The following is a 113,523-nucleotide window of genomic DNA, read 5'->3' on the forward strand; positions in this document are numbered from 1 at the left end:
CCGGCGTGCCCGTCGCGACGACGGCCTCGACCAGATCGCGCTGGATGCCGGGGAGTTCGAGCGTCTCGACGTCGTTCCCCTCGCCGACCGTGCCGCGCCCGAACAGCCCGGCCCGATCGCCCACGACGATGATCGCGACGTCGGCGGCCTCGGCGTCGGCGACCGCTGCTGCGATGCCGCTGCGGTTCGCGCTCTCGACATCGCCGCCGACGGCGTGCGTGATCACAGCATCCGCGAACTCCTCGCGCAGCGCGTCGAGCACGGTCGGCAGCGCGATCCCCGCCGGCACATCGGGGTGATGCGCGAGCACGTGGTTGACGAACGAATAGCAGCCCATCAGGGCCTCCGCGCTGTCGGCATTGGGGCCGATCACCGCGATCCGGCGCCGCGCACCGGCGTCGAGAGGAAGCACGCCGTCGTTGCTGAGCAGCACGACCGACTCCTCGGCCAGACGCCGGGCCAGCTCTCGGTGCGCGGGGGAGTCCAGATCGACGGATGCCGGTGGCATGGAGAAGTCCGCATCCAGCAGCCCCAGCTCCTCCTTCTGCGCGAGCACGCGGGCCACCGCCTGGTCGAGCACGGCCTCCGGCAGCCGCCCGTCGCGCACCTGGTCGGCAAGGGTCGTGTACGCGTCGGGCGACGGGAGCTCGACGTCGATCCCCGCGGTGATCGCGAGGCGCGCAGCATCCGCCGAATCCGCTGCGACCCGGTGCATGCTCCGCAGGAAGTCGACCGCGAAGTAGTCCGAGACCACCACCCCGTCGAAGCCCCAGCGGTCCCGCAGCACACCCGTGAGGTAACGGGGATCCGCCGCGACCGGCACGCCGTCGATGTCGGTGTACGAGTTCATCACGCTGCGCGCTCCGCCCTCGCGGAGGGCCATCTCGAACGGCGGCAGCAGCACGTCCTCGATCTCGCGCTGCCCGGCGTGCACGGGCGCATGGTTGCGTCCGGCGCGCGAGGCCGAATACCCGACGAAGTGCTTGAGCGTGGCGTGCACCCCCGCGGACTGGACGCCCCGCACATACGCGCTGCCGATGGTGCCGACGACCAGCGGATCCTCGGCGATGCACTCGTCGACCCGTCCCCACCGCGGGTCGCGGATCACGTCGAGCACCGGCGCCAGGCCCTGGTGGATGCCGAGCGCGCGCATCGAGTCCCCGATCGCCGCGCCGACCTCTTCCACGAGCTCCGGATCGAAGGATGCTCCCCAGGCCAGCGGCGTCGGGAAGGTCGCCGCCTTCCACGCCGCGAGTCCGGTCAGGCACTCCTCGTGCACGATCGCGGGGATGCCGAGTCGGGTTTCCCGCTGCAGGCGCGCCTGCTCCGTCCAGAGCCACTGCGCCCGCTCGACCGGGTCGACCGGCCGCGTGCCGTAGACGCGGGTGAGGTGCCCGATGCCGTGGGTGCTCGCCTCCTCGTACCGGGTCGAGCTCTTCTTCTCGCCGGCGAGCGGGGCGACCACCTCATCGCCCTGGTCGACCCAGAATCCGACGAGCTGCGCCTGCTTCTCCTCGAGCGTCATCTGCTCGAGGAGCGCCTCCACGCGGGGCGAGAGGGCGGGGAGGGTGGTCTGCGGGAGCACGTCGTTCGCTTTCATGGGGTTCTGCACTTCTGTCGTCCGTGCCGTCGTCGGGTGCACCGCGGTCATCCCTTGACCGCCCCGGTGAGTCCGCCGACGATGCGCCGCTCGAACAAGCTGAAGAAGATCAGCGCGGGGATCATCGACAGTGACGTGAATGCCAGCACCTTGGCCGTGTCGACCGAGTACTGCGACGCGAACGACTGCACCCCGAGCGGCAAGGTGAACGCAGCGGCGTCGTTGAGGATGAACAGCGGGAGAAGGTAGCCGTTCCAGCTGCCGATGAACGCGAGGATGCCGGTCGTGATCACCCCGGGGAGTGAGAGCGGCAGCACCATCCGCCAGAAGAAGCCGAGGCGGCTGCATCCGTCGATGAAGGCGGCCTCCTGGATCTCGTCCGGGATGGCCCGCAGGAACGGCACCAGGATGATGATCGTCGTCGGCAGCGCGAAGGCGATCTGCGGCAGGATGACCCCGCCGAGCGAGTTCATCAGCCCGAGATTGCGCACCACGATGTACAGCGGCGTGATCGCCACCGTCAGCGGGAACATCAGCCCCGCCGCGAAGAAGGCGTAGAGGACACCGCGACCGGCGAACCGGTAGCGGGCGAGCACGTACGCCGCCATCAGACCGAGTGCCACGACGCCCAGAGTGGTGGCGAGCGCCACGATGAGCGAGTTGAGCACCTGCCGCCAGAAGATGCCACCGGTGAGCACGTCGAGGTAGTTCGACAGGATCCACGGCTGCGGCAGCCCGGACGGGTCGGTGGTGATCTGCGCGTTCGTGCGGAATCCGCCGATGATGATGTACAGGATCGGCGCGAGCATCAGGCCGACGGCGATCAGCGCGACGAAGTACACCGCGGGGTTCGCCCAGGGCAGCCGGGGCTTCGCCTTCCGGCTGCGTCCGGTCCGCGGGGTGACGAGTGCGGCGGTGGCGGTCATCGCTTGCCCTTCTTGCTTCCGGCGCCGGTGAGGGCGCCGTCGGTGTCGCGTTTCAGCACGGCCCGCTGGTAGATCAGCGCGACGACGAGCGAGATCAGGAACAGGACCACGGCGACCGCGTTCCCGTACCCGAAGTTCCCGGCGTTGCGCCCCTCGGACACCATGTAGGTGGCCATCGTCGAGGTGCCGGCGGTGGAGGCGATGTACTGCCCCCAGATGATGTAGACGAGGTCGAACAGCTGCAGCGAGCCGATGATCGACAGGAACGCCCAGATGCGCAGCGTCGGAGCCAGCAGCGGCAGGGTGATCTGCCACTGGATCTGCCAGTACGACGCGCCGTCGATCGCCGCAGCCTCGTGCAGCTCCTCGGGAATGCCCTGGAGGCCGGCGAGGAAGAGGATGACGGCGAAGCCGACGTACTTCCAGGTGATGATCGCCATCAGCGTCCAGATCGCGATACCCGGGTCGGACAGCCAGTCGTTCGCCAGCCACCCGAGGCCCATGTTCGTCAGCAGCGCGTTGAGGGCGCCGCTCGTCTGGAGCATCAGGCTCCAGCCGGTCCCGACGACGACCTCCGAGATCACGTACGGGACGAAGATCAGCACGCGGATCAGCGACTGCCCCCGCATCCGCCTGTTCAGGAGCAGAGCGAGGAGGATCGCGACCGGGCCCTGCAGCACGAGCGACATCACCAGGATGACGCCGTTGTGCTGGAGCGCGTCGTGGAACAGCGGGTCCTGCAGGATCGTGAGGTAGTTCTTCAGACCCACGAAGTCGGTGGGCGGACCGTACCCCTGCCAGCTGAAGAAGCCGTAGAACGCGGCCATCAGCACGGGGAAGATCACGAAGGCGAGGAAGACGAGAAGGGCGGGCCCGGCCAGAAGGATCACTTCCAGCCGGGCGAGCGCCTTACGCCTTCGCTGCAGCATCCTTGACAGCCTGGACGATGTCGTCCGGCGTCCCCTGGCCTGCCAGCATGGTGACCACGGCCACGTTCAGCGCGTTGCCGACGTTCTGGCCGTAGACCGTGTCGAGCCACTGCGACGCATACGGAGCAGCGTTGTATGCCTCGAGGATGGTCTGCAGGTACGGCTCGGTGACGGCCTCCTGGGCGACGGTGTTGACCGGCGGGGCGTTGAAGGCCTTGTAGTACGCCGTCTGCACTTCGCTGGTGCCGAGGTAGTTCAGGAAGTCGACGCACGCGTCGGGAGCATCGACCGAGCACGAGTAGCCGTCGACGCCGCCCATCATCGAGCCGGGCTCGCCTTCGCCGCCCTCGACCTCGGGGAACGGGAACCAGGAGAGGTCGGCCAGCGGCTTCTGGTCGGGTGTCAGGGATCCGATCACGCCGGGGTTCCAGGCGCCCATGAGCTCCATGCCCGCCTGGTGGTTGGCGATGAGGCCGGCCGAGCTGGCGGCACCCTGCTGGGCGGTCGTGGTCAGGAAGCCGCTGTTGAAGGGCTCGGTGTCCGCGAAGTCCTGCAGGTCCTCACCCGCGCGGATCCAGCACTCGTCGTCGAAGTTCATCTCGTCGGCGGCCTGGGCCAGCGTGTCGGAGCTGCACTCGCGGAGCGCGAACCAGTAGTACCAGTGCGCTGCCGGCCAGGCGTCCTTCGCGCCGAGGGCGACGGGGTCGATGCCGGCGGCCTTGAGAGCCTCCGTCGCGGTCTCGAGCTCGTCGATCGTGGTCGGGTTCTCGGTGATGCCCGCCTCGTCGAACAGGTCCTGGCTGTAGAAGAGTCCGCCGGGGAGCACGGCGACCGGCATCGCGTAGATCTTGTCGTCGAGGCTGTTGGCCGAGTACGCGGCATCCGGGATCTCTTCGGATGCGGGGCCCGTGATGGCGTCGGTGAGGTCCTTGAGCTGGCCGGCCTTCACCATCGCCGCCATCTTGCCGCCGCCGCGCTGCAGGAAGATGTCGGGTGCGTCGCCGGAGTTCAGTGCGGTCTGCAGCTTGCCGTCGAGGTCCTCATTCTGGATCGACTGGATCTCGATGGTGACGCCGGGGTTCGCCTTCTCGAAGTCGGCGACCGTCGCCTCCCAGAATTCGACGCCGGGCCCGGTGGTCGAGTTGTGCCAGAGCGACATGCTCGCGCCGTCACCGCCGGAGCCATCGCCGGTGTCGCCCGCTGTACAGCCCGAGAGTGCGAGTGCTCCGACGGCGAGTACCGCCGCGGAGACGAGGGGGAGCCTTCTGCTGATCATGTGATTGTTCTCCTCATCGAGTTGCGCCGCGCGTCTCTGCGGGGCGCCCGCGGCAGCTCGGGTGAGACCGCGGTGGGATGAGTCTTCTGTCCGGATGATGCATCGTCAAACGTTTTCGAAAACAGTTTCCATCCGACGGTTCCGCGGTCTACGCTGACCTGACATGAGCGGGAGAACGACGATCCACGACGTCGCGAAAGCGGCAGGGGTGTCGGTGTCGACCGTCTCGAAGGCCGTGAACGGCCGGTACGGGATCGCGGATGCCACGGTGCAGCGCGTCCTCGACTCGGTGCGCGAGCTGGGCTACGAGTCGAGCCTCGTCGCCAGCAGCATGCGGGCGCGGCGGACCGGAGTCATCGGCGTGCTGCTGGCGGGCTTCGAGCCGTTCAGCGCCGAGATCCTCAAGGGCGTCGGAACCGCGGTGAACGACTCGGCCTTCGACCTGCTCGCGTACAGCGGCTCGCGTCACGGCGCGGGTGCGGGCGACGGATGGGAGCGTCGTTCGCTGAGCCGGCTCTCCGGCACGCTCATCGACGCGGCGATCATGGTCACGCCGACCGTCGTGGGCGCCGCCACCGAGATCCCGGTGGTCGCGATCGACCCGCACACCGGGCGGGCCGACCTGCCGACGGTCGAATCCGACAGCTTCGGCGGGGCGCTCGCCGCCACGAGACACCTGATCGAGCTCGGCCACCGCCGGATCGGCTTCCTCGCGGGACGCCCCGACCTTCGCTCGGCCGGGCTGCGCGATGCCGGCTACCGGCGGGCGCTGTCGGATGCCGGCATCCCCGTGGATCCCGCCCTGATCGGGGTCGGACGCTACGAGCTCGAGACGACGCGGGATTCCGCCCGCCTGATGCTGGCAGCACCCACCCGCCCCACCGCTGTGTTCGCCGCCAACGACCTCTCCGCGATCGCCGTGATCGAGGTCGCGCAGGAGATGGGGCTGCGGGTACCGCAGGACCTCTCGGTCATCGGCTTCGACGATGTGCCAGAGGCGTCACGGCGCATGCTGCCCCTGACCACCATCCAGCAGCCGATGCGTCGACTCGGTGCGGTGGCGGCCGACATGGTGTTCGCCCTGCTGGAGGGCAAGGAACTCGACGAGATGCACGTGACGCTGCCGACGCGGCTGGTGGTCAGGGCGACGACGGCGCCGCCCGCCGGGTGAGCGTGCGGACGTGCTCCCACGCCGGCTCGGCCAGCGCCGCCGACAGGCGCGCGAACTCGTCGAAGCTGCGCCGGCCGGGCCAGTCGGCGGGCAGCATCGACGGCGGCAGGCCGGGGTCGGTGTAGGGCAGCACCCGCCAGCGGTCGATGAGCTGCACGCGGGCCGCGAACGGCTCGGCGGGCAGCGTGGTCAGAGACTCCTGGAACGCGAGGTGCTCGGCGCGCAGCGCCGCGAGGTCCCACCATTGCGCGGCGGCCTCGACCAGCGAGTCCGGCGGCACCGGCGCCGACGCCTGGAACAGCGTGACCCACGCCCGAGCGTCGAGGTCGTCGACGATCTCGAGCACCTCGTCCTGCAGATGCCCGGGGCAGATCCAGAGCGCGGGGGAGACCGTGCCCGCACCGATCCACAGCAGGCGCCGACGCAGCTGGTGACGGACGCTCCGTGCGCTCTCCGGGATCGAGAACGACACGAGGCACCAGGTGTCGGCATCCGTCATCTCGCGCATCTCGAAGATGCGCCGGTCGCCGCGTTCCAGCATCCCGATCGCCGCCGGGTTGAGGCGATAGCCGATCGCCTCCGTCCGCTCGGCGAGCAGGAGACCTTTCTGCTTCAATCGGGCGATGCCGGTGCGCGCCTGCGCGGTCGGGATGCTGAGATCGCCGGCCAGCGCGACGAGATCGGCCGCCGAGATCCAGCCGCCGAGGGGCCGCAGGTAGACCCCGATCAGCGTGCGTAGCAGCGAGGCAGTGCTCCCGGGGCGGGCGTCGATGTCGTCGAGCACCGCGACACGGTGCCCGTCGGGCTCGGCGGCTCGCTCAGCGGCTCGCTCAGTCGCCATCGGACTCCAGCGCATCGCGTACGGCCAGGATGCCCATGACCGTCTCGACGTGCGAGGTGCTCAGCGGCGACAACCCGAGCCGGATGCCGTCGGGGAAGCGGAAGTCAGGGATGATCCCGTCGGCCCAGAGGCGCCGGGTGACGTCGCGGAACTCCGGGTGGCCGATGGTCACGTGACCGCCGCGCAGCTCGGGGTCGCGCGGGCTGAGCAGCCGCACGCCGAGCGGCGCGAGCACCTCGTCGTACGCCTGCACGGCCAGCTCGGTCAGCGAGGTCGACTTCGCGCGGACCGCAGCGATGGAGGACTCTTCGATCAGATCGAGCATCCCCTGCATCGCGAGCATCGACGTCACCGGCGGGGTGCCGCTGAGCAGCTGCCGGATGTCACCGGCCGGCGCGTATTCCGGACCCATCGCGAAGATGTCGGCGGCGCTCCACCAGCCCTGGATCGGCTGACGCAGCACGCCCTGGAGTCCGTGACGCAGGTACGCGAAGGCAGGCGATCCCGGCCCCCCGTTGAGGTACTTGTAGGTGCAGCCGACCGCGAGGTCGACGCCCCACGCGTCGAGCTGCATCGGCACGACACCCGCGGAGTGGCAGAGGTCCCACATCATCAGCGCGCCCGTGTCGTGCACGGCCGCCGTGATCCCCGCCATGTCGGCGAGCGCCCCGGAGCGGTAGTCGACGTGGCTCAGCGAGACCAGCGCCGTGCGTTCGGACACGACGGCCTCGACGTCGGAGACGGTCACCCCGCGCACGGGGTCGGGTTCGAGCCAGCGCAGCGTCATGCCGGTCTCCGCCGCGACGCCCTCAGCGAGGAAGCGGTCGGTCGGGAAGTTGCCCGCCTCCATCACGAGCTCGGTGCGTCCGGCGGCGGCGGCGCCGAGGGCCGCACGCAGGAGCTTGTAGATGAGCACGCTGGTCGAATCGGCGACGACGGTCTGGCCGGCCGCGGCCCCCAGCGCGACGCGCGCGATGCGGTCGCCGAGTTCCATAGGCAACGCCATCCATTGCTCGTCCCAGGAGCGGATGAGCCGCGTGCCCCAGTCCTCGCGTACGAAGGCGGCGAGCTTCTCGGGGATGCCGCGCAGCGGGCGGCCGAGGGAGTTGCCGTCGAGGTACGCGGTCACGCCGGGCGCTTCGAGGAAGGCGTCGAGGTGGGTGCCGAGCGGGTCGGCGGCGTCGAGGGCGCGGGCCGTGTCGAGCAGGCGGATGGCGGAGAGGCGGGTGTCGGTCATGTCACACCTTCAGGTCGGCGGGGGTGAGCCGGCGGGCGCGGAGCGGATCCGCGGCATCGCCGGGCAGGAGGAAGAAGGCGGATGCCGCATCGCGCGGGTCCGCGGGGGCGAGAGCTCGCAGCAGGTCGACGCCGTCGACGCCGGCCGCGCGGAGGGCGGCGATCTCCTGCGGGTTCAGGCCGACCGGTGTCGGGCCGTTGCCCATGTCGGTGCCGTAGCGCACGGTGCCGCCCGCGGCATGGAAGCGGCGGACGTTGTCGAGGGCGATGTGCAGGTCGGCGCCGCCATGGATGGCGAGAGTGGAGATCCAGGAGACGGATGCCGCCTGCGCGGCGATCTCGTCGTCGGTGAGTCGTTCGGTGAAGGGGGCGTGGGCGAGCTGAGCCGCACCGAGGTGGGCCGCGCGCTGCGCCTCACCTCGGCCTTCCGCGTGCGCGACGACGGGCAGACCGTGATCGGCGGCGAGCCCGACGATGGTGCGGAAGAGGCCGTCGTCGAACACCGGCCCGGCATGGCTGTTGCTGGCGACCTTGATGCGAGACGCGCCCGCTGCGGCCATCTCGGCGACGGCGGCCGTGGCCTCGCGGGCGTCCGCGATCTCGCGGAACGAGCCGGCGGGCGCCCAGTCGCGGTCGGACGGGTAGCCGCCCGGCGGGGTCAGGAAGGCCCCGGCGAACTCGATGGCGACCGGGGGCGTGCGCAATTCAGCAAGAACTTCGGCGGGCTGACCGATGCCCGGTGCTGAGGGGCGTTCCGGCGACGAACGGACTGAATTGTGAACGGCCAGCCGGGCGATCACCTCGGGATCCGCGCCGAGGTCGACCGCGCGGCCGAGCACGGACCCCGCGAGCAGGGTGTGGTCGACGAGCTGCAGGTGCACGTGGTGGTCGGTGAAACCGCCGATCACCCGCCCGGAGAGGCGCGGCAGGTTCGCAGGCGCAGCCGCTTCGCGCAGCACGACCCGTCCGGCGTCGTCGACCTCGACGACGCCGTCCCGCCATCCGTCGCCGTCGAAGAAGGTCGCGGCGTACATCAGCCGCCGATCTCGGTGCGCACCGCGTACAGCTCGGGGAAGAACGTGAGATCGAGCGCGCGCTGCAGGAAGCCGACGCCGCTGGAGCCGCCGGTGCCGACCTTCATGCCGATCGTGCGGGCGACGGTCTTGAGGTGCCGGAAGCGCCAGAACTGGAAGTTGTCCTCCAGGTCGACGAGGTCTTCACAAGCTTCGTAGAGGTCCCAGTTCTCCTGGTGGTTCTGGTAGATCTCGCGGATGGCGGGCACGAGCTCCGGCGTCTCGCGGTACGGCTCCCGCACGTCGCGGTCGAGGATCGAGGCGGGCACGGGCAGTCCACGGCGCGAGGCGTAGCGGAGGAACTCGTCGTAGAGCGTCGGCTTCTCCCACTCGGCCGTGAGCAGCGCGAGGTTCGCGGGGTGGTCGCGGAAGACCTGCAGCATCTTCTCGTTCTTGTTGCCGAGCGCGAACTCGACCGCGCGGTACTGCACCGACTGGAAGCCGGACGAGTTGCCGAGTGAGCCGCGGAACTGCGCGTACTCGGTCGGAGTGAGCGTCGCGAGAATGCCCCACTGCTGCGTCATCACGTCCTGGATCTTCTTGACCCGGGCGACCCGCTTCAGCGCTTCGCGCAGGTCGTCGCTCGCGAGCAGCTCCCGCGCAGACGAGAGCTCGTGCAGCAGCTGCTTCAGCCAGAGCTCGGTCGTCTGGTGCTGGATGATGAACAGCATCTCGTCGTGGTGCTCGGGCACGCTGACCGGATGCTGCGCCGTGAGCAGCTGGTCGAGCGCGAGGTACGACCCGTAGGTCATCTTCCCGGAGAGGTCGGTGACGATGCCGGACTCCAGCGCGCGTTCGTTCTCAGTGCTCATGAGATAAACATATCAGGAACGTGGCGGGCGTCACAGTAGTGAAATATGGCGACCCTTCCTCGACGACGCGGCGCCCGGTGGATACCGTCGGCGTATGGGCGACAGCATCGAGGCGCAGACGTTCACGCGCCAGGACCGTACGCAGTTCCGCGCCAAGACCGAGCGGTGCCTCGATGCCCTGGCATCCATGCTGGCCGACGGGCGATTCTCCGCCGTCGACGCCCCTGACTCGCAGCTCGGCCTGGAGATCGAGTTGAATCTGGTCGACGAGCAGGGCGCTCCGGCCCGCGGGAATGAGGCGGTGCTCGACGCGATCGCCTCTCCGGCCTTTCAGACGGAGCTCGCGCGCTTCAACGTCGAGATCAACGTGGCACCGAGGCCGATCGGAGGCGGGCACCTTCGACAGCTGGAGGACGTCTTGCGTGGCTCGCTCGAGGTCGCCGACCGTCGGGCGCGGTCGGCCGACAGCGGCCTGGCCATGATCGGGATGCTCCCGACGCTCGACGAGACGCACTTCACCGAGCGCTGGTTCTCGGCCGATCCTCGGTATAGCCTGCTGGGCCAGCAGATCCTGTCGGCGCGGGGCGAGGACATCGAGCTGCAGCTGGACGGCGTCGCACTGACCGATGACCGGCCCGCCGAGCAGCTCGCGATGGTCTGCGACACCATCCTGCCCGAGGCCGCCTGCACCTCCGTGCAGCTGCACCTGCAGGTCGCGCCCGAGTCGTTCGCGGCGTATTGGAATGCGGCGCAGGCAATTGCCGGCGTGCAGGTGGCGCTGGCGGCGAACTCCCCGTTCTTCGCCGGCAAGGCGCTGTGGCACGAGACGCGCATCCCGATGTTCGAGCAGGCCACCGACACCCGTCCGCAGGAGCTGAAGAATCAGGGCGTGCGACCCCGCGTCTGGTTCGGTGAGCGCTGGGTGACGTCGATCTTCGACCTGTTCGAAGAGAACTCGCGATACTTCCCTGCGCTGCTGCCCGTGTGCTCGGACGAGGATCCGTTCGAAGTGTTGGACGACGGGCGCCCGCCGGAACTCGCCGAGCTGCGCATGCACAACGGCACCGTCTACCGCTGGAACCGTCCGATCTACGATGCCGGCGACGGGACCGCGCACCTGCGCCTCGAGAACCGGGTGCTGCCGGCGGGACCGAGCGTCGTCGACGTGGTGGCGGATGCCGCGTTCTACTACGGTCTCGTGCGCAGTCTCGCCGAAGCCGACCGGCCGATCTGGACTCAGATGACCTTCGATGCGGCGGCCGAGAATCTGCAGGCCGCCGCGCGGAACGGCATCGACGCGCGGCTGTACTGGCCGGAGGTCGGCTCGATCAGCCCGAGGGAGCTCGTGCTGCGACGGCTGCTTCCTGCGGCGGCCGAGGGGTTGGATGCCTACGGCGTCGACCCCGAGGTCCGCGACCGGTATCTCGGCATCATCGAGCAGCGGTGCCTCACCGGGCGCAACGGCGCGGTCTGGCAGCGGGAGAACGTGGCCGCCCGTGAGCGCTCCGGTGCTTCACGGACCGAAGCACTGCACGGCATGCTCGCGGACTACCTCGAGCGGATGCAGGCCGGCGAGCCCGTCCACACCTGGACGCACTGACTTCGACCGCCCCGGAGCTGTAGAGCGCGCGCGTGCGCGGCGGGGTGCTCCTCCGACCGAGCGTCACAGCCGGGAGAGGTCGCGCTGGTGCTTTCGCACGTAGGACCGCTCGCGGCGTGATCGGCTGAGCTCGACGACCGAGCTGACGGTGGCTCCGATCAACGCATGCACTGCGACCCCGAGAGCGAACATGATCCCTACAGCGATGGCGATGATCGCGGGCAGGAGTGGCCCGACGAAGAAGACGAAGAAGAATGCGCCGTTGTCCACGGGGCGAGCGTAGTCGCGCCGCCCGAAAACCCGCCTAGAGCCTCGGCGTCCGCGGCGGCGGCGTGCGCCGCGTATCCGGTGCGCCGATCGCCTCGAACGCCGCCGCGAGCTGCAGCAGCCTCGTGTCGTCGTAGGCGCGTCCGGCGAAGGTCAGGCCGATCGGCATCCCGATGTCGCGCATCAGGCCCATCGGAACCGTGACGGTCGGGATGCCGAGGTGCCGCACGACCAGGTTGCCGTTGGCGATCCAGGTGCCGTTGCGCCAACCGAGGTCGGCGGATGCCGCGTTCACGTCCATGTCCGCCGGTCCCACGTCGGCGACCGCGGGGAACACGACGGCATCGAGGCCGAGCACGTCCATCCACACTTCGAGGTCGCGGCGACGGGTCTCCTCGAGGCCGCGCAGGCCGCTTTCGAGCTCCGGCATGTCCGCGATCTCGACGTCGGGGTGCGCGGCGACCCACGACGGGTAGTCGGCGATGTCGTCGTCGAAGCCCGTGTACCGGTCGGGGAGTGCGCCCTCGGGATGCGGGAAGATCGAGGCTCCGTCGACGTCGGCGAGCGTCGAGAGCGCCGGGTCTCCGTTCGCCTGCAGGAAGTCCTCCCAGCTCCACGCCGACAGGTCGACGATCTCGCGGCGCAGGTACTCGGGCGACACCAGCCCGCGCGTGGCGATGGTCGGGGCCCCAGTCCGATCGCCCTCGTAGTTCGACACGACGGGGAAGTCGACCTCGACGACGGTCGCCCCGGCGCTTTCGAGGTCTCGCCGTGCCGCCTCCCACTGCGCGATCACCGACTCCCGCGTCTCGATGCGCTGCCCGGTCGGGCCGCCGATTCCGGGGTCGTCGGCGGTGCCGGCATCCGGATCGGCGTTGATGTACATGCGCGGGATGCCGATGCGGATGCCGTCGAGCGAGGCATCGTGGGCCAGCGCGGGGTACGACGGCGGCCGGACCTCCGAGGCTGTCGGCAGCGGAACCCACGGCTGGGCGCGCCAGAAGTCGCCGCGGGTCTCGGCGTCGTCGGCGACGATCACGTCGAGCACCTCGAGCAGGTCGGCCATGGTGCGGGTGTGCGGCACGACGACGTCCATCGTCGGGACCAGTGGCCAGTTGCCGCGAGTGGAGATCACGCCGCGCGAGGGCGTGTAGGCGCAGAGCGCGTTGTTGGTCGCGGGGCCGCGGCCGCTCGACCAGGTCTCCTCGCCGAGCCCGAAGGCGGCGAAGCTCGCGGCGGTCGCGGTGCCCGATCCGTTCGACGAACCCGAGGCGAAGGGGGCCGCGAGGAAGTCGGCGTTGTACGGGCTCTCGGCGCGGCCGTAGACGCCGCGCTGCATGCCGCCGTTCGCCATCGGCGGCATGTTCGTGAGCCCGAGGCAGATCGCGCCTGCGGCGCGCAGGCGCTCGATGGTGAACGCGTCCCGCTGGGCGACGAGTTCCGCGAAGGCGGGGCTGCCGGATGCCGCGGTGAGCCCCTCGACGAGATAGCTGTCCTTCGCCGTGTAGGGGATGCCGTCCAGCGGGCCGCGCGTCTCGCCGCGAGCCCGGCGGGCGTCGGATGCTGCCGCCTCGTCGCGCGCACCCGGATTGCGGACGACCACCGCGTTGAGCGCCGTCGCGGTGTCGGGGCCGTCGTACGCGGCGATGCGGGCGAGGTAGGCGTCGACGAGTTCGACGGACGTGGTCTCGCCGGTCTCGAGCGCGCGTCGCAGATCGGCGATCGTGGCTTCGACGACGTCGATCATGACCGCGCACCTCCGAGCGAGGGCTGCTGCTGCGTGATGCAGTGGATGCCGCCGCCGCGGTCGAACAGCGGCCGGGCGTCGACCGTCACGACTCGGCGACCCGGATACGCGTCGGCGAGGATCTCCCGTGCCGCAGCATCCGCCTTCTCGTCGCCGAACCCGCATGCCACGACTCCGCCGTTCGTGACGAGGTGATTGACGTAGCTCCAGTCCACGAAGCCCTCGTCGTCGCGGAGGGTCGATGGGGCGGGCAGCCCGATGACCTCGAAGCGGCGGCCGGCGGCATCCGTCTGCTGCTCCAGGTAGGCACGCAGCTCGCGCGTGACGGCGTGATCGGGGTGATCGGGATCCTGCTGATCGTGCAGCAGGAGGCGACCGGGCGAGACGAGCGTCGCGACGATGTCGACGTGGCCGTTCGTGCCGAAGTCGTCGTAGTCGCGGGTGAGTCCGCGGGGGAGCCAGACGGCTTTGGTCGCTCCGATCGTGCGGAGCATCTCGGCCTCGACGCGCGCCTTGTCGGCGAACGGATTGCGCCGCGGGTCGAGCTGCACGGTGTCGGTGAGCAGCACGGTGCCCTCGCCGTCGACGTGGATGCCGCCGCCCTCGTTGACGAGCACCGAGCTGACGAGCTCAGCCCCGACCGCGCCGGCGACGATGCGGGCGTGCTGCGCGGCCTTCGCCCATTCGGCCCAGTCGGGCGCACCCCAGCCGTTGAAGATCCAGTCGACGGCGCCGAGCACATCGGGGCGCTCGTCGTCGACCACGAACGTGGGGCCGGAGTCGCGCATCCAGAACTCGTCCACCGGCGCTTCGATGATGTCGATGCCGCCCGCGAGCATGCGTCGGGCGCGGTCGAGCTCGGTCGGGTCGACGAGGATCGAGACGGGCTCGAACTCGGCGACGGCGTTCGCGACGGCCGACCAGGTGGCGTAGCCCTCTTCGCGTTCGGTCGCGGTCTCGCCAAGCGTCTGCCCCTCGGCGGGGAAGGCCATCCAGGTGCGGTCGTGGGGTGCGGTCTCGGCGGGCATGCGCCAGCTCATGGTGATCTCCTCGCTGGTGATCGCGTCCGGCAGCATCCGTGCTGTTGAACACGTGATCAACGGGTGCTACGGTAACCCTCGATGAACACCACGTCAAGAGCACCCGCCTCGCGGCGGATGCCACCGGAGGAGCGCGAACGCTCGATCGTCGAGGGCGCCGTCGAGCTGGCGCTCGCGAACGGGATCGACGCGCTCACCGTGCGCGCGATCGCCGCGCACGTCGGGGTGACTCCTGCCCTCGTCGCCCACTACCGGCCCGTCATGGATTCGCTCGTCGCCGAGGTCTTCGGTGCGATCGTCGCCGCGGAGCGGAACGAGGTACTCGACGACTTCTCGCCCGCGGGTGGACTGCGCGCGAGCCTGCAGCGCCTGGTCGAGAGCTTGCTCGACGGATCCCGCGACGACGTCGCCCTCATCTGGGTGCAGGCCTGGTCGCTCGGCGTGCGCAACGCCCTGCTGGGGGAGCGCGTCCGCGCCGAGATGGACCTGTGGCAGAGCCGCCTCGAAGAAGTCATCGCGGGTGCGGCATCCGAAGATCCCGACGATTCCGCCGATCCGGCGTTCGCCGCCTGGATGCTGCTCGCCATGGTCGACGGCATGAGCGCGCACTCCCTCGTGAAGTGGGCGCCGCACGACCGCGCCGACCTCGCGCGCCGCACGGTCTCCGCCGTGATCGACCGCCCCTCTTCCACCCCGATCAGTGAGGAACGCCCATGAGCGCTGACCGCATGCACGCCGCGTCGCCCGAGTCGACCGCGATCGTCGATGCCGTGCTCGACTACTCCCGGCGGCGGATGCTGGCCACGGATGTGCCGCTCGACAAGCCGCAGACCGAGGCGGAGCTCAACCGGCTCATCGGGGCCACCATCACGGACGCCGGACTCGGAGCGAACCGCGCGCTGAGCCTGTTCGAGCACGTTCTCGCGCCGGCGTGCCTGACCACGAGTCATCCGCTCTACCTGTCCTTCATCCCCACCGCGCCGACCATGGCGGCGATCGCGTTCGACCTGGTCGTCTCGGCATCCGGTCTCTACGGCGGCAGCTGGCTCGAGGGGGCGGGTGCGGTGCACGCCGAGAACGAGGTGCTGTCGTTCCTCGCGGCCGAGTTCGGGCTGCCGGACACCGCCGGTGGCGTCTTCGTGCAGGGCGGCACGATCGGCAATCTCTCGGCGCTCGTCGCGGCGCGCGAAGCGGCGAAGGCCCGACTGATCGCTGCCGGGAAGGACCTCCCGACGCGCTGGAAGATCGTCTGCAGCGTCGAGGCGCACTCCTCGAACAAGTCCGCCGCGCGGGTGATGGATGCCGATGTGCTCCTCGTGCCCGCCGGCGATGACGGCGTGCTGCGGGCGGATGCCGTGCGCGAGGCACTCGCCGCGCACGGCGACGAGATCTGCGCGGTCGTGGCGACCGGCGGCTCGACCAACTTCGGCATCGTCGACGACATCGCCGGCATCGCGGCGCTCAAGGACGAGTTCGACTTCTGGCTGCACATCGACGGCGCCTACGGACTCACGGCGATGCTCGCGCCCGAGGCCCGGCCGATCTTCGCGGGCGTCGAGCGCGCCGACTCGGTGATCGTCGACCCGCACAAGTGGCTGTTCGCGCCGTTCGACTGCTGCGCCCTGATCTACCGCGACCCTGACAACGGTCGCAGAGCCCACACGCAGCATGCGGAGTACCTCGACATCCTCACCGACGTCGACGAGTTCAGCCCGTCGGACTACTCGATCCAGCTCACCCGGCGCCCGCGCGGCCTGCCGATGTGGTTCTCGCTCGCGACCTACGGTGTGACCGCGTACCGGGATGCCGTCAGCAGCACGCTCGCGCTGACGCAGCGCATCGCCGCGGAGATCTCGCGGCGGCCGGAGCTGCGGCTGGTGCGCGACCCGCAGCTGTCGGTCGTGGTGTTCGAGCGCGAGGGTTGGGAGCGGGCGGACTACGACCGCTGGTCGGCGGCGCTCCTCGACACGCAGCGGGCCTTCGTGGTGCCGAGCTCGCACGCCGGGCGGCCGAACACGCGCTTCGCGATCCTCAACCCGCTCACGACCTTCGACGACCTCGTCGGCATCCTCGACACGATGAAGTAGATCGGACTCGAGCGGATGCGTCAGCGCGTCGTGTGGGTGTTCAGGAAGTCGATCGTCTTCTGGAGCGCGGTCCGCGCGTCGGGCAGGTCGAGGTGGAACTGATACTCGTGCGGCAGCGCGGGCTCGTGCGGGGCGGGCCAGAACTGGGTCGTCACGTCGACGCCGAGCTCCTCCAGGCGCTGCGCCATCGGGACGGACTGCAGCCAGGTGAGGCCGTCGCCGTTCCCGCCGGAGATGTACGTCGTGGGGAAGTCCTTCGTCACCCAGTCGACCGTCGACATGGTGGCGCCGGTGGAGTCCTCGGCCCAGGTCTTCGTGCCCGAGTACGCCCACATCGCCGACTTGAAGCCCCAGCCGGCGAGACCGTCGAGCTGCGCGAGCGCTCCGAGGTCGTACACACCGCAGTTCAACACCGTGGCGGCGAGCTGGTCGGCAGTCAGCGAGGGTTCGATGCCCATGATCTCGGCGTAGTCCGAGCTGGTGACGAGCGCGGCCATCTGGCTGGCGAGCTGGGCGCCGGCAGAGTCTCCGGCGAGCACGATCTGCGTAGCGTCCACGCCGAGCTCGTCGGCGTGCGCGACGATGTAGGCGAGCGCGTCGTTGAGCTGGTGCACGGCGAGCGGGTAGACGCCCTCCGGCCCGATCGTGTAGTTCACGGCGATGGTGGTGTACCCCTCGGCGGCGAGGATGCGCATGTACGGGTCGACGTTCTCCTTCGCCCCCGAGATCCAGGCGCCGCCGTGGATCCAGACGACCGTGGGCAGGGGGCCGGAGGCGGATGCCGGACGGAAGACGTCCATCGTCGTGTCGGCGCCGTCGTCGCCGTACGCGACGTCGAGCGTCTCGGTGAGCTTGGTGTCTGGGACGTGCTTGTCCATCTCGGCCGCTGTCTCGTCGCCGCCCTTCGTGAACACCGCGCGGATGATCATCGCCGAGGGCCACGGGGTGAGCGATCCGATGACCGCCACGACCGCAGCGACCCCGACCACGATGCCGAGCGTCACCTTCGTGCGATGCCACCGCCTGCGGACCCTCTTCGGACGGACGCTGGTCGGGCGTTCGGACTCTTCGGCGTGCGCGCTCATGGGTGTGAGACCCCTCTCCGCGCCTCAGTGTGCCAGTATTCCGGTGCGCGGCGCACGCGCCACGGGCGGCCCGATGACGTCCGACCGATCGCGGAGTTCATGACGGATCGCGGAGCCGACCGCGGAAACGCATCCGCGAAACGTCGTCGAGTCCGTGAGTCGTCGTCGCTCCGACGTCAGGCGGTGAGTCAGGCCGTGAGCCCGGCGATGAGGCGCCGCAGTCCGTAGTCGAAGGCGCGGTCGACGTCGCCGCCGAGCCGGAAGGCGCCGGAGAGCTCCATCTGCAGGAAACCCGTCGCCCAGGCGGTGAAAAGTCGGGCCGCGTCGAGGGCGTCGTCGTCGCCGACCAGCGCGGCGGAGGCATGGATGACCGGAGCGGCCGAGCGCTGCAGGGCGGCGTGCGGAGCCGCGGCGCTGAACATGAGCCGGAAGGCCTCGGGCTGCTGCTGGGCGAACGACCGGTAGGCGCCCGCGATGTCGGTGAGGTCGGCATCCGCAGCGCCGAGGCGGGCGGTGAGCTCGTCGATGATCGACTCGGCGATGGCGGAGAGGAGGGCGTCGCGATCGCGCACGCGCTTGTAGAGCGAGGGGGCCCGCACCCCGACACGGGTGGCGACGGCCTGCATCGTGACGCTCGCCGGCCCCGTCGCGTCGAGGATCTCCCGGCCCGCGGCGATGATCTGCTCGAGCGAGGTCCGATCGGGTGTCGGCATGACTTCTCCTTGATAGCTATTGACATTAGCCATGATAGCTACGTATCGTAGCCACCGCAACCATCCTCGAAGGGATCCACCCATGAAGCTCGCACCGCACCTGCACCGGCTCGGCAATGACATCGTCGCGTCGTACCTCATCGACCTGCCGGAGGGGATCACGCTGATCGACGCGGGGCTCCCCGGGCACTGGAACGACCTGCAGCGCGAACTCGCCGAGATCGGGCGGCCGCTGTCCGACATCCGTGGGTTGGTGCTCACGCACGGAGACGGAGATCACATCGGGTTCGCCGAGCGCCTGCACCGGGAGGCCGGAGTGCCAGTCTTCATCCACGCCGCCGATGCCCACCGCGTGCGTACGGGGGAGAAGCCGAAGACCGCGATGGGGCCCGCGCGACTCGGACCGATGCTCGGATTCTTCGCCTACGGCATCCGCAAGAACGCCCTGCGCACGCGGCACGTGAGCGAGGTCGTCGAGGTCGCCGACGGAGACGTGCTCGATCTGCCGGGGGCGCCGGTGATCGTCGGGATGCCCGGCCACTCGCCGGGCAGCATCGCGGTGCACGTGCCCGCCGCCGACGCGGTCTTCGTCGGCGACGCCCTCACCACCCGCCACGTGCTCACCGGCCGGAAGGGCGCTCAACCCGCGCCTTTCACGGACGAGCCCGCGACCGCACGGGACTCACTCGACCGCCTGGCCGGCCTGTCGGCATCCTGGGTGCTGCCCGGGCATGGAGCCCCCTGGCACGGGACGCCCGCGGACATCGCCGCGGAGGTACGGGCAGCGGCCTGAGGTCGTCCCCGGTCGCACCCCGGGGGCCGACACGCCAGATGTCGGACGGATGCAGGGGATCGGTCCGACATCTGGCGTGTCGGCCCCCAGTTTGGGTGCGGGGACGGGGACGGGCGCGGTGCGGGCCTCAGCGCCCGGCAAGTACGGAGGCCGTGTCGCTGACCGTGATCTGCGGCGGATACAGCCCCATCACCTGGAGCGCCGCCGCCTGGTTCTCGGCGCTCGACCCTGCACAGGCGTCGGCGGCGACCGTGACGAACGCCCCGGCATCCGCTGCGGCCAGGGCCGTCGAGATCACGCAGCAATCCGTCGACACCCCGGCCAGCACGACGTGCGCGCCCCGACCGAGGAGCGCCTCGAGCTCCGGACCCCACTTGCCAAACGTCGGCAGATCGAGGGTCGGATGCGGCGACAGCCCCACCGCGTCCGGCACGAGGTCGAACAGCGGATCCGTCGGCGGCTGATCGGCGAACGGCCACGCGGCGAAGTAGGCACCCCATGAAGTGGAGCGGTCGGCCGTCGGCATCCATCGCGTCACGATGACGCGCTCGCCGAACGCCGCGGCCAGCGAGCGGATGCGCGGCATCGCCTCGGCGAAGAACGGCGAGCCCCAGGCCGAATCGGGCGAGGCGAAGATCGCCTGCGGATCGATCACGACCAGCCAGGGCTGGTTCTCCGCATACGACTCCTGGGTCGCTGAGCTTGTCGAAGGGCCGCTCACGCCATCTCCTGCCGCCGGATCTTCCCCGCCCGCGCGAAGTACGTCACGACGAACGACAGCACCAGCGCGAAGAACACTCCGAGGTTCGCATAGGCGAAGGGGCCGTCGGCCCCGCCGACCAGGAACAGCAGGTATCCCTGCCAGTTGTTCCACGGCGCAGCATCCGCGAATCCGTTGAGCACGAGTCCCCAGCCGATCACGCTGGTCACGATCATCGTGCCGATCGAGATCCAGTCCCAGGCGCCGTAGCGTCCGCGGCTGTCGAACAGGGCTTCGTCGTCGTAGTCCTTCTTCCGGCGCAGGATGTCGGCGATCAGGATGCCGGCCCACGAGGCGAGCGGCACGCCGAGCGTGATCAGGAAGCTCTGGAACGGCCCCAGGAAGTCGGTCGCGAAGAACACCACGTAGATGGTGCCGATCGTGAGGATCACGCCGTCGATCGCGGCGGCCGACGGCCGGGGGATGCGGATGCCGAGGCTGAGCAGCGTCAGTCCGGAGGAGTAGATGCCGAGCACGGCGCCCGACACGAGCGCCAGGACCGCCGTGAGCAGGAACGGCACGAGCACCCAGGGCGGGAGCAGCGTCGCGAGGGCGCCGACCGGGTCGGCCTGCACGGCGGCGAAGAGTTCGTCGTTCGACCCCGCGAGCAGCAGTCCGAACACCACGAGGATGATCGGTGCCACCGACCCGCCGATCGTGTTCCAGCCGACGATCGCCCCATCGGATGCCGTGCGCTTCTGGTACCGCGACCAGTCCGCCGCGATGTTGATCCAGCCGAGGCCGAAGCCGGTCATCACCATGACGAGCGCGCCGATCACCTGGCCGATGCCGCCGTCCGGGCGGGCCATCACGGCGGCGAGGTCGATGCTCGGCGCCGCGAGGATGATGTACAGCACGGTGACGATCCCGGTGACCCAGGTCAGCACCGACTGCAGCTTCATGATCGTGTGATACCCGAGCACGGATGCCACCACGATGAGAGCCGCGACGATCACGGTCGCGATGATCTTCAGCGCGATGCTGTCGCCGTCGCCGCCGAGCTGCGTGATCACGGTGGCCGTGGCGAGCACGGCGATGATCGCGAGGAACGTCTCCCAGCCGATCGAGGTCAGCCACGAGACGATGCCGGGCACCTTCTGGCCCTGCACGCCGAAGGCGGCGCGGGAGAGCACCATGGTCGGGGCTGAGCCCCGCTTGCCGGCGATCGCGATCAGCCCGCACAGCAGGAACGACACCGTGATGCCGATGATCGACACCACTGTCGCCTGCCAGAACGAGATGCCGAAGCCCAGCACGAACGATCCGTACGACATGCCGAACACCGACACGTTCGCCGCGAACCAGGGCCAGAACAGGTCACGCGGCTTCGCGGTCCGCTCGGATTCCGGGATGATCTCGATGCCCGCGCGCTCGATGAGAGCCGGCTTGATGTCCGTCATGAGCATCATCTTGGCACTGCGCGAGTGCCGTCGGGGTCAGGCGGTGAAGAACGACTCCGCGGTGCGGGAGAGGTCGTGCAGGTCGGAGACGCCGGCGAGCTCGCGGGCCGAGTGCATCGAGAGGATCGGGATGCCGATGTCGACGGTGCGGATGCCGAGCCGGGTGGCCGTGATCGGGCCGATCGTCGACCCGCACGGCACCGAGTTGTTCGACACGAACTCCTGCGTCGTCACGCCCACGCGCTCGCACCAGGTGCGCCAGGAGGCCGTGCCCACGGCATCCGTCGCGTAGCGCTGGTTCGCGTTGATCTTGAGGATCGGACCGGACCCGAGGACGGGCTGCACGACCGGGTCGTGCTTGGCGACGTAGTTCGGGTGCACGGAGTGACCGACGTCGCTGGACAGGCACCACGACGACGCGAAGGCCCGACGACGCTCGGACGAGTCGGCGCCGAGGCCCGCGTACAGGCGCTCGAGCACGTCCTCCAGGAACGGGCCGGCCGCGCCGGAGCGGGACGCCGAGCCGAGCTCCTCGTGATCGAACGCGGCGAGCACGGCGATCGGCGCCGCGGCCCTGGTCCCTGAGCCGGCCCCGGCCCCTGAGCCTGTCGAAGGGTCGGCGATCTCGAGGAGCGCGACCAGCCCGGCGTGCACCGAGGCGAGGTCGTCGAGGCGGCCGGAGGCGAAGAACGCGTCGTCCTTACCGAACACGGCTCCTCGGGCGGAGTCGGCCATGACGACGTCGTAGCCGCGGATCTCGGATGCCGTGATGCCCGCGGAGTCGGCGAGCTCGGCCAGCACGTCCGCCTGCGTCGGGTCGCCGAGTCCCCACACCGGCTGCGTCTCGACCTGCTTGTCGAGCGCGATGCCGTTGGTGTTGACGTTGCGGTCGAGGTGGATCGCGAGCTGCGGCAGGCGCAGCAGAGGTCCGGTGGCGGCGAGGACGACGCGCCCGTCGGCCAGGGCGAGGCGCCCGGCGAGGCGCAGCTCCCGGTCGAGCCATGAGTTCAGCAGAGGACCGCCGTAGACCTCGACGGCGGCCTGCAGCCAGCCGCGGGTCCCCGTCGTGGGCTGGGGCTTGAGCTTGAAGCCGGGCGAGTCGGTGTGCGCGCCGAAGATGTGCGCGGGGGTGGTGGGGGCAGCATCCGACGGCACCACCCAGGCGATCACGGAACCGTCGCGGACGGTGACGAACCGACCGCCGACCTGCGCGGGCCAGGCCGCTTCTTCCTCGAGCCTCGTGAACCCGGCCGCCTCGAGCCGCCGGGCCACCTCGGCCGCCGCGTGATAGCTCGACGGCGAGGCCGCGACGAAGTCGGCGAGGTCGTCGGCGTGGGCGAGGGCGTCGGGGGTGACGGGCATGGAGGAGCCTTCCTTGTGGGGTCCTTCGATCGTAATCGGCTCCGCGTCGAGTGCCTGCGGCCGGGCTCGCACACGCGCGCGCTGTCCCGCCGCCAACTAAAAGGATGCTTCCCGGACCGAGTCCCGTTAGGGTTCGCCTCAGGCCCCCTTTCTGCGCGCATTGTGCTATTCGGCCTCGCGAAAGGTGATGTGATGGTGATGTCGTTCTCCCCGAAGAGGCGCATCGGCAGGCTCGTGGCAGGGGCGGTCAGCGTCCTGATGGTCGCGGCCGGGCTGACCATGGTGACCGAGACGACCCGTCCGCTGACGGCTGCCGCCGCGCAGAGTCCGACGGTCTGCCGCGGATCGGTCGCGCTGACGAACGGCGGCTTCGAGTCCCCGACGATCCCGAGCAACGCCTTCCGGCTGCTCTCCGAGAACTCAGTGCCCGGCTGGTTCACCAACGACAGCAGGGGCGAGATCGAGTTCTGGGGCACGGGCTTCAACGGTGTCCCCGCCGCGGAAGGCCGTCAGTTCGCAGAGCTGAACGCGAACACCCCCAGCCTGCTCTACCACGACGTCGATACCGTTCCCGGCGAGACGTTCGCCTGGTCGCTGGACCACCGCGGCAGGGGAGGTGTCGACACCATGCGCGTGGTGATCGGCGCGCCGGGGGGCACGCTGACGCAGAGCGGCCCGAACATCTCCGACGGGACCACCGCCTGGGGGCGGCACACCGGCCGGTACACGATCCCGGCCGGGCAGACCGTCACACGGTTCGGCTTCGAAGCGGTCAGCTCCGCCGGCGGGGATCCCGCGCGCGGCAACCTCCTCGACAACATCTCCTTCGGCACCGGCCCGTGTCTGATCACGACCAAGTCGGTCACGAACCTCAGCCGCGGCGGCGCGGGCGCCGAGGTCGGCGACGTGCTGCGATACAGCGTGTCCACCCGCAACGACGGCGGCAACTCGGCTCCGCAGTCCGTGTCGACCGACGTGCTCGGGCCCGGGCTCGACATCGTGCCCGGGTCGCTCCGCATCATCGCAGGCCCCGGGATCGGCGCACTGACCAATGCCCTGGGTGACGACCGGGGAGAGTACGTCGCCGGGTCGCGTTCCGTCCGGGTGCGGCTCGGCGACAACGCGACGACGACCACAGGCGGCACGATCGCAGTCGGCGCCAGCACCACGTACACGTTCGATGCCACCGTGAGCACCGTCGCCGCCGCCGGGACGATCCGCAACGAGGCGACCGTCATCTTCTTCGACGACCTCGCCGGCCGGAACCAGACCTCGACGAGCCAGGAGACGACGACCTCGGTCGCCGCCGCCAGCGACCTCGCGATCACCAAGTCCCTCGACACCCCGGTTCCGGTCGCTGGACGCCCGGCGACCTTCACGATCGGCGTGACCAACCGCGGTCCGCAGACCGCCACCGGCGTGACCGTGACGGATGCCGTGCCCGCCGGTTTCGGCGCGCTCCCGGTGACCCCCACCAGCGGCTCCTGCACAGTCGGTGCGGAGATCAGCTGTTCGCTGCCCGACCTCCCGGTGGGGGCCAGCGCCTCGATCACCGTGACCGGCACCGTCTCGACGTCGCGCGACCCGGGCGGAGCCCTCACGAACGTCGCCTCGGTCTCGGGTTCGCGCACCGACCCCGACCCGTCGAACAACACCGCGATCGCGTCGGGGACCGTCGCGGCGGTGGCAGACGTCTCGGTGACCAAGAGCTTCTCACCGGCCGTCCCGGTCGCGGGGCAGGACGTCACGTACACGCTCACGACGCGCAACGACGGGCCCTCGGTCGCGCGCGATGTGACGCTCCTCGACCCGCTCGACCCGCGCACGCCTGTCGTCAGCGTCTCCCCGTCGCAGGGGTCCTGCGCGGTGGCGGGCGGGCGTCTGGACTGCACCTTCGGCTCGCTCGCGCCCGGTGCGTCCGCGGTGACGACGCTGGTCGTGCGCATCCCGCCGGGCGCAGCCGCGCGGCTGCAGAACACCGTCAGCATCGCCAGCAGCACCAACGACCCGAACCCGGGCAACGACGTCGCCGTCACGAGCTTCCAGCCCGACATCGTCTCGGACCTCACGATCGCGAAGACGGCATCCGATTCCGATCTCGTCGCCGGGGAGACCGTGGACTTCACACTCTCGGCGCGCAACCTCGGGCCGGCGAACGCCACGAACGTGTCTCTCGACGACACCCTCCCGGACGGCTTCACGGTGACCGGCGTCACAAGCCCGCCGGGCGCCACGTGCGTGTTCACCGGGCCCGAGGTGCGCTGCACCTGGGCGTCGCTCGCCGTCGGCGGTCCCGCGAACGTGGTGGTGCGGGCGGTCGTGAGCGAGGATGCTCCGGACGGAACCGTGACCAACACCGCTTCGATCGCGGCTCCCGTGCTCGACCCGAATCCGCAGAACAACTCCGCCTCCGTCAACGTCGATGTCGCGCACAGCGCCGACGTGAGTGTGCAGAAGAGCGCACCGGCCTCGGCGGTCCCCGGACTCCCGTACGTCTACACGATCGACATCGCGAACGCGGGGCCGTCGACGGCCCGCGGCGTACACCTGACCGATGTGCTGCCGGACGGCTTCGCGTTCGAGTCGGCCGACGGCGACTGCGCGCTCGAAGGCTCGACGCTCACCTGCGAGGTCGGCGACCTGGCCGACGGCGGCACGGCCCGCATCCTGGTGTCGGGCACGTGGGCGACGGCGCTGAGCGGACTGGTCGCGAACACCGCGTCGGTCGACTCGCCGACACCCGATCCCGACGGCACGAACAACACCTCGACGGTCTCGCGGACGTTCAGCCCGCGGGCGGACGTCTCGGTGGTCAAGATCTCGTCCACACCGAGCGTCGCCCTCGGAGCGGATGCCCAGTTCCTGGTGGCCGTGCGCAACGACGGCCCGTCCGCCGCGGTCGGCGTCGCGGTCGACGACGCGGTTCCGACCGGCCTGCTCATCACGGCGGCCACCCCCTCGGTCGGCGCCTGGGCCGAGGGCGACGAGCACTGGAGCGTCGGCACGCTGCAGCCCGGCGAATCCGCCACCCTCGCGCTGACCGCACGGGTCGCCGCGGAGGGTGCGCTGACGAACACCGTGACCGCCACCTCGCAGACGCCGGATCCCGATCCGAGCGACAACACCGGCTCGGTGACGATCACCGCGACGCCCTCCGCCGATCTCCGGGTCATCAAGACCGCCTCGGCGAGTCCGGCGCCGGTGAACGGTCCGCTGACCTACACGATCGTGGTCACGAACGACGGGCCGAGCCCGGCGCAGGCGGTCCAGATCGCGGACAGCCTGCCGGCGGCGCTCCTCGATCCGACGACGCCGACCGCGGGCTGCGCGGTCGTTGACGGCGTGCTCGACTGCGCCGTCCCGTCGCTCGCTGTCGGAGCGTCCTTCACGGCACGGGTGAGCGGCACGGTCGATCCCGCCTCTGCTCTGACCGAGTTGTCGAACACGGCGGTCGTCTCGTCGTCGACGGCCGATCCCGATCCCGCGGACAACTCATCCGTCGTGACCGTCCCGCTCTCGGGTGCCCCGCGCGTGGAGCTCGTGAAGACGGCGGCCTCGCCGGTCGACCGCGCCGGCGACGGTCGGATCGACGCGGGCGACACCGTCTCCTATGCGTTCGCGATCCGCAACATCGGCGACGTCGCGCTCACCGACGCGACGATCACGGACCCGATGCTGGGCGGCGAGGTCGCCTGTACTGCGTTCACCCCGCCGCTCCGGCCAGGGGTCCAGGCCAATTGCGCTCCCGTCGAGTACGCGCTGACCCAGGCCGACCTCGACCGGGGTGCCGTCGTCAACACGGCATCCGTCGTCGCGCAGTCCGCGCGCGGCGAGGTCGCCGACGACGCTGAGGCCAACGAGACCGTGCCGGCCTCCAACGGCATCGCCCTCGCCAAGGCGCCGAGCGCCATCATCGACGTGAACGGCGACGGCAAGGCCGACGCCGGGGACTCGATCATGTACACGTTCACCGTGACGAACACCGGGACGACCACGCTCCGCGACGCCCGGGTCACCGACGCGATGCTCGGAGGCGCTGTCGCGTGCGCCGCGCTCGAGGATGTCACCCTCGCCCCGGGCGCCGTGGTCGCCTGCGACCCCGTGCCCTACACCTTCGTGCAGGAGGATATCGACGACGGCGTCGTCCGCAACACGGCCACGGCGACGGCCAGCGCGCCCACCGGCTCGGTGTCGGACTCGGCGGTGGCGACGGCGGCCGTCGGTCGCACCGAGAGCATCGACCTGACCAAGACGGTCCGCACCGCGCAGGACGCCGACGGCACGATCGGGGCCGTGCAGGACGTCGACGCCGACGGCTCGGTCGGGGCCGGGGACACCGTCGACTACACCTTCTCGGTCGAGAACACCGGGACGACGACGCTCTCCGGGGTCGTGATCTCGGATCCTCTGCTCGGACCCGGCGTCCGCTGCACCCTCGGCGTCCTGGCCCCGGGTGAGACGGACGCCTGTGGTCCGTTCCCGTACGTGCTCACCCAGGCCGACATCGAGGCGGAGGTCGTGCGCAACACGGCCACGGCCGACGCGACCGGTCCTCTCGGATCGGTGTCCGACGACGCGACGGCCGACATCGTCATCGAGGGGACGAGCGCGATCGCGCTCACCAAGACACCGGGCGAACCCGTCGACGCGAACGACGACGGCCGCATCGGCGCGGGCGATACGGTCGCATTCGCGTTCGGCGTGCGCAACACCGGCACGACCGTGCTGCGCGACCTTGCGATCGATGATCCGCTGCTTGGGGGTGCCCTCGATTGTCCGGCGCTCGATGGCCGGGAGCTCCTGACGGATGCCGAGGCGGACTGCGGTCCGGTCGAGTACACGCTGACCCAAGCCGACATCGACGCGGGGATCGTGCGCAACACGGCGACCGCAGTGGCCGAGAGCGTCCTCGGCGGCGTGGAGGATGCGGCCTCGGCCGAGGTCGACATCGTCGGAGCGAGCGGGATCGCCCTGACGAAGACCGCGGGAGCGATCGCCGACACCGCGGCTGACGGGCGCGTGGGAGCGGGGGACACGGTTCCCTATTCGTTCACGGTCCGCAACACGGGGACGACGGTGCTGCGCGACATCGCGCTCGACGACCCGATGCTGGGCGGACCCATCGACTGCGCTGCCCTCGACGGTGCGGTGCTGTTGCCGTCGGCTGAGGTCGAGTGCGGCCCGACGATCCACACCCTGACGCAGACGGACGCCGAGCGCGGCAGCATCCGCAACACCGCGACGGTGACCGGCGACAGCGCGCTCGGTGCGGTCGATGACACGGCGGTCGACGAGATCGACGTCGTCGGCACGCCTGCCATCACGCTGGAGAAGTCTGTGGGCGTCGTGATCGACACGGTCGCCGATGGCCGCACGGGCGCCGGGGACACGGTCGACTACCGCCTCACGGTCCGCAACGCCGGGTCGCTGATCCTGACCGACGCCGTCCTCGCCGACCCGCTGCTCGGCGGCACCATCGATTGCCCTGCGCTGTCCGATGTGCCGCTCGCGCCGGGTGCGGTCGTGGAGTGCGGCCCGATCACCTACACGTTCTCGCAGGCGGATGCGGATGCGGGAACCGTGCGCAACGAGGCATCGATCACCGCGGATTCGGTCCGCGGCGCGGTGACCGACGAGGCCGAGACCGATGTCGCCCTGCCGGGGACTAACGGCATCACGCTCGACAAGGCCGCGGGGTCCGTGGTCGACGTCGACGGTGACGGCGCGATCGGCGAGGGCGACACGATCGCCTACACGTTCTCGGTGCGGAACATCGGGACGACCACGCTGCAGGATGCGCGGATCACCGACCCGATGCTGGGTGGGACCGTCGACTGCACCGCTCTCGACGGGGTCGAGCTGGCCCCCGGAGACACCGTCACGTGCGCTCCCGTCGCGCACACCCTCGCCCAGGACGACGTCGACGCCGGGCAGGTGCGCAACGAGGCCACTGTGCAGGCGACGGCGCCCCGCGGGGAGACCGTCGACGACGCGGCCGCGATCGATGTGTCGATAGGCGGAACGGCGGGCATCGAAGTGCAGAAGTCGGCGGGCTCCGTGACCGATGTCGACGGCGACGGTGCCATCGGAGAGGGGGATGCCGTGGCCTACGACTTCGTAGTGCGCAACGCCGGGACGACGACCCTGCAGGACATCACGATCGACGACGAGATGCTCGGCGGTGCCCTCGACTGCCCGGCGCTCGACGATCTCGCACTCGCGCCGGGTGAGGACACCACGTGCGGGCCGGTGCCGTACACCCTCACCCAGGACGACGTCGACGAGGGAATCGTGCGGAACACCGCGTCGGTTGCGGCCACCGGACCCCTCGGTCCGGTCCGTGACGATGCGGGCGTCGATGTGGCGGTGGTCGGCACGAGCGGAGTGGAGCTGACGAAGACTCCGGATGCCGTCACCGACGTGAACGACGACGGCATGATCGGCGCGGGAGACACGGTCGGCTACTCGTTCGGCATCCGCAACACGGGCACCACGGTGCTGCGCGACATCGTGGTCGACGACCCGCTGCTCGGCGGTGCTGTCGACTGCCCGTCGCTGGACGGCCTTTCGCTGAACCCGCAGGCCGAGACGAGCTGCGGCCCGGCGATCTACACGCTGGAGCAGGCGGACATCGACGCAGGGACGGTGCACAACGAGGCGTCGGTCGTGGCGCGGTCGCCGGCAGGGGAGGCGGAGGACGCCGATGAGGCGGACGTCGCGATCTCCGGCACCGACCGCGTCGGCATCCTGAAGTCGGCAGCGGCCGTCGTCGACGCCAATGGGACCGGACGGACGGATGCCGGCGACACGATCGCCTACACCTTCACCGTGCAGAACCCTGGCACGACGACCCTGACCGGGATCGTCGTCGCGGACCCGCGCCTGAGCGGCGCGATCGTCTGCGAGGCCACGACGCTGGCGCCGAGCGCGGCGACGCTGTGCACCGGCGAACCGGCCGTGCTCACCCAGGACGAGGTCGACGCCGGCGAGATCGTCAACACGGCGACGGTCACCGCGACCGGTCGAGGAGAAGATCCTCAGAGCGCGCAGTCGACGGTCCGCACACCGATCGAGAATCAGCCGTCGATCGGTCTGGTCAAGATCGGCGGCGACTATGTCGACGAGAACGGGGACGACAGGATCGGCGCGGGCGACAGCGTCGCCTTCCGGTTCGTCGTGACCAACACTGGCGTTCGAACGCTGACCGAGGTCGCGATCGACGATCCGGAGCTCGGCGGCCCTGTCGCCTGCGAGATCCCCGATCTCGCGCCGGAGGAGACGGCCGAATGCGGGCCGGTGCGGTACGCCCTCACCGCGGCGGACGTGGCCTCGGGCGAGGTCGTGAACGTCGCCTCGGTGACCGGCGCTGCAGAGGGCGTGGTCGTGAGTGCGGCGGCATCCGTGGCAGTCGACGTGAGGGCGCTCGCGGCGACCGGAGGCGTGATGGCGGGGATCGGAGTCGCGGTCGTGCTGCTCGGGCTCGGCGGGTTCGCCCTCTGGTTCTCTCGCCGTGCACCTCGACCCACTATGGTGTACCGCGATAGCGCCTAGGGTTCCGGGGTTCGCACCCGTCTGGTCCGAGCGGCGCCACGGCTCCTCTCCGCAGGGGAGCCGTCATCTGAAAGGACAAAAGCCTGGAGGACCCTGTTCGTCGCGCCCGCGCCGGACGGAGAGGGTCTCGTCGTGTCCGCACTCGCATTCGTCCTCGTCTTCGGCGCAGCGATCGCCCATGCCGCGTGGAACATCGTCGCCCACGGCGTCAGCCGTGCGGGCTCTCCGTTCCTGTGGTGGGGTGCTGTCGCCAGCACGGTCGTCTGGATCGGGGTGGTGCCGTTCACCGGCGGCCTCGGGACGGACGACCTCGGGTCGTTCGCGCTCGGTGTCGGCTTCTCCGGTGTGCTGCACGTCGGGTACATGGCGGTGCTGCAGCGGGGATACCAGGCAGGGAATCTCTCGACGGTCTATGCCACGGCGCGAGGCACCGGGCCGTTCCTCTCGGTGATCGTGGCCGTGCTGCTCCTCGGGGAGCGACCGTCGATCGTCGCGATGTTCGGTGTCGTGGCGGTCATCGTCGGCGTCGTCGCGATCGGTCTCATCGATCGCGGACGGGGAGCGAGGTCACGACGCCTCGATCCCGGCCTCGTTTTCGGCGTGCTCACGGGCGTCGCCATCGCCGTCTACACGATCTGGGACGCCCACGCCGTGCGCGCCTGGAGCCTCTCTCCCGTCGCCTTCATGGTGGGCACCACGCTGCTGCAGGTGCCGTTCTACACCTTCGCGGTGCGTCGGAGATGGGCTGCGGTGCGGGCTCTCGGCCGCACGCAGTGGCGGCGCATCCTCGTGTTCGGCGTCTTGTCGCCGTTGTCGTACATCCTGGTGCTGAACGCGATCCAGATCGCGCCGGTCGCACTGGTGGCTCCGCTGCGCGAGGTGAGCGTCGTGCTGGTGAGCCTCTTCGGCGTCTTCGTGTTGCGGGAGTCGCGGCCCGGGTGGCGGATCGCCGCTTCGCTGGTGGTCGTCGTCGGGATCATCCTGCTCGCCGTGTGACGGGGTCTCACTCTTTTGGTTGTTAACTCCTCTCGGTTGTTGAGCGAGCGAAGCGAGACGAAACACGTTGCCTGCCCTCGGGATGCTCGAGCGTATGCCGGCATATCGGAAATCCGGCTTTGATCTGGATCTTTTTGCCCCTGCAATGTCGGTGGCCCTCGGTTGACTAGGGGGATGAACAGCACCACGGAGCTCCTGGATCGGGTCGTCGTCGACCTCGATTCGGTGCTGTCCGGTGACGTGCTGGCGGGGTTGGCGGATGCGGACCGCATGGATGTGCTCCGGGTTGCGGGGGAGGCGTTCCGTCGCATCGAGGCGGTGGTGGTGGAGTCGGTCGCGTCGGCGGATGTGGACTTCGCGCACTCGTTCGGGTGCCGCGGGCAGAACGAACTCCTGCAGCGGGTGCTGCGCACGGATGTCGCGGGCGCGACCCGGGTGGGGAAGGCCGCGGATGCGGTGCGCCGACAGATCAGCCCGTCGTCGGGGGAGCGGTTGGAGGCCCGGTACCCGTCGCTGCGGGAGGCACTGCTCGACGGGGTGATCGGGGTTGCGGGGTTGTTGGCGGCGATCGGTCCGATCGACAAGGCCGCGCACAAGGTCGGGCGGTCGGCAATGCTCGCAGCGGACGCCCTGTTGGCGGACCATGCGCGCGGGTACCGGACGGATGCCGACGACGAGGGTGTCGACCCGGACGCGGAAGCGGATACCGGCGAGGGCATCGACGACGACGGGAACCCAGAGGGTGTGCCGGGGCCGCCGGTGACGCCGGAGGATTTGCGGCAGTTCGCGCAGTCGGTGGCGATGTCGTTGGATCCTGATGGTCCGGAGCCGTCGGATCGGGGTGCGCAGAATCATCGGTTCTTGACCATCGGTCGCCTTCGTGACGGGTTGCATTCGATCCGGGGGAATGTGCTTCCGGATGTTGCGGCGCAGTTTCAGTCCGTGATCGATGCGCAGAACAACCCGAAGACGGACGGACCTCCTCGCCCGGGCGTGCGCTTCGAAGACTCCGAAGGTCACGGCTCCGCCGACTCAGAGCACCCCGGTCACGACGATGGTTTCGAGGATGAGCCGATCGACCGGCGCACCGCCGGCCAGAAGCGCCATGATGCGTTCGCCGCGGCGTTGGGAATCGCGGCCCGGCACGCGGACATGCCTTCACTCGGTGGGGCAGCCCCGACCCTGGTCGTTCATGTGGACGCCAAAGACCTCGCCGCAGGGCGCGGGTGGGCGACGATGGCCGGGTCGCAAGCCCCCGTCCCGCTGCATGTCGCCGCGCACACCGCGTGCAACGGGGCGATTCAACGGGTGCTGTTCGACGAGGGCAGGATCGTGGGTATCACTGTCACCGATCGGGTGTTCACGGTGCATCAACGGCGGGCGATCATCGCCCGCGACCGGGAATGTCTCGTCCCTGGCTGTCATGTTCCGGCATCCTGGTGTGAGATCCACCACGTGACCGAACATGCCCGCGGCGGTCCGACGCATACCGACAACGGGGTCCCGTTGTGCTGGTGGCATCACCGGTCGTTGGATTGGTCGGGGTGGGAGATCCGTATGAACGACGGCGTCCCCGAGATCCGGGGACCGGAGTGGTGGGACCCTCACGGGACTTGGCGCACTTCACGACCACGGGTTCCCGACCTCGCCAGAGCGTGATCGGTCGCGCCGGACGTCCTCAGCGGAAGTTGACGAGGCCCGCGTGCGCGGCTGCGACCAGGATCTGCACACGATCGCGCAGATGCCACTTCGACATCATGCGTCCGAGGTGGGCCTTCACGGTGCCTTCTGACACGATGAGGGTGCGCGCGATCTCCGCGTTCGACATCCCCTTCGCCAAACACTGGAGGACTTCTGCCTCCCGGTCGGTCAGCGGTTCGAGAGCGGTCAGGTCTGCTGCGGCCGGCTCGGAGTCGCGCACGTGCCTGATGAGCATCGACGCGATCCGCGGCGAGAGCGAGCTGGCACCGCTGTGCACCTCGCGCACCCCGGTGACGATCTCTTCCGCACTGGAATCCTTCAGCAGATAGCCCGACGCGCCGGCGCTCAGCATCGGCAGCACCGTCTCACGACCGTCGAGCGTCGTCACCGCGAGCACGCGCACCTCCGGCCAGCGCTCCACGATCACGGCAGTGGCCTCGATCCCGTTCATCTGCGGCATCTGCACGTCCATCATCACGATGTCCGGCATCTCGCGTTCCACGGTGGCGATCGCCTCGATGCCGTCCTCCGCCTGCGCGATGACCGTGATGTCGGGGTCGCGCGACACGAAATGCGAGAGCGCCGAGCGGACCAGGGGATCGTCATCGACGATCAGGACACGGATTGCAGGCATGAACGAAGCCTAACGGCGTCGATCCTCCGCCACCCAGCACTAGACCTTTGTCTAAAAAGGTCTGGCTACGAGTCAGATGTGCCCGCAGAAGATCGCCGAGAAGATGGGTACAGACATCGACAAACGACTAGGACACGGAGGTGAGTGCTATGCCTTTCTGGCAGCAGGTTGGTAAGTTCTTTGGCCTCGTACGATAGATTACCTGGCGAATAGGAGATAGTGAACCATGGCCTTCGACCAATCCGCTGGAGAATCTACGGATGCTCTCCGGCTAGGTCGAGGCGAGAAGCTCAGCAACGTCGAGCGGATCGTCATCCTGGTCATCATCGCCATCACCGTCGCCCTCGACGTCATCGCCCTCATCACGACCCCGGGGGGAAACCCGCTCGGTCTGTTGGTGAGCATCGCGTCGACGGCCAGTTTCGCCCTGTACCTCTGGAATCCCCTCATCGCGACATGCGCCCTCGGCGTCGTGTTCGCCCTATCTTTTCTCGTAGGAACCGAGTCTCTGGTCCTGACTGCCGCAGCCGTTGCGGCAGGGCTGGTCATGAGACTGGGATGGACCTCTCTCGTCCTCTCCTACACCGGCGCCTTCCTGGTCGCCGCGGCCGTCGTCGCCAACGGCGACGTGGAAGCCGGGGTGAACGTCGGTCTGTACCTCGTCTTCGCCACCGTGGCAGGCGCCGTCGGCTTCGCGCTGCGGATCGCCTTCGCCCGTGGTCGCCGCCTCGAACTGCAGCTGGTCGAACAGGCCGAGCAGGAGCGGCAGGCAGTGCTCGCCGAACGGCGCTGGATCGCCGGCGAGCTGCACGACAGCATCGCGCACCACCTCACGGTGGTCGCGTTGCACGTGCAGATGCTCGAAGACCCATCCACCAGCAATGACTCACGCGAAGCCATTCGTGTCGCCGCCCGAAAGGCGATGGCCGATCTTCGCTTCGTGATCGATCTCGCCGATGACGGACCCCGATCGTCCGACATGCACACCGGCGACCTCGCCGACGCGATCGATGAGGCCGGCCAAGAGTTCGAATCGGCCGGGCACTCAGTGCGCATCGAAGGAGACGTCCACGATGAACGCATCCCGCGTGCCGCCGAGATCGTCCTCGCACGTATCGTGCGGGAATCGGCGACGAACATCCTGAAGTACGCGGGACCGGGTGAGGTACTCGTCCGGATGGACCTCGACGACGACGCCGCAGCGCTCATGCTGCGGAGCCCCCTGCCCACGACACCTCGCCGAGAACTGTCTTCCAGTCGCACCGGCCTCGGTCGGATGGCCGAGCGTGTGATCGGCGCGAGAGGCGAGTTCTCCGCAGGGGAGGTCGACGGTTACTGGCAGGTCTCGGCACGCCTGCCGATCGCATGAAATATCGGCGCAGGGCACGCTAGAGTAGGCCGAGTACCGCGTGACGTTTCCGCGAATGTAGACGAAAGTCCACCCCAGGTCTCGACCTTCGACACTTCATCCGGCGTCCTCTTCGGAAATATCCTGGAGGCTCCCCAGATAAAGCGTCCCCAGCGCTGCGATCGCGAGCGCGGTCTTTCTGGCTTCTGAAACACTTGCGCGCTCGCGATCGCCTTCTGGATCCGGATGCCCCTTTCGATCGGCATCCGTCGACACAGCCGGCTCGGCAGCCTTCGGCGCAGCAGCTCGGCGCTATCCGCCCACGGCTCGCATGTAGTGGCCTTCGGTCGAGATCCCCGATGCAGCGACGGTGAAGCGCACGACCTCGCTGAGGTACCGATCCTCCGATGCCTCGAAGATGAGCCCTTCCGCGTCGCGCGATGTGCGGGTGAGTCGCAGGATCGGCGTGCCCCGGGGCACCTGCAGCAGTGCAGCGTCCTGCTCGTCCGCTGCCACCGCGTCGATCACATGCTGCAGGCTGACGATGGGGTGCCCCACCGCGGCGAGATGTTCGGTGATCGAGACCTCGTCGAGGTCGACGTCGAACAGCTTCCGTCCCACGACCTCCGTGTATCTCAGACGCTCCAGCATGGTCGGCCGGCCGTCGAGCAATCGCAGGCGCACCACGCTGACGATGGTGTCGTCGGGCCCGACACCCAGCGCCGCCGCCATGTCTCCGGCCCGACGCAGGCTCAGCTCCTGCGTCTGGGCTCCGGGCGCGACGCCGAGATCCCGCGCCCAACGCGTGAAGGGCACCGAGACGTCGACCGCCTGATTGGCCTTCCGCGCCACCACGCGAGCCGGCCTGCCTCTGCTCGTCTCGATGAGACCTTCGGCGCGCAAGGCGGCCAGCGCATTCCGGATCGGGCCTCGCGAGGTGCGCCACCGCTCGGCGAGCTCCGCTTCGGTGGGAACGTCATCGCCGGGGCGCAGGGCGCCGCGTGCGATCTGGTCGCGGAGGTCGTCCGCGATCTGGGTGTACACAGCTTCGGCCACATAGGTACATTACTTGATCACACGTTGTCGGCGGATCGCGTTCCCACAGAGTTCACTCAGGCGAATCGCGGGTAAACGACCGCTGAACTCTTTCAAGTTAGGTATATATCTCGGACTCTCGCATGCGAGAGTCGTCCGTGGATCACCCCTCCCACCCTTGAAAGGTCCTCATGAAGCTTCGCGCTCTTCCCGCCCTCGCCGGCGTCGCGCTTCTCGCGCTCGGTCTCGCCGCCTGTTCCGGCGCGGCCGACGCCACCTCCACTCCTGGTGCCGACGAGTCGTCGACCACCGGCGGTTTCGCGGTCGACGAGAACACCCTCGTGTTCGGCGTCGTGCCCGACTCGGTCGACACCGAGACCAACTACCAGCCGTTGATGGACTACATCGCAGACCTCACCGGCAAAGACCGTCGAGTACCACGAGTCCACCGACTACGCCGCTCTCATCGAGGCCGCCGTCGCCGGCAAGGTCGACGTCGCCTCGTTCTCCGGCTTCACCTATGTGACGGCCACCAACAACGGCGCGAAGCTGACCCCGATCTCCTCCATCGTCACCGACGAGGGCCAGGAGCCGGGCTACTACTCGCAGGCGATCGTCCCGAAGGACAGCGACATCTCGAGCATCGCCGACTTCAAGGGCAAGAAGGTCTGCTTCGTCGACCCGTCGTCGACCTCGGGCTACCTCTTCCCGTCGTACAACCTGCTCGAGGCGGGCATCGACCCGAAGACCGACATCACCCCTGTCTTCGCCGGCAAGCACGACGTCAGCGTGCAGAAGACCGGTGAAGGCGTCGAGTGCGAGGTCGGGTTCGCCGAGGACTCCGAGGTCGAGAAGTCGGATGCCGTGAAGGTCATCGACGAGACGATGGTGCCCGGGGCTCCGCTGGTGTTCTCCTCCAGCCTCCCCGAAGAGGTCTCCCAGAAGCTGATCGACGGCCTCGCGGAGATCACGATCGACGACATCATCGCAGCCGGCATCGACAGCGCCGACTCCGACGCCTTCCGCAGCGTCTTCTACGCCACGAAGCCGGTCGACGACGCGTACTACGACGTCATCCGCGACATCTGCAAGGAGACCGAAGCCGAGCAGTGCCAGGGCTGACACCCTGACCCTCCCGTCGACAGGCTCAGTGACCCATCAGGGTCGCTGAGCCTGTCGGGGATCACCTCCTCACCGTGCTCGACCACTGATCTTCCAGGAGAAACCATGAACCCGGCATCCGATGCCCTCATCCGCCTGCAGGGCGTGACGAAGACCTTCGGGTCGACCACGGCGCTGAAGGATGCCTCGCTCGAGGTCTCCCGCGGCGAGATCGTCGTGCTGCTGGGCCTGAGCGGCTCCGGCAAGTCCACGCTGCTGCGCCACCTCGACGGCCTCGAGCTGCCGACCGCCGGCTCCGTCGAGGTGCTCGGACAGCAGGTGCCCGCGCTGAAGGGACGGGCGCTGCGCGACCTGCGCAGCCGCGTCGGCTTCATCTTCCAGCAGTTCGAGCTCGTCCCGTCGCTCACGGTGCTCGAGAACGTTCTGACCGGGTCGCTCTCGGGTGTTCGCGGGCCGCGCCTCGGCCTGTGGGGCTATTCGAAGGCCTCGAAACTCACCGCCCTCGGTCACCTCGACCGCGTCGGACTGCTCGACCGCGCCTACCAGCGCAGCGACACCCTCTCCGGCGGACAGCAGCAGCGCGTCGCCATCGCCCGAGCCCTGATGCAGAAGCCCGACATCCTGCTCGCCGATGAACCGGTGGCCTCCCTCGACCCGGAGTCGAGCGACCAGGTGATGGCGCTGATCCGCGAGATCGCCGCCGACGAGGGACTCACCGTCGTGTGCAGCCTGCACCAGGTCGACCTCGCGATCAGCTGGGCCGACCGCATCGTGGGCTTGCGCCACGGCGAGATCGTGCTCGACACTCCCACCACCGACCTCACCAAGGCCGAGGTCATGGAGATCTACGGGCGGGTCGCCACGACGACCGCCGAGATCGCCGCTGTCACCATGGAGCTCGCGGAGGCCGCGACGCAGGTGGCGGCGTCATGACGGTGCTCCGCCCTTCGACGAGCTCAGGGACCCGGGGAGGCGGCTCAGGGACCCGGGGGAGCGGCCCTTCGACAGGCTCAGGGACCCAGGGTTCGGGCTCAGGGCCCCAGAAGGGCGTCGCCGATCGCGCGCCGCGGCGTCCGATCTCCCCGGAGCGCATCGCGGCATCGCTGACCCTGCTCGCCCTGCTCGTCGTCGGTGTTCTCGCCGTCAACGAGGTCGGCATCTCGATCCCGGCGATGGTGCAGAGCTGGGGCAACGCCGAGAACTTCATGGCCCGCGTCGGCGGGCTGTCGTTCCCCGAACCCGGTGACCTCGTCTGGCTGATCGCACTGACGGTCGGCCTCGTGCTCGTCGGCACGCTCCTCGCCGCTGTGCTCTCGGTGCCGATCGCGTACCTTGCTGCCTCCAACACCTCACCGGGCAACGGGTGGCGCGCAGCCGCCCGCTTCATCGGCGTACTCACCCGCGCCCTGCCCGACGTCGTCCTCGCCATGGCCTTCGTGCTGATGTTCTCGCTCGGAACACTCCCCGGCATCCTCGCCATCGGCATCCACTCGATCGGCATGATCTCGAAGATGTTCGCCGACGCCATCGAGCAGGTCGACGAGGGACCGCGTCTGGCGATCCGCGCCGCCGGCGGCTCGAAGATGCAGGAGTTCACATCCGGCATCCTTCCGCAGGTGCTGCCGAGCTGGGTCGCCACGGTGCTGCACCGCAACGACATCAACCTGCGCGGCAGCGTGGTGCTCGGCTACGTCGGCGTCGCCGGTCTCGGCCTCGAGATGTCGTACGCCTTCAAGGCGCTCAACTACGGCAAGGGCCTCGGCATCGCCCTGGTCATCTTCATCCTCTGCGTCGTGATGGAGATCGTCTCCAGCATGGTGCGCGGCGCGATGCTCGGGCAGCAGAAGCAGACGCGCTCGTGGATCGATCGCATCCTCCATCCCCGAATGCGCAAGAGGGCGGCCGCCGCCCCGCTCGCACGCCCGGATTGGGCAGCCAGCCCGCAGACCGCTGTCCGCCGCCCGTGGACCGCGCAGCGCGTGCGTCATCTGATCGCCGGCATCGTGGCCGTGGTCATCGTGATGGGCAGCGTCGTCGTCAGCCAGATCAACTGGATGGACTTCTTCACGTTCTGGGCCAAGCTGCCCGAGGTCGCCGCGAAGTTCTGGCCGCCGTCGTTCGGCAGCTACGACGCCAGCGCGATGTTCGAGGCGATGCGCGACACCGTCGCGATCGCCTTGGCCGCCACCGTGCTCACCCTGCTGCCGTCGATCGTGCTCGGCTCGCTCGCGGCGCGCAACGTCGCGCCCGGCTCGGCCGCGCGAGGCACCGCGAGGTTCCTGCTGGTCGGCATCCGCGGCATCCCCGAGCTGATCCTCGCGATCGTGCTCGTCGTGATCACCGGACTCGGCCCGCAGGCCGGCGTCATCGCGCTCGCGATCGGCGGCATCGGCCTGCTCGGCAAGCTCATCGCCGACTCCTTCGAAGAGGTCGACGGCGGACCGGAGCGGGCACTGCGGGCCGTGGGCGCCACGCGCCTGCAGACCTACGCGTCGGCCACCGTCCCGCAGGGGATGCAGGCGCTGATCGGCCACAGCTTCTACATGCTCGACACGAACATCCGCGCGGCGACGATCCTCGGCATCGTCGGCGGCGGGGGAGTCGGGTACTACCTGCTCAACGCCAGTCAGGGCTCGCGGTACGAGACCGTCACGGCGATCGTCCTCATGATCCTGGTCACCGTGCTCGTCGTCGAAGGACTGGCGATGTGGATGCGGAAGGTGTTCCGATGAACGGCGCGAACAACGTGGCGGATCTCGTCGTCGTCGGCTCCGGGATCGTCGGGCTCGGCGCCGCCTATGCGGCGGTCCGTCGCGGACTGCGCGTGATCGTCGTCGATCGGACCGATGCGCCCACCGGTGCCACCATCCGCAACTTCGGCCACCTCTGCATCGGCGCCCAGGGCGGCGAGGCCCGGCGGTATGCCGACGTCTCGCGGGAGCTGTGGCTGCGGCTGTCCCACGACGCCGGCTTCTGGCTACGCGAGTCGGGCACCCTGGTCGCCGCCCGCCACACCGACGAGCTGGCCGTGCTCGCAGCGGCCGCGCGCGACGGCGGCATCCGGATGCTGGATGTCGACGAACTTCTGCGCCTCGCCCCGCTGCGGCGCGAGGGACTCGTCGGCGGCGCGCACATCGCGACCGACCTGCAGACGGATCCGCGCACCGCGGCATCCGCCATCGTCCGCCACCTCGCCGAGCTGGGGGTCGAGTTCCGGTTCCGCACCGCCGTCACCGCCCTCGGCGCGGGACGCGTCGAGACCACCCGCGGGACTCTCCGCTGCGAGAACGTCGTCGTCGCCGTGAACCACGACATCGATCAGCTGCTGCCCGAGGTCGCCGAACGGCACGGCATCATCCGCTGCACGCTCGACATGATGCGCGCGGCCGTGACGCTCCGGCATCCGCTGGCCGCCCCGCTCCTCACCGGCTGGTCGCTGGTGCGGTACGGGCGCTTCGCCGACGGGCCGGAGGCCACTGCTCTGCGCGAACGTCTGCACGCCGAGCGCCCCGATCTCGCGGCCCTGGATCTCAACCAGATGTACACGCAGCTGCCCGACGGCACGCTCATCATCGGCGACTCCCACGCGACCGCGCCGACGCCGGCGCCGTTCCAACCGGAGGCCGCGTTCGCCGCGTTCCTCGCCGAGGCCGAGGCGCTGTTCGACATGCCGACTCCTCGCGTGCTCGAGCGCTGGCAGGGCGTCTACGCCAAGGGGCCGCACGAGTTCCTCATCGAACGGGGCGATGAGGGCGCGCTGGTGCTCGCCGCGACCACCGGCATCGGAATGACCACGGGTCTGGGGCTCGCCGAAGAGAATCTCACCGCCGCCTTCGGGTGGGCACCCGCACTGGAAGGAACATCATGACCACCACCCCGCACACTCCGCTCGAGCTCATCGTGCTCGACATGGCCGGAACCACGGTCCTCGACGACGGCGTCGTGGAAGAGGCGTTCCACCGCGCCGCAGTGCGCACCGGCGTCGCCGAGCGGATGCCGTGGGCCGACGCCCTCGACCACGTGCGCGTGACGATGGGGCAGTCCAAGATCGACGTGTTCACGCATCTCGCCGACGGCGACGTCGCTCTGGCGGAGCGCGCCACCGCCGCCTTCGAAGGCGCCTACGCCGAGATCGTCGCCGAGCAGGGCGTGACGGAGATCCCCGGCGCGGCCGACGCGATCCAGGGATTGAAGGATGCCGGCCTCACCGTCGTGCTGACCACCGGCTTCGCCCCGGTCACGCGCGACGCCCTGATCGAGGGACTCGGCTGGCAGGGGCTCATCGACCTCGCTCTCTCGCCGATCGACGCCGGCCGCGGACGCCCCGCACCCGACCTCGTGCTCACCGCGCTGCTGCGCACGCAGAGCTCATCGGTCGCGGCCGTGGCGGTTGCCGGCGACACCGTCAGCGACGTCGAGTCCGGGCGCAGGGCCGGTGCCGGTTTCGTGGCCGGCGTGCTCACCGGCGCCCACGATCGCGCGGCCCTTGAGGGCGCCGGAGCCGATGTCGTGCTCGACGACGTCTCCGCACTCCGCGACACCCTCGCCGCCCGCGGTCTGCTCCGCGCCGTCCCGACCTCCTGAGACGGCGGCGCGACATGGGCACCCTGCTGATCCGTCCCCCCGGCCATCGGAGGGATATCGCGCTGCGCCCTGCCGCCACGGCCATGGTGTGGGTGGGCGAGGGGCATCCGCACGAGACGATCGCCGTACCGGGTGTCGCGCTCGCCGACGGCGACGTGCTGGTCGCGGTCGAGATGTCGACCATCTGCGGCTCCGACGTGCACACCGTGCAGGGTCGCCGCTCGGCCCCGACCCCGTTGGTGCTCGGTCACGAGAGCGTCGGGCGCGTGATCGCGACCGGCGACGCCGGAGCGACCGCGGTCGACGGTGCTCCGCTGCGCATCGGCGACCGCGTGGTGTGGTCGGTCACGATCTCGTGCAGGAGCTGCGACCGCTGCCTGCAGGGCCTGTCTCAGAAGTGCCGCACGCTCGGCAAGTACGGTCACGACCGCGTCGGCGTGCACGGCGACCTCACCGGGGCGTTCGCGTCGCACGTGCAGCTCCGCGACGGAACAGCGATCGTGCGGGTGCCGGAGGCGCTGTCCGCGGCCGTTCTCGCACCGGCATCCTGCGCGACCGCCACCGCCTGGGCGGCCGTCGCGCGAGCCGGCCGCGACCGCGATCTCGACGGCTCCGCCATGCGCATCCACGGGGCGGGACTCGTGGGACTCTCGGCCGCGGCGATCGCCGTCGAGCACGGCGCGACCGTCGAGGTGCTCGACCCGAACCCCGGCCGCCGGGCGCTCGCCGCGCGCTTCGGCGCCGGCCCACTCGACCGCGAGCCCGACGTGGTCATCGAGGCTTCCGGGCATGCTGTCGCCGAGGCCCTGGAGGGCGTCGCGGTCGGAGGGACCGTCGTGCTCGTGGGCAGCGTGTTCCCGTCGGACCCGGTGCCGCTGGACGCCGAGAGCATCGTTCGGCGGCTGGTGACGGTCGCGGGAATCCACAACTACACCGGGCAGGAGCTGGCCGACGCGGTGGCGTTCCTCGCGGGGCGCGGCCGGGCCTATCCGTTCGCGGATGCCGTCGGCGCAGTCCGCCCGCTGCTCGACATCGACGCGGCGCTCGTCGAGGCTGCGGGCCGCGAGGCGCCGTTGCGTGTCGGACTCGTGCCGGGGCGCTGACGGGCGGAGCCTTCTCTCGCCTGCGACCCGCTTCGGTCAGACGCCGCGGTCGGGCGCCGACTGGGGAGCGTTGGACTGCACGCCCTCGGAGGAGTCCGGCTCCTCCGGCTGCGGCTCGTCGGCGGACTCGGGCGATTCGCCCGCGTCGTAGTCCGGGCGGGAGGGCTGGAGCGGCTGATCGGAGTACTCGCCGCCCTTGCGTCCGCCGAAGGGCCGGCCGTGATCGGCGAACTCCTCGCGGGCGAAGACGAGAGTCCACGGACCGGCGGTGAACCGCGCACCCGTCCGCAGCGTCTCGGTGTCCTCGCCGGGGTGCGTGGCATCCGCGGCCGGATTCGCGTTCATCTCGCCCGCGCCGTGCAGCGTGAGCACGTACTCGTCGCGATCGTCGTGGGTGACCGTCGCATGCACCGGGTCGGTCTCCGCCAGACGCAGTTCATTTCCCTCGGCGGAGCCGATGCGGACGGTGTCGGCCTCGAGCGGAAACTCCATCCGCTCCCCGTCCCTCGTGATCCGGAGGAGCGGGTTGCCTGCGCCGTACTCCGCGTGGGTCGTGGTCGGGGTGTTGCCTTCATCGGAGCGGTCGTCGATGTGTCGTGCATTCATGGCGGATGCCCTCCTCGGAGTCGGGATCACCAGGCTAAGGGATCGGAGCGCTCGCATCGAAGGGGGTTGACTTCACTCGGCGCCGGCAGCCGCTTCCGCCCGCGCCACGACGCCCCACGAAGCCGTCGTGTATGAGTCGGGAGATGTCCCTCGCGATAGAGTGGAGCCCGGCCGTGGTGCAGGATGCCCGGAGGCCATACGCTACGCAGACGGGACGAATCCGACGCCGCGTCGGACCCCCGATTTTCGAACGAGGGAAACATGGGCAAGTTCATCTACGAGGGTGGCGTCAAGACCGAGATCGAGGATCGCGCTCTCACGCACCTGCAGCTCGTGATCACGGCCAAGCTGCGCCGCGGCGAGCCGTTCCCCTTCAGTTGGCGCGAGGACGCCAGCGTCGGCGGCGGACGCACGACCGTGTGGATCCAGCCCGGCAGCTCGCTGGTGTTCAAGTTCTTCGGCAGCCGTCAGCCCTCGATCAACCGCGCCTGGATCGAGGCGCTCGCGTTCACCGCGAATGCGCCGAGCGGGTTGTACCTCGTCCCCGAGCCCTCCGAGACGGCGGAGCCCGCCGGGGACGCATAGTCCGCCAGCCGCTCGGCCCTTCGACACACCGGCGAACACTGTCAACCCCCTGCCCGTCCGACGACCGGCCGGGAAGGCTCGAGACAGTCCCCGCTCGAGCGCTCGCGCCTCGAGCATCCGCCGAGTCTGACGAGGAGCCCGCATGAACGACAGCACACCCGACCCCCGGCACGCACACCGCGAAGAGGGATTCCCCGCGCAGCAGCAGGACCAGCCGGGGCTCACGGACGAGACGACGCCGGAGCCGGACCACGGTGAGGACTCGTACGTCGGCCACGGCCGGCTGGAGGGCCGCCGCGCCCTCATCACCGGCGGCGACTCCGGCATCGGCCGCGCCGTCGCCATCGCCTTCGCGCGCGAAGGCGCAGACGTCGCGATCGCCCACATGCCGGAGGAGCAGGCGGATGCCGACGACACGCTCGCCCTCGTGCGGGCGGAGGGACGCCAGGGACTGAGCCTGGCCGGCGATCTGCGGGACGAGAACTTCGCCACGGACATCGTCGCCGAGACCCGCCGGGAACTCGGCGGTCTTGACGTTCTGGTGCTCAACGCCGCCTACCAACACGACATCGACGGGTTCGAGAACCTCTCCACCGAGCGGATGCGCCGCGTCTTCGACACGAACCTGGCCGGGCTCGTGTTCACGGCTCGCGCCGCCTTCCCCGATCTCGAGCCCGGCGCGAGCATCATCGTGACCTCGTCGATCCAGTCGTCCCAGCCATCGCCGGGACTCATCGACTACGCGATGACGAAGGCGGCCCAGGTCGCGTTCGTGAAGGCGCTCGCCGAGGAGGCGGGGCCCAAAGGCGTGCGCGTGAACGCGGTCGCACCCGGACCGATCTGGACGCCGCTGATCCCGGCCACCGGGTGGGATGCCGAACGCCTCGCGACCTTCGGCGCAGACACTCCGCTGGGACGGGCGGGGCAACCGGCCGAACTCGCCGGGACCTACGTCTATCTCGCATCGGCGGAGTCGTCGTACGTGACGGGCGCCGTGGTCGCGGTGACCGGGGGCAAGGCGCTCTGACATCGCGCGGGCGGCCGGGCGCAGCCGCGAACACACCTAGGCTGGGTTGGTGAACAGGCCAGCGGCATCCGGTCCCCTCGTGGGAGTCGCACTCGTCGTCGGATCGTGCCTGTCGCTGCCGTTCGGAGCCGCCGTCGCGGCCCAGATCTTCCCGGCGCTCGGTCCATGGGGCGTGACCTCGCTGCGCGTCGCGATCGCCGCGCTGCTGCTGGTGGTGATCGTGCGGCCGCGTCCGGGCCGCTGGACCCGGAAGCAGTGGCTCGCTGCCACGCTCTTCGGGGTGTCGCTGGCGGCGATGAACGGGTTCTTCTACGCCGCGATCGACCGCATCCCGCTCGGCCCGGCGGTCGCCATCGAGTTCCTCGGACCCCTTGTGCTGGCCGCGGTGCTGACCCGACGGCTCGTCGATGCGGCCTGGGTGGGGGTCGCGCTCGTCGGCATCGCGCTGCTCGGGATCGACGGCATGATCGGGGCCGAGCCGCTCGATCCGCTCGGAGTGCTCTTCATCCTCTTCGCCGCCGGCTTCTGGATCATGTACATCCGGATGAGCGCCCGCGTCGGCGCACTCATCCCCGGTGCCGGCGGGCTGGCCATGGGTCTCGTGGTCGCTGCTGTGCTGTTGCTGCCGGTCGGCGTCCCCACCGTGTCGATCATCGCGGGCGACATGCAGCTGCTGGTCCTCGCGGCGATCACCGCGGTGCTCTCCTCCGTGATCCCGTACAGCTTCGAGCTCGCCGCGCTCCGCCGACTCCCGCAGCGGGTGTTCGGGGTGCTGTTGAGCCTCGAGCCCGCCTTCGCGACGCTCGCCGGCTGGCTCATCCTCGGGCAGGACGCCACGGTGCTGCGGATGCTGGCCGTCGCGCTCGTGATCGCCGCCAGCGTCGGCACCACACTCGGGGTTCGTCGAGACCGACGCGGTGAGAGCGGATCCGGTCCGTTCACCGCGCCGATCCCGTTGCCCGACTGATCCGCGCCCGGTTCCTGAGCGAGGAGCGCAGCGACGAGACGAAGGGCGCTAGGCGCGTGTCGCCACCGGCAGCGGGTACCGCCGCCGCAGGATGATCCGCTGCGCGAGCGTCCAGACCACCGTCACCGTGAGGTAGATCGCCGCGGCCAGCGGCACGAAGATCGCGAACACCGCGGTCAGATAGTGCAGCGCCGAGACCACCCGCAGCATGGTCGGCGAGTTCAGCGGTGATGTGTCGCCCTCGACCGGAACAGGGCGGAAGACCCGGCGCGTGACCTCGGCCGTCGCGATCATCACAGCCAGCAGCGCGGCGAACACCAGACCGGTGGCCGGGGTCACGGTGCCGCCGAACACCGCCGAGACGAGGCTCTGACCCAGCGGAGCGCCGAACAGGTCGTGCGCCAGGAGGTCGTTCGGCTGCCCGGAGATGACCGGTCGGATGAACAGCGTGTAGAGGATGCCGATGACCGGCGCCTGCGCCAGCACCGGCAGCATCCCGGCGAAGGGCGAGGTCTTCTCATCGCGGTAGAGCGCGAGGGTCTCTTTCTGCAGGCGCTCGGGGTTCTTCTTGTGGCGGCGCTGCAGTTCGCGGAGGCGCGGCGCCAGCCGTGCTCTGGTCTGCTCGGCTCGGGCCTGCGAGATGCCGACCGGGATGAGAGCCGCGCGCACCAGGAGCGTGACGAGCACGACGGCGAGGGCGGCGGCGGATGCTCCGGCGAGAGGTTCGAGGAGCGTGGAGAGGCCGACCAGTGCACCGTAGGCGGCGTTCAGGAGGGCGGCGAGAGGGGGAAAGGCAAAGGGGTCCATGAGGTGTCCGTTCGAGACGAGGAGAAGGGGTCGGCGAAGACCGCGCATCCCATGCGAACGGACGAGCCCTTCCGGGTCGTCCCGTGCAGACGGGGGTTACGCGGCGGTCGCGACCCCTGGCGCCCGCGGACGTGGATGCCCCGCGGCATCCGGATCACTCTGTGCGAGAAGCGTGCCGACATCGATCGCCCGGATCGGATGGGGCTCGTCGGCCCCGGTGGTCGGACGCACGCTCAGCACGATCGCGAGCGTGAGAGCGGTCACAGCAAGCAGTGCGACGGCGAGGCCGAGGGCTGCGGCATCCGGCATCGCGACGAGCCCGAGCGCGGTCGCGAGGATGCTCAGCATCTGCCCGATCCACTCGCCCATGCGCTCGTCTCCTCCTGCAGCGAGGGTAGCACCGGGCACAGGGCCGGACGGCCCTCGATCCCGCGCGTTCGCGGCGGGAGTAACGTCGAAGCATGAGTGATCTGTGCGCAATGCTCGGGATCGAGCATCCGATCTTCCTCGGTCCTTTCGGCGGGCTGTCGTCCGTGCGTCTCACCGCCGCCGTGAGCGATGCGGGCGGCTTCGGCTCGTTCGGGCTCTACGGCTACGACGGCGACCGCATCCGGACGACCGGAGCCGAGCTGCGGGCGGCGACCGCCCGGCCCTTCGGGCTGAACATCTGGCTGCCGACCGGCGACGAGGCCGCGCCGAACGCCCAGCACCTGATCTTCGCCCAGGCCCTGCAGCCGTTCTACGAGGCCGTCGGCGTCGAGCTGCCCGCCCGGCCCGCGCAGTACCTTCCGTCTCTCGACGAGCAGCTGGAAGCGATCTGGGAGGTCGCCCCGGCCGTGCTCAGTGTGGTCTTCGGCGTGCCGTCGGCCGCCCTGATCGACGAGGCGCGTCGCCGCGGCATCCGTGTGGTGGGCACCGCGACGACGGTGGCCGAGGCCGTCGCCCTCGCCGAGAGCGGGGTCGACGCGATCGTCGCGACCGGCATGGAGGCCGCCGGACACCGGGTGTCGTTCCTGCGGCCGGCCGAGGAGTCCCTCGTCGGGACGTTCGCTCTGGTGCCGCAGGTCGTCGACGCGGTCGACGTGCCCGTGATCGCCGCGGGCGGCATCGCGGACCGACGCGGCGTGGCCGCTGCCTTCGCACTCGGTGCTTCGGGCGTGCAGGTGGGGACGGCGTTCCTCGCCACAGCCGAATCCGCCACGACGGATGCGCATCGGGCCGCGATCCGGGCGACCTCCGCCGACGAGACCGTGCTCACCCGGGCGATGAGCGGCCGCCTCGCCCGCGGTGCCCGTAACCGTGCCGTGCGCGCGATCGAGGCCAGCGGGACGATCGCCCCCTTCCCGATGCAGAACTGGCTCACCGGGAAGTTCCGCACCGCAGCCAACGAACAGGGACTCGGCGAGCTGCAGGGCCTCTGGATGGGTCAGGCCTCACCGCTCGCGCGCTATGACACGGCCGCCGAGGTGTTCGAGGAACTCGTCGCGGGGCTGCCGGTGACGAGCTGACGAGACGTGGTCGCCTAAAGGATGACCGTCGACTTGCCGTGCACGATCACGCGGTCCTCCGCGTGCCACTGCACGGCGCGGGCGAGCACCAGCCGCTCGACGTCGGCGCCGCGATTCTGCAGCTCGGCCGCGGACTCGGAGTGCGTCACCCGGGTGACGTCCTGCTCGATGATGGGTCCCTCGTCGAGATCGGCGGTGGCGTAGTGCGCCGTGGCGCCGATCAGTTTGACGCCGCGCTCCTTGGCCCGCGCGTACGGGTTCGCGCCGATGAAGGCGGGGAGGAACGAGTGGTGGATGTTGATCACCGGAGCGCCGAGCCGGGTGATGAAGTCGTCGGTGAGGATCTGCATGTAGCGGGCGAGCACCACCAGGTCGACATTGCCCTGCAGCAGCTCCAGCTGACGCTGCTCCATCGCGGCCTTGTCGCCCGAGGGGATGTGCACGAACGGCACCCCGAACGAGCGCACGGCCGCCGCGAGGTCGGGGTGATTCGACACCACCATCGTGATGTCGATCTCGAGCTGCCCGCGCTGCGCACGCCAGAGCAGCTCCATCAGGCAGTGGTCGTATTTGGACACGAAGATCGCCACGCGCTTGCGGCGCGCGACATCATGCAGCGACCACTCCATGCCGAACCGCTCCGCGACCAGGGCGATGTCGGCTTCCAGCGCCGGGCGGGCCGCGGCGAGGCCATCGAGGTGGATGACCGTGCGCTGGAAGAAGCGTCCGCCCTCGGAGTCGGTGGAGTGCTGGTCGAGCGAGATGATGTTCGCGCCATGCTCGGAGAGCACTCCGGCCACCGCGGCGACGATGCCTGGCTGGTCGTCGCAGGCGATCAGGAGGCGGGCGGTATCGGGCTGAGACATGGAAGCTCCTCGGGGGTGTGCATCGATTCTGCCGTGGATGCGTGCTGGCGGACGAATCGCGACGACGGCTCGCTACGCTGAGGGCGTGGAAGCGAGCGACGGCAGACCTGCGAGCACGGCATCCGCATTACTCACGCAGGCCGTGCGCGACCTCGCCGGCGCCCCGAAGGAAGGGCTCGGCGAGCAGCGGGATTCGCGCTGGCGCGGTCGGCGGATCGTGCGGGTGGGGGAGGCCTGGCACCTCGGCGCCCTGCTCCTGACCGAGACCCACGCCCTCGCGACGGCCGAGGTGCTGCGGGCCGCCGACCCCGGACGTCGCGGGTACACCGCGGAGTCGGCGCGCGCCCGTGCGGAGCGCCGAGCCGAGGCACTGCGCGGCGGCTTCGACGAGGGCGACGTCGTGCACGTCGGGTGGACCGTGATCGACGTGGATGCGGTGGATGCCGGCGGGACATCCGGCCCGCTCGCTCTGGTCGACGGGGTGCCGTCGGTGCGCTGGAGCACGGCCGGCGGGTTCATGCCGCTCGAGGCATACCTGCGCGAGCGCGTGGAGCTGCTGCGCGGCGCCGACCCGACCTGAGCACTGCCTTCGGTCTCAGCCGAACGTCTCAGCCGAACGTCTCAGCTGAACGTCTCGGCGAAGCGTCGGAGCAGGGCGGCGCCCTCGGTGACGGATGCCGACAGCACCTGTCCCTGCACCCGGTCGAACTCGTCCGGATCGAAGTAGCCGGTGGTGCGATAGAAGGTCATGCGGTCGGCGAAGTCGCGGGGAGTCGGCTCCGGATGGAACTGCGCGGCGTAGAGGTGCGTGCCCACGCGGTAGGCCTGCACCGGGCATGCTTCGTTCGTAGCGAGCAGCACGGCTCCCGGAGGAGTCGCCGCGGCGCTCTCCTTGTGCGCGGTGAACACCGTGAGGGCACGCCCGCTCGGACCGAAGATCGGGTCGTCCGCCCCCGCGGGCGTGGTGTCGATCACGGTGGCGCTGGCGGACTCGGGCGTATCGGTCACCACGTCGCCGCCCAGCATCCGAGTGACGACGCCGATGCTGAAGCAGGTGAAGAACACGGCGATCTCGCTCGCGATCGCGGAGCGCGCGAGCGCCTCCAGATTCGCCTCGACGCGCTGCTGCACCGCGGACTTCGTGCGATCGCTCACGTTGAACGGAGACCCACCGACGACGACGCCCCGGTAGCCGCGCAGGCGCTGCGGGTCGAGCGGCTCGTGGAGCAGATCGAGGCGGTCGACGACGTCGGCGCCGAGCGCCCGCCGGAACGAGGCGTGCTCGGCATCCGCTGCCCCGATCTCGGGTCGCACGCAGACGTAGAGAAGCGAGGCCATCAGGAGATTCTAACGAGCGCAGGGACGGGCGACCGCCGCCCGCGTCACCGGGAGGAATTCGCGGTGCGTCCGCGGACGATTCCGACGAAGGTCTCGACGTCGGGCGTGGTCTGCTCCCGGGGCCAGACGAGGGCCACCGACGAGTGCGGTCCGTCGACGAGCGGTCGGTGGCCGGCATCCTTCCGACGGTGCAGCCGCGCGAGCGACATCGGGACGATCACGATGCCGACTCCGGTGGCGGCCGTGGCGATGGCCTCGTCGGTCGGGAGTGGTGCGAACCGCGCCGGGAGGGTGTCGGGGAGGTCGAGCGAACCGAGGGCATCGTCGGTGAGTGCGATCAGGACTTCACCGGCGAGATCCGCCGTGGTGAGCTCGTCGACCGCCATCAGGTGCGAGTCGGCCGCGGCGACGACCACCGGAACCTCCTCGTAGAGCGTGATGACGTGCAGCGACGGATCGAGGAAGGGCAGCCGGACGAGCGCCGCGTCGACATCCCGGAGGCCGGCGTGCTGAGTGCCGGCCGCGAGGGGGACGAGCTCCAGCGGAACGCGCGGCATCCGCTGCTGCCACGCGTCGATCCACTTGCCGGGGGTCGCCCCGGGCACGACGCCGAGGCGGAAGGTGCGCGGCGCCTCGGCCTCGGCCGGGGGGGCGTCGAACACGACCTTGTCGGACTTCGATGCCGTCTTGCGCGGCGGCTTCTGCGGAGGGAAGCGTTCGGCAGGCGCGGCCTTGTTGCGGCGCACCGGAGTGGGCTTGCCGGTACCGCGTCCGGAGCCCTTGCCGGTTCGTCGTGCCTGCTTCGCCATGCGGTCCAGGCTACCCGCCGGAGCAGCCTGGACCGTCCGGCGGCGCCTAGTCCGCGGCCGGTTCGCCCGAGGGGCGATCCGCGGCACCGCTCATCCGGTGCTGCCCGCGACGGAGCAGAGCCACGGCTCCGGTGACGAGCAGCAGCACGCCGATCGTCAGGATCATGAGGGTGGTGATCGTGGTGGGAGTGAGGGCGAGTATCCAGTCGGCGATGCCGGCCCGGCGCTCGTCGTCGGCGATCAGCCAGAACGCGGCCGCAGCGACGGCGGCGAAGAGCGCGCCCCAGATGATGGCGCCCCAGCGCGTGCGAGGCGAGCGGACGGTCTCGGCGACGTGGACGGGCGCGTGCGTGGGGGTGGCTGTGGTCTCGGTGAACGGCGTCGGGGTGCTCATCGCTCGTCTTCCTTCTCGGGCTCGATGATGGTGACGGAGACGTCACCGGAGGTCTGGTCGATGGTCACGCGCTGCACCGTGGTGGTGGTGCCGTTTTCGGCGGAGATCGCCTCGGACACGACCGAGTCGCCGCCGCGCTCGGTGGGTGTCCACATGCCGGTGTCGATGATCGTGCCGGTCTCGGCCTCCACGCGCATCCAGCTCACGTCGACGTTGTCGCCCGTCGCGTGGAGCTGCAGCTGCACACCGGGATCGACGGAGATCCAGGTGGTACCCGATCCCTTCTCCACGACGATCGGGCGCGGTGCATCGTCGTGCTGGTGCAGCGAGATGGAGAGCTCGCCGAACGGCTGACGCAGGTGCTGGGCTTGATTGTTCGAGATGGACGCCCAGCCGAAGGCCACGCCCTGGAAGGCCGAGACGCCGCCGGCCACGAGCCCGCTCACCAGGGTGAGCACGGTCGCGAACGCGAGGAAGCCGCTGCGGCGTCGGAAGGCACCTGCCACGATCATGCCGAGGGCGAGGACGAGTGCCGCGCTCAGGAGGCCGAGCGCACCGCCGACCCCGTCGCCGCCGGACCAGAGCCCGACGGCTGCTCCGGTCACGATCGCGAGTCCGAGGACGGAGGCGACGACCGCGAAGCCCGCACGCGGGTTCGAGGCCCGGCGGATGCGGCGACGTTCGGCGGCTTCGAGCGCGAAGGCGGCGGCCGACGCCTGGCGCTCGCGACGCAGCTGGTCTCGGACCGCCCGCTCGGCATCCTGCTGTCGACGACGCCACGCCTGGTCCTGCTCTTTCCACGCCGTGTGCTGGGCCCGCCAGGCGGCGATGTCGGCCGGGTCCTGGACCCCTGCGGGCAGCGGTGCCGGGGGCGCCGGAGGCGCGTCAGGGGTGGCACCGGCGGCGGCAGTACCTCCTGGGGCGGGGAGTGATGCGTCGAATGTGGCGTCCGCCCCCTCGGCGGTACCCGAACCGGCGAGGGGGACGGACGCGGCCGGGGCCGCCTGATCTGCGGAAGCCATCGGCAGATCAGGCGCGGAAGCACCCGGGGTGCGGCTTGCAGCACGCACGATCAGGAAGAGCAGGCCGCCCACGACCACGAGGCCGACGATCCAGCCGAACAGCGCCAGCGCGGACCAGCTCTCGTAGCCGAACCCGAACAGGCGTCCGGTGAGCGGTGCGGTCGGGATGAGGCCGATGATCGCCATGCCCAGGATGCCGAGCTGCACGGGCTGGTAGTCCCGCCGCAGTAGCGCTCGGGCGTGGACGTGGCCGTCGAGGTCGGGCAGCAGGGCCCAGGCGACCGCATAGAGGAAGATCACCGGGAGGCCGAAGAGCGCCGCGACCACGAGGACGCCGCGGACGATGAGCGGGTCGATCCGCAGTCGGGCGGCGATGCCGGCCGAGACGCCGCCCAGCCATCCCTCGGAGCGGGCGACGCCGAGGCCGGCGACCCAGAGGAGGAAGCGCTCGGCGCCCTGTGGAACGGCCTGTGCCGGTGAGCCGACGCCGGGAGCAGCGTGATCGGCGGGGGGTGGAGGCGCAGTCGGAATCGTCATGCTTCGATCCTGTCGGCATCGTCGGTGGCGATGCCATGAGGGGAACCCCTGACTGACCCCTGATTCTGGACGGGGGGCGCCACGGAGCCGGGTCGCGGATGATTGGATGTCGGCATGTCCTCTTCGGCGCCCGCCTCCACGCGGCCCCCCTCACCTCTCGGCGCCACCGCACCGCAGTTCGCCGCGGCCGGCGCTGACCCGCGACCGTGACTGCCTGGTGTCGGGCGTCAGCGCCGGCCTCGCTCGTCACCTGGGAGCGCCCGTCTGGATGGTGCGGGCTCTCTTCATCGCCCTGTCGCTGTGCGGAGGCGCCGGCATCCTGCTCTACGCCTGGTGCTGGACCTTCACCCCGTGGATCGAGGACGAGGGCGAGCCTTCCCGGCGGATGCCGGTCGCCTGGCTGCTGCTCGCCCCGGCGGTCGTGGGCGCGCTCATCGTCGTGTTCTGGCGCGGGGGCACCGATTGGATCTCCGGGACGATCCCGTCCGACGCGGCAGCCGTCGTCGTGTTCGGGACCGTGGTCTGCGCGACCGGCGCCGGGCTCTGGGCGACGCTGATCGATCGCACCGACACCGCCCGCGGGCCGCGTCACACGGCGGTGCTCCGGGTCGCCTCGGCGGCGATCCTCGCGCTGCTCTTCGGCCTGCTGCTGACCCGCCCGGTCGGCGCCACGGCGGCGCTGGTGCTCGTGCCGCTCGCCGGCCTGCTCGCGGTCATCTCCTCGACGCTGATCCCGCGCTGGCGTGAACTCGCGGGCGAGCGGGTCCGCCGCATCCGCGAGGAGCAGCGCAGCGAGATGGCCGCCCATCTGCACGACTCCGTCCTTCAGACCCTCGCGCTCATCCAGAACCGCGCGGGCGCGTCGAGCGAGGCTGCCCGACTCGCGCGGGCCCAGGAGCGCGAGCTGCGCGCCTGGCTGTACGACGGCGATGCCCCCGCCGACAGCGACCTGGCGACCGACCTGCGCGACTACGCTGGCAGCCTCGAGCTCGACTATCCGGTGCGGATCGAGGTCGTCTCCGCCGGTCTCTCCACCGAGCGGGCGAGCGGAGAGCTGGCCGCCGCGGCACGCGAGGCGATGCTCAACGCCGCTCGCCATGCTGCCGGCGAGATCTCGGTGTACATCGAGGGGAGTACGACCGACGTGGACGTCTTCATCCGGGACCGGGGTCCGGGGTTCCGGCTGGACGACGTGCCGAGCGACCGGCTCGGCGTGCGAGAGTCGATCATCGGACGGATGCGCAGGGCCGGCGGCACCGGCACCGTGCGCAGCGGCGACGGGAACGGGACCGAGGTTCACCTCCGGCTCTCGACGGGACAGCGCGTCCCGAGCGTGAAGGAAGCGCCGTCGGAAGACAGCACCCAGGAAGGCGGCGGCGACCATGGCTGACAGCATCCGGATCGTGATCGTCGACGACCACTCCATCTTCCGTTCGGGGTTGCGCGCCGACCTCGATGCGAGCGTCGACGTGGTCGGCGAGGCGGCCGACGTGCCTTCGGCGATCGCGGTGATCGGCGAGACGCAGCCCGACGTGGTGCTGCTCGACGTGCACCTGCCCGGTGGCAGCGGCGACGACTCCACGGGCGGTGAGTCCGTCATCCGGGGCTGCCTGCCGACCGCTTCTCGGTTCCTGGCGTTGAGCGTGTCGGATGCCGCGGCAGACGTCGTGCGGGTGATCCGTGCGGGAGCGCGGGGCTACATCACCAAGGGCTCCTCCGGCAGCGAGGTCAGCCGGGCGGTGCACGCCGTGGCCGGTGGGGACGCGGTGTTCTCGCCGCGGCTCGCGGGGTTCGTGCTCGACGCGTTCGGTGCTGTCGCGGGCGAGACGGCCACGGCGACGGACGAACTGGACCGCCTGTCGGCGCGCGAGCAGGAGGTCATGCGCCTGATCGCTCGCGGCTACGCCTACAAGGAGGTGGCGGCGGAGCTCTTCATCTCGATCAAGACGGTCGAGACGCACGTGTCATCGGTGTTGAGGAAGCTGCAGCTCTCCTCGCGGCACGAACTGACCGTGTGGGCGTCGGAGCGCCGACTGCTCTAGGGCTCCTCTTAGGATGTGTGAACCGTTCAGGCGGCGAGCCAGAGGCCCTTCGACGTCGTGGCGACCGTGAGTCCGGCGGCGACGGTCTCATCGTCTCCGATGCGGGCCGCCGCGCACGATGCGGGCTCCGGGGCCGACCTCGGTGCGGACTCCGACGTGGGCGTTGTCGCCGACGGCGGCGCCCTGGCCGATGTGCGCGTGCGCTTCGATGTGCGCACCCTCGCCGATCACGGCATCCGGTTCGATCCACGCGCCGCGCGCGATCGTCGCCCCGGCGCCGATGCGAGCGCCCGGTTCGATGTACGCGCCGGCTTCGATGTGCGCCTTGGGGTGCACCTTCGCGCCGTGCGCGACGAGACCTCGGCCATTGGCGTGCTTGCGGTACCGCAGCGTCGCTCCCTGGTCGTTCTCGATGTCGACGTAGTTCTTGCCCACGATTCCTCCCCGTGCTCCGGAGTTTCCCCGGATATATCAACAACCATGGGAGGGGCGGATTCATTCCCGCGGATGGATGTCCTTCATCGGGCTCAGGAACGGCAAGTCAGCGCTGGCAGAACGGGCACCAGAAGGTGATGCGCTCACGGGTCGGATCGGCGCCGAGTTCGCCCTGCAGGATCCTCGTGCCGCAGCGTCGGCAGGGGCGCCCGGAGCGGCCGTAGACCCAGGCGGCCTGACCCGGCCGATTGATGCCGGTGAAGGTGCGGCCGGAACGGTCCCGGTTGGCGCGGATCGTGCGGACGCCGAGCTCGAGAAGGGCGGCGACGTCGACCTCGGGCGTGGGTGTGGTCGGCAGGATTCCGCGCAGGAACAGGAGTTCTGCGGCGTACTCGTTGCCGAAGCCGGCGACGTTGCGCTGGTCGAGCAGGGCGACGTGGATGCTGCGTGTATCGGCACCGAGCCGCCGGATCGCCTCGGCGATGTCCCAGTCCTCGGCGAGCGGATCCGGTCCCAGATAGCCGACGAGTTCGTCCTCGTCGCGAGTGGGCACGACCTCGATCTCGGCGATGTCGACGCCGACGGCCTCGCGCTCGGCTGTGCCCACGATCGCACGGACCTTGAACGCCGGATGCCGCCACTTCTCACCCGGTCGGTAGACGAACCAGGCGCCGTCCATGCGCAGATGGGAATGCAGGGTGCTGTCGCCGATGCGGAGCAGCAGGTGCTTGCCGCGCGACGCCGCGCCGTGCACGGTCTGGCCGGTCAGATCGAGCGTCGCGAAGCGGGGCACGCGGAGGTCGAAGCGGGTCACCTCCCCACCGGCCAGCGCGTCGTCGAGACGCCGCGCCGTTCGGAAGACGGTATCGCCCTCGGGCATCAGACGGCCCCCGGACTCGTCGGCAGGGAATGGGTCCCCGAGCCTGCCGACGGGCCGGAGCTCGGGACCTGGGTCCCTGAGCCTGTCGACGGTCCGGACGGCAGCGTGGTGCGGGCGAGCATGTCGCGGGCGAGCATGGTGCTGCCGGCGACGGCGACCGGCATCACGACGACCGCCCCGCCCGGGATGAGAAAGCACAGCTGCGTCGCCACTCCGAATCCGAGCACGCGGGCGCGGCTGCCGGAGAAGAGCGCGGCGCGGTCGGCGGGGCTGAGGTCACGGGCGTCGAAGGCTCGTCCGGTGAGTTCGCGGGCCAGGAGCCGTCCGGTGAGCACGACGCCCGCCATGGGGCCGAGGATCCCGCCGATCGCCGGGATGAGACCGATCAGCAGGACGACGATGGCGATCAGGATGCCGAGGATCACCAGTCGCAGACCCTCGCCCACGGTCGTCCAGAAGCTGCCGCCGTCGGCCGGGGGCGCGTCGCCCAGGTCGACCTCGACGGCATGCCAGATGCGTTGGTAGAACGGGTCGCCGATGGTCAGCGTCAGCGCGGTGAACATGGCACTGGAGAGCGCGATCGCGGCGACCGCGATCACGAAGCCGATGGCGCCCCGCACGAGTCCCTGCCAGGGAGCGGGCCATTCCTCGGCGAAGGGCGTCGCCCAGGCGGTGATTCCGTTCATGTTGAGCAGCAGCGGCAGCAGCAGTGCCCCCAGCACGACGATCGTGATGATGGCCGGGATGAGGCCCAGGTTCATGAGCCCCGGGCGGGTACGCCAGAGGCGGAAGCCCCGCAGCAGGGTCCGGATGCCGGCACTGAACTCTCGGATCATGGCTCTCAGCGTAGGTGCTCGTCACACGGCCTTGCGCAGGGTGAAGCCGCGGGGAGTGGCCACGAACCCCGCCTCCTGCAGCGCCCGTGCGAGGTCGGTGCCGTAGACGGCCTCACCGTCGATCTTCTCGACGGTGAGCGTGTCGAGGCGACGGGCGCGTGCGGTGGTGGCGAGGTCGGATGCCGCCGCCTGCAGCACGTCGACGTCGTCGCTGAACGAGAGGACGGTGCGACCACCGCGTTCGAGGTAGAGCACGAGCGCTCCGTCGACGATGACCACGAGGCCGCCGGCCTTGCGCCCCGGTCGGTGTGACACGTCGTTGCGCTTCGGCCAGCCGAGGGCAGCGCCGTACGGATTGGCCGGGTCGGTCGCCGCCAATGTGACGGCGTTCTTCGGCGGCGGGTCGGCGAGTCCGGCGTACGTGCGGAGCCGGTCGACGGTGGCGGATGCCGCGAACTGTGCGGCGCCGAGCTTCTCGATCACATAGCCGCGACGGCAGTGGCCGGCCTCCTCGAAGCCGGCGAGCACCCGGTACGCCTGGGCGAATCCGCCGGGGACGCCCTCGGACTGCACGGCACCGCGGGTGACGACCCCGTAGCGGTCGAGCAGGAGCCCTGCGGTGACGGTCGCGCGGCGCGCGGCATCCGTCTCGATCGTCGGGAGCAGCGACCAGCGTCCGCCGATCGAGGTCGGACGCGGGGCGTTGCGGGTGAGCGACATCCCGCGGTAGGTGCGGGCGCGGGGTGCGCGGCGCGTGACCTTGTGCGCCTGGGAACCGCCGGCCAGCAGTGAGCGGATCGGCGCGAACGTGTCGTTGGTGACGTGCCCCGACCAGGTCAGAGACCAGAGCGCTTCGAGCACGGACTGCTCGTTCTCGGCGGAGGCCATCTCCTTCAACTGACTCGCGAAGTAGGCGCCGCCGGCCTGTAGCGCGGTGAGCACTCGGGCCTCGAGCGAGTCGGCGGCGATCTCGGCGTCGGGTTCGGGGAGGGTGAAGGGGGCCAGGTCGGCGGGATGCAACGACACCCAGCCGTCGCGACCGGGAAGCGTGCCGTGGCCCGACCAGATCACTTCGCCCGAGGTGGTGAGCTCGTCGAGCATGGTGGGGGAGTAGTCGCGCACTCGGGAGGGGAGCACCAGTGACTCCCAGGCGCTCGCCGGGATCGGCACTCCGGCGAACTGCTCGATCACGGTCAGGACGCCGTCCAGGCCCTCCAGCGGTCGGCCGAGGTGCTGCCAGTCGGGCAGGAACCGGGCGTAGGCCTCGGGGGAGACCGGCTCGACCGACCCGCGGATCGCCGCCAGCGATCGCATGCGCAGGCGCCGCAGCACCTCGGTGTCGCACCACTCGATGCCGGTCCCTGAGCCTGACGAAGGGTCGGACCCTGCACCGGTCCCTGAGCCCGACGAAGGGTCCGGCAGGAAGTACCCGCTGGTGAGCCTTCCCGCGTTCTCGAGGCGCTGGAGGGTGTGCCGCGCGACGGCCGCGCCGATGCCGAAGCGAGTGGCGACGGCATCGGTCGTGAAGGGCCCGTGCGTGCGCGCATGCCGCGCCACGAGATCGCCGAGCGGATCGGCGAACGGCTCGAGGAAGGCGACCGGGATGCCGGTGGGGAGGGCTGCGCCGAGTGCGTCGCGCAGACGACCGGCGTCTTCGATCGCCGCGACGCGGCCGATGCCGCCGATGGTCACCGGGATGGCGCGCCGGGCCGTGACGAGGTCGTCGAGCAGGGTGGCGGCCGAGCCCTCGCCGACGGTCTCGGGATCGAGACGTGCGGCGACCTCGGCGGCGTCGAGCGGGCCGAGCACCCGCAGCAGATCCGCGACGCCTTCGATCCCGCGAGCCCGCCGTTCGGGGTCGAGCCGCTGCGCCTCCCGCTCGAACTGCGCGATGACCTCGGGGTCGAGGAGCTCGCGCAGCTCGACCGTGCCGAGTAGTTCGCCGAGCAGCGCAGGGTCGACCGAGAGCGCGGCGGCCCGCCGCTCGGCGAGGGGGGAGTCGCCCTCGTACATGAACGCGCCGACGTACCCGAAGAGCAGATCGCGTGCGTAGGGCGAGGGTTGTCCGGGCTGCGTCTCGACGAGGCGGATGCGGCGGTCGGCGATCGAGGTCGCGAGCTTCCGCAGCGACGGAAGGTCGTAGACGTCCTGCAGCACCTCGCGGAGCGTCTCCAGGATCACCGGGAAGGTCGGATGCCGGCGTGCGACCTCGAGCAGCTGGGCGGAGCGCTGACGCTGCTGCCACAGCGGCGTGCGCCGGTTGGGGTTGGTGCGCGGCATGAGCAGCGACCGGGCGGCGCACTCGCGGAATCGGGAGGCGAACAGCGCCGAGCCGCCGACCTCCTGCGTCACGAGGATCTCGAGCTCTTCGGGGTCGAACACGAAGAGTTCGGCGCCGGGCGGCTCGGCCTCGGCGTCCGGGATGCGCACGATGATTCCGTCGTCGCTGGCGACCGCCGATCCCTCGATGCCCAGGCGCTCCCGCATGCGGGCGTTGATCGCCAGCGCCCACGGCGCGTGCACCTTCATGCCGTACGGGGAATGCAGGATCACCCGCCAGTCGCCGACCTCGTCGCGGCCGCGTTCGACCGTCAGCGTGCGGTCGGTCGGGAGCGTGCCGGTCGCCTCTCGCTGCTCGGTGAGGTGCGCCATCAGGTTCATGCGCGCCTGCTCGTCGAGGCCGGCTTCGATGAGGCGCTGCGCGGCCTTCTCGGGCGTCGCGGCGGCGACCTCGCGGGAGAAGGCGCCGAGCGCTTCGCCGAGCTCGAACGGGCGTCCGATGCCGTCGCCGTGCCAGAACGGCACCTTGCCGGGCTGTCCATAGGCGGGGATCACGTTGACGCGGTCGTGGGTGATCTCGGCGATGCGCCAGCTGGTGGTGCCGAGCGTGAAGACGTCACCCACCCGCGACTCGTAGACCATCTCCTCGTCGAGCTCCCCGACCCGGCGACCGGCGCCCTCGCCGGCGACGAAGACGCCGAACAGTCCGCGGTCGGGGATCGTGCCGCCGCTCGTCACGGCGATGCGCTGCGCACCCGGGCGTCCGGTCAGGGTGCCGGCATCGCGGTCCCACACGAGTCGGGGCCGGAGCTCGGCGAACTCGTCGGACGGGAAGCGCCCGGCGAGCAGGTCGAGCGTCGCCTCGTAGGCCGAGCGAGGGAGCGACTGGAACGGCGCCGAGCGACGCACGGTCTCGAACCACTCCTCCACGCTGATGGCGCCGAGGGCGCTCGCAGCGACGGTCTGCTGCGCGAGGATGTCGAGCGGATTGCGCGGCACCTGGATCGCCTCGATCTTGCCCGCCAGCATCCGTTCGGTCACGATCGCGGTGTGCAGCACGTCGCCGCGATGTTTGGGGAAGAGGGCGGCGCGGCTGATCTCGCCGACCTGGTGGCCGGCACGGCCGACGCGCTGTAGACCGGATGCCGCGGACGGCGGCGCCTCGACCTGGATGACGAGGTCGACGGCGCCCATGTCGATGCCGAGCTCGAGGCTGCTCGTCGCGACGACGCAGCGCAGTACGCCGGACTTCAGTTCTTCCTCGACCTGGGCCCGCTGCTCCTTCGACACGGAGCCGTGATGAGCCTTGGCGAGGACCGGATCGGCCCCTGCGGTCGCGCCGGCCTGCGCCATCATCGCGGCGGGCGGCCCGACCGTGGCGGGGAGCTCGACGCCGATGCGCTCGGAGTAGATCTCGTTCAGGCGTCCGGTCAGTCGCTCCGCCAGGCGTCGCGAGTTGGAGAAGACGATCGTCGAGTTGTTCTGCAGGATGCGGTCGACGATGGCTTCTTCGACATGCGGCCAGACGGAGCCGGTGACTTGTGCTTGCCCTGAGCTTGTCGAAGGGTATTCGGCGTCGTCGCCGGAGCCGGCGGGAGCGCCAGGAGGCGGCGGCGGATTGGTCATGTCGTCCATCGGCACGACCACGCCGAGTTCGAACGTCTTCGATGCCGGGGGCGCGCGACGATCTCGACCGGCGCCGACCCGCCCAGGAAACGCGCGACCTCGTCGATCGGGCGGACGGTCGCGGACAGGCCGATGCGCTGCGCGGCGGTCTCGTTGCCGTGCGAGGCGCGCAGGGCGTCGAGTCTCTCGAGACTGAGGGCGAGGTGCGCGCCGCGCTTGGTCGCCGCGACCGCGTGCACCTCGTCGATGATCACGGTGTGCACGTCGCGCAGCGTCTCGCCGGCGCGGCTCGTGAGCATCAGGTACAGCGACTCCGGCGTCGTGATGAGGATGTCGGGAGGGTCGGAGACGAGCTTGCGTCGATCGCTCGAGGTGGTGTCGCCGGAGCGCACGCCGACCGTCACGGAGGGGGCCGGGAGCCCGAGGCGCCGGGCGGACTGGCCGATGCCGATCAGAGGGGAGCGGAGGTTGCGTTCGACGTCGACGCCGAGCGCCTTCAAGGGCGAGATGTAGAGGATGCGGGTGCGCGCCGCATCTTTCTTCGGCTTCTCATCGGCGCTGGCGATCCGCTCGCGGAACACGCTGTCGATCGCCCAGAGGAAAGCCGACAGCGTCTTGCCCGACCCGGTCGGTGCGACGACGAGCGCGTGCTTGCCGGCCGAGATCGCATCCCACGCGCCGGTCTGCGCGGGGGTGGGCGCGGGGAACGCGCCCCGGAACCAGTCCTGCGTGGCCGGGGTGAAACGCTCGAGCACATCCCCCATCCGTCCATCATCTCCGACACCACCGACATCGGGGTCGCCCTTGACGTGGGAGGCGGTCAGCCGGTCACGACGGGTGCGGGAGCCCAGGCGGTCGCGAAGGCCCCCCAGATGATCGGGGAGTGGCGCGGGTCGCCGGTCTCGGTCCAGGCGCCTCGCTGCCCCCGCTGCCAGGCTCCGAGCGCGGCAACCGGATCGGCCGTGTCGTGCGCGGCATCCACGGCGATGATCGCCTCGGTCAGCATCCCCTCGGCGCGGTCGCCGAGCGCCGGCACGAGCCGACGGAGACCCGCCTCGGTGGGGAGGGTCCAGCGCGTCGCCGTCACGTACTCGGCGCCGCGGTGCACGAACGCCGCCACGAGTCCCATCGGCTCGGCGAAGCGCAGGTCGGTGCCCGAGTCGCAGGCGATCAGCGCCACGCGGTTCGGGGCGCGAAGCGGCGCCAGTCCTTCTCCGCCGAGCGCGATCTCGGCCGCGGAATACGGCCGGTGCGAGCCGATGGCCGGCGTCGTCCCCGGAGCATCCGGCCCGTCCGAGAGATGCATGCGGGCATCGAGGGCGTGCGTCGACGACGTCACGTGACCCACGTAGACGAGGCGACCCGCATCCGTGACGGCCTCCGCGAGGGCGAGCCGCGCGGCATCCGTCCGCCGGAACGCCTCCGCGGGGGAACCCGGGTCGGCCGGGCGTCGCCGTGCACCCCAGCCCTCGACCATCGCGGCCAGCGGTGACCCGGCGTCGACCGGACCCAGGACGCTTCCCAGCTCTCCTGTCGCCGAGAACCCGGGCACGACCGGATCGAGGACCGCAGCGATCGGCGCGCCCGGCGACCACGGCGACACCGCCCGCGCCGGAGCGTTGCGCAGCGTCGCAGGGAGCAGCACGGAGACGTCGACCAGGTCGAGAGCGCGCTCGTCGCCCTCCGTGCCCATCAGCTCCCACGGGACCTGTGCCGTCGACGGCGACAGCTGCACCCGCAGGTGCGGCCGTGCGCCGGCCTGCGCGAACGCGTTCAGTTCGGCCGCGAGCTGCTGCGGCACCAGTGCGGGGGTCAGGAGTGCCGCGAGCTCCTGCTCGCGTTCGACGTCGAGCAGGACGCCGTTCGTGAGCGCGCGCTGCAGCGCCTGCAGCCCGCTCTCTCCGGGGAGCGGCGACGGGAGGGCGCGCGCCAGCTGGTCCAGCACCGGGGCGACTCGAGACCGGGGGACCACGCTCATCCGCGGCGACGAGCGCTGGTGATCCCACACCCAGCTCACGAGCAGATCATCGGCGTCGACATAGCGAAGTCGTGCGGTCGGGGTGGCGCCAGCGGGGAGATCGACGAGCATCGCGTCGGCGTCGATCCTCGCGAGTGGCAGCGGTGCGCCGAGCAGCGGAAGGTCGCGCCAGGTGCTCACCACGCGGCCACCGCCTCGCCGGAGCGCACCGGCACGCCGTATTCGGCCTCGGCCGCGTCGATCCAGCGGTCGAGCACCGGGGAGCCTCCGGGCATCGCGATTACGCGCGGCGGTGCCGCGAAGCGGACGGATGCCGTCGCAGAGCCTCCGCCGACCAGACCGGCCGCTGCGGCTGGAAGCTCATCGGCGTCGACCGGAGCGCCCGACGCCGCGTCCGGGAGCGGCGGGAGCTCGAACGGCAGCAGCACCCCGCCGTCGGGTTCTGCGAGGGCGTGCAGGGTGACGGATGCTGCCGCGTTCTCGATCAGCTCGAGAAGCAGGGCGGCGTCGCCGAGCGTGCGCACCAACCGGAATGCCAGTTCGCGCGCGGGAGCGGCGACCTGCACGCTCCATCGCTCCCGGGTGACGCCGGGTGCGAACCCGTCTCGCAGTGCCTCCGTCACCAGGAGTACCGGGATCGCGAGATCGCGCGCCCGCTCGAGCCGCTGCATCCGCGATCGTGGCGTGAACGACATCGCCGCCCACTCGGCGTGCATCTCGGCGCGGCGGAGGTTCACCCGCGCGCGCTCGCTCGGGGAGCGCGTGAGGTCGAGGGCGGCACGGTAGGCCTCGTCGGCGGCGGGGTACCGATGCCGCGCCGACTCGGCATCGCCCAGGAACGCCTGGGCCTCGAGCCGCTCGTGCACGGCGGCATCCGGATCGAGTCCCGCCAGGAGCGTGCGCAGGCTCTTCGCGGCGGCGCCGGCGCGTCCGGATTCCAGCAGCACCGCGGCCAGGCCCGTTCGGCTGGCGGCGAGGCGCGTCGTCAACCCGATCTGCTCGGCCAGCTCTGCGGCCCTCCGGAACCCTGCCTCGGCCTCGCTGTGCCGGCCCTCTTTCATCGCCGCCCGTGCCAGGTTCTCGATGGCGATCTGCCGACTGGTCGCATCGCCGGCGAGCTCCTGCGCCTGCTGGGCGAGCTGCAGATACTCCTGCGCTGCGGTGTCGTCACCGGTGCGCTGCGCGATCACGCCGAGGTTCGCGTAGGCATGACCGGACAGTTCCGTACCGACGGTCAGGGCGATCGCGAGACCGCGTTTCGCCTCATCCTCGGCCTCCTGCAACCTGCCGGTCAGTATCAGCGCCGCGGTGCGCGCGTTGTGCACGGCGAAGGCGAGCATCTCGCGCTGATCGATGTCGTCGTCGAGCAGCACCTCAGCGTCGTCGATGCCGGCGAACGCGTCATCCAGCCGGTCCATCAGGGTGAGCGTCTGCGCCCGCGACAGCATCCCGTTGATCTGCACGGTGCGCGTCGCCCGCTCATCTCCGATCAGAACGATCGCCTCGGATGCCGCGGCGAGCCCGTCTTCGGTGAGACGGAGGGCTTCGGCGAGCTCTCCGCCGAACTCGTGGGCGGACGCCAGGTTGAGGAGGGCCCTGGCGCGCAGGTCGAGCCCTTCGCCGTCGACGTCGGGCACGCGCGTCAGCGCGACCGCTTCCCGCAGCTTCACCGCCCCCTCGGCGACGCGACCCGCGTGCAGCATGATCGCGCCCTCGTTGTTGAGGTCGCGGCCGCGCTTCCACCGGGCGGTGGCCGGGAGGCGCCCGCGTACCGCGCTCGGCGGCCGGCCCTCCGGATCGCTCATCGCACCGCCCCGGCGACGCGTTCGGCGAAGGACGCACCCGGCGCCCCCCACCGTGCGGAGGCGTGACGCAGCACACGCTCGCGATCGGACCCTGAGTCCGGTTCGCCGGGGGATGACGCGAGTGCCGGATCGCGGACCCACAGCATCCGCTCGCCCGCGGGCAGGAAGGCGACGGATGCCGCGACGGCGGTCTCGCCCCGGAATCGGCCGCCCTGCCGTTCCAGGGCCACATCGATATCCGAGTCGGCCGGACCGAACCGGGCCCGCAACGCTCGGGCCGCGAAGTCCGCATCCACGGCCGGGACCTCGATCTGCAGCATCAGGCTGCCGTCACTCTGCCGCAGAGACCAGCGTGCGAGGCCCTCGGCATCGACGGTCTGCGCCGGGACGTCGGCCCAGCGCACCGGGGCCGTGCCGGAGGCGACCTCGATCCCCGGGCGATCGGCGACCGGTCCCGTTCCGCCGGCGGCGAGCGCCCAGTCCTCGCGGTTCTCTCGCGCGGGCAGCAGCTCGACGCCGAGATCGTCGGCGAGGTCGTGGAGCGCGGCGGCCAGCTGCGCGCCCTCCGCTGCGAGGGCGGAAGGCAGTGCAGCGAGCGCCGAACGGATATCCGCCGCATCCCGCAGCGCACGCTCGACCGCTTCGTCGTCATCGAGCAAGTGCGACAGGAGGTCGCTCGTGACCGCTATCTCCGCGGCGAGGAGGGAGGGATCGACTGCCGGGATGCGGGCGCCGGCCGGCCACCAGGCGCGGGCCCAGGTCAGCTGTCCGAGTCGGTGGACGGCGTCGGCGATGCCGGCATCTCCCGGTCCCGTCCACTCGGGAGAGGTCTCGGCGCCCTGGCGCACGGCGTCCGCGACTTCCGGGCCGTAGAGGTCGGCCAGCCAGGCACCGGCGGCGTCGACGTCATCGATCACCGCGTCGGGCACCCTGATCTCCCGCACGTCGGCCTCGACGGTGGCATCGACGGTGGCATCAGTGAGCAGCAGACCGCCCGCCGCTTCGACGACGGCCGTGAGGAATGGAGGGTCCGTCGCCTCGAGGCGACCGGGTGAGACGTGCGCGACGCCGTCCCGCACCCGGACCAGCACGCTCATGCGGCCTCCGACCCGACGTCGCCCGAGGCGGCTCGGCCCATCGCGTTCTTGAGTCGCTGCCGCTGATCCATCACGACCGAGCGGAGCACGCCGTCGAGCAGATCCCAGAGGTCGCCCGACTCGACGCCCTGCTCGCGGAGCTCTCGCCCGTGAACCCGCACCCACAGACGGCGCAGGTAACCGCGGCGCACCGTGCGGACGTCATCGACGACGGATGCCGGCACCCCGCTGAGTCCGGCCGGAAGGCGCAGCACCCGTCGCACGTACGCCTCGCGTCGCCAGCGGGCGGCGAGCTGTCGATGAGCCACGGTCGCCTCCGGGACGTCGCCGACGTCGAGCGCGCGGCTCGCTGCCGTGCCGAGCACCATCACCACACGACTCGTCTCCTCGCCGAGCTCCCAGGGGCGTGCCGCGCGCAGGATCTCCTCCTCGACGAGTCCCCGCGCATCGATTGCCAGTTCGGGGGCGGCACCGCCGGCGAGCGCGGCGAACAGGCGCTCGAAGATCGAACGGTCGAAGGGGAGCGGCAGATCGCGCTTGGATGCCGAGCCTCCCACCACCGGCCGCGGCGGAAGGGCGTGCACGGTCAGGCCCAGCGCGCTCGCCGCACCGTCCGCGGCCAGAGACGCGGCTGCCGAGCTCCCGGCATCCGATCCGACCAGCGCGGCGAACAGCGCCCCAGCGGCCCCGCGCGGGCTGGCATCGAGTGCGGCGAGGACGGCATCCTGATCTTCTCCTCGCGGCATGTCCGCCCGCTTCTCCCACGCGGCGGCGAGCTCAGCCTCGAGACGCGAAACCTCCGTCTCATCGCCCAGCAGGTGACGCACCTGGGACAGCAGGGAGTCGCCGGAGACCTGCGCGATCTCGGACACGACCTCCACCGCGACCGCATCCGCATCCGCAGTCGGCGCTCCCGCCGTGCGGGCGAGCTCGTAGCACCGCTGGAAGTACTTCTCCTGCGGGTTGCCGTCGGTGATCCCCAGCCGCCGCCGGGCGGCCTTCAACTCCAGGAACCAGGCGGATGCCGCGGCCAACTCGCCGCCTGCCGCCCGGATGCGCTCGCGCAGTTCGTCGGCCGCCGCCGCGGTCAGGGAACCGCCGGCCAGACCGGGGTTCTGCACGGGGCGGATCACCAGCGGATCGAGGATCAGCTTCATGGTGCGCGCGAGCGGGCGGCCGGAGCCGTTGCTGAACGGGGCGACCTCGTCGCCGAGCTCCTGCCATGCCTGCGCGATCACCTGCGCACGCGGATACAGCACCGCCGCAGCGGCGTCGAGACTCGCGGGGGTGAGCCTGGCAGGCGCGCTCATGACCGCCAGCCTATAGAGGCGCACCGACCTCGCGAGCGCGGGGAGGGAAACCGTGATCGGGAGAGTCGCGCGGCTCGGCATCCTGACGACATGAACACGAACGAATCGCGAGGATACGTGCTGAACGGCACGACGGTTCTTCCCCTGCAGGCGACATCGCTGCCGACTTCGGGCCCGAGAGATCCGCGCACCCTGCGGCGCCGTCTGCGGCTGCGCTTCCTCGGCTTCCTCCTGGCGCCGGCGGTCATCGGCGCCACCATCTACCTCCTATCAGCGGTGCTGGCTCCGTCATCGCGCGACATCGAGATCCAACCCGGGTCTGCGGTCGTGAGCATCGACGAGCAGGAGATCGCCATCATGATCTACTCCGACTCGTCGCGACCCGGCCCGTTCGAGCCGATGTTCCAGAATCGGGCGGCGGCGATCCGGCTCTCCGATGGGAAGACGCTCTGGGATGAGCGTCTGAACGACCAGCTCTCGAGCGCTGCGGTCGCGCTCGCTGCTGATTCGGCGCGGGTCTACGTCGGCACGGATGAGGGCCTCGTGATCCTGAACGCGAGGACCGGTGCGATCGAGGCCGCAGGGGCGGAAATCCCCGGACTCGGGGCGGATGCCGTGCTCTCGGCATCCGCTTACGGATACGACCGCGAGATGAACGTGGTCGTCGCCCTCGAGGCCAGCGGATCACTGGTGCAGATCCCGGTCGGCAGCGCGGAGGCGCAACCCGCGGACACGACGGTGACGGCCCGATGGCGGGGCACCCTGAGCGCTTCACCTCTGCTCGACACGTCAGCGCTGACCCGGCTGGCGGATGCCGCCGCGACGCCGGACGGCACGACCTTCGAGATCGAGCAGGTCGACGAGGCGGTCGGACGCGATGCCCTCGTGATCACCTCCGCCGACGGGCTCCTGACCCGCCGCACCGAGTTCGTGGACGCGGAGATCATCCCCGTCTCCGGACTCGCACCGCAGCCCGGGATCCTGCTCGACACCGGCCAGTTCGTGGAGGGCGACTTCCGCGACATCGACAGTGACGACATCGAGGCTCTGCTCGAAGCGGCGAGTCAGCTGACCGGGGAGACGGTGCCGGAGCCCGCCGCCTTCGAGACCGGGTACGTGCTGGTGCAGCATCGGGAGTCGGTGAACGCCGAGCGGACGCTGCTCAGCAGCGTCGACATCGCCACGGGGCAGCTCGTCGACACGGTCGAGATCCAGGGCGACGCGATGCGGGCGATCACCGGCCCCGCGGGGACGACGGCGGTGATTGCCGCCGACCCCGAGAGCTGGTACCCGAACGAGCTGCTGGTGCTCGAGCCGGACGGTGGACTGCGCCCGGTCGAGGTCGGCGCCACCGGTTGGTGGGAGGGACTTCTCGGCTAGACCTCCCGCAGCGTGCCGTCGGCCTCGATCTCGAGAGTGAGATCGAGGTCGAGGCGCGCGAGGAACGCGTCGTCGTGGCTCACCACCAGCACGGCTCCGCGGTACGCACGGAGTGCCTCGACGAGCTGGTCGACCGTGTCGAGGTCGAGATTGTTCGTCGGCTCATCCAGCACCACGAGGTGCGGCGGCGGATCCGAGAGCAGCAGCTTCGCCAGGGCGACGCGGAAGCGCTCACCGCCGGAGAGAGCCGCGACCGGGCGGTCGGCGGTGGCCCCGCGGATCAGGAACCGGGCGAGCCGGTTGCGCAGCTCCTTCTCGGGCACCTGCGGCGCCGCCTGCGCGATGTTCTCGAACACCGAACGGGCCTCGTCCAGGCCGTCGACCCGCTGCGGCAGGTATCCGATCTGATCCGTGGAGGCCGTCGCGACCAGGTGCGGTGCACAACTCCTCCATTCCTCGCCGGATTCGAGGGAGTTCCGCGTATCGGTGCGGGCGCCCGGCTCCGGATCCGCCGTTCTGGAGGAGTTGCGCACGGCCACGCGCGCTGAGTCGGCGACCAGGCGCTCCAGCAGGGTCGTCTTTCCGGCGCCGTTGCGCCCGATCAGCGCGACCCGCTCGGGCCCCTGGATGACCCAGGCGCGCTCGTGGTCGGCCAGGGTCGCGATCCGGCGGGACCGCGACACCTGCGGATCGGGCAGCTCGATCTTCATCGACGCATCCGAGCGCACGCGGTGCCCGGCCGCGTCGAGCGTCGCCCGCGCCGCCTCCTCCTTCGCCCCGACCTCGGTGCGGAGCTTCCCGGCCGACACCTCGGCCGCCATCTTGCGCCCGTGCGCGACGATCTTCGGCACGCGCTTCTCGAGCTCGGCCTTCTTGGCCGTACGCGCGCGGTGCGAGAGCTTCACCTCGGCCTCGATGCGCTGGCGCTTCTCCTTGCGGAGCACCTGCGCGGCCGTGACCTCGGCCTGCTTCGCGGCATCCTGCTCGGCGTCCAGCCAGGCGCGCCATGCGGAGTACGGGCCTCCGAACACGCTCAGGGTCTGGGCGTAGAGCTCGGCGGTGTCGTCCATCAGCTCGAGCAGCGACAGGTCGTGGCTCACGACGATGAGCGTGCCCTTCCAGGCCTGCACCATCGCCTGCAGCTTCGCTCTGGCGTCGCGATCGAGGTTGTTCGTCGGTTCATCGAGCAGCGTGATCGGCGCACGACGCAGGCGGATGCCGGCGATGGCCACCAGCACCGCCTCGCCGCCCGACAGCTCCCCGACGCGGCGGTCGAGGAAGTCCGCCGAGAGGCCGGCTTCGGCGAGGGATGCCTCGGCGCGCGCCTCGATGTCCCAGTCGTCGCCGACCGTGTCGAAGTGCGCGGGGTCGACGTCGCCCGCCGCGATCGCCCGCACGGCGTCGAGCGTCTCGGACACGCCGAGGAGCTCGGCGACGCGGCGATCGACGTCGAGCGTCAGCTGTTGCGGAAGGTACGCGACCTCGCCGGATGCCGCGACGAATCCCGACGTCGGTTCGAGCTCGCCGGCCATCAGGCGCAGCAGGGTCGACTTCCCGGCGCCGTTGCGGCCGACGAGGCCGGTGCGTCCGGAGCCGAAGGCCCCCGAGAGCCCGTCCAGGGCTGTGGAGCCGTCGGGCCAGGTGAAGGTGAGTCGATCGAGAGTGACCGACGCGTGAAGGGTGGGTTGTGACATGGGTGTCTCCTGTCGAGTGCGAGGGTGCACTGACACCGGCACCTCGGTCACGAGCCACGAGGGGTCGGAGCGGAGGAGCGGTCCTGATCAAGCGGGACGGTTCCCAGATGGGGATGGGTCCCTGAGCCTGTCGAAGGGTCGTCGGGTCAGCGCGCGGAAAGAGGAGCGCGGAGGCGACGGATCAGATCAAAGGACTTCCAGACACGGCGGACAGGACAGGGAGACGATACCCGGGCGTGTCGGCAGGACGCAACCCCGGGCGTGTCGCGGCTCAGCTCGGCGTGATCCCGTCGAGCCACTTGGTGAGGAACAGTCGCACATCGGCGAGCTCCTCTTCGGAGATGCTGTGGGTCAGGCCCGTGTAGACCCGGCCGGACAGCTCGGAGTGCGTGGGCAGCCACTGCGCGGTGTGATCGATGAGAGTGGGTGGGATGACGTCGTCATGCGTGCCGCGCCCCCAGAACACCGGAGGGCGCAGCGTCGTCAGCGCCTCGTCTTCCGGCAGATCGCCCGGTGCCGCGTACCCGCTCAGCGCTGCGACGGCGCCGAAACGCTCGGGAGCGAGGCGCATCGCCTGCAGGGCGACGGCCGCGCCCTGGGAGAAGCCGAGCAGAGCGACCGACGGCGCCTCTCCCGCGGCGGCGTCGAGCCAGCGCAGGAAGGCCTCGGCCGCGGCCGTCACCGCGACGGGGCTACGTCCGTCGAGGCCCTCGATCGGATACCAGGAGCGGCCCGGCATCGGCCACGGCGGGGCGAGGGGAGCCGCGACGGAGGCGACGGCGATGCCCTCGGGGAGATACGGGACCAGCCCGAACAGGTCGTGCTCGTCGGCGCCGTAGCCGTGCAGCAGCACGAGCAGCGGCATCCGTCCTCTGTCTGCCGACGACCAGCGCGTCGCGGTGTCGTCGATCGTCAGGTTCTCGCTCACACCGTCAATCCTGCCAGCGGATGCCGACACGCAGGCAACCGCCCTCGCAGGCGGCGGGCGCGGGGGAGAAGCATGTCGGTCCTCAGGCCCTGCTGGTAGAAAGGACACATGTCCGTCCGCACCCCTGATCCCGACCCGGAACCCGAAGACGACGGTCTCGGGGCCTTCCGCGACGCGAATCCGTCTGCCCCGGGTGCCAACCCCGGCTGGTTGAGCGACGTCGAGCTCGAAGAGGCACGTCGGCACCTGCCGATGATCTACGTCGAGGCGATCCCGGTGCGCACCGACGGGTCCGGTCAGGTGACCGAGATCGGCATCCTGCTCCGCTCCACCCCCATGGGCGAGATGACCCGCACCATCGTCTCCGGACGCATCCGCTTCGGCGAGACCATCCGCGACGCCCTCTTCCGCCACGTCGAGAACGACCTCGGGCCGATGGCGTTCCCGCTGCTGCCGCCGCAGCCGCTGCCTTTCACGGTGGCCGAGTACTTCCCGATGCCGGGCGTCAGCGCCTACCACGACGACCGGCAGCACGCCGTGTCGCTGGCCTTCGTGGTGCCGGTCACCGGCACCTGCGAGCCGCGCCAGGATGCGCTCGAGGTGACCTGGTTCTCGCCCGAGGCGGCGGCATCCGACGCCGTCGCCGCCGAGATGGAGGGCGGCCGCGGCACGCTCATCCGCCTCGCCCTCGCCAACCTCGGACTGCTCCGCTAGATCTTTCCGCGCACGACACGGAACATCGAGCGCCGCCATATGGCGCTCGAGCCTGTTTGTCGTGTATTCATGTCACAGGTGATCTGCTCAGATAACCCTGTTCTGCGCGGTCGCCAAGCCGCGTCCTGCCCGAGAGGATGCCGCCATGGTGTTCCCCGCCCTCAGCCGTTCCGCGCGGAGTGCCGCCGCTGCCATCGCAGCCGCGCTGTTCGCATCGATGCTCGTCGCCGTGGCGACGCCCGCCGTCGCCGTGACCTCCACCCCCACGGCGATCTCGGTCGATCCGGGTTTCGCGGGTTTCGCCGACCGACTCCCGATCGCCGTCGCCGCCGCAGCGGAGATCGCCGGGCAGACGCCGGAGGGTGAGGTCGCACGGGTGTCGGGCGTGATCACGGCAGACGGTGCCCTCGAACTCGGACAGGGTCGCAGCTTCGTCGTCGCGTACGCACCGGCGACGGACGTCTCCTCTCCGCTCGCTGCCGCCGCCGTGTCCGCGGACGGGACGTACGACTTGGATGCCCCTGTCGGCGACGTCGTGCTCGCCGTGGTCTCGGAGGGGCGGTCCGTGTTCGATCAGTGGGGCCGGCTCGGGGTCGACCTCAGCACGGCCGAGACCACATCCCTCACTGCAGAGGGGCTCGTGTACGACGTGCAGCTGCAGCGCTCCGCCCTCGCCACCGGCACCGTCACGGTGCCCGCCAAGGTCGTGATCGCCGGGCAGAAGATCGCCGTCGCTCTCTACCCCGTCGAAGGCACGGGCGAGATCGCCACCGCAGCCGGCTTCGTGTCGGATGCCGGAACTTTCGCGGTCGGCGGCATCCCGGAGGGCGACTACCGTGTCGACTTCGTGTCGGTCGCTCCCGGCGCCGCATCCGAGTGGTGGAACGACGCACCGACCTTCGCCAAGGGCACGACCGCCACTCTCACGACAGGCACCGCCACGGACGTCTCGGTCGTGCTCGATGCGCTGCGGATCCTGGACACGTCGGTGCCCACGATCACCGGCACCACGACGGTCGGGCAGACGCTGAAGGCCGCGCCGGGGGTGTGGACGAGCGGTGCCACGCTGACCTACCAGTGGTACGCCAACGGCTCCGCCATCGCGAAGGCGACGAAGTCGTCCCTCCTGCTTCCGGCCACCGTGGCAGGCAAGAAGATCACCGTCCGTGTGACGGGGAAGAAGACGGCCTACGCCCCGAAGACACAGACCTCCGCGGCGACCGCGGCCTTGCTGCGCCCGCTCGCCGCCCCGGTTCCCGCGATCACCGGCACCACGACGGTGGGGCAGACGCTCAAGGTGAAGACGGGCACGTGGACCGCCGGGACGCGCCTGAGCTACCAGTGGTACATCGACGGCGTCGCCGTCGCCAAGGCCACCGGTGCGGCGTTCAAGATCCCCACCTCGGCGACACGGAAGACCATCACCGTCGTCGTGAAGGGCACGAAGGCGGGGTACGCGACGGCATCCAAGCGCTCCAAGGCCACGGCCGCCGTCAAGGGCATCCTGAGTGCTCCCGTCCCGTCCATCGCCGGCTCGACCCTCGTCGGGTCCCGCCTCACGGCCAGGCCGGGGACGTGGACCGCCGGCACCACGCTGAAGTACCAGTGGTACGCGAACGGCAAGGCGATCAGCCGCGCGACCGGATCGTCGCTGGTCCTCACCGCGGGCATGGTGAAGGCGCGCATCACCGTGAAGGTCACCGGGAGCAAGAGCGGGTACATCACCGCGGCGCGCACCTCGGGCAAGACCGGGGTCGTGAGCTACCCGAGCAGGACGAAGCCTACTTCGACGTGGAACTGCCCGTCGTGGGCACCGATCAAGGGCAACGCCAGCTCGATGATCTACCACGTGCCAGGGGGCCGATCGTATAAGGCGACGAAGCCCGAGGAATGCTTCTCGAGCGAGGGTGCGGCCGTCAAGGCCGGCTACCGCAAGGCGAAGCGCTGACCCCGGGCGTGGCGCCGGCGCCGCTCAGGCGCGGGTGAGGCGCGAGAGCTCGGCGACGAACGCGTCGACGTCGGACTCGTGCGTGTCGAAGCTGCACATCCAGCGCACCTCGTTGCGCGCGGCATCCCAGTCGTAGAAACGGAACGATTCACGCAGGGCGTCCGCGACGCCGTCCGGCAGCGTGGCGAAGACGCCGTTGGACTGGGTCGGCTGGGTGAAGGCGACGCCGGTGACCGTGCCCGCCGCGATCGCGTCCTCGATCTCGCCCCGCAGCCGCGCCGCCATCGCGTTCGCGTGCCGCGCGTTGCGCAACCACAGGTCGCCCTCCAGCAGCGCGATCAGCTGAGCCGAGACGAAGCGCATCTTCGACGAGAGCTGCATGTTGAACTTGCGCGAATACACCAGCCCGTCGGATGCCGCGGGGTTCAGCACGACGACGGCCTCGCCGAGCATCGCACCGTTCTTGGTGCCGCCGAAGCTGAGCACGTCGACGCCGGCGTCGACCGTGAAGGCGCGCAGCGGCAGGTCGAGTGCGGCGGCCGCGTTCGACAGACGCGCCCCGTCGAGGTGCAGCTTCATGCCGCGCTCGTGCGCGTGCTCGGCGATCGTGCGGATCTCGTCGGCCGTGTAGAGCGTGCCGAGCTCGGTCGACTGGGTGATCGAGACCACGAGCGGCTGGGCGCGGTGCTCGTCGCCCCAGCCCCAGGCCTCGCGGTCGATGAGCTCGGGGGTGAGCTTGCCGTCGTCGGCGGGAACGGTGAGCAGCTTGAACCCGCCGATCTTCTCGGGGGCGCCGCCCTCGTCGACGTTGATGTGCGCGGTCGACGCCGCGATCACGGCGCCCCAGCGGGGCAGCATCGACTGCAGGCCGGTGACATTGGCGCCGGTGCCGTTGAACACCGGGAAAGCCTCGGCCTGGTCGCCGAAGTGGGCCTGTACGACCTCCTGCAGGCGGGCGGTGTACGCGTCGCTCCCGTACGCGCCCTGATGCCCGTCGTTCGCCTGGGCGATGGCCGCGAGGACCTCGGGGTGGATGCCGGAATAGTTGTCACTGGCGAAGCCCCGGATCGCGGGGTCATGCTGGATGCTCACTGCACAAGCCTATGTCCAATGTCGGAGGGACTGGCTACGCTCGGAATCGTGACCGACACCGGCGATTCCGCGGGCACGATCCGCGAAGACGCGACCTCCGCACTCCCCGGAGATCCGCGTGCCAGACGGGCGTTCGTCAACGTCCTCGTCAACACCCTCATCGCGAACGTCACGACGAGCTTCCTCTGGTTCGCCCTCACGTTCTGGGTGTACATCGAGACCCAGTCGGTGCTCGCGACCGGCATCATCGGCGGCGCCTACTTGCTGTTCATCGCCTTCTTCGCGATGATCTTCGGCACCATCGTCGACCGGCATCGCAAGCATCGGGTCATGCTGCTGTCGAGCGTCATCTCCGCCGTGGCCTTCCTGATCGCCGGGTTGCTCTACGTCTGGCAGGGCGAGGCGCCGCTGCTCGACCTGGGCGGGCCGTGGTTCTGGGTGTTCTCGGCGATCATCCTGTTCGGCGGAGTGATCGAGCAGCTGCGCAACATCGCACTGTCGACCACCGTCACGCTCCTCGTGCCGGAAGACAAGCGCGCCAACGCCAACGGGCTCGTCGGCACGGTGCAGGGCATCGCGTTCCTCGTGACGAGCGTGTTCTCGGGGCTGTCGATCGGGTTCCTCGGCATGGGATGGACGCTGGCGATCGCGATCGCCGCGATGGCGGTGACGTTCGCGCACCTGCTGTTCGTGCGCATCCCCGAGAACGAGCCCGAGGCTGAGCCCGACGCGAAGAGCGCCCTCGACTTCCGCGGCAGCGTGCGGGCGATCCGGCTCGCGCCGGGACTGTTCGCACTGATCATCTTCTCCACGTTCAACAACCTCATCGGTGGCGTCTACATGGCGCTGATGGATCCCTACGGACTCACGCTGTTCGATGCGCAGATGTGGGGCTTCGCGCTCGCGTTCGCCTCGACGGGGTTCCTGATCGGCGGTGGCCTGGTCGCGAAGTTCGGGCTGGGACCGAAGCCCATGCGCACGATGCTGCTGGTCGTGATCGCGATGGGCCTGCTGGGTTCGGTCTTCATGCTGCGCGAGTGGTGGCCGCTCTACGTCGTGGGCATGTGGATCTACATGGCGCTGGTGCCGCCGGTCGAGGCGGCCGAGCAGACGGTGATCCAGAAGGTCGTCCCGTTCGAACGACAGGGGCGCGTGTTCGGCGTGGCGGCGGCGATGGAGGCTGCAGCGGCTCCGGTCACGGCGTTCCTCATCGCGCCGATCGCCGAGTTCCTGATCATCCCGTACATGAGGACCGACGCGGGTCAGCGTCAGTGGAGCTGGTTGCTCGGCGAAGGCGAAGCCCGCGGCATCGCCCTGATCTGCCTGTTCGCCGGACTCATCATGGTGGTCGCAGCGACGCTGGCGTTCTTCACCCGTTCGTACCGGCAGCTCACCGACCTCTACGCGAAGGCGCCGGATTCTGCGCCGGAACAGGCAGGGGAGCAGGCTCAGGACGGCCCGATGCCCGACCCGGAAGCACCGGCGGTGCCGGAGCACGCAGAGGCCGAGGCATCGCCCGCAAGCCGCGAGAACCGCACCAGCTGACGCCGACCTCAGCCAGACTCAGGCGAGGTCGATGGTCCGGTCGTTGAGCTCGGCGGCATCCGCGTCCCAGAGTGCGAGGATCGCCGGAGCGAGCGTCGACGGGTCGAGTGCCTTCGCCCGGAAGATCACGGATGCCGCGCGCAGCGGCTCGCCGGTATCGCGCGCGGCCTTCGTGAAGCCGTGCGCGACCGCCCGGGTCCAGGCCTCGCTCGCGGCCTTCACGGCGGCGTAGTTCGCGCCGCCGGCGAGCGGCCGCGCCACCGCCGTCGACGAGACGATCGCGAACCGTCCGGCACCCGCCGCTCGCAGCGCGTCGTCGAAGGCGCGGCTCGTCGCGCGCACCGCTTCGAGCGCGGGCAGCAGTGCGTGGAAGTCGTCATCGGACTGCCCGGCGAGCCCGCCGCCGCCGCGCCAGCCACCGACCAGGGGGACGACGGCATCCACGGCGCCGAGTCGGGCCGCGAGCTCCGTCATCGAGGAGAGGGAAGTGGCATCCGCGACCTCGACCTGGGCACCGGCATCCGCCAACGGCTTCAGGCGCTCCGCCGATCGTCCGGTGACGACCACGCGCGCACCCGCGGCGACGAGCGCCCGCGCGACGACCAACCCGCTCTCGCTGGTCGCGCCCGCGAGCACGATCGTGCGCTGCCCACTCATGAAACGGGGAGTCATCTCAGTCGTCGGTTCCGCGGATGCCGACGGTCGACTCGATCACGGGCTTCATCTTCTTGTCGAGCGCCTCGAAGAACATCGACAGCGGGAACTCGTCGTCCAGCACCGCGTCGGTGTACCCCTTCGGGGCGCCGGAGAGGATCTCGTCCGACAGGCCGCGCGCCCAGTTCGACGCCGGGTGCGGGGTGACCACGCCGCGGACCAGGTCGTACGCCGCGAGCCAGTGCGCGATCTTCGGCCGGTCGATCGAGCGCCAGTACAGCTCGTCGATCGCGTCGCCGAGTGCCACGACGGCATCCGGCACGCCCTCCCAGTCGAACGCGAGGGCCGTGTCGGTCCAGTGCAGCACGCCGCGCTGGTGCAGCCAGGCGAACAGCAGCTGACCGCCGAGGCCGTCGTAGTTGCGCACGCGCGAACCCGTGATCGCGAAGCGGAAGATCCGATCGAAGATCACGGCGTACTGTACGAGGCCGGCCTGGTCGAGCGTCTCCCGCTCGATCTCGGTGAGCTCGTCGGCGGGGCGGGCCGCCAGAGCGCGCTCGATCTTCACCGATTCGCGGAAAGCGGTCAGGTCGCAGCGCAACTCCTCGAGCGAGTAGAGAAAGAACGGCATGCGCTGCTTGATCATGAACGGGTCGAACGGCAGGTCGCCGCGCATGTGCGTGCGGTCGTGGATGATGTCCCACATCACGAACGCGCGCTCGGTCAGCGCCTGGTCGTCGAGCATCGCCGCAGCGCGCTCGGGCAGGTCGAGCTTGGTGATGGCGGATGCTGCGCGCGTGACGCGGCGGTAGCGGGCGGCCTCGCGGTCCTGGAAGATCGCACCCCAGGTGAACGAGGGGATCTCGCGCATCGCAACGGTCTCCGGGAACAGCACGGCCGAGTTCGTGTCGTAGCCGGGGGTGAAGTCGACCAGGCGCAGCGAGACGAACAGCTTGTTGCCGTAGTCGCCGGCTTCGAGGGCTGCGATGAACTCCGGCCAGATGGTCTCGACGATCAGCGCCTCGACGAGGCGGTCGCTCGATCCGTTCTGCGTGTACATCGGGAAGACGACGAGATGACGGATGCCGTCGACGCGGTGCTGCTGCGGCTGGAACGCCAGGAGCGAGTCGAGGAAGTCGGGCACGCCGAAGTCCTCCGACGCCCAGCGGTCGAAGTCGACGATCGACGCGGCGAGGTAGTCGGCGTCGTGCGGGAAGGCCGGTGCCAGGGCGCGGATGCCGCCGGTGATGGCGGCGACCAGCTCACGGGCGACCGCGTGGTGCGCGGCATCCGGGATCGAACCGTCCTTGATCTGGAGTTCGCGGATCGCGATCGCGGCGTCCTTGAGCTGAGCCCAGGCTGCGGACTTCTCTGCAGACTGCGCCTGCACTGAGCCTGTCGAAGTGTCTTCCACGACCTCGGGTTCGCCGACGATGGCCTGTGCAGCAGAGCTGTTGGCGGAAATGATGGACATCGAGACCTCCGATCGCGCGGCATGCCGGAAACTTTCCGGTCATAACGGATTACTGACGATAATCTTACATCCATGGATGACTCTGTCGACCGGGCGATCGTCGCCGAGATCGCTCGCGACGGCCGCGCGACCCTCTCCCAGCTGTCCGAGGCCGTCGGACTCTCCGTCTCGGCCGTCCAGTCGCGGCTCCGCCGCCTGGAGACCCGCGGGGTGATCTCCGGGTACCGGGCGATCCTCGATCCCGAGCTCGTCGGAACGCCCCTGTCGGCCTTCATCGAGATCACGCCCCTCGACCCGGCTCAGCCCGACAATGCGCCCGAGCTCCTCGAGCACCTCGACGCGATCGAGGCGTGCCACTCGATCGCCGGCGACGCGAGCTACATGCTGTTCGTGCGGGTCGCCTCGCCGCGCGCCCTGGAGGAGCTCGTGCGCGACGTGCGCACCGCGGCGAACGTCAGCACCCGCACCACGGTCGTGCTGCAGACGTACTACGAACACCGCCCCATCATCCCGCTCGCCTCGGAGTAGTCTCAGGTCGATCACACATCCGTCCCACCAGGAGCATCCATGTCCTTCCAGGCATACCTCGACAAGGTCGAGACCCAGACCGGCCTCACCCCGCGGCAGTTCATCGCATTGGCGAAGGAGCAGGGCTTCGACGAGACCACGAAGTCGACGGTCGTCCTCAACTGGCTCAAGCAGGAGTACAGCCTCGGGCACGGCCACGCGCAGGCGATGGTGCACGTGATCCTCAAGGGTCCGAAGATCAGCGGTAAGCACGTCGGCACGGGCGGCGCGCACAGCGACGCATCCGACACGCTCTGGCTCGACGGCAAGGACAGCAACCCGAACCCGTGACGCTCCGCTGAGACCGAGGAAGGGCGCGCATCGGCGCTGCCAGTAGGATTCCTGCGTGGCATCCTCCCAGCGCAAGAAGAAGAGCACGAGCACGAGCACGAAGCGCACCCCGGCGCGCGTGAGCGGCAACCCGGCGAAGCGCGTCGGCGACCCGGCGAAGCGCGCGGTCGTCGAAGCCGGCCCGGTCACCGCCTCCGACTGGATCGGTGCGGCGCGTCTGCGCACGCTTCCGCTGGCGATCGCACCCGTGGTCATCGGCACGGGCGCCGCCCGCAGCACCGGCCCCGAGTTCCACTGGGTCATCGCGCTGGCCTGCCTGGCGGTCGCGATCTTCCTGCAGATCGGCGTGAATTTCACGAACGACTACAGCGACGGCATCCGCGGAACCGACGCGCACCGGGTCGGCCCCGCACGGCTCACCGCGTCCGGACGGGTGAAGCCGCGCACCGTGCTCATCATCGGACTCGTCTTCTTCGCGCTCGCCGCAGCCGTCGGCATCGCGATCGTGGTGCGCACCGGTCAGTGGTGGATGCTCGGCGTCGGCGCCGCGTGCATCGTGGCGGCCTGGTTCTACACGGGCGGCAAGCGGCCGTACGGGTACTTCGGCCTCGGCGAGGTCTTCGTGTTCGTGTTCTTCGGACTCGTCGCCACCCTCGGCACCACGTGGGTACAGGCCTTCCAGCTGCCCCAGCAGGCGTGGCTCGGTGCGATCGCGGCGGGTCTGTTCGCCTGTGCCGTGCTGCTCGCCAACAACCTCCGCGACATCGATCAGGACCGCGAGGTCGGCAAGCGCACACTGACGGTGCTGATCGGCCGCCGTGCGACCAAAGTGCTGTTCACCCTGTTCGTGCTCGCGCCGTTCGGCATCGCGGGCTTCCTCGCGCTGCTCTACCCGATCGCGTGGATCGCCCTGTTGGCGCTGCTCGCGGGCCTCCCGGCGATCCTGATCGTGTGGACTTACCGCCAGGCGCGCGAGCTGGTCATCGCGCTCGCGCTCACCTCGCTGACGGCGCTGCTCTACGCGGGCGCGCTGTTCTGGGCGTTCGCCGGCTGACCCTTCGTCGAGCTCAGGGACCCGGGTGAGCGGCTCAGGAGCCGAGGGGGCGGTCGGTGCCGTCGATCGCGTCGTCCTCGGCCTCGGCATCCGCTTCTCCGCCCGACACGCGGCTCTCGCGGCGTTCGTGCAGGCGTGCCGAGGCGTCGGTCAGCGGGGCGCGCAGGAACAGCAGCGAGATGCTGACGCCGATGAGAGCGGCGAAGATCGCGGCGAGCCACCAGAACTCGCGGAAGATCGGGAAGAAGAACCAGAGGATCGCGAGCGGGACGAGGAACGCCAGCAGCCGGAGCACGGTGTAGACGAGGAAAGGCGCGGACTTCTTCACTCCACCAGTCTACGTTCGCCGCCCTATGAGCCCGCCGTCGGTCAGCGCGTCAGCTGCAGGCGGGCGAACGGGATGCCGCGCACCACACGTCGCCACGGATGCTCGCCGAGTGACCAGAGCAGTTCGGCATCGAGGTCGAGGGCGAGGTCCTCGCAGCCGACGGGCAGCGACACCGGATCGCGTTCGAGTGCTGCACGTCCACCCCGACAGAGGATGCCGGGACGCAGCCGATCCGACTGCGAGACGAAGTAGCGGTCGCCCCAGCGCACGGCGCCCTGCATCGAACGGATGCCGGGCGAGATGCGGTCGTGCTCCACGAAGCGCGCGTCGGGCTCGTCGGGGATCGAGAACTCGCCGATCCGGCCCGACTCGTCGGTGCGGTACTCGCCGATGAGCACCCGCCGCAGCGGTGTGCCGTCGTCGTCGAACACCCGCCCGAGGTAGGAGCATCGGAGGTCGACCGGGTGCACGCGGGTACGCACGGCAACCAGGGCGGTCGCCCGCCACCCACGGCTCCGCGCCCCGGCGAGGCGGCGGGCGAGAGGGCCGCGCACCCGTCGGATTTTCGAGAGATCGAACTCCCAGATGCCGCGGCCGGTCGCGGCCACGAACAGTCGATCGTCGAACCAGGCGAGGCCGCCAGCGTGGATCCTCGCCGGGACGAGCTCGCCGTCTCCGTCGTCGACCGCGAGCAGGATGTCGAGGTGCCGAGAGCGCTCCAGGTCGACGAACGCGACCCGCGATGCGAGGTGCTGCCCGGCCCGATCCTGCCGGAACCAGCTCACGGCCAGTGTGCGCCGCCCGTGCCAGACGCCCAGGTCGATGCCCTGCGGGTACCAGCGCTGGGTCCACGACCGGGCGCTGAGCCACCGCAGATCCACGGTGTCGCGCTTCTTCTGCCGCACCGGGCGCCACGTCGTTCCGAAGGGCCAGAGCATGGTGTCCATCGTCGCCGATCCGGGCCGACGATGCGAACCAGGGTGAAACGGCCCGCGATGCCAAGACACCCGGCGTTCACCTTCGCGTCCCCGTCCGGCAACGAACGCCTGAGACCATGCCTGACACCGCCCACCCCGGGAGATCCGTGCGCACACCCCTCGTCACCGTCATCCTGCCTGCCAAGGACGCCGGCGAGTTCATCGGGACCACGCTCGAGACGCTCACCCGACAGTTCGACGACCCGGCAGCGCTCAAGCTCGTCGCGATCGACGATGGCTCCCGCGACGACACCGGCGCCCTGATGCGGCGCTACGCCGAGCGGTTCCCGCACGCCGAGGTGCTGCGCAATCCGGCGCCCCGGGGGCTGGCGAGCGCCCGCAATCAGGGCCTCGCCCATGTCGAGGGCGACGCCTTCTGCTTCCTCGACGGCGACGACTGGATGCAGCCGCAGCGGCTCGAGGTGCTGACCACGCGGCTTCGACAGCTCGACTGCGACTTCCTCCGCACCGATCACGTCACCGTCACCGGAGGGCGGCGGGCCCTCGTGCGCGCGCCGCACCCGTGGCGTGAGCGGGTGTCGTCCCCGCGGGAGGCGATCCTCCCCGAGAACGAATCCACCATGGTCGACTACCCGTATGCCTGGGCCGGCATCTTCCATCGCCGGATCCTCGACCGGGGACTGGCCGAGTTCCCGTCGGGGCTCTTCACGGCCGAGGACCGGCCATGGATCTGGCGCCTCCATCTGCAGGCGGAGTCGTTCGCCGTCGTGGACGCCCCGGCGCTGCTCTATCGGCGCGGCGTCGCGACCTCGCTCACCCAGGCGCGCGACCGGCGGCAACTCGACTTCGCTCGGGCGATGAACGAGGTCCTCGACATCGTCGAGCGTGACCCGGAGGCCGAGCGGTTCCTCGGCAAGGCGGTCTGGACGGCGCTGGCGCTGAGCTCCCACCACCTCGTGCGGGCGCGGCGTATGGACCCCGCGTTGCGCGGGCAGATGCGTTCCGGCATCCGCGACATGCTCGCCCGGCTCCCCGCGGCCGAGGCCCGGGCCGTGGTCGAACGCTTCGACGGGCCGCGCCGCCGGGTGCTCGCCCGCATCCTCCGCCAGGCGGGGAGCGTCGCATGACCCAGCTCTTCGCGCTGCACAGCGCCTATGGGCTCGCGACGGCCTCCGCGGCGATCGACGCCGGGCTTCTCGGTGACCCGCATCGTTCCGACGGCGGGGGCGAACGCATCCTCGTCCCCTTCACATCGTCCCGGGTTCCCGAGACGACGACCGGCATCGACCGGGACCCTGCCCTCCGCACGCTCCGCGAGCGGTTCGATCGCATCGAGGATCTCGATCAGGTGCTCGGGCCGCTGCATCCGAGTTCGTGGGAGCCGGCCGACGCCGACCTCCCGGTGCTCGAGCGCCTCCTCACCCGCGCCTGGGATCTGGATCCGCGCGACCTGGAGCTCTTCGTGCAGAGTCCGCAGGTGGCGCCCGCGCGCACCCTGATGTCGCTCTTCCCGCACGCCCGCATCACCATCGTCGGCGACGGGCTGATGACGTACTCGCCCATGCGGGTGCGGCTGCCGCACCCGGTCGCCGCCCGCATCGGGCGGGTCGTGCATGCCGACGTCGTTCCCGGTGTGCGGCCCCTCGTCGGATCGCCGCACGCCGAGATCGTCCCGGTGCCGCCGAGGGCTTTCGCCGCTGCGCTGGGGGAGACGGATGCCGGCGAGCAGGCTCCCGAGATCGACGACGGTGTCGGCGGCGACGTGCCCACGGTGCTGGTGCTCGGGCAGTACCTGTCGGCGCTCGGACTCATGCGTCCCGCCGAGGAGATCGCTCTGCAGCAGGACATGATCGACCGCGCCGCCCGGTGGTCTCCGCGGCGCATCGTGTTCAAGCCACACCCGGCGGCGCCACCGCTGCTCACCGACGCGGTACGGGCGCGGGCGACCGCGCAGGGCATCGCCTTCGTCGAGTACCGCGGAGGGCTCGCCGCCGAGCTGCTGGCCGAGCGGCTCGATGCGGTCGCCGTCGTCGCCGGTTTCTCCACCGCCCTCCCGACCGTGCGGACGCTCTTCGGTCGGGAGATCGGCTCCGCCGGCGCCGACACCGTGCTGCGACGGCTCACCCCGTTCGAGAACAGCAACCGCATCCCCGCCACGATCGTCGACGCTCTCACTCGCGAAGACTCGCCCTACGCCGACCCGGATCGTCTGCAGCTGCTGGTCGACGCGGTCGGGTACGCGATGCAGCCCGAGATCGCCGGCCACCTCCGCGCGCGTGCTGAGGTGCTCCTCGCGGGACTCGACGCGGCCGAACGCGAGCGGTACTTCGCGCCGGAACGCCTGGCGGCGCTGCGGCTGCCCGGTGCTCCTGCCGACGGCGCCCTGCGGCGGATGCTGCGGCCGGCCGGAGGAGTGAGCAGGCTCGAGGAGTGGCGGCTCACGGCCATCGGCGCACGCCGCCGGGCTGGACGAGCGTGGCGGGCGATACGAGGGAGATGACGATGGACGAGACGGCGAGCAGGACGGTGGCGATCATCCCGGCGCGCGGCGGATCGAAGCAGGTGCCGCGCAAGAACCTGCAGCGGGTCGGCGGGGTGCCCCTCGTCGAACGCGCCGTGCGCGCGGCGGTGGCGGCGGTGGGGATCGACGAGGTCGTGGTCTCCACCGACGACGACGAGATCGCGGCCGTCAGCATCGCGGCCGGTGCCCGCGTCATCCGTCGCCCGGCGGAGATCTCCGGCGACACTGCGACGTCGGAGAGCGCGATCCTGCATGCCCTGGACGAGCTGGAGGCGCAGGGCGACTGGTTCGACGTGGTGGCGTTCGTGCAGGCGACCTCGCCCTTCCTTCCGAGCGATGCCCTGGCCGCGGCCGTCGACGAGGTGCGCGCCGATCGCGCCGACAGCGTCTTCAGCGCCTATGAGACGTACGGATTCCTCTGGCGCCGAGACGAGGATGCAGCGGCTCTCGCGATCAACCACGACGCCGCGTACCGACCACGACGTCAGGACCGCGAGCCGCATCACCTCGAGACCGGCGCGTTCTACGTGTTCCGCGCCGACGGCTTCCGGGAGAGCAAGCACCGGTTCTTCGGCCGCATCCGCATCGCCGAGGTGCCGGAGTGGACGGCGATCGAGATCGACGACGAGCAGCAGCTGCGGATCGCCCGCGCGCTCGCCGCGCTGCACGAGGCTCCGGAGTCGATCCCGGTGCGGGCCGTCGTCACCGACTTCGACGGCGTGCACACCGACGACACCCGCGATCGTCGATGCCGACGGGGGAGAGCGGGTGCGCGTGAGCCGCGAGGACGGCATGGGCGTCGCCCTGCTGCGCCGAGCCGGTGTGCCGATGCTGATCCTCTCCACCGAGGTCAATCCCGTCGTCCGCGCCCGGGCCGACAAACTCCGCGTGCCGGTGCTGCACGGCATCGACGACAAGGAGTCGGCGCTGCGCGATTGGGCCATCGAGAACGAGGTGCCGCTGGCCGACATCGCCTACCTCGGCAACGACATCAATGATCTCCCGGCGATGCGGATCGTCGGCTGGCCGGTCGCCGTGGCGAACGCGCATCCGCTCGTCCTCGAAGAGGCACGCGTGGTGCTCCGACGTCGGGGCGGCGAGGGGGCCGTGCGGGAGCTCGTCGAGCGGGTGTTGTCGAGCTGACCACCCCCGGTAACCCTCCGGTCGCGTGGTGTTCACCCGCGGCGCGTACCCAGGAGGGAGGGGTCTTCCGAAGGCCCTTCGACGACCGGAGGAACCATGACTGTCAGCATCGGCTCGCGAGTGATCGGCGGCGGCCACCCCGCCTACCTCATCGCGGAGATCGGCCTGAACCACAACGGCGACGTCGACATCGCCAAGCGCCTGATCGACGTCGCGGCGCGAGCAGGGGCCGACGCGGTCAAGTTCCAGAAGCGCACGCCGGAGATCTCCACCCCAGAGCATATGCGCGATGTCCCGCGTGAGACGCCGTGGGGCACCATGACGTACCTCGAGTACCGCCGCCGCGTCGAGTTCGGCCGCGACGAGTACGTCGAGATCGGTGATCACGCCACCCTCCGCGGCCTCGACTGGTTCGCCTCGCCGTGGGATGTGCCCAGTGTCGCCTTCCTCGAAGACCTCCACGTGGTCGCGCACAAGGTCGCCTCGGCCAGCCTCACCGACACCGAGCTGCTCGTCGCCCTGCGCGAGACCGGCAAGCCCGTCATCCTCTCCACCGGCATGTCCACCACCGAGCAGATCGATCGCGCTCTCGACACGCTCGGCACCGATCGCGTCGTGCTGATGCACGCCACCTCGACGTATCCGCTCGAGCCGGAGGAGGCGAACCTGCGGGTGATCGCGTCGCTGCGCGACCGCTACCCCGGGATCCCGGTCGGCTACTCCGGGCACGAGCGCGGTCTGCAGATCTCGCTCGCCGCGGTCGCGATCGGCGCGGTCGCCGTCGAGCGGCACATCACGCTCGACCGCACCATGTGGGGCTCCGACCACGCGGCGTCGCTGGAGCCGACCGGCCTCGAGCACCTCGTGCGCGACATCCGCGTGATCGAGACGGCGCTCGGCGACGGCGTCAAGCGGGTGTTCGACAGCGAGCGGGCACCCATGGCGAAGCTCCGCCGCGTTCCCGCATGACGGATGCCGCGGGCATCCGGGTCGTCGCGATCGCGGATGCCGATTCGTTCGTGAAGTGGTCGGCGGCACTGCTCGGCGCGGTGCCGGGACTCCGGCCGCACCTGCTGCTCGTCCGCACGCCGCTCACCGCCAGCGTCGACCAGCAGCGGAGCGCGCTCGCCGGCACCGGACTGCAGACCGAAGACGTCACACGGGTGGGCTTCGCCGAGGCGGCCGGGTGGCTGGAAGGCCAGCGTCCGGACGTCGTGCTGCTCGCCGGGCGCGGGCCCTTCGTGCGGCTGATGGGACGCGTGATCGACACCCTGACGCACCGGCCGGTCACGGTGTCCGGGCTGCCGGGCATGGCGATCCCGGCGCAGCGCGGGGCGCTGGACTACCGTCGCAACACCGACCTGCTCGTGGTGCACTCTCACCGCGAGGAGCGTGCGTTCGCCGAGCTCGGTCGACGCGTCGGTGTGACACTGCCGACGGCCTTGGCGACGCTGCCGTTCGCTCGGCGGCGACAGCGGATCCTCCGGCCCGAGCGGGTCTCGGTCGAAGCGCTCGCCGCGCGTCCCGGCGGTGTGGCGGTCGCCGAACGCCCTGCGCAGCCGGTCGCGGTGCGGCCTCCCGCGACCGACATCGTCTTCGCCGCGCAGGCGCTGGTACCCGTGGCGCGCGAGGAGCGTGCCGAGATCGCATCGATGCTCGTCCGCGCGGCGGAGGCCGACCCCGCGCGCCGCGTCGTGGTGAAGCTGCGCTCGCGGCCGGGGGAGTCCGAGACGCACCTCGAACGAGACCCGTACACGGAGCTGCTGCCGTCCCGGCGCCCGGACAACCTCGTCTACTCCTACGGGTCGATGGCCTCGGCGCTGGAGAGCGCGGCAGGACTCGTCACCGTGAGCTCCACCGCGGCGATCGAGGCCACAGCGCTCGGCATCCCCGTCATCGCACTCGACTCGTTCGGGGTGAGTAAGAGCCTGCTGAACACGGTCTTCGTGGGCAGCGGCCTGCTGGGCGGACGCAGCGAGGTCGTCGGAGGACGCTTCCGGCACGCCCATCCGGAGTGGCTGCGCGACAACTACTTCCACTCCGAGGCGGAGTCGACCTGGTGGGAGCGGACGCAGGAGCTCGTGGCGATGCGTCGGGCCGGCGCCCTGCCCGCCCGACGGCTGCCGGCCGCGCGGGGCGGATCGATGCACGACGCCTGGCACCGGGCGAGCGTGCTCGGACGTGAGGATCGGACGCTGCAGGGGGCGGCGGCGCTCGCGCTCGGGGTGCCGGCCACTCGTGCACTCGCCGCCTTGCGCCGACGCCGTGAGCCCTCCGAGGGCGGCACCTGGGCCGACGCCTCGACCGACTTCACGCTCGAGCCGAACCCGTTCCACGACTCGATGAGGCGCTGAGCCGCCGCACGGTCTGCACCCCTCGTAAAACCCAGACCACGTCACCCGCTCGCGGCGCGCCGGATGCCGACACACCTCTAGCGGGCCGCGGCGTCTGGGTTTTCCCACGCCACGGCCCGCCCGCCACCCGCTCAGTTGCTGCGCGTGATCGCCCGCACTCCGACCACGAGCCCGACGACCGCCACGGCCAGCGCCGAGACCCAGCCCCAGAGCACGGTCGCATTCCCGAGGTCTCCGGCGAACAGGGCGCGTTCGGCCTGCACGACCCAGTTCACGGGGTTGACCGAGGCCACGACCCGCATCCAGTCGGGGGCGTCGTCCAGCGGCAGCAGCATGCCCGACAGGATCAGCAGCGGGAAGATGAGCGCCTGCTGCACGCCCCAGAACAGCCACTCCCGGTCCTTCGTGGCCAGCGCCAGCGAGTACGACAGCGACCCGAGGCCCACACCGAACACGGCGAGCAGCGCCAGGCCGATCAGTAGTCCGGGGATGTCGGCCGCGAAGCCGAACGGCCAGGCGATCAGGACGATCACGAGCGCCTGCACCACGATCGGTGCGATCTCCTTGAGCGCCCGGCCGACGAGCAGCGACGAGCGCGCGAGGGGCGCGACGAGCGTGCGCTCGTGCGAGCCGGTCATCATCTCGTACTGCAGGTTCGACCCGGTCGCACCGGTGCCGAACAGCACGATCATCACCAGCACCCCGGGCACGAACCAGGCGAGCGTCTCGCCGGCCGGCTGACCGGAGCCGCCGATCAGCAAGGGCGCGAACAGCCCCAGGAAGACCAGCGGTTGCAGCAGGCTGAAGATCAGCGTGAACGGATCGCGGAGCACCGGCTTGAGCTCGCGGGTCAGCACGTTCCGGGTGTCGCGCGCGAGGTTGGGGCGCACGGGGGCGGTGGTCGAGGTCATGAGAGGACTCCTGTCTTGCTGGTCTCGGATGCGGTGGGCGCGTCGGTCGCCTCGGAATCGGATGCTTCGCCTCCGGCATCCGTCCCCTCTCCGGCTTCGCGCAGGGTGCGCCCGGTGAGCGCGAGGAAGACATCGTCGAGAGTCGGAGGCACGCCGGTCGCACGGCGGACGAGGATACCGGCGGCGTCGAGGTCCCGGACGATGACCGGGAGCAGCCGGTCGCCGTCCGGCACCGAGAGTGAGACGGCATCGCCGTCGACGGTGACCTCGGCCGAGCTCAGCCGGGCGACGACGGGACGGGCGGATGCTGCAGCGGCGGCATCCGAGAACCCGAACGTCAGCACGTCGCCCGCGAGAGTGGCCTTGAGGGCGGTGGCGTCGTCGTCGGCGATGATGCGTCCCTTGTCCATGACCATGACGCGCTCGGCGTAGCGGTCGGCCTCCTCCAGGTAGTGCGTCGTGAGGAAGACGGTCGTGCCGTGCTGAACCCGCAGGTCGAGGATGTGCTCCCACAGATTCGCCCTGCTCTGCGGGTCGAGTCCGGTGGAGGGCTCATCGAGGAAGATCAGCGGTGGGGCGTGCATCAGGCCGAGCGCGATGTCGAGCCGGCGCTTCTGCCCGCCACTCAATTGCTGCACGCTCCGCGTCGCGAACGAGGACAGGTCGAGCGATTCGATGAGCTCGTCGGCCCGCCGCACGCTCGCCTTCTTCGACATCCCGTAGAACGCGCCCTGGCTCAGCAGCTCGTCGCGCACGCGCTGCGAGAAGCTGCCGCTGGTGAGCTGGCCGACGTAGCCGATGCGGGAGCGCACGCCCGCGGCATCCGTCCTGATGTCGTGTCCGACGACCCGCGCCGTGCCGGAGGTGGGCGGGATGAGGGTGGTCAGCATCCGGAGGCTGGTCGACTTCCCGGCGCCGTTCGGTCCGAGGAAGGCGACCAGCTCGCCGGCGGTCGCTGCGAAGGAGAGGTCGGTGACAGCGTGCACCGGCTTCTTCTTGACGGTGAAGACCTTGGACAGGCCCTCGGCTTCGATGATGGATTCGTTCGTCATGCCTCGAAGGTAGGAGCCAACCCGGACAGATCCTGTCCGCGATCTCTGGCAATCTGTGAGACATGTCCGACACCACCTCGCGAGCGCTGGCCCTGCTGAACCTCCTGCAGACGCACCGGCATTGGCCGGGCACTGAACTGGCCACCCGCCTCGGGGTGACCGAGCGCACGGTACGCCGCGATGTCGATCGGCTGCGCGACCTCGGTTACCGCGTCGAATCGACCCCCGGCGCTGCCGGCGGTTATCGACTCGAGGCGGGGAGCGCCGTGCCGCCGCTGCTGCTCACCGACGACGAGGCGGTCACGATGGCGATCGGATTGCGGGTCGCGGCCACGCAACAGCTCGTCGGCGGACCCGAGGTCACGCTCACCGCGCTCGCCAAGCTCGAACAGGTGCTGCCGTCGGCGCTGCGTCAGCGGGTCAACGCGCTCGCCGCATCCGTGCAGCCACCGCGCATCGGCGACGCTCCGGTCGTCTCACCCGTCGTGCTCGGCGAGATTGCCATGGCCACCCGCGACACCGAGCGCCTGCGCCTGCGATACGTGGATGCGGCGGGGGAGGAGAGTGTCCGCCGCGTCGAACCTCACGCCCTCGCGCCTTCCGGGCGCAAGTGGTTCCTGCTCTGCTGGGACCTCGATCGCGAGGACTGGCGCACGTTCCGCGTCGACCGGATCGCCTCGGTGGAGCACGCCCGGGTACTGTTCGCGCGGCGGGAGATCACCGAGGCCGAGATCGAGGAGCGGGTGCTCATCGCCTCGTCCTGGTCGCCGCAGAAGGTCGAAGGGGATGCCGTGATGGAGCTGCCGCTCGAGGAGATGCAGGACCGTTTCGGCCCGTGGTCGCAGGGAGCGACCGCCGAGGGCCCGGAACATACGCGCTGGCCGATCGGCGGCTCGGACTGGCGAGAGGCGATGTATGCGTTCCTCTGGATCCCGGCGGGCGTCGAGTACGCGATGACCTTTCCCGAGCCGGATCGCGCCGAGCTGCGCGAGGCGGCGGAGCGGATGCTGCGCGCGATCGACGCGCCGGTTCCGGTGGCGCGGGGGTGAGAAAGCACACCGGACAGCGCTGGTGGAACAGCCGAGAGTCGGGTAGCCTTGTGACAAGTGGATCGGGAATGCTCGATCGGCGTGCGGCCTCCGGGAATCTCGGGGGCCTTTCGCTTTTTCAGGGATAGACCTTGAGACCGTACCCGTTCATGCGCCCGCTTTGAGAGCGGACGAGCTTGGTGCTGATCAGGTCCCACGCACGGTTCTCCTGCTCTGGGCGCATCACGTGAATGCCGATCGGTCGAGCCGTCATGTCCGCGATCTGCAGACCTGAGCTGTTGGCGCTTTTCGGAGCGCAGTGGAATGCAAGTGTCTCTGGCATGCCGCGCATCCGAGTGGTGTCCATGATGCGCCGAAACTCAAGCTCAAGATCCCGATCCTCTCTCGCGCCTCGGCTCTCGAACACGACGCGCGCGGTCCGATGAGCTTGGCCGCGTTGCTGAAGCTGGAGGAAGATTCGTTCGAGACCGAATTCAAGAGCGACGTGATACGGATTCACCTGGCCGCCTCGTCGATCTCGGAAGCGCGTCTTGTCGATCACGCATGCCACGATGCCGAAGCGAGAGGTCTCGATGATGCTGTTCATGCGCTGCATGAAAGCCTCGCGGACACCCTCGTTCAAGAGGATGTCGAAAGGCGGGGCCGACTTCCGGATCTCGCGCTCGTGGAGGATGACCATGTCGTGTCCGAAGAACTCGAACTTCAACGCCTGGACTTTGGGAACAACAGTCGAGATGTAGTCGCTGACCGGGAACATGCAGAACGACAATACGAACATGGGGAACTGCGGATTGATGTTCGTGAGGCTGTGGTCGCCGCTCTCGTCGACGTAGATCACATAGTCGCTGAAGTCTGGCATCGCCCCAGCGTACGGTCGCATCAATGGGGCGAATCGGACACGCCCGCGGACTCCGCGGTATATAGCGTTTCGCCGCCGAGGGTCGGCCGCCTTCTCACAATCCGAGCTGATCGAGCTTCTCCTCGAACCGCACCTGCACGTCTTCCGGCTCCACGTCGTCGAGCTCGGCCCAGATCGCATCCAACTCCTTCTGCACCGAGTCGGGGAGGGCGGCGAACTTCTCATCCCAGGAGTCGATGGGTGTCCAGTAGCCGACGACCTTGAAGCGGGTCGCGGGCAGTCCCAGCTCCCGGCGCAGGTACTTTCGCACGTCGCGCAGGGCGACCGTCTCTCCGGCGACCCAGACGTACCCCTCGTCGAGGGGGAGGGCGGGCGTCGACGATGCCGCGGACGAGCTGGCCGAGGGCACTCGGGCCGTGGCCGTTGCCGCCGACCATCCAGGTGACCTCGACGTCGGGGCCGGCGGTGAACTCGATCCGGTCCGCTTCGCTCGGCACCTCGAGCACGACGCGGGTGCGCACCCCGGCCGGCGCCTCGGCGACGAGGCGTGCGACGGCGGGCAGGCCGGTGAGGTCCGCGGCGAGCACCTGCCAGGTGATCCCCTCCGGCGGCGAGTAAAGACCGGTCGGGGTGTTGAGGCCCAGCACGTGCCCGGGCTCGGCGCGTGCAGCCCAGGGCCCTGCGACTCCGGCCTCGTGCACCACGAAGTCGATGTCGAGCTCACCGGCATCCGGTCGTACGCCGCTGATCGTGTACGTGCGCATCGGCGCCGCGGGCGCGCCCTCCGGCGTCTCCCACCAGTCACCCGCGGGCACGGGGAGCGACACATCGGTCGGATCGTCGCCATGCGGGAAGAACACCCGCACGTACTCGTCGCCGATCCCGGTGCTGAGGAACTCGGCGACTCCCTCACCGCCGAGCGTGACGCGGATCAGGGTCGGCGTGAGGGCGGTGGTGCTGCTGACGATGCCGCGGTGGATGTTCACGGAGTCTCCGTCTCTTCGGTCGGGGGTCGGTGGTCGGACGAGGCGCTGTCTGTCGGGGCGATATCGGGCTGGGCGAGATCGGGCTGGGCGAGCCAGAAACGGCGGTACAACCCGTCGCTGGCGAGGAGTTCGTCGTGCGTGCCGTGCTCGGCCGCCTCTCCGTCGGCGAACACGATGATCTGCTCGGCCGTGGCGGCCTGCTGCAGCCGGTGGGCGATGAGCACGGCTGTGCGATCTCGCCGCAGCACCGTGATGGCCGCTTCCACGGCGTCGCGATGGTGCAGCCCCACGTCAGCCGTCGCCTCGTCGAGGATCACGACCGCCGGATCGGCGAGGAACGCCCGCGCGACCGCGAGCTGTTGGATGCGGCCTTCATCGAGCGGCGCGGAATCGGAGGATGGATGCCGTGCGGCTCCGGCGCCGGCTCCGGCCTCGTCCTCCACCGTCACCGCCTCGACGGCCCAGTCGGCGCCGACGGCACGCAGCGCGGCGACCAACTCGACGTCGCTCGCCTCGGGGGCGACCAGCCGCAGGTTGTCGGCGACGCTCCCGCGGAAGTGGTGCAGCTCCTGCGAGAGGTAGTACGGGGCCGACGCGTCCGGAGGCAGCTGGATCCGACCGGCGGTCGGAGCGTGATGCCCCGCGATCACCCGGGCCAGGGTGCTCTTGCCCGAACCCGACGTGCCCACGAGCGCCGCGGTCGTCCCGGGCTCCACGCGGAGCGTGACGTTGCGGATCCCGCGGCCGGTGGTCGGGTAGTGGAAGTCGACGTCCTGCAGGTCTATTCCGGCGGGTGCCCGGCGTGCGGCATCCGCTCTTCCGGCATCCGCTCTCTCGGCAGCGCCGGTCGCGGTCGGCGCCAGATCGATGACGCCCACGAGCCGGGCGAGTCCGATCGCCGCGCGCTGGATGTCGTCGAGCCCGAAGATGAGCTGGCCGACGGGGTCGAACAGGCGGTGGAAGACCAGCGCTGCCGTGGTCACCATGCCGACCGTGATCGCCCCGTCGGCCTGCAGCAGGAAGCCCGCCGCGAGGATGGCGGCCAGGCCGACCAGCTCGCCGCCGTTGATCCAGCGGAACAGCCGGTTGGTCAGCCGCACTCCCTCGACCTGCATGCGGATCGACGCCTCGGCGCGTTGCTGCACCCGCTCGAGCGCGTGCTCCTGCTCGTTGAACGCGGTCAGCGTCTCGAGACCCTCCACAGCCTCGAGCACGGCCTGGCTGCGGGCGGCTTCACGCACGCGCACCTCGCGGAACACCACCCGGGATCGGCGGAGGAAGGCGCGGGTGCCGAGCAGGTAGAGCGGCGCGGATGCGATGCCGGCGAGTGCGAGCCAGGGATCGAGTGCGGTCAGGGCGATCAGCGAGACTCCGATCGCGAAGCCCGCCGACAGCAGGGTGGGTGCGACGTCGCCGCCGGCCTCGGCCACCGCGTCGACGTCTCCGGTGACGCGGGAGAGCAGGTCGGCGCTCTCGCCGTCGTCGACCGCGCTGACCGGCAGTCGCATCGCGGAGGCGAACACGTCTTCCCGAAGGCTCGCCAACACGTCCTGCACCAGGGAGATGAGCACACGATTCGCCCACAGCATGACCAGTGCGGCGCCGATGGCCCCGGCCCCTGCACCGGTTACCCAGGCGGCGATGGTCGGCCCTCCGGCGTCGGTGGAGACGGCGTCGACGATCCGCCCCAGACAGGTCGGCATCACGATCCCGAGAGCGGATGCCGTGAGGAAGAGCGCCGCGACCGCCGTCATCCGGCCGGGATGCCGGCGCAGCAGCATCCCGACGACCGCGCGCACGCGGGCAGCGGTGGCGATCGGCAGAAGAGTCGTCTGCGCGCCGTCAGTCACGTCGTTCATCCGATCCTCGGGAGGGCAGGTCCACGACCCGATCGCAGGCGTCGAGCAGCAGGGGAGACGTGGTGATCACGATGGTCGTCGTTCCGTGCCGCGCGAGCGCTCCGGCGATGTGCGCCTCGGTGACGGCGTCGACCGCCGAGGTCGGCTCGTCGAGCACGAGCACCTCGGCGTCGGCGTGCAGTGCGCGCGCGAGCCCGATGCGCTGCCGCTGCCCGCCGGAGAGCCGACGACCGGCCTCGCCGACCGGGGCATCCCACCCGCCGACCTGGTCCACCGTGTCGTGTAGGGCCGCCGCATCGATGAGGTCGGCTCGAGGCAGATCGGTCGTGCGGTGGCCGCGCACCGCCTCGCGCAGCGTTCCGTTCACGATCGTCTGGCCGTGCGGCGGGGCGACGACGCGTCGGCGGTAGTCCTCCGGGTCCAGCTCGCCCGCATCGAGGAGCGTGCCGCCGACCGAGATCGCCAGTCCGCCCCGCGGCGGAACGGTGCGCATGCCGAGCAGCCGGGAGAGGGCGCGTGCGGCGTCGCTGTCGGATGGACGGATGCCGACGAGTTCGCCGACGCGCACGTCCACCTTCGGCGCATCGGGGTCAACGCGGAACCGCAGCACCACATCTTCGGGCACGGCCGGACGATCCGGGCGATCCATGGGCGCGGCGGGCGGTTCGAGGAGGTCTTCCGCGTCGATCACCGCGGCCAGCCTCTGGGCGGAGGCGAGCTTGTGGATCCAGTTCGAGGGGAACGTGCCGGCGAAGGCGAGGGAACCGCTGATGAATTGGGCGAGTCCCAGCACCGTCACCAGTTCGCCGATGCTGATCCGCCCCTCGGCGGCGAACCATGCCGACAGGCCGGCCAAGGCGGTCGTCGCCACGGCGGCGAGGGTCGCGCTCACGGCCTCGGAGGCGGCGAGGGATCGTCCGGCGGTGGTCGCGGCCACCCGGGAGACGTCGCTGGCCGCGGCGTAGCGCCGTACCGCCTCTTCGCGTGCGCCGATGCCGACGAGCACCCGGAACCCGGTCATGAAGTCGGCGGCGACGGCCCCGGCCTCGGTCGCTGCGCGCTGCTCGGCGTGTCCTCGACGCTCGAGCGGACGCGAGACGACTCGCATCACGAGCATCATCACGGCGGTCGACGCGAAGACCACGAGGGTCGCGACGGGGGAGATCACGAGCATGGCCAGTGCCGCCCCGATGATCGCCGCGATCGTGGCGCACTGCTGGGCGACCGACCATGCGACGCCGGCCACCCGGTACGTGTCGGAGGTGACGAAGGTCAGCGCCTCGCCGGGACTCAGCGCGCGGCGGGAGAGTCGTGGGCGCAGCATGCGGGAGAGCGCGAGGTGACGCAGCGCCTGCTCGCCGTGGCCGTAGACACCGACCATCAGCCGGGAGGCACCCTGGTAGCTCGAGCTCAGCACCAGGAACGTGGCGACCAGCACTCCGATCCAGAGCGCGAGCGCGAGCGGGTCGGCGGGGAGGACGGCGCGGTCGATCGTGGCGCCGATGATGACCGGGATCGTCGCCTCCGCCAGTGAGTGCAGCACGAGCAGCGCGGTGGCCGCGGTCAGCGAGAGCCCGCGCCCCTGGGCTGTGAGGGCGATCCGGAAGAGCCGGCGCGGAGTGTTCGTCACGGGGTGCGCCGTCGGCCGAGCGGAAGCACGAGCGGGGTGCCGGCGACCGGGTCGACGATCACCCGGCAGGGCAGGTCGTACACGGCCTCGACGAGCTCGGCGGTGATGATCTCGCGCGGGTCGCCCTGCGCGACGATCGCTCCCTCGCGCATCGCCACGAGGTGCGTCGCATAGCGGGCCGCGTGATTCAGGTCGTGCAGCACCGCCACCAGAGTCGTCCCGTTGCGGTGGAGGTCGGCGAACAACTCCATCAGATCGATCTGGTGCGCGATGTCGAGGAACGTCGTCGGCTCGTCGAGCAGCAGGTGCTTCGTCTGCTGGGCGAGGGCCATCGCGACCCAGACGCGTTGGCGCTGCCCACCGGACAGCTCATCCACGAGGCGCCGCGACAGGTCGGTCACCCCGGTGGCGGCCATGGCGTCCGACACGGCACGCTCGTCGGTGCTGCTCCAGGTGCGCAGGGCGCTCTGGTGCGGGAACCGGCCGCGGCCCACGAGGTCGGCGACGGTGATGCCGTCCGGGGCGATCGACGACTGGGGGAGGAGCCCGAGCTTCCTGGCCGCCTCCTTCGGCTTGAGCGCGCGCAGCTCCGCGCCGTCGAGGAGCACGGTGCCGGTGGTCGGACGCAACAGGCGTGCGAACCCGCGCAGCAGCGTCGACTTGCCGCACGCGTTCGGGCCGATGATGATCGTGAACGAGTCATCCGGAACCTCGAGCGAGAGCGCGGAGACGACCGGGGTGTCCCCGTATCCCAGCGTGATGTCGCGGGCCAGCAGTGAAGCGGTCATGGGTGTTCCTTTCACGCGCGGCGCGCGTACTGCGCGGCGAGCAGCCAGGCCAGATAGATTCCGCCGACCGAGACCGTCACGACGCCGACGGGCACGGCGACGAGCTGCCCGACAGCATCCGACACCACGACGAGTGCGGCGCCGGTCAGCATCACGGGCACCGTGCCCATCGGGGTGTTCGAGCGGGTGAGCCGCTGCGAGATCTGCGGTGCGGCGAGAGCGATGAACGAGATGGGGCCGGCGGCGGCGGTGACGAGCGCGATCAGGGCGACGCCGAACACCATCGCGGCGAGGCGGGTGCGGCCCGGGCTGATGCCCAGCGACGTCGCGGCGTCGTCGCCCATCTCCAGCACGGGGAGGGTGCGGTTGAGGGGGAGGGAGAGCAGCGTGACGATCCCGAACACGATCGCGGCGGGGATGAGTTGGTCGAAGCCGAGGGAGGCGAGCGAGCCGGCCCCCCACGTCGCCGCCATCATCGCTTTCTCGACGCTGACCGAGATCAGGATCCACGAGGTGAGCGAGCCGAGACCGGCGGACACGCCGATGCCGACGATGATCAGGCGGAACGACGACAGGGTGTTCTTGCTGGCGAGCACGTAGACGAGCAGCGCCGTGAAGAGTCCCCCGATCAGCGCGCCGGCCGCCTTGAACATGTAGGTGTTCAGCTCGAGCACGACCATCGTCAGGGTCACGCCGAACTGCGCGCCGACGCCGAACCCGATGATGTCGGGGGAGCCGAGCGGGTTGCGCGTGAGCGACTGGAAGATGCCGCCGGCCAGGGCGAGCGCCGCGCCGCACAACACCGCGAACAGCACGCGCGGCAGGCGCCACTCCAACACGACCTGGCGGATGTCGGGATCCGACGACGGATCCACCACGGCGCGGAGCACGGCGCCGAAGTCCACCTCGTAGGCGCCGATCGTCATCGAGGCGAGCCCGGTGCCGACGATCACAACGGCGAGAGCCGCGCACACGACGACCGCGCGCAGCGGGATCAGGCCCGCGATCCGTGCGGTCTCGATGCGGAGCTGGCGGCGGCCGAAGTCGACCGGTGCGAATTCCGCGGCGGCGACGTCGGAATCCTGCCCGGTGGCAGACCGCTGATCGACGGTCACAGTCCACTCACCCGCTTGCGTCGGACGAGCATGATCAGGATCGGCGCACCCAGCAGGGCGGTGACGATCCCGACGCGCAGCTCACCGCTGGGGAGCACGATGCGTCCGAGGACATCCGCGAGCAGCAGGAACGCCGGTCCGACGATCATCGAATAGGAGAGCACCCAGCGCTGATCGGGGCCGGTGAACCAGCGGACGACGTGCGGGATCATGAGGCCGACGAAGGCGATGGGGCCGGCGGCCGCGACGCTCGTTCCGGCGAGCAGAGTGACGGCGATGATCACCAGCACTCGCGTCACGCGGACGCGCGCCCCAAGGGCCTGCGCCAGGTCGTCGCCCAGCGCCAGCGCGTTCAGTGAGCGCGCGCACAACAGGCCGATGAGGAGCCCGAGGGCGATCAGCGGTCCCGCCCAGGCGAGCTGGTCGATGGTGCGTCCGCCGATCGAGCCGACGCCCCAGAAGCGCATGACCTGGAGCGTCCCGAGGTCGCGCAGCACGATCGCGGTGGTGAAGCCGGTGAATGCGGCACCGAGCGCGACGCCGGCGAGCGTGAGCTTCATCGGGGTGGCACCGGACCGGCCGAAGGAGCCCAGGGTGTAGACCAGCAGCGTCAGCACGAAGGCGCCGAGCAGGGCGAACGGGACGTAGGCCCCGGGAGTCGTGAGTCCGAGCACTCCCACCGCGAACGTCACGGCGAAGGAGGCGCCCGCGTTCACGCCGAGGATGCCGGGGTCGGCGAGCGGATTTCGGGTGAAGGCCTGGATGAGTCCCCCGCACACGGCGAGGGCGGCGCCCACCACGATGCCGAGAAGGGTCCGGGGCACCCGCAGCTCCCGCACCATGAGGTGCAGCGGGTCGGCGTCGTCGTACGACAGCAGTGCGTTCAGCACCGTGACCGGATCGATCGCGCGGTTGCCGACGGCGAGGGAGGCGATGGATGCTGCCGCCAGCACCACCGCGGCGAGGACGAGCCCCGCCGCGAGTGCCGCGGTGCGGTGCGGGGAGTCGTCTGCGCGACTCCCCGCACCCGTGTTCGAGGTTCCGGTGGCGTCCTGGGTCGCTGCCGGGCGGGGGAGAGAGGTCACTTCCCTGCGATCGTGGGCTCGCCCTGCAGCGCGCCGGCGAGGTCGTCGACGTACTTCGGGAGGATGTACTTCAGCGACAGCACGGTCGGTGCGCTGATGGCGGAGGCCTCGGCGTCGTCGGCGTAGATCACGTAGGAGCCGGCCGCGATCGGCTCCCAGCGGGAGACGACCTTGTTCTCGACCGTGTACTTGCCCTCGTCGGCGCTGCCGCCCCATGCGGCGAACAGATCGGCCTGCACGTCGTAGAGCTTCTCCAGGCTGACCCCGGTGTACCAGTTGTCGCCCTCGGCGCTCGCGAGGAAGCTGTCCATCGCCGAGGTCGAGGTGAACCCCAGTGCCTCGGTGATGCGCACGCGCGGGTCGTACTCGAGGTACACGCCCAGGTCGGTCCCGCCCTCGTTCAGCGTGAGTCCCCAGACGAACGTCTTGTCGTCGAACTCGGGGTGCTCGTCGGCGAGCGAGGTGATCAGCTCCTCGGTCTCGCCGATCAGCTCCTCCGCCTTGGCTTCCTCCCACATCGCGGCGCCGACGGTGCGCGTCATCCCCTCCCAGGTGCCGGGATTCCAGGGGCCTTCGACGTACGGCACGGTCGGTGCGATCTCGGTCAGTCGCTCGTATTCGACATCCGTCACGCCCGAGTAGAGGCTGAGGATCAGGTCGGGCTTGAGCGCCTTGATCGCCTCGTAGTTCGGGCCGTCCTCGAGGAAGGGGATGATCTCGGGGGTCTCGCCGTACTCGTCGGTCACGAACTCCTCGAACCAGGGCTGGTAGCCGCTCTCGTCCGCGCCCCAGACCTCCTCCATGCCGACCGGGTTCGTGCCGAGGGCGGCGACGATGTCGGGTGTCATCCATCCCAGGGTGACGATGCGCTGGGGCTTCTTCGAGATCACGGTCTCGCCGTGTCCGTGCTCGATGACCACGCCGTCGGCGGCAGTCGGCGCGGATTCCGCGCTGTCGGCGGATGCCGTGCAGCCGGCCAGGGCGAGGGCTGCGGCGACGGCCGCAGCGACGAGGGCGGAGCCTCGGCGGATCTTCGGGCGCGCAGAAGCGTGCGTCATGATTCTCCTTCAGAGAAAGGGGGAGGGTGAGCCGCACCACCGCGGCGAGAAGTTAGGTAAGCATGCCCTAACACTTCGATGCTAGGACGGATATCTCGACGTCAGTGTCGACAGAGCGACGAGTTGTGTCGGGAAAACGACGAACCGGTGTCCGGGCCCGGCTCAGCGCCAGTACAGCTGGTGGGCGGAATCCGCCTGCACGCGCGACACATGCTGCCGAGGGGTGAGGCCGAAGCGCTCCTTGAAGGCGGCGGAGAACGCGCTCGTCGTGGCGTATCCGCACCGATGCGCGGCCGCGCCGATCGGGGTGCCGTCGACGATCAGCCGGGCGGCGAGCGTCATCCGCACGCCGGTGCGCCAGCGTCCGAAGCTCATGCCGATGTCGTTCTGGAAGATGCGCAGCACGGTCCTCTCGTGGAGCCCGTGTTCGATGAACAGATCCACGGCGCCGCGCGGATCGCCCGGGTCGGCGAGGACGGCCTGCACAAGAGGCCGCACGCGCTCGTCGGTCGGCATCGGCACCTCGCCCCAGCCGTCCGCCGACTCCGCGCTCGGCTGCTGCAGCATCTCGATGAGCACCGATTGGATGCGCACGCGCAGATCCGTCGGCATGTCGTTGATGCCGAGATGGAGCAGCATCTCCTGCACCGCACGAGGCACCAGCACCCGGGCGATCCCGTCGATCGGAGCGATCAGTGAAGCATCCGGGATGTACGTGTAGCAGCCGATCGAATCACGTTCATGGTGCGCGGTGTGCGGTGTATGCGGCGGAATCCACACTCCCTGCCCCGGAGCGAGGCGCCAGCGGGCGTCCTGCAGATGCAGCCACACGGTGCCTCGATAGCACCAGGCGAGCATGGCATCCGGATGCGAGTGCGGAGGGGAGAGCGGCCGTGTTCCGGCGTCGTCGCCGGTCACGACGCCGGTGCCCATCAGGTACGGTGCGCTGACCGTCGACGGATGCGTGGGACTCGCGTCCCAGTCATCCTGCCGATATGAGTTCATCTGGTGCTCCGCGGCGCACGGCCACCGTCGTCGCCGTGGCGGGGGAGCCGCCGAGCCTGCCGTGCCCGTCAATGCTAGCCGGGTGTCGGCGGCAGGCCCCTAGTCGACGGTGGTGACGCCTGCCGGGTTCTCGTCGTTCCAGCGCTGGAAGGTCTGCACCCACCAGAACGCCGCGAAGAGCGCGAGTGCGAGGGCTTCGCCGATGAGCACCAGCGGGAAGCCGCCGAGCGAGTTGCGGAGGACGAAGGCGGCGACGAGCATCACCAGGTCGGCGATCATCAACCCCGCCACCCAGCGGTAGAAGACCTTCTGCCACAGCTCGGGAGTCTTCTCGGTGGGATCTGCAACTCCCCGAGCGTGAAGGATCGGCACCGCCGCGAATGTTCCGAAGAAGAGCAGGGTCGCGAGGAAGTGGAGGCTCTGCGGGAGCGGCCAGAAGTTGAGCGGGAAGGCGTCGTTCAGCCCGGGGACGAAGGTGAAAACGGCGAACACCGCCGCGGTGACGACGGCGATGCTCGAAACGAGGAGGGCGCTCGGGGTCGTGATCCCCTGGTGCTTGCGGATCCACATCATCGTGAGAACGACCACGATCACGACGATGACGTACACCGCGACCCCGAGGCGGGCGTCCTCCAGGTACTGCCCGGGGACGCAGTCGTCGGTCCCCGGGCAGGTCAGGTCGCCGATCGGGCGCTCCGCGTTGATGCCGGTGGGGATGATCGCGATGAGAGGGGCGAACAGCGCGGCGATGTCGAGGAGCGTCGGGGCTGGCCCGCGCCCGGAGAGGGCCAAGAGCGCGAGCGAGGCGGCGATCAGAGCCCCGGTGAAGATGCTGCGCACCGGCGTGTAGAAGTAGTGGCTGATCGAGGGGAGCACCTGCCAGCCCACGGTGAACGGCTCCCACGACACCACGAACGACTGGACCGCCACGCTCGCCAGCAAGGTGAACACGACGAAGACCAGGGAGAGCCGGAGGTACCGGTGCGTCTTTCGGCCCGTGGGGGTGAGTGCGGCGGTGGTCATTGGAGTGCCAGGAAGGCGAGACTCTGCGCGAGCTGCCCCTTGTTCAGGGTGTTGATGTCGCCGACTCCTGCGACCTGGAAGGTGCGTCCGTCGACACCGTATGCGTACACCCACGGCCGGTTGAAGTTGAAAGGATTCGTGCTCACCCGCTGCACATTCCACTCGAAGCGCTGCCGAAGATCTTCGCTGATCCCGTCGACATCGACGAACAGGACGTTGGTATTCGGCATCGTCGCGGCATTCGCCTCGATCAGCAGCGTGGCCACCTGCTTCGCGGTGTCCTTGACCCCGGCGGTGTTCAAGACCAGCGTGAGTGCTTTGACCGCGGTGTCGTCCAGCTTCAGCTTTCCCAGGTTGCCCGCGATCTGGCTCACGACGGTGAAGATGAAGTCCATGTAGCTGTCGACGGTCGCGATGTCCAGCTCGCCCTGCCAGGCGTAGACGGGGACGATCTCGAGGTCGTGCTTGTCGAGGCGAAGATGGAGGTCCCAGAATCCCCGGAGCTTCAGCTGGGCGAGCTGACGCACGACCTCCACCCAGTTCGGGTCGTCCTGCGCGCGGGTCAGAGCGGCGTCGACCTCGGGGCCGGCGCCGGGCAAGACGAACGGCGCGGCGACGAGCTGATCCAGCGGAACGCGGCGGAAAGCCTGCGCTTCCAGGGATCGGGTCAGAACAGGGTGCAGGTCCATGTCTCTCTCCTTTGAGAGCGATATCGCCGGGTGCGGCCCGATGTGGCCGCCCCGCCCCGATCGGCCGCATCTGCTCGTGACAGTACACCTGTGCCGCCATCCTCACCAGAGCGCAGATGGGCTCGGAATGTGCCCCTTGTTCCGTGTGATCCAGGGGAGGAGAATCCGGATCGGGGGCTGGGGAAAAGGGGACCATCGCATGGCTGAAGACTTCTCGCAGGCTTCGCTCTTCATCCGCTCGTGTTCGTTCGCTGAAACGCATTTCGGGTTGAACGTCAACGAGTGCAATGCGCCGGGTGCACCGGCGCGGTGGGGGCCGGTGACTCCGGGCGCCCACTCGCGAAACTCGTACCACTATCGAGGTCGCGCTGCGGACCTCGTCGGCTCGGAGGCGAACATGCAGCGGTTCGTGACCTGGGCGATCGACACGCACCTGGGTGAGCTGGCCGAGCTCATCCACAATCCGGGCGGATCCGTCGACAGCGGCAGGCGCGTGCCGCCGTCCTTCTGGGGTGCGGCCTGGGCCGGGCACAGGAATCACGTCCACTTCGCCATCTGACGCCGGAGAGGAACGATCGTGGCGAACGGGAACATCAGCTCGAAAGGGCTGGACTTCATCGCGGGATGGGAGGGCTTCCGTGCGCGGCTCTACAACGACGCCCTCGGGCACTGCACGATCGGCTTCGGACACCTCGTGCACCGCGGCGGATGCTCGGGAGCGGAGCCACCGGGGTTCAAGGACGGCATCACTCGGGCAGAGGGCATCGCGCTCCTCCGCGCGGACAGTCAGATCGCGGTGCGCGCGGTGAACGCAGGCGTGCACGTTCCGCTCACCCAGCACAAGTTCGATGCGCTGGTCAGCTTCACGTTCAACGTGGGCACCGGCGCCTTCCAGGGATCGACGCTGCTGCGGGTCGTGAACGAGGGGCGTCATGCCGACGTCCCCGCGCAGCTCTCGCGCTGGACGAACAAGGGACTGCCCGGCCTCGTCAATCGCCGGCGGGCGGAGTCGAACCTCTACGTGCACGGCACATACTGATCGACGCGAGCCGCTGACGTCATTCTTCGACTCATGGTGTTATCCCAGGCAACGGTCCTGGCGGCGAAGGTCACGGCCGGGTAACGTCGTCCTCATCGCGGCGATCCGGGCGGTCCCGGGCCTCAGCTCATACCTGATGGCGTGGCGGGTTCGACTCCCGCCGTCGCGTCCACTTCCCCTCGACGGGGTTCCCGCGTTCAGATCATGTGCGGGGTGGCTGCTCAGCCGCCCTCGCCCGCCAGACGGGCGCGGCGCTCCTCTTCGCGCTTCGAGTACGTGGCGGCGCGGATGGCTTCGTCCGACTCCAGGCCCGTTCCGAGCGCCCCGCCGAGCGTGGCCACCGATGCGACGAACCAGGTGAGTACGAACAGATCGCCGTGGGTGATCGTTCTGCCGAGCGTTTCGCTGATCACCTCCGGATCGAGCACGAACAGGGCCCATGCGAGATTGACGATGTACAGGGCCAGATAGCAGATGACTACTCCGAAGATCAGAGTCAACAGGGTCGAGGTGTTGTAGAGCCTGGACCGGTCGCGCGCCTCGGGCGAATCGTCGTCGGGGCGGTCCCAGAGTTTGCCGTCGATCACGATCCAGGCGATGACGATCGCGATGGACGCGAAGGTCGCGGCGGCGAGCCGCCATCCCGAAAGGGAGTCGGCGAGCGACCAGATCGTCGACTGTATCGTCGCCGCAGCCCCCGTGGCCAGGGCTGCGACGAGTGCGGACTTGAGTCCTGCCGCGAGTCGCCACGGACGGTTGGCGAGCACCATGCCGAGGAGCACGCGCCAGCGGGCGCTCGGCCCGGGGAGGGGCAGGAGCTGCTCTTCCGGCGTGGTGGGCTCGGCCATGTCGTTGACCAATCCTCGCACTGCGCGGCGGGCGCGGTCCTGCACACGGAAACCGCCGAGTGCGGGCAGCGAGAGGACTGCGGATTGTCGTTGGGGGTCGATCGCGGCCAGGAGGTAGCGGCCGTCGTCGTCGCGAAGCGGGAGCTCGGTCACACCGACGACGAGTGCCCAGTCGTTCTTATCGGCATGTGCTCGGAGCCGTTCCAACGCGGTGTCGACGGCCTCAGACCCCAGGGTGAAGGGCTCGCTGACGAGATCGATGGACCAGTCATCCGCTTCCGCTCTGGGCGGCGGCGAGAGGTCGGTTATGCGACGCGCGACGAGGGTGGGCGAAGCCGGATCGGCCACGAGACCCACGCGGATGGTATGCATCTTCGCAACGTACACCCGCGCCGTTCTCGGCGCAGCGAAGCCGCGACCCCTCCGTGGCGAGATCGCGGCTCCGATCGTGCAGTGCTGCAGATCAGTTCAGCGTGAACGTGGTGGTCTGCGTGTTGCCCGCCACGTCGTACACGACCAGCGTGTTCACCCCGACCACCGCGCCGAACGTGCCCGGCTTGATGAAGTTGACGTCGGACCAGGCGTTGTTCGTGAGGTCCTTGACCTTGCCGTTGATGGTGACCTTGTCGATCTTTCCGGCATCCGACAGCTTGAAGCTCACGAGGTCGTAGACGCCGTTCGCGCCGATCGTGAACTTCTCGCCCGTCTTCACGGTCGCCTTCGGCGCGGTCGCGTCGATCGTGAAGGTGAACGACTTCGTCTGCGAGATCTTGCCCGTGACATCCTGCGAGTTGTACTTGACGGTGTACTCGCCGTCGGCCAGGGCGACCGTCGCCGTGTGCGATGCACTCGTGCCGGTGACCGCGGTCTGCGTGCTCTTGATGAGCGTGCCGCCCTGATAGACGTTGGCGACGATGCGCTTCAGGCCCGTGTCATCGGTCGCATCGACCCGCACGTTCAGCGCCGAGAACGGACCGGCGGTCGTGGGGGAGACGAGGGTCGCGGTGGGCTTGTGCACGTCCGGGATCGGCTCGAGGGCGACCGTGAAGGCGGGGTTCCAGAAGTAGTTCCACACCTGGGTCGAAGAGAACCAGTAGGCGCCGCCGCGCTCGGTCACGGTGAAGGCGCTGTTGTCTCCCGCGGTGACGTCGGCGACCCGGAAGCCGGCAGGAGGCGTGACCCGCACCCCGAGCTCGCCGGGGAGGTGACGGATGTACCCCGAGGGCTGGAATGCCTCGTAGGTGCCGGGCTGGAAGTCGTACTCCGTCGCCGGGTACCAGTCGTCGCCCGAGCCGAGCTCGACGGTCGCGAGACCGGAGGCGGGAGTTCCTTCGGCGTTCACGACGTTCGCGACGAGCCGCAGGGCCGACATGCCGATCAGGCGCTCCTCGCCGTCCGCGTCGATCTCGATGTCGAGCACGCCCTGCGGACCGAAGTACTCGGCCGTCGCGAGGCGGGTGATCTCGGTCGCGTCCGTCGCTCCGGTGGCGTCGAACAGCACCTCGCCCGGAGGGTTGTTCGGGTAGCCGAGGTAGAGCTTCGCCGGACCGACCGGGATGTCGGTGAAGCGGTACAGGCCGTCGGCATCCGCGCTCAGGTAGTGCCGGGTGCCGTCGACATCGATCAGCTGCGCCGCGTGCGACGTGTTGAGGCGGTCGACGTCGCCGCTCGACGCCGTCTTGCTCGTGTCGTACAGGCCGTCGGCATAGCGGTCGTCGAACCGCGTGACCGTCAGCGAGCCGGTCGTGGCGTCAGTGGCGTCGGTGTCTTGTGCGAGCGCGGGCAGCGGTGCCGCGATCAGGGCGGTGGCCAGGCCTGCGGCCGCCCACCCCGTCATCTTGCTGATTCTCATGTGCATCCCCAGTGTCGAGCATGGCGTGCAGCCGGACGGTCGCCGGCCCATTCCTGAACCTAGGCGTGCAGTATTCCGGTCTCCAGCGACTTCCCGCTTGTTCACCCAGCCTTCAGACCCGGCGCCCTCGCGTTCACCTGGCGGTCACAGGCGTGCCCCGATCGCCGTGAGTCGAGCCGCCCCGAGAACGCCGCGATCTCGGCAGCGACTACCGCCGTCGCGTCCACTTCCCCTCTGGTCCGATCGTGACCGGCGGCGTACGGTTCGATGCATGACGACACCGATGGGAAACCTGCCCGCGGTCGTCTCCGCAGACGAGTGGCTCGTCGCGCGGAAGGCGCTGCTGGCCCAGGAGAAGGAGCTCACGCGGGCTCGTGACCGGCTCAACGCCGAGCGTCGACGACTGCCGATGGTGCGGGTCGAGAAGGAGTACCGCTTCACGGGGCCGGACGGCGAGGTCTCGCTCGACGACCTGTTCGACGGGCGGCCGCAGCTGGTGATGCATCACTTCATGTTCGCGCCCGACTGGGATGCCGCGTGCGCCAGCTGCTCGTCTGCTGCCGACCAGATCGGAAACCTGCGTCAGCTGCACGTGCGCAACACGACCCTCGTCGCCGTCTCGCGTGCGCCGTTCCCCCAGATCGCCGCCTACCGCGAGCGGATGGGGTGGGGGTTCCCGTGGTTCTCGTCGTACGACAGCGACTTCAACTGGGACTTCCATGCCACTCTCGACGACCGCGTCGCACCCGTGCAGCTCCACTTCCGCGACGAATCGGAGCTCGAGAGCACCGGCACGCCGTGGACCGGCGCCGGCTGGACCGCCGACATGCGCGGCGAGGAGATGCCCGGCATCAGCGTGTTCCTCCGCGTCGACGACGACATCTTCCACACCTACTCGACCTTCGGCCGCGGCATCGAGGAGTTCCACAACGGCTACCCGCACCTCGACCTCACGCCGCTGGGGCGCCAGGAGGAGTGGGAAGAGCCGGCCGGACGGGCGCAGTCGCTGGGGCTGCAGGTCGGCGGACCGTCCATGCGCCCGCCCGACGAGTACGACGTCTGAACCGCGGCGCGTCCCCGCAGACCGAGTGGCTCCCCGGCGTCAGAGGCTCGACCAGAACGCCACGATCTCGGCCGCGAGCTCGGCCGGCCGCTCGACCGGTATGAGTGTCCGCGATCCTGCGATGACCCGGGTTCGAGCATCTGGAATCCGGGCGGCCGCGGCCTCCATGATCTCGGGCGTCCATTCGCCGCGGTCGTCTCCGCTGACGAGCAGAGCCGGGGCCGCGATGCGCGGAAGCCGGTGCGTGGCATCCCCTCGATTGATGATGAACGAGGTCACGGTCGCGGCGATGCTCCGCCGGGGCGCCCGCGTGAGGGCATCGTCGATGACATCGGTCATGCCGCGATCCTTCGCGTGCGCGGGGATCAGCTGCGCATCGTGGATCACATGCTTCAGGTGCGGGATCGGACCGAAATGCGCGAGCACCTGATTGGCGATGATCAACTTGATCCGGAAGACCGGGTCGATCGGCTCCACCGGGGAGCTGATCGCCACCAGCGAGCGGATGCTGTCGGGGAAGAGCGCGGCAGCGGCCATCCCCACATGGCCTCCCCAGGCCGCGCCCACCCAGTCGACGCGCCCACCCGCGTCCAGCTGCTCGATGATCTGCGCGCCGACCTCCGCGCACTCCTCGATCGAGCTCACCCGCCCCAGCGGTGCACTCGCCCCGTAGCCCGGCCCGTCGATGACGACGAGCGTGCGGTGGGGGGCGAGATCGTGGATGACGCGTCCCCAGGAGTCGCCGTCCACGAACATGCCGTGCCACAGCAGGGCGTGGGGTCCTTGTCCCACCACCGTCGCAGCGATGTCGCCGAGCGAGGTGCGGAATCGGGTCTGAATCGGTGCATCGGTGTGTTCCATGTGTTCAGCCTGGCTGTGTGGATCGGTCGGTCCCGGCATCCATCCGCTCTGCAACGTTCGTGCAATGATGCAGCGTGGGCTCCGTGCATCTGCAGCTTCTCGACGAGGTCGTCGTCACGGCCGATGGCGTGCGCGTCGACGTCGGCGGGCCCCGGCCGCGCGCACTCATCGCACGGCTCGCCCTCGAACGCGGCCGCTCCGTCACGCTCGATGATCTGATCGATGACCTCTGGGGCACGGGATCGCCGCAGCTGCGCACCACGCTGCGCGCGTACATGTCGCGTCTGCGTGCGACGGCACTCGGTCCCTGGCTCGACGGCGGCAGGGCCGGATATCGACTCGCGGCGGACCCCGGTCTGTCGGTGGACCTCTGGATGCTGGAAGACGCGCTCTCCGGACGCGACGCCGTGCTGGGTGATTCCGAGCGAGGACTGATCGAACACTGGCGTGCGGCGCCACTGCAGGGCATCGGCGAGCCCCCGTTCGCCGATGCCGCCCGCTCCCACATCCGCGACGCCGTCGACACCCTTCGCCTTCGCGACGCGAGGGCACACCTCGAGGCCGGACGCGTCGACCGCGCTCTCGCGGTGCTGCACTCCCTGCGCGCCGCGCATCCGGACGACGACGACGTACTCGCGCTCGCGAGGATCGCGCAGACACGTGCGGCGCCCGCCGACCGGGCGCTGGCCCGGTTCGCCGCCGCGAGCTCGAATGCCGTCACGACCCCGGATGCCGTCGCGCCCGCTGATCGATCCGGCCGCGCTCTCCACCGAGGCGAGCCCTCCCGCGCGCCCCATCCGGCGAGCATCGCCCGCCGTCGCGGCATCCCCGCCCCGATCGCCGGGATCGTCGGACGTCGTGACGAGCGCGCGGCGCTCACGGCCGCCTTCGATGTCGCCCGTCTCATCACACTCACCGGTCCCGCCGGTGTCGGGAAGACCAGACTGGCGGTCGACTGGGTGGGCAGCGAGGCCGTCGCGGGCGAGGAGCACATCTGGTTCGTCGGCCCCGGGGCCTCGGCTGATGAGCAGGTCGGCGAGCGGATCGCCGCCGTCGTCGGCGCAGCGGAGTCGACTCCGCACAGCATCGCGACGCACCTCGCGGACCGTCGCGGCATCCTCGTGATCGACGGCGCCGACGCATCAGCGCCGGAGGTCGCAGCGATCGCGGTGGCGGTGCTCACTGCGGCTCGGGGTCTCGCCGTGCTCTGCACCTCGCGACGCGCACTCGGGGTTCCGGGGGAGAGCGTGCTCCGCATCGAGCCGCTTGCGATCGCGGAGGCGCGACAGCTGTTCGCGGACAGATACCTGGCCGATCCGCCGCCGGCCGACGCGGTCGCACGGCTCGTCGAGAAGCTCGGCAGACTGCCTCTGGCGATCGAACTCGCCGCGGCACGTGCTGCCGTGATGCCGCTGGACGAGGTCGCCGAGTCCATGCTGCGCGATCTCCATCCGTCGGGAGATTCCGAGCAGGTTCCCCTCGCCTCGGCACTCCGTTCGTCGCTGGCCCTGCTCACCGCCGAGCAGCGCGAGACACTGCGCGAGGTCTGCGGCTTCGCGGGCCCCTTCGATCGTGCCGCCGTCGCGGCGGTGTGCGGAGAGCGCCGACGCGACGCCGATCTCGATCAGCTCGTCTCCTTCTCCCTCATCGCCGCGGAAGACGGCGGCGCGGGCCCGGTCTTCCGCGTCTCCGAGATCGTCCGTCGCGCGACCCTCGCGGGTGAGACTCCGGGCGAGGAGTGGTCGCGACGGCATCGCGAGTGGTTCGCCGCCGAAGCGAGCCGCGCATCCGTCGAGCTGACGACGGAAGGCTCCGACATGCGCATCCGTAGCCTCCGTGGCGAGTGGCCCGACATCTCCGCAGCCTTCACCTCGGCCGAGCGTGCCGGAGACACGGCCACGGCCGCGGTCATCGCCGGCAGTCTCCTCTGGTTCGCCGTCCGGGCGGGAAGGCAGCAGGAGTTGCTCGCGCTGACCCGCAGAGCGGCCGGGATGCCGGGGGTGGTGAATGCCGCCGTCCAGGCGCAGCTCGCTCTGACCCGCGGTTTCCTCGCCTACCAGCTGGGCAGCATGCAGGAGGCTGCCCGAGAGATCTCCGCCGCCCGCGATCCGGCGGAGCGCTCCGCAGATCCCGTGCTTCGGGGCGTTGCCCGCGCCTTCGCGGCGTACCTGCTCACGCTCGATCCGCGCTCGGTCGCCGATCCCCAACGCGACCTCGCCGCAGCCCTGCAAGAACTGGATCGGATGCCGCCCGCCGCGGCGGCGATGGTCATGCTGATCGGCGGCCAGGTACATCGGGGATCCGGCCGCGCCAGGGAGGCGATCGCCCTCCTCGAGCGTGCCGGTGCGCTCGCGACGCGGTGCGGGCACGACTGGGTCGCGCTGATGGCGCCGGTGGTGGCGGCGAAGGTGCACCTCGACCTGCGGCAGGGATCCGCAGCGATCGCCGCACTCGTGCCCGCCGTGCGGCGCAGCGCCGAGGCCGGTGATCCGGTGTCTCTGCTGATCGCCGCATCCGTCGCGGCCGGAGCCGCAGCGGCACTCGGCGACGATGCGACCGGCGCTCGGATCATCGGAGCCGTCGATGCGATCGGTCGGCGCTACGGCTTCGATCCGCGCGCGAACGAGCCGGCCGACTTCGAGCTGTACCTGCACCGGGTCAGGGAGGGGCTGACACCCGCGGAGTGGCGCGACGCCTATGCGCAGGGCCTGCGCTGTGATGTCGAGGAGCTCGTGGAGCTCACGGTCTCCATCGCCGACCGCTGACGCCGGTCACTCGGATTGCCCGTCGCGAGCGATCCGTTCCTCGATGGGCGCCCAGCCCGTCTCCAGGACGGAGAACCCTGCCTCCAGGGTGCCGAGCGGATCTTCGCTCTCGTTGACGAGCAGCTGCAGCTGCAGCATGAACCGCGAATAGACGCGGATCTCGGCGGTGGGCTCGGAGAGCCCGAGCTCGTCGGCGATGGCGTCGGAGAGAGCGTCCTCGTGCCGGAGCCACATCTTCGCGGCATAGTCGCGCAGCGCGGGCGTCTCGTTGAGGAAGCGCATGAAGGTGCGGGTGACCTCGTCGCCGTGCTCCACGACGTTCGCTGTCATCTCGGTCGCGTAGAAGTCGTGGATGGCGCGATTGATGGTGCTGCCGTCGGGGCGGTCGCGCACGGCGGAGACCAGCCGGTCCCGTTGCTCGTCGTCTTCATCGAACACCAGCGCCTCCTTCTGGGCGAAGTGGGCGAAGACGGTGGTGGGAGAGACGTCGGCGGCATCGGCGACCTCGCGGATGCTGACGTTGTCGAAACCGCGCTCGAGGAACATCATGGTCGCCACATCCGAGATCGCTTTGCGCGTCGCGGCCTTCTTCCGCTCGCGGCGGCCGAGGGGTTCCGATGTCGTCATGCCTGCAGTCTAGCGAAGTCGATACAAAACTGGCTTGACACCAAAACTGGTATGGATACACTTTTGGTATGACTTCAACCATTTCCTCGATCCGCCGCGCCAACCGCGCGTGGATCATGCTCATCGTGCTCACGATGCTCACCGTCATCGGTATGACGGTCGTACTCCCGGTACTCCCGTTCGTCGTGCTGCAATATGTGTCCGAAGAGAAGGACCTCGCCATCTGGGTCGGCGTGCTGGAGGCCGTCAACGGGCTCTGCGCCTTCCTCGTCGCACCGTTCCTCGGCCGTCTGTCCGACCGGTTCGGTCGTCGTCCCGTGATCATCGGCGCCGCGTTCGGGGCCGCATTCGCCATGGTGCTGTTCGGCATCGGCGGCGCGATCTGGGTCCTCGTCCTCGCCCGGGTCATCCAGGGCCTGACGGCCGGCGACCTGCCCGCTCTGTTCGCCTATCTCGCCGACATCACGCCGCCCGAACAGCGGGCGAAGCGATTCGGTCTCCTCGGCGCTCTCTCCGGCATCGGGATGATGATCGGACCGGCCGTCGGCGGACTGCTCGCGGCGATCAGCATTCAACTCCCCGTCTTCCTCACCGCCGCGGTCGGCCTCACGATCGCGATCCTCAGCATCTTCCTGCTGCCCGAGAGCCTGAAGCCGGAGAACCGCATCTCGGCGATCACCCTGCGCGACGTGCAGCCCTTCGCCGTGTTCAGGAACGCGTTCCGACGCGTGGAGCTCCGCGGCCTGCTCATCGGCTTCGCGCTGCTCGCCCTGCCGTTCGGCTTCTTCGTGAACAACTTCAGCGTGCTGGCGCTCGACTCCATCCAGTGGGGACCGACCCAGATCGGCCTGCTCACCGCCGCCGTCGGCATCATCGACATCCTCATCCAGGGCGTGCTGCTCGGCATCCTGCTCCCGCGCATCGGAGAACGCGGCGTGATCGTGAGCGGAATCGTCGCGCAGATGATCGGACTCGCCGCTCTCGCCATCGTGGCCTCGGTCTTCGCCCAGCCGTGGGTGTTCATCATCGGTGCCCTCATGCTCGCCGCGGGTCAGGGCGCCGCGACCGCGGCGATGGACGGTGCGATGTCGAACGCCGTCGGCGATGACGAGCAGGGCTGGCTCGGCGGGGTCACCCAGTCGCTGAACGCGGCGATGGGGACGGCCGCGCCGCTCATCGCCGGGGCG

General features: G+C 70.1%; 96 protein-coding genes, 1 tRNA gene and 4 pseudogenes (2 of these 101 running past the window's edge). 41 read left to right on the forward strand and 60 right to left on the reverse strand.

Annotation, left to right across the window (positions count from 1 at the left end):
* The 4 genes in view from QFZ21_RS16710 to QFZ21_RS16725 are tightly spaced (at most 47 nt apart) and all read right to left on the reverse strand, a layout consistent with a single transcriptional unit that may run on beyond the window.
* On the reverse strand, positions 1-1,600 hold the 5' portion of the coding sequence (locus QFZ21_RS16710; RefSeq protein ID WP_307379817.1) for a beta-glucosidase. Its footprint begins 725 nt before the window's first position; 1,600 of the gene's 2,325 nt are visible here — the first part of the coding sequence; its start codon is at positions 1,598-1,600; the stop codon falls past the left edge of the window.
* A 47-nt stretch (positions 1,601-1,647) separates the two neighbouring features.
* Positions 1,648-2,526: a carbohydrate ABC transporter permease gene (locus QFZ21_RS16715; RefSeq protein ID WP_307379820.1), complete on the reverse strand. Its 879-nt coding sequence runs from the start codon at positions 2,524-2,526 to the stop codon at positions 1,648-1,650.
* A complete protein-coding gene (locus tag QFZ21_RS16720; protein ID WP_373426025.1) occupies positions 2,523-3,455 on the reverse strand; it encodes a carbohydrate ABC transporter permease in 933 nt (310 codons plus the stop codon). The genes QFZ21_RS16715 and QFZ21_RS16720 overlap by 4 nt, the downstream gene beginning before the upstream one ends.
* Entirely contained in the window at positions 3,436-4,731 is a 1,296-nt protein-coding gene (locus QFZ21_RS16725) for an extracellular solute-binding protein (protein ID WP_307379823.1), read from the reverse strand. Before QFZ21_RS16725 ends, QFZ21_RS16720 begins: the two co-directional genes overlap by 20 nt.
* Before the next feature lie 163 nt (positions 4,732-4,894).
* On the opposite strand from QFZ21_RS16725, the gene QFZ21_RS16730 reads away from it, so the two are divergent.
* Positions 4,895-5,902 carry a LacI family DNA-binding transcriptional regulator gene (locus tag QFZ21_RS16730; protein WP_307379826.1) on the forward strand — a complete coding sequence of 336 codons (1,008 nt, stop codon included), beginning with the start codon at positions 4,895-4,897 and terminating at the stop codon, positions 5,900-5,902.
* Here QFZ21_RS16730 and QFZ21_RS16735 read toward each other — a convergent pair.
* The 4 genes from QFZ21_RS16735 to QFZ21_RS16750 are packed head-to-tail and all read right to left on the reverse strand — an operon-like array spanning position 5,871 to position 9,864.
* Complete coding sequence (locus QFZ21_RS16735; RefSeq protein ID WP_307379828.1) at positions 5,871-6,743, reverse strand: PaaX family transcriptional regulator C-terminal domain-containing protein; 873 nt, start codon at positions 6,741-6,743, stop codon at positions 5,871-5,873. The genes QFZ21_RS16730 and QFZ21_RS16735 overlap by 32 nt on opposite strands.
* Positions 6,733-7,980: a kynureninase gene (locus QFZ21_RS16740; RefSeq protein ID WP_307379829.1), complete on the reverse strand. Its 1,248-nt coding sequence runs from the start codon at positions 7,978-7,980 to the stop codon at positions 6,733-6,735. Before QFZ21_RS16740 ends, QFZ21_RS16735 begins: the two co-directional genes overlap by 11 nt.
* Position 7,981: 1 nt before the next feature.
* A complete protein-coding gene (locus QFZ21_RS16745; RefSeq protein ID WP_307379830.1) occupies positions 7,982-9,013 on the reverse strand; it encodes a hydrolase in 1,032 nt (343 codons plus the stop codon).
* Entirely contained in the window at positions 9,013-9,864 is an 852-nt protein-coding gene (locus tag QFZ21_RS16750) for a tryptophan 2,3-dioxygenase (protein WP_307379832.1), read from the reverse strand. Before QFZ21_RS16750 ends, QFZ21_RS16745 begins: the two co-directional genes overlap by 1 nt.
* 94 nt (positions 9,865-9,958) lie before the next feature.
* Here QFZ21_RS16750 and QFZ21_RS16755 point away from each other — a divergent pair, with 94 nt between their 5' ends.
* Complete coding sequence (locus tag QFZ21_RS16755) at positions 9,959-11,464, forward strand: glutamate-cysteine ligase family protein (RefSeq protein ID WP_307379834.1); 1,506 nt, start codon at positions 9,959-9,961, stop codon at positions 11,462-11,464.
* A gap of 63 nt (positions 11,465-11,527) precedes the next feature.
* Here QFZ21_RS16755 and QFZ21_RS16760 read toward each other — a convergent pair whose 3' ends face one another.
* Genes QFZ21_RS16760 through QFZ21_RS16770 form a run of 3 tightly spaced genes read right to left on the reverse strand, consistent with a single transcriptional unit; the run spans position 11,528 to position 14,518 of the window.
* Entirely contained in the window at positions 11,528-11,734 is a 207-nt protein-coding gene (locus QFZ21_RS16760; protein ID WP_307379836.1) for a hypothetical protein, read from the reverse strand.
* Positions 11,735-11,768: 34 nt separating this feature from the next.
* Complete coding sequence (locus QFZ21_RS16765; RefSeq protein WP_307379839.1) at positions 11,769-13,478, reverse strand: amidase; 1,710 nt, start codon at positions 13,476-13,478, stop codon at positions 11,769-11,771.
* Positions 13,475-14,518 carry an agmatine/peptidylarginine deiminase gene (locus QFZ21_RS16770; protein ID WP_307379840.1) on the reverse strand — a complete coding sequence of 348 codons (1,044 nt, stop codon included), beginning with the start codon at positions 14,516-14,518 and terminating at the stop codon, positions 13,475-13,477. Before QFZ21_RS16770 ends, QFZ21_RS16765 begins: the two co-directional genes overlap by 4 nt.
* Before the next feature lie 81 nt (positions 14,519-14,599).
* Between QFZ21_RS16770 and QFZ21_RS16775 the strand changes: the two genes are divergently transcribed.
* Positions 14,600-15,235 (forward strand): TetR/AcrR family transcriptional regulator, encoded by a 636-nt coding sequence (locus QFZ21_RS16775; RefSeq protein WP_307379842.1) that lies wholly within the window; start codon positions 14,600-14,602, stop codon positions 15,233-15,235.
* Positions 15,232-16,605: a pyridoxal-dependent decarboxylase gene (locus QFZ21_RS16780; RefSeq protein ID WP_307379845.1), complete on the forward strand. Its 1,374-nt coding sequence runs from the start codon at positions 15,232-15,234 to the stop codon at positions 16,603-16,605. Before QFZ21_RS16775 ends, QFZ21_RS16780 begins: the two co-directional genes overlap by 4 nt.
* A 20-nt stretch (positions 16,606-16,625) precedes the next feature.
* Here the strand turns inward: QFZ21_RS16780 and QFZ21_RS16785 are convergent, their stop codons facing one another.
* Together QFZ21_RS16785 and QFZ21_RS16790 are read right to left on the reverse strand one after the other, a co-directional pair.
* Entirely contained in the window at positions 16,626-17,690 is a 1,065-nt protein-coding gene (locus QFZ21_RS16785) for an alpha/beta hydrolase (protein WP_307379848.1), read from the reverse strand.
* Between the two features lie 188 nt (positions 17,691-17,878).
* Entirely contained in the window at positions 17,879-18,403 is a 525-nt protein-coding gene (locus tag QFZ21_RS16790) for a TetR/AcrR family transcriptional regulator (protein ID WP_307379851.1), read from the reverse strand.
* A gap of 82 nt (positions 18,404-18,485) precedes the next feature.
* On the opposite strand from QFZ21_RS16790, the gene QFZ21_RS16795 reads away from it, so the two are divergent.
* Complete coding sequence (locus QFZ21_RS16795; RefSeq protein WP_307379854.1) at positions 18,486-19,196, forward strand: MBL fold metallo-hydrolase; 711 nt, start codon at positions 18,486-18,488, stop codon at positions 19,194-19,196.
* Positions 19,197-19,323: 127 nt separating this feature from the next.
* On the opposite strand, the gene QFZ21_RS16800 is transcribed toward QFZ21_RS16795, so the two are convergent.
* The 3 genes from QFZ21_RS16800 to QFZ21_RS16810 are packed head-to-tail and all read right to left on the reverse strand — an operon-like array spanning position 19,324 to position 22,718.
* Positions 19,324-19,917 carry a cysteine hydrolase family protein gene (locus QFZ21_RS16800; RefSeq protein WP_307379857.1) on the reverse strand — a complete coding sequence of 198 codons (594 nt, stop codon included), beginning with the start codon at positions 19,915-19,917 and terminating at the stop codon, positions 19,324-19,326.
* Positions 19,914-21,356 carry a cytosine permease gene (locus QFZ21_RS16805; RefSeq protein ID WP_307379859.1) on the reverse strand — a complete coding sequence of 481 codons (1,443 nt, stop codon included), beginning with the start codon at positions 21,354-21,356 and terminating at the stop codon, positions 19,914-19,916. The genes QFZ21_RS16800 and QFZ21_RS16805 overlap by 4 nt, the downstream gene beginning before the upstream one ends.
* Positions 21,357-21,392: 36 nt before the next feature.
* On the reverse strand, positions 21,393-22,718 hold the full coding sequence (locus tag QFZ21_RS16810; RefSeq protein WP_307379861.1) for a M18 family aminopeptidase: 1,326 nt from the start codon (positions 22,716-22,718) through the stop codon (positions 21,393-21,395).
* 192 nt (positions 22,719-22,910) lie between these two features.
* Here QFZ21_RS16810 and QFZ21_RS16815 point away from each other — a divergent pair, with 192 nt between their 5' ends.
* The 3 genes from QFZ21_RS16815 to QFZ21_RS16825 all read left to right on the forward strand — a co-directional run bounded on the left by QFZ21_RS16815 (position 22,911) and on the right by QFZ21_RS16825 (position 32,924).
* Complete coding sequence (locus tag QFZ21_RS16815) at positions 22,911-30,269, forward strand: hypothetical protein (protein ID WP_307379863.1); 7,359 nt, start codon at positions 22,911-22,913, stop codon at positions 30,267-30,269.
* Positions 30,270-30,401: 132 nt separating this feature from the next.
* Positions 30,402-31,265, forward strand: a complete 864-nt coding sequence (locus tag QFZ21_RS16820) for an EamA family transporter (protein ID WP_307379864.1) — start codon at positions 30,402-30,404, stop codon at positions 31,263-31,265.
* Between the two features lie 174 nt (positions 31,266-31,439).
* The gene (locus QFZ21_RS16825) at positions 31,440-32,924 is read left to right on the forward strand and encodes an HNH endonuclease signature motif containing protein (protein WP_307379866.1); all 1,485 of its coding nucleotides are present in this window, start codon (positions 31,440-31,442) and stop codon (positions 32,922-32,924) included.
* A gap of 19 nt (positions 32,925-32,943) precedes the next feature.
* Here the strand turns inward: QFZ21_RS16825 and QFZ21_RS16830 are convergent, their stop codons facing one another.
* Complete coding sequence (locus QFZ21_RS16830) at positions 32,944-33,600, reverse strand: response regulator transcription factor (protein WP_307379869.1); 657 nt, start codon at positions 33,598-33,600, stop codon at positions 32,944-32,946.
* A gap of 226 nt (positions 33,601-33,826) precedes the next feature.
* On the opposite strand from QFZ21_RS16830, the gene QFZ21_RS16835 reads away from it, so the two are divergent.
* Positions 33,827-34,969, forward strand: coding sequence for a sensor histidine kinase (locus QFZ21_RS16835; protein ID WP_307379872.1), 1,143 nt, complete (start codon positions 33,827-33,829; stop codon positions 34,967-34,969).
* A gap of 291 nt (positions 34,970-35,260) precedes the next feature.
* Here QFZ21_RS16835 and QFZ21_RS16840 read toward each other — a convergent pair whose 3' ends face one another.
* Both QFZ21_RS16840 and QFZ21_RS16845 read right to left on the reverse strand, forming a co-directional pair.
* Positions 35,261-36,004 (reverse strand): GntR family transcriptional regulator, encoded by a 744-nt coding sequence (locus QFZ21_RS16840; protein WP_307379875.1) that lies wholly within the window; start codon positions 36,002-36,004, stop codon positions 35,261-35,263.
* Between the two features lie 92 nt (positions 36,005-36,096).
* Positions 36,097-36,432 (reverse strand): hypothetical protein, encoded by a 336-nt coding sequence (locus QFZ21_RS16845; protein WP_307379876.1) that lies wholly within the window; start codon positions 36,430-36,432, stop codon positions 36,097-36,099.
* Positions 36,433-36,448: 16 nt separating this feature from the next.
* Between QFZ21_RS16845 and QFZ21_RS16850 the strand changes: the two genes are divergently transcribed.
* The 6 genes from QFZ21_RS16850 to QFZ21_RS16875 all read left to right on the forward strand — a co-directional run bounded on the left by QFZ21_RS16850 (position 36,449) and on the right by QFZ21_RS16875 (position 42,792).
* Complete coding sequence (locus tag QFZ21_RS16850) at positions 36,449-37,105, forward strand: phosphate/phosphite/phosphonate ABC transporter substrate-binding protein (protein WP_307381334.1); 657 nt, start codon at positions 36,449-36,451, stop codon at positions 37,103-37,105.
* A 105-nt stretch (positions 37,106-37,210) separates the two neighbouring features.
* Positions 37,211-38,038, forward strand: a complete 828-nt coding sequence (phnC, locus tag QFZ21_RS16855; protein WP_307379878.1) for a phosphonate ABC transporter ATP-binding protein — start codon at positions 37,211-37,213, stop codon at positions 38,036-38,038.
* Positions 38,035-39,837, forward strand: a complete 1,803-nt coding sequence (gene phnE, locus QFZ21_RS16860; protein WP_307379881.1) for a phosphonate ABC transporter, permease protein PhnE — start codon at positions 38,035-38,037, stop codon at positions 39,835-39,837. Before phnC ends, phnE begins: the two co-directional genes overlap by 4 nt.
* Entirely contained in the window at positions 39,834-40,973 is a 1,140-nt protein-coding gene (locus tag QFZ21_RS16865; RefSeq protein WP_307379883.1) for a TIGR03364 family FAD-dependent oxidoreductase, read from the forward strand. The genes phnE and QFZ21_RS16865 overlap by 4 nt, the downstream gene beginning before the upstream one ends.
* The gene (locus tag QFZ21_RS16870) at positions 40,970-41,689 is read left to right on the forward strand and encodes an HAD family hydrolase (protein WP_307379887.1); all 720 of its coding nucleotides are present in this window, start codon (positions 40,970-40,972) and stop codon (positions 41,687-41,689) included. The genes QFZ21_RS16865 and QFZ21_RS16870 overlap by 4 nt, the downstream gene beginning before the upstream one ends.
* A 14-nt stretch (positions 41,690-41,703) precedes the next feature.
* Positions 41,704-42,792 carry an alcohol dehydrogenase catalytic domain-containing protein gene (locus QFZ21_RS16875; RefSeq protein WP_307379891.1) on the forward strand — a complete coding sequence of 363 codons (1,089 nt, stop codon included), beginning with the start codon at positions 41,704-41,706 and terminating at the stop codon, positions 42,790-42,792.
* Positions 42,793-42,828: 36 nt separating this feature from the next.
* On the opposite strand, the gene QFZ21_RS16880 is transcribed toward QFZ21_RS16875, so the two are convergent.
* A complete protein-coding gene (locus tag QFZ21_RS16880; RefSeq protein ID WP_307379893.1) occupies positions 42,829-43,398 on the reverse strand; it encodes an FHA domain-containing protein in 570 nt (189 codons plus the stop codon).
* Between the two features lie 261 nt (positions 43,399-43,659).
* Between QFZ21_RS16880 and QFZ21_RS16885 the strand changes: the two genes are divergently transcribed.
* From QFZ21_RS16885 to QFZ21_RS16895, 3 genes are all read left to right on the forward strand, one after another.
* Positions 43,660-43,983: an ATP-dependent DNA ligase gene (locus QFZ21_RS16885; protein ID WP_307379895.1), complete on the forward strand. Its 324-nt coding sequence runs from the start codon at positions 43,660-43,662 to the stop codon at positions 43,981-43,983.
* Positions 43,984-44,125: 142 nt separating this feature from the next.
* Positions 44,126-45,010 carry an SDR family oxidoreductase gene (locus tag QFZ21_RS16890; protein ID WP_307379899.1) on the forward strand — a complete coding sequence of 295 codons (885 nt, stop codon included), beginning with the start codon at positions 44,126-44,128 and terminating at the stop codon, positions 45,008-45,010.
* A gap of 49 nt (positions 45,011-45,059) precedes the next feature.
* Positions 45,060-45,977 carry a DMT family transporter gene (locus QFZ21_RS16895; RefSeq protein ID WP_307379901.1) on the forward strand — a complete coding sequence of 306 codons (918 nt, stop codon included), beginning with the start codon at positions 45,060-45,062 and terminating at the stop codon, positions 45,975-45,977.
* A gap of 48 nt (positions 45,978-46,025) precedes the next feature.
* Here QFZ21_RS16895 and QFZ21_RS16900 read toward each other — a convergent pair whose 3' ends face one another.
* Both QFZ21_RS16900 and QFZ21_RS16905 read right to left on the reverse strand, forming a co-directional pair.
* Positions 46,026-46,784, reverse strand: a complete 759-nt coding sequence (locus QFZ21_RS16900; protein WP_307379904.1) for a membrane protein insertase YidC — start codon at positions 46,782-46,784, stop codon at positions 46,026-46,028.
* 96 nt (positions 46,785-46,880) lie between these two features.
* Positions 46,881-47,153, reverse strand: coding sequence for a DUF6412 domain-containing protein (locus tag QFZ21_RS16905; RefSeq protein WP_307379906.1), 273 nt, complete (start codon positions 47,151-47,153; stop codon positions 46,881-46,883).
* A gap of 92 nt (positions 47,154-47,245) precedes the next feature.
* Here QFZ21_RS16905 and QFZ21_RS16910 point away from each other — a divergent pair, with 92 nt between their 5' ends.
* Positions 47,246-48,292, forward strand: coding sequence for a nitronate monooxygenase family protein (locus QFZ21_RS16910; protein ID WP_307379909.1), 1,047 nt, complete (start codon positions 47,246-47,248; stop codon positions 48,290-48,292).
* 14 nt (positions 48,293-48,306) lie between these two features.
* Here QFZ21_RS16910 and purU read toward each other — a convergent pair whose 3' ends face one another.
* Complete coding sequence (gene purU / locus QFZ21_RS16915; RefSeq protein ID WP_307379912.1) at positions 48,307-49,158, reverse strand: formyltetrahydrofolate deformylase; 852 nt, start codon at positions 49,156-49,158, stop codon at positions 48,307-48,309.
* 85 nt (positions 49,159-49,243) lie between these two features.
* Here purU and QFZ21_RS16920 point away from each other — a divergent pair, with 85 nt between their 5' ends.
* Positions 49,244-49,738 carry a glutaminase gene (locus QFZ21_RS16920; protein ID WP_307379913.1) on the forward strand — a complete coding sequence of 165 codons (495 nt, stop codon included), beginning with the start codon at positions 49,244-49,246 and terminating at the stop codon, positions 49,736-49,738.
* Between the two features lie 41 nt (positions 49,739-49,779).
* Here QFZ21_RS16920 and QFZ21_RS16925 read toward each other — a convergent pair whose 3' ends face one another.
* From QFZ21_RS16925 to QFZ21_RS16940, 4 genes are read right to left on the reverse strand one after another with little or no spacing between them, the layout of a single operon-like run.
* The gene (locus QFZ21_RS16925) at positions 49,780-50,496 is read right to left on the reverse strand and encodes a GMP synthase (RefSeq protein WP_307379916.1); all 717 of its coding nucleotides are present in this window, start codon (positions 50,494-50,496) and stop codon (positions 49,780-49,782) included.
* 44 nt (positions 50,497-50,540) lie between these two features.
* A complete protein-coding gene (locus tag QFZ21_RS16930; RefSeq protein ID WP_307379918.1) occupies positions 50,541-51,305 on the reverse strand; it encodes a LysR substrate-binding domain-containing protein in 765 nt (254 codons plus the stop codon).
* A 46-nt stretch (positions 51,306-51,351) separates the two neighbouring features.
* Positions 51,352-51,699 (reverse strand): hypothetical protein, encoded by a 348-nt coding sequence (locus QFZ21_RS16935; RefSeq protein ID WP_307379920.1) that lies wholly within the window; start codon positions 51,697-51,699, stop codon positions 51,352-51,354.
* Positions 51,696-53,258: a PspC domain-containing protein gene (locus QFZ21_RS16940; RefSeq protein WP_307379922.1), complete on the reverse strand. Its 1,563-nt coding sequence runs from the start codon at positions 53,256-53,258 to the stop codon at positions 51,696-51,698. The genes QFZ21_RS16935 and QFZ21_RS16940 overlap by 4 nt, the downstream gene beginning before the upstream one ends.
* A 217-nt stretch (positions 53,259-53,475) precedes the next feature.
* Here QFZ21_RS16940 and QFZ21_RS16945 point away from each other — a divergent pair, with 217 nt between their 5' ends.
* Both QFZ21_RS16945 and QFZ21_RS16950 read left to right on the forward strand, forming a co-directional pair.
* Positions 53,476-54,648: a PspC domain-containing protein gene (locus tag QFZ21_RS16945; protein ID WP_373426026.1), complete on the forward strand. Its 1,173-nt coding sequence runs from the start codon at positions 53,476-53,478 to the stop codon at positions 54,646-54,648.
* The gene (locus QFZ21_RS16950) at positions 54,641-55,300 is read left to right on the forward strand and encodes a response regulator transcription factor (RefSeq protein ID WP_307379925.1); all 660 of its coding nucleotides are present in this window, start codon (positions 54,641-54,643) and stop codon (positions 55,298-55,300) included. Before QFZ21_RS16945 ends, QFZ21_RS16950 begins: the two co-directional genes overlap by 8 nt.
* 87 nt (positions 55,301-55,387) lie before the next feature.
* Here QFZ21_RS16950 and QFZ21_RS16955 read toward each other — a convergent pair whose 3' ends face one another.
* From QFZ21_RS16955 to QFZ21_RS16990, 8 genes and pseudogenes are all read right to left on the reverse strand, one after another.
* Positions 55,388-55,735 (reverse strand): transferase, encoded by a 348-nt coding sequence (locus QFZ21_RS16955; protein WP_307379927.1) that lies wholly within the window; start codon positions 55,733-55,735, stop codon positions 55,388-55,390.
* 106 nt (positions 55,736-55,841) lie between these two features.
* Positions 55,842-56,615, reverse strand: a complete 774-nt coding sequence (locus QFZ21_RS16960; protein WP_307379930.1) for a DNA-formamidopyrimidine glycosylase family protein — start codon at positions 56,613-56,615, stop codon at positions 55,842-55,844.
* A complete protein-coding gene (locus QFZ21_RS16965; RefSeq protein WP_307379932.1) occupies positions 56,615-57,451 on the reverse strand; it encodes an EI24 domain-containing protein in 837 nt (278 codons plus the stop codon). Before QFZ21_RS16965 ends, QFZ21_RS16960 begins: the two co-directional genes overlap by 1 nt.
* 21 nt (positions 57,452-57,472) lie before the next feature.
* Positions 57,473-62,121: pseudogene (locus QFZ21_RS16970) on the reverse strand (ATP-dependent helicase).
* Positions 62,122-62,177: 56 nt separating this feature from the next.
* Positions 62,178-63,515 carry a CHAT domain-containing protein gene (locus tag QFZ21_RS16975; protein WP_307379934.1) on the reverse strand — a complete coding sequence of 446 codons (1,338 nt, stop codon included), beginning with the start codon at positions 63,513-63,515 and terminating at the stop codon, positions 62,178-62,180.
* Positions 63,512-65,140, reverse strand: a complete 1,629-nt coding sequence (locus QFZ21_RS16980) for a tetratricopeptide repeat protein (RefSeq protein WP_307379936.1) — start codon at positions 65,138-65,140, stop codon at positions 63,512-63,514. Before QFZ21_RS16980 ends, QFZ21_RS16975 begins: the two co-directional genes overlap by 4 nt.
* The gene (locus tag QFZ21_RS16985; RefSeq protein WP_307379938.1) at positions 65,137-66,237 is read right to left on the reverse strand and encodes a hypothetical protein; all 1,101 of its coding nucleotides are present in this window, start codon (positions 66,235-66,237) and stop codon (positions 65,137-65,139) included. The genes QFZ21_RS16980 and QFZ21_RS16985 overlap by 4 nt, the downstream gene beginning before the upstream one ends.
* On the reverse strand, positions 66,234-67,547 hold the full coding sequence (locus QFZ21_RS16990) for a hypothetical protein (protein ID WP_307379940.1): 1,314 nt from the start codon (positions 67,545-67,547) through the stop codon (positions 66,234-66,236). Before QFZ21_RS16990 ends, QFZ21_RS16985 begins: the two co-directional genes overlap by 4 nt.
* A gap of 90 nt (positions 67,548-67,637) precedes the next feature.
* Between QFZ21_RS16990 and QFZ21_RS16995 the strand changes: the two genes are divergently transcribed.
* Positions 67,638-68,927 (forward strand): PA2928 family protein, encoded by a 1,290-nt coding sequence (locus QFZ21_RS16995; protein WP_307379943.1) that lies wholly within the window; start codon positions 67,638-67,640, stop codon positions 68,925-68,927.
* On the opposite strand, the gene QFZ21_RS17000 is transcribed toward QFZ21_RS16995, so the two are convergent.
* Together QFZ21_RS17000 and QFZ21_RS17005 are read right to left on the reverse strand one after the other, a co-directional pair.
* The gene (locus QFZ21_RS17000) at positions 68,924-70,621 is read right to left on the reverse strand and encodes an ABC-F family ATP-binding cassette domain-containing protein (protein ID WP_307379946.1); all 1,698 of its coding nucleotides are present in this window, start codon (positions 70,619-70,621) and stop codon (positions 68,924-68,926) included. The two genes, QFZ21_RS16995 and QFZ21_RS17000, sit on opposite strands and share 4 nt — an antisense overlap.
* Before the next feature lie 271 nt (positions 70,622-70,892).
* Positions 70,893-71,549 carry an alpha/beta hydrolase gene (locus tag QFZ21_RS17005; RefSeq protein WP_307379947.1) on the reverse strand — a complete coding sequence of 219 codons (657 nt, stop codon included), beginning with the start codon at positions 71,547-71,549 and terminating at the stop codon, positions 70,893-70,895.
* A gap of 108 nt (positions 71,550-71,657) precedes the next feature.
* On the opposite strand from QFZ21_RS17005, the gene QFZ21_RS17010 reads away from it, so the two are divergent.
* Positions 71,658-72,263, forward strand: coding sequence for a DUF4916 domain-containing protein (locus QFZ21_RS17010; protein ID WP_307379951.1), 606 nt, complete (start codon positions 71,658-71,660; stop codon positions 72,261-72,263).
* 145 nt (positions 72,264-72,408) lie between these two features.
* The gene (locus tag QFZ21_RS17015; protein WP_307379954.1) at positions 72,409-74,211 is read left to right on the forward strand and encodes a hypothetical protein; all 1,803 of its coding nucleotides are present in this window, start codon (positions 72,409-72,411) and stop codon (positions 74,209-74,211) included.
* 24 nt (positions 74,212-74,235) lie between these two features.
* Here QFZ21_RS17015 and QFZ21_RS17020 read toward each other — a convergent pair whose 3' ends face one another.
* Entirely contained in the window at positions 74,236-75,303 is a 1,068-nt protein-coding gene (locus tag QFZ21_RS17020) for a low specificity L-threonine aldolase (RefSeq protein ID WP_307379957.1), read from the reverse strand.
* Positions 75,304-75,381: 78 nt separating this feature from the next.
* Between QFZ21_RS17020 and QFZ21_RS17025 the strand changes: the two genes are divergently transcribed.
* Entirely contained in the window at positions 75,382-76,848 is a 1,467-nt protein-coding gene (locus QFZ21_RS17025) for an MFS transporter (RefSeq protein WP_373426051.1), read from the forward strand.
* An 18-nt stretch (positions 76,849-76,866) separates the two neighbouring features.
* Here QFZ21_RS17025 and QFZ21_RS17030 read toward each other — a convergent pair whose 3' ends face one another.
* Both QFZ21_RS17030 and QFZ21_RS17035 read right to left on the reverse strand, forming a co-directional pair.
* Entirely contained in the window at positions 76,867-77,505 is a 639-nt protein-coding gene (locus QFZ21_RS17030) for an SDR family oxidoreductase (protein WP_307379959.1), read from the reverse strand.
* Between the two features lie 16 nt (positions 77,506-77,521).
* Positions 77,522-78,976, reverse strand: a complete 1,455-nt coding sequence (locus tag QFZ21_RS17035) for a DUF6421 family protein (RefSeq protein WP_307379961.1) — start codon at positions 78,974-78,976, stop codon at positions 77,522-77,524.
* A 72-nt stretch (positions 78,977-79,048) separates the two neighbouring features.
* On the opposite strand from QFZ21_RS17035, the gene QFZ21_RS17040 reads away from it, so the two are divergent.
* The 3 genes from QFZ21_RS17040 to QFZ21_RS17050 are packed head-to-tail and all read left to right on the forward strand — an operon-like array spanning position 79,049 to position 80,888.
* On the forward strand, positions 79,049-79,504 hold the full coding sequence (locus QFZ21_RS17040; protein WP_307379962.1) for an Lrp/AsnC family transcriptional regulator: 456 nt from the start codon (positions 79,049-79,051) through the stop codon (positions 79,502-79,504).
* 39 nt (positions 79,505-79,543) lie between these two features.
* Positions 79,544-79,834 carry a DUF4287 domain-containing protein gene (locus tag QFZ21_RS17045; RefSeq protein ID WP_307379965.1) on the forward strand — a complete coding sequence of 97 codons (291 nt, stop codon included), beginning with the start codon at positions 79,544-79,546 and terminating at the stop codon, positions 79,832-79,834.
* 55 nt (positions 79,835-79,889) lie between these two features.
* The gene (locus QFZ21_RS17050) at positions 79,890-80,888 is read left to right on the forward strand and encodes a 1,4-dihydroxy-2-naphthoate polyprenyltransferase (RefSeq protein ID WP_307379967.1); all 999 of its coding nucleotides are present in this window, start codon (positions 79,890-79,892) and stop codon (positions 80,886-80,888) included.
* 34 nt (positions 80,889-80,922) lie between these two features.
* Here the strand turns inward: QFZ21_RS17050 and QFZ21_RS17055 are convergent, their stop codons facing one another.
* Positions 80,923-81,216 carry a DUF4229 domain-containing protein gene (locus QFZ21_RS17055; RefSeq protein ID WP_307379968.1) on the reverse strand — a complete coding sequence of 98 codons (294 nt, stop codon included), beginning with the start codon at positions 81,214-81,216 and terminating at the stop codon, positions 80,923-80,925.
* A 41-nt stretch (positions 81,217-81,257) separates the two neighbouring features.
* A complete protein-coding gene (locus QFZ21_RS17060) occupies positions 81,258-82,163 on the reverse strand; it encodes a hypothetical protein (protein WP_307379971.1) in 906 nt (301 codons plus the stop codon).
* A gap of 107 nt (positions 82,164-82,270) precedes the next feature.
* Here QFZ21_RS17060 and QFZ21_RS17065 point away from each other — a divergent pair, with 107 nt between their 5' ends.
* From QFZ21_RS17065 to QFZ21_RS17090, 5 genes and pseudogenes are all read left to right on the forward strand, one after another.
* Positions 82,271-83,281, forward strand: a complete 1,011-nt coding sequence (locus QFZ21_RS17065; protein WP_307379973.1) for a glycosyltransferase family 2 protein — start codon at positions 82,271-82,273, stop codon at positions 83,279-83,281.
* Positions 83,278-84,654, forward strand: a complete 1,377-nt coding sequence (locus tag QFZ21_RS17070; RefSeq protein ID WP_307379975.1) for a polysialyltransferase family glycosyltransferase — start codon at positions 83,278-83,280, stop codon at positions 84,652-84,654. Before QFZ21_RS17065 ends, QFZ21_RS17070 begins: the two co-directional genes overlap by 4 nt.
* Positions 84,651-85,818: pseudogene (locus tag QFZ21_RS17075) on the forward strand (cytidylyltransferase domain-containing protein). Before QFZ21_RS17070 ends, QFZ21_RS17075 begins: the two are co-directional and overlap by 4 nt.
* A gap of 96 nt (positions 85,819-85,914) precedes the next feature.
* Positions 85,915-86,787: an N-acetylneuraminate synthase family protein gene (locus tag QFZ21_RS17085; protein ID WP_307379983.1), complete on the forward strand. Its 873-nt coding sequence runs from the start codon at positions 85,915-85,917 to the stop codon at positions 86,785-86,787.
* Positions 86,784-88,172, forward strand: coding sequence for a DUF6716 putative glycosyltransferase (locus tag QFZ21_RS17090; protein ID WP_307379986.1), 1,389 nt, complete (start codon positions 86,784-86,786; stop codon positions 88,170-88,172). Before QFZ21_RS17085 ends, QFZ21_RS17090 begins: the two co-directional genes overlap by 4 nt.
* Positions 88,173-88,303: 131 nt before the next feature.
* On the opposite strand, the gene QFZ21_RS17095 is transcribed toward QFZ21_RS17090, so the two are convergent.
* Positions 88,304-89,083: an ABC transporter permease gene (locus QFZ21_RS17095; RefSeq protein ID WP_307379989.1), complete on the reverse strand. Its 780-nt coding sequence runs from the start codon at positions 89,081-89,083 to the stop codon at positions 88,304-88,306.
* Positions 89,080-90,135, reverse strand: coding sequence for an ATP-binding cassette domain-containing protein (locus tag QFZ21_RS17100; RefSeq protein WP_307379992.1), 1,056 nt, complete (start codon positions 90,133-90,135; stop codon positions 89,080-89,082). Before QFZ21_RS17100 ends, QFZ21_RS17095 begins: the two co-directional genes overlap by 4 nt.
* A gap of 62 nt (positions 90,136-90,197) precedes the next feature.
* Here QFZ21_RS17100 and QFZ21_RS17105 point away from each other — a divergent pair, with 62 nt between their 5' ends.
* The gene (locus QFZ21_RS17105; protein ID WP_307379994.1) at positions 90,198-91,184 is read left to right on the forward strand and encodes a YafY family protein; all 987 of its coding nucleotides are present in this window, start codon (positions 90,198-90,200) and stop codon (positions 91,182-91,184) included.
* A 118-nt stretch (positions 91,185-91,302) separates the two neighbouring features.
* On the opposite strand, the gene QFZ21_RS17110 is transcribed toward QFZ21_RS17105, so the two are convergent.
* The 12 genes and pseudogenes from QFZ21_RS17110 to QFZ21_RS17165 all read right to left on the reverse strand — a co-directional run bounded on the left by QFZ21_RS17110 (position 91,303) and on the right by QFZ21_RS17165 (position 103,281).
* Complete coding sequence (locus QFZ21_RS17110) at positions 91,303-92,043, reverse strand: DUF3800 domain-containing protein (protein ID WP_307379996.1); 741 nt, start codon at positions 92,041-92,043, stop codon at positions 91,303-91,305.
* Positions 92,044-92,344: 301 nt separating this feature from the next.
* Positions 92,345-92,452 (reverse strand): annotated as a pseudogene (locus QFZ21_RS17115) (hypothetical protein); the annotation flags it as partial.
* Between the two features lie 55 nt (positions 92,453-92,507).
* Positions 92,508-93,029 (reverse strand): annotated as a pseudogene (locus tag QFZ21_RS17120) (siderophore-interacting protein); the annotation flags it as partial.
* Positions 93,026-94,888: an ABC transporter ATP-binding protein gene (locus QFZ21_RS17125; protein WP_307379998.1), complete on the reverse strand. Its 1,863-nt coding sequence runs from the start codon at positions 94,886-94,888 to the stop codon at positions 93,026-93,028. The pseudogene QFZ21_RS17120 and the gene QFZ21_RS17125, both read right to left, overlap by 4 nt.
* Entirely contained in the window at positions 94,872-96,518 is a 1,647-nt protein-coding gene (locus QFZ21_RS17130; RefSeq protein ID WP_307380000.1) for an ABC transporter ATP-binding protein, read from the reverse strand. The genes QFZ21_RS17125 and QFZ21_RS17130 overlap by 17 nt, the downstream gene beginning before the upstream one ends.
* Positions 96,515-97,306 carry an ABC transporter ATP-binding protein gene (locus QFZ21_RS17135; protein ID WP_307380002.1) on the reverse strand — a complete coding sequence of 264 codons (792 nt, stop codon included), beginning with the start codon at positions 97,304-97,306 and terminating at the stop codon, positions 96,515-96,517. The genes QFZ21_RS17130 and QFZ21_RS17135 overlap by 4 nt, the downstream gene beginning before the upstream one ends.
* A gap of 11 nt (positions 97,307-97,317) precedes the next feature.
* A complete protein-coding gene (locus tag QFZ21_RS17140; protein ID WP_307380005.1) occupies positions 97,318-98,421 on the reverse strand; it encodes an iron chelate uptake ABC transporter family permease subunit in 1,104 nt (367 codons plus the stop codon).
* A complete protein-coding gene (locus QFZ21_RS17145) occupies positions 98,418-99,506 on the reverse strand; it encodes an iron ABC transporter permease (protein ID WP_307380007.1) in 1,089 nt (362 codons plus the stop codon). Before QFZ21_RS17145 ends, QFZ21_RS17140 begins: the two co-directional genes overlap by 4 nt.
* Positions 99,503-100,564, reverse strand: a complete 1,062-nt coding sequence (locus tag QFZ21_RS17150) for an ABC transporter substrate-binding protein (protein ID WP_307380009.1) — start codon at positions 100,562-100,564, stop codon at positions 99,503-99,505. Before QFZ21_RS17150 ends, QFZ21_RS17145 begins: the two co-directional genes overlap by 4 nt.
* 162 nt (positions 100,565-100,726) lie before the next feature.
* On the reverse strand, positions 100,727-101,569 hold the full coding sequence (locus QFZ21_RS17155) for an AraC family transcriptional regulator (RefSeq protein WP_307380012.1): 843 nt from the start codon (positions 101,567-101,569) through the stop codon (positions 100,727-100,729).
* A gap of 99 nt (positions 101,570-101,668) precedes the next feature.
* Positions 101,669-102,592, reverse strand: coding sequence for a hypothetical protein (locus QFZ21_RS17160; RefSeq protein WP_307380015.1), 924 nt, complete (start codon positions 102,590-102,592; stop codon positions 101,669-101,671).
* Complete coding sequence (locus tag QFZ21_RS17165; protein WP_307380017.1) at positions 102,589-103,281, reverse strand: hypothetical protein; 693 nt, start codon at positions 103,279-103,281, stop codon at positions 102,589-102,591. The genes QFZ21_RS17160 and QFZ21_RS17165 overlap by 4 nt, the downstream gene beginning before the upstream one ends.
* Positions 103,282-103,480: 199 nt before the next feature.
* On the opposite strand from QFZ21_RS17165, the gene QFZ21_RS17170 reads away from it, so the two are divergent.
* The 3 genes from QFZ21_RS17170 (at position 103,481) to QFZ21_RS17180 (ending at position 104,492) form a co-directional block, all read left to right on the forward strand.
* Positions 103,481-103,840 carry a hypothetical protein gene (locus QFZ21_RS17170; RefSeq protein ID WP_307380019.1) on the forward strand — a complete coding sequence of 120 codons (360 nt, stop codon included), beginning with the start codon at positions 103,481-103,483 and terminating at the stop codon, positions 103,838-103,840.
* An 18-nt stretch (positions 103,841-103,858) separates the two neighbouring features.
* Positions 103,859-104,320 (forward strand): lysozyme, encoded by a 462-nt coding sequence (locus QFZ21_RS17175; protein ID WP_307380022.1) that lies wholly within the window; start codon positions 103,859-103,861, stop codon positions 104,318-104,320.
* A gap of 96 nt (positions 104,321-104,416) precedes the next feature.
* Positions 104,417-104,492, forward strand: a tRNA-Met gene (locus tag QFZ21_RS17180).
* 49 nt (positions 104,493-104,541) lie between these two features.
* On the opposite strand, the gene QFZ21_RS17185 is transcribed toward QFZ21_RS17180, so the two are convergent.
* Together QFZ21_RS17185 and QFZ21_RS17190 are read right to left on the reverse strand one after the other, a co-directional pair.
* Positions 104,542-105,540, reverse strand: coding sequence for a hypothetical protein (locus tag QFZ21_RS17185; RefSeq protein ID WP_307380024.1), 999 nt, complete (start codon positions 105,538-105,540; stop codon positions 104,542-104,544).
* A gap of 91 nt (positions 105,541-105,631) precedes the next feature.
* Positions 105,632-107,020 (reverse strand): hypothetical protein, encoded by a 1,389-nt coding sequence (locus QFZ21_RS17190; protein ID WP_307380026.1) that lies wholly within the window; start codon positions 107,018-107,020, stop codon positions 105,632-105,634.
* 271 nt (positions 107,021-107,291) lie between these two features.
* Between QFZ21_RS17190 and QFZ21_RS17195 the strand changes: the two genes are divergently transcribed.
* Positions 107,292-108,083 (forward strand): DUF899 domain-containing protein, encoded by a 792-nt coding sequence (locus tag QFZ21_RS17195; protein WP_307380028.1) that lies wholly within the window; start codon positions 107,292-107,294, stop codon positions 108,081-108,083.
* Positions 108,084-108,122: 39 nt separating this feature from the next.
* On the opposite strand, the gene QFZ21_RS17200 is transcribed toward QFZ21_RS17195, so the two are convergent.
* Entirely contained in the window at positions 108,123-108,944 is an 822-nt protein-coding gene (locus QFZ21_RS17200; protein WP_307380029.1) for an alpha/beta fold hydrolase, read from the reverse strand.
* Between the two features lie 74 nt (positions 108,945-109,018).
* On the opposite strand from QFZ21_RS17200, the gene QFZ21_RS17205 reads away from it, so the two are divergent.
* Positions 109,019-111,709 (forward strand): hypothetical protein, encoded by a 2,691-nt coding sequence (locus QFZ21_RS17205; RefSeq protein ID WP_307380031.1) that lies wholly within the window; start codon positions 109,019-109,021, stop codon positions 111,707-111,709.
* Positions 111,710-111,715: 6 nt separating this feature from the next.
* Here the strand turns inward: QFZ21_RS17205 and QFZ21_RS17210 are convergent, their stop codons facing one another.
* On the reverse strand, positions 111,716-112,336 hold the full coding sequence (locus tag QFZ21_RS17210) for a TetR/AcrR family transcriptional regulator (protein ID WP_307380033.1): 621 nt from the start codon (positions 112,334-112,336) through the stop codon (positions 111,716-111,718).
* A gap of 68 nt (positions 112,337-112,404) precedes the next feature.
* Here QFZ21_RS17210 and QFZ21_RS17215 point away from each other — a divergent pair, with 68 nt between their 5' ends.
* Positions 112,405-113,523 carry the 5' portion of an MFS transporter gene (locus QFZ21_RS17215; RefSeq protein WP_307380035.1) on the forward strand. The gene runs 165 nt beyond the window's last position, so 1,119 of the gene's 1,284 nt are visible here — the first part of the coding sequence; its start codon is at positions 112,405-112,407; the stop codon falls past the right edge of the window.

The organism is Microbacterium sp. W4I20 (assembly GCF_030816505.1).
Lineage (GTDB): Bacteria > Actinomycetota > Actinomycetes > Actinomycetales > Microbacteriaceae > Microbacterium.

Excerpts from the sequence above, each read along its gene's own strand:
- QFZ21_RS16785 (WP_307379848.1), bottom strand. The coding sequence starts at position 17,690 with ATGAGCGCGCACGCCGAAGAGTCCGAACGCCCGACCAGCGTCCGTCCG.
- QFZ21_RS16755 (WP_307379834.1), top strand. The coding sequence starts at position 9,959 with ATGGGCGACAGCATCGAGGCGCAGACGTTCACGCGCCAGGACCGTACG.
- QFZ21_RS17155 (WP_307380012.1), bottom strand. The coding sequence starts at position 101,569 with ATGAACTCATATCGGCAGGATGACTGGGACGCGAGTCCCACGCATCCG.
- QFZ21_RS16725 (WP_307379823.1), bottom strand. The coding sequence starts at position 4,731 with ATGATCAGCAGAAGGCTCCCCCTCGTCTCCGCGGCGGTACTCGCCGTC.
- QFZ21_RS16870 (WP_307379887.1), top strand. The coding sequence starts at position 40,970 with ATGACCACCACCCCGCACACTCCGCTCGAGCTCATCGTGCTCGACATG.
- QFZ21_RS16875 (WP_307379891.1), top strand. The coding sequence starts at position 41,704 with ATGGGCACCCTGCTGATCCGTCCCCCCGGCCATCGGAGGGATATCGCG.
- QFZ21_RS16805 (WP_307379859.1), bottom strand. The coding sequence starts at position 21,356 with ATGACGGACATCAAGCCGGCTCTCATCGAGCGCGCGGGCATCGAGATC.
- QFZ21_RS17040 (WP_307379962.1), top strand. The coding sequence starts at position 79,049 with ATGGATGACTCTGTCGACCGGGCGATCGTCGCCGAGATCGCTCGCGAC.
- QFZ21_RS17030 (WP_307379959.1), bottom strand. The coding sequence starts at position 77,505 with ATGAGTGGGCAGCGCACGATCGTGCTCGCGGGCGCGACCAGCGAGAGC.
- QFZ21_RS16740 (WP_307379829.1), bottom strand. The coding sequence starts at position 7,980 with ATGACCGACACCCGCCTCTCCGCCATCCGCCTGCTCGACACGGCCCGC.
- QFZ21_RS16905 (WP_307379906.1), bottom strand. The coding sequence starts at position 47,153 with ATGGGCGAGTGGATCGGGCAGATGCTGAGCATCCTCGCGACCGCGCTC.
- QFZ21_RS16720 (WP_373426025.1), bottom strand. The coding sequence starts at position 3,455 with ATGCTGCAGCGAAGGCGTAAGGCGCTCGCCCGGCTGGAAGTGATCCTT.
- QFZ21_RS17210 (WP_307380033.1), bottom strand. The coding sequence starts at position 112,336 with ATGACGACATCGGAACCCCTCGGCCGCCGCGAGCGGAAGAAGGCCGCG.
- QFZ21_RS16935 (WP_307379920.1), bottom strand. The coding sequence starts at position 51,699 with ATGAGCACCCCGACGCCGTTCACCGAGACCACAGCCACCCCCACGCAC.
- QFZ21_RS16775 (WP_307379842.1), top strand. The coding sequence starts at position 14,600 with ATGAACACCACGTCAAGAGCACCCGCCTCGCGGCGGATGCCACCGGAG.
- QFZ21_RS16990 (WP_307379940.1), bottom strand. The coding sequence starts at position 67,547 with ATGAGCGCGCCTGCCAGGCTCACCCCCGCGAGTCTCGACGCCGCTGCG.
- QFZ21_RS17065 (WP_307379973.1), top strand. The coding sequence starts at position 82,271 with ATGCCTGACACCGCCCACCCCGGGAGATCCGTGCGCACACCCCTCGTC.
- QFZ21_RS16925 (WP_307379916.1), bottom strand. The coding sequence starts at position 50,496 with ATGGCCTCGCTTCTCTACGTCTGCGTGCGACCCGAGATCGGGGCAGCG.
- QFZ21_RS16980 (WP_307379936.1), bottom strand. The coding sequence starts at position 65,140 with ATGAGCGATCCGGAGGGCCGGCCGCCGAGCGCGGTACGCGGGCGCCTC.
- QFZ21_RS16910 (WP_307379909.1), top strand. The coding sequence starts at position 47,246 with ATGAGTGATCTGTGCGCAATGCTCGGGATCGAGCATCCGATCTTCCTC.
- QFZ21_RS17190 (WP_307380026.1), bottom strand. The coding sequence starts at position 107,020 with ATGAGAATCAGCAAGATGACGGGGTGGGCGGCCGCAGGCCTGGCCACC.
- QFZ21_RS16795 (WP_307379854.1), top strand. The coding sequence starts at position 18,486 with ATGAAGCTCGCACCGCACCTGCACCGGCTCGGCAATGACATCGTCGCG.
- QFZ21_RS16865 (WP_307379883.1), top strand. The coding sequence starts at position 39,834 with ATGAACGGCGCGAACAACGTGGCGGATCTCGTCGTCGTCGGCTCCGGG.
- QFZ21_RS16835 (WP_307379872.1), top strand. The coding sequence starts at position 33,827 with ATGGCCTTCGACCAATCCGCTGGAGAATCTACGGATGCTCTCCGGCTA.
- QFZ21_RS16745 (WP_307379830.1), bottom strand. The coding sequence starts at position 9,013 with ATGTACGCCGCGACCTTCTTCGACGGCGACGGATGGCGGGACGGCGTC.
- QFZ21_RS17185 (WP_307380024.1), bottom strand. The coding sequence starts at position 105,540 with ATGCATACCATCCGCGTGGGTCTCGTGGCCGATCCGGCTTCGCCCACC.
- QFZ21_RS17135 (WP_307380002.1), bottom strand. The coding sequence starts at position 97,306 with ATGACCGCTTCACTGCTGGCCCGCGACATCACGCTGGGATACGGGGAC.
- QFZ21_RS16960 (WP_307379930.1), bottom strand. The coding sequence starts at position 56,615 with ATGCCCGAGGGCGATACCGTCTTCCGAACGGCGCGGCGTCTCGACGAC.
- QFZ21_RS16825 (WP_307379866.1), top strand. The coding sequence starts at position 31,440 with ATGAACAGCACCACGGAGCTCCTGGATCGGGTCGTCGTCGACCTCGAT.
- QFZ21_RS16880 (WP_307379893.1), bottom strand. The coding sequence starts at position 43,398 with ATGAATGCACGACACATCGACGACCGCTCCGATGAAGGCAACACCCCG.
- QFZ21_RS16890 (WP_307379899.1), top strand. The coding sequence starts at position 44,126 with ATGAACGACAGCACACCCGACCCCCGGCACGCACACCGCGAAGAGGGA.
- QFZ21_RS16985 (WP_307379938.1), bottom strand. The coding sequence starts at position 66,237 with ATGAGCGTGCTGGTCCGGGTGCGGGACGGCGTCGCGCACGTCTCACCC.
- QFZ21_RS16965 (WP_307379932.1), bottom strand. The coding sequence starts at position 57,451 with ATGATCCGAGAGTTCAGTGCCGGCATCCGGACCCTGCTGCGGGGCTTC.
- QFZ21_RS17085 (WP_307379983.1), top strand. The coding sequence starts at position 85,915 with ATGACTGTCAGCATCGGCTCGCGAGTGATCGGCGGCGGCCACCCCGCC.
- QFZ21_RS17150 (WP_307380009.1), bottom strand. The coding sequence starts at position 100,564 with ATGACGCACGCTTCTGCGCGCCCGAAGATCCGCCGAGGCTCCGCCCTC.
- QFZ21_RS17015 (WP_307379954.1), top strand. The coding sequence starts at position 72,409 with ATGGTGTTCCCCGCCCTCAGCCGTTCCGCGCGGAGTGCCGCCGCTGCC.
- QFZ21_RS17165 (WP_307380017.1), bottom strand. The coding sequence starts at position 103,281 with ATGGACCTGCACCCTGTTCTGACCCGATCCCTGGAAGCGCAGGCTTTC.
- QFZ21_RS17070 (WP_307379975.1), top strand. The coding sequence starts at position 83,278 with ATGACCCAGCTCTTCGCGCTGCACAGCGCCTATGGGCTCGCGACGGCC.
- phnC (WP_307379878.1), top strand. The coding sequence starts at position 37,211 with ATGAACCCGGCATCCGATGCCCTCATCCGCCTGCAGGGCGTGACGAAG.
- QFZ21_RS16750 (WP_307379832.1), bottom strand. The coding sequence starts at position 9,864 with ATGAGCACTGAGAACGAACGCGCGCTGGAGTCCGGCATCGTCACCGAC.
- QFZ21_RS16995 (WP_307379943.1), top strand. The coding sequence starts at position 67,638 with ATGAACACGAACGAATCGCGAGGATACGTGCTGAACGGCACGACGGTT.
- QFZ21_RS17110 (WP_307379996.1), bottom strand. The coding sequence starts at position 92,043 with ATGCCAGACTTCAGCGACTATGTGATCTACGTCGACGAGAGCGGCGAC.
- QFZ21_RS16730 (WP_307379826.1), top strand. The coding sequence starts at position 4,895 with ATGAGCGGGAGAACGACGATCCACGACGTCGCGAAAGCGGCAGGGGTG.
- phnE (WP_307379881.1), top strand. The coding sequence starts at position 38,035 with ATGACGGTGCTCCGCCCTTCGACGAGCTCAGGGACCCGGGGAGGCGGC.
- QFZ21_RS17170 (WP_307380019.1), top strand. The coding sequence starts at position 103,481 with ATGGCTGAAGACTTCTCGCAGGCTTCGCTCTTCATCCGCTCGTGTTCG.
- QFZ21_RS16765 (WP_307379839.1), bottom strand. The coding sequence starts at position 13,478 with ATGATCGACGTCGTCGAAGCCACGATCGCCGATCTGCGACGCGCGCTC.
- QFZ21_RS17010 (WP_307379951.1), top strand. The coding sequence starts at position 71,658 with ATGTCCGTCCGCACCCCTGATCCCGACCCGGAACCCGAAGACGACGGT.
- QFZ21_RS16770 (WP_307379840.1), bottom strand. The coding sequence starts at position 14,518 with ATGAGCTGGCGCATGCCCGCCGAGACCGCACCCCACGACCGCACCTGG.
- QFZ21_RS16780 (WP_307379845.1), top strand. The coding sequence starts at position 15,232 with ATGAGCGCTGACCGCATGCACGCCGCGTCGCCCGAGTCGACCGCGATC.
- QFZ21_RS17095 (WP_307379989.1), bottom strand. The coding sequence starts at position 89,083 with ATGACCTCGACCACCGCCCCCGTGCGCCCCAACCTCGCGCGCGACACC.
- QFZ21_RS16950 (WP_307379925.1), top strand. The coding sequence starts at position 54,641 with ATGGCTGACAGCATCCGGATCGTGATCGTCGACGACCACTCCATCTTC.
- QFZ21_RS17200 (WP_307380029.1), bottom strand. The coding sequence starts at position 108,944 with ATGGAACACACCGATGCACCGATTCAGACCCGATTCCGCACCTCGCTC.
- QFZ21_RS17105 (WP_307379994.1), top strand. The coding sequence starts at position 90,198 with ATGTCCGACACCACCTCGCGAGCGCTGGCCCTGCTGAACCTCCTGCAG.
- QFZ21_RS16930 (WP_307379918.1), bottom strand. The coding sequence starts at position 51,305 with ATGGCGAAGCAGGCACGACGAACCGGCAAGGGCTCCGGACGCGGTACC.
- QFZ21_RS17000 (WP_307379946.1), bottom strand. The coding sequence starts at position 70,621 with ATGTCACAACCCACCCTTCACGCGTCGGTCACTCTCGATCGACTCACC.
- QFZ21_RS16790 (WP_307379851.1), bottom strand. The coding sequence starts at position 18,403 with ATGCCGACACCCGATCGGACCTCGCTCGAGCAGATCATCGCCGCGGGC.
- QFZ21_RS16830 (WP_307379869.1), bottom strand. The coding sequence starts at position 33,600 with ATGCCTGCAATCCGTGTCCTGATCGTCGATGACGATCCCCTGGTCCGC.
- QFZ21_RS16885 (WP_307379895.1), top strand. The coding sequence starts at position 43,660 with ATGGGCAAGTTCATCTACGAGGGTGGCGTCAAGACCGAGATCGAGGAT.
- QFZ21_RS17090 (WP_307379986.1), top strand. The coding sequence starts at position 86,784 with ATGACGGATGCCGCGGGCATCCGGGTCGTCGCGATCGCGGATGCCGAT.
- purU (WP_307379912.1), bottom strand. The coding sequence starts at position 49,158 with ATGTCTCAGCCCGATACCGCCCGCCTCCTGATCGCCTGCGACGACCAG.
- QFZ21_RS17045 (WP_307379965.1), top strand. The coding sequence starts at position 79,544 with ATGTCCTTCCAGGCATACCTCGACAAGGTCGAGACCCAGACCGGCCTC.
- QFZ21_RS16815 (WP_307379863.1), top strand. The coding sequence starts at position 22,911 with ATGGTGATGTCGTTCTCCCCGAAGAGGCGCATCGGCAGGCTCGTGGCA.
- QFZ21_RS16715 (WP_307379820.1), bottom strand. The coding sequence starts at position 2,526 with ATGACCGCCACCGCCGCACTCGTCACCCCGCGGACCGGACGCAGCCGG.
- QFZ21_RS17125 (WP_307379998.1), bottom strand. The coding sequence starts at position 94,888 with ATGAACGACGTGACTGACGGCGCGCAGACGACTCTTCTGCCGATCGCC.
- QFZ21_RS16810 (WP_307379861.1), bottom strand. The coding sequence starts at position 22,718 with ATGCCCGTCACCCCCGACGCCCTCGCCCACGCCGACGACCTCGCCGAC.
- QFZ21_RS17060 (WP_307379971.1), bottom strand. The coding sequence starts at position 82,163 with ATGGACACCATGCTCTGGCCCTTCGGAACGACGTGGCGCCCGGTGCGG.
- QFZ21_RS16940 (WP_307379922.1), bottom strand. The coding sequence starts at position 53,258 with ATGACGATTCCGACTGCGCCTCCACCCCCCGCCGATCACGCTGCTCCC.
- QFZ21_RS17035 (WP_307379961.1), bottom strand. The coding sequence starts at position 78,976 with ATGTCCATCATTTCCGCCAACAGCTCTGCTGCACAGGCCATCGTCGGC.
- QFZ21_RS17195 (WP_307380028.1), top strand. The coding sequence starts at position 107,292 with ATGACGACACCGATGGGAAACCTGCCCGCGGTCGTCTCCGCAGACGAG.
- QFZ21_RS16900 (WP_307379904.1), bottom strand. The coding sequence starts at position 46,784 with ATGGACCCCTTTGCCTTTCCCCCTCTCGCCGCCCTCCTGAACGCCGCC.
- QFZ21_RS16735 (WP_307379828.1), bottom strand. The coding sequence starts at position 6,743 with ATGGCGACTGAGCGAGCCGCTGAGCGAGCCGCCGAGCCCGACGGGCAC.
- QFZ21_RS17100 (WP_307379992.1), bottom strand. The coding sequence starts at position 90,135 with ATGACGAACGAATCCATCATCGAAGCCGAGGGCCTGTCCAAGGTCTTC.
- QFZ21_RS17160 (WP_307380015.1), bottom strand. The coding sequence starts at position 102,592 with ATGACCACCGCCGCACTCACCCCCACGGGCCGAAAGACGCACCGGTAC.